This window comes from Salinibacter pepae (genome assembly GCF_947077775.1).
Taxonomy (GTDB): Bacteria; Bacteroidota; Rhodothermia; order Rhodothermales; family Salinibacteraceae; genus Salinibacter; species Salinibacter pepae.
The window spans coordinates 115,344-230,318 of record NZ_CAMTTE010000001.1; the positions used below are offsets into that span (position 1 = coordinate 115,344).

Here is a 114,975-nt window from a genome sequence, read left to right on the forward strand (position 1 = left end):
GGATGCCCCCGATGGAGTAGTGCGCCATCATGTTGCGGGCATCGGCCACCGTGTCGTGAGGCGAAATCGTGATCGGGTCGAGAATCATCCCGTTCTCCGACCGCTTCACGCGCCGCACCTCGGCGGCCTGGTCTTCGATCGACATGCTTTTGTGAAGCACCCCGGCGCCCCCCTGGCGAGCCAGCGCAATCGCCATGTCCGCCTCCGTGACCGTATCCATGGCCGCGGACAGGACCGGAACGTTGAGCTTGATGTTTTGGGTCAACCAGGCGGAGGTATCCGTCTCGCGGGGCATCACTTCGGAATGGCCCGGCACGAGAAGAACATCATCGTAGGTCAGGCCTTCCGTCTTGATTTTGTCGTTGGCTTCGGTGTCGGGGGTGCCGTTCGTAACCGGTTGGGACATCGGTAGAAGGGATTATTGAAGATCAACACGTTGATAGAGCTCGCGAACTTCCTCCGGTTCTAGCCGGCGCCACTCGCCACGCTGGAGGCGGCCGGTGGTGAGCGTGGCGTACTTCGCCCGCTCCAGCTGCACAATGTTGTGCCCGAGCGCCTCCATCATGCGACGGATTTGCCGGTTCCGGCCCTCGTGCAGCTCGAGCGCAATGTCGGTTTTGCGTTGCGGGTCGAGGTACGCGACCTGATCGGCCGCCGCCGCTCCGTCGGTCAGCTCCACGCCCCGCGTCAGCTGGTCGAGCTGATGGGGCTTAACGTCGTCCTGCAGCCGGACGTAGTAGATCTTGGGAATCTCGTATCGGGGATGCATGAGGCGATGGGCGAGGTCCCCATCGTTGCTGACCAGAAGCACCCCGGTCGTATTGCGGTCGAGACGCCCTACCGGAAAGAGGCCGGACGGGTTGTCCGCCGGAACGCCGATTGCGTCAAGAACCGTTCGGCGGTCCTTCGGGTCGTCGGTGGTACTTATCGTGTCCTTCGGCTTGTTGAGTAGGAGATACTCAAATTCGAGCGGGTACACCTCCTCCCCGTCCACCGTCACGGTCTGTCCCTCCCGCACACGGGTGCCGTGCTGGTCCACCCGCTCCCCATCAATGTGCACCCGTCCCTGCTCCACCAAATCGTCCGCGTCCCGACGCGAGCAGACCCCCGCATGCGCAATGTATTTGTTGATCCGCATGCCTTCTCGGTCGGAGGACTCGGGGGCCATAGGGGACGGGCTGGTTCGTACTCGGTGAAGGGACGGGCGTTGTGTCTACTCGGGCGGGCGCTCGTCGGGGGAGTCGCCATTTTCGGCGTCCAGCATGTCGACTGAAATGCCCTCCTCCCGATCGAGTTGGAGGAGCTTGGCCCGCTCGTCGTCGAAGGCCGGGTCGTCGAGCAGGTCTTCCACCTCTCGTAGGGTCGGCAGGGCGTCCAGGGCGTCCAGACCGAACTGCTCGAGAAAGCGGTCGGTGGTGCCGTAGAGCAGGGGGCGCCCGACTGACTCCGCCCGGCCCTCGACGCTCACCAGGTCCATCTCCAGCAGCTTCCGAATCGCGTAGTCCGAGTTGACGCCGCGCACAAAGTCGACCTCCGGCCGGGTGACCGGCTGACGGTAGGCAATCACCGCCAGGGTTTCCATCAAGGAACGCGAGAGGGTGGTCTCCTGCTCCTCGACGTAAAAGGTCTTGGCGTAGGGTGAGAGGGACGCCCGGGTCACCATCCGATATCCGCCCGCCCAGGATTTCACCTCGAAGGCCCGGTCGTGCTCCTCGTACGTGGTGTTGAGCCGGTCGAGGGCCGCGGCGACGTCGTCCTCGGATGGCTCTGAGCGCCCCGTCACGTCGGCGACAATCCTCGCGATGCGGGCGGCCGACACAGGCTCATCGGCGGCGAACAGGATCGCCTCCGCGGCCTCTACGAGCGTATGATCGTCCGCCTTGGCCGGGCGGTCGGGGCTGTGCGCCGGGGCCTCCGGTGGTTCTGGAGACGCATCGTCGGGCATAAGCTACGGCAAGTCGACCAGACAGAATGCCTTCTCGGTTCTCCCCACTCCGCATTTCCTACGTGATGGACTGAAAGGTAGACGGAAGTCCGTCCCCCGAACTTGAGGGGTCGGGACGCGAGGGGGCGTCGGCAGGGGGCTCCTCGTCGCCACAGTACGCCTCAAATGCCTCCACGAGATCCCGAGCGATCACCTCGGCATTCCGCCCCTCAATGTGCTTCCGCTCCACCACGTACACGGGCTGGCCGTCTCGGAAGAGGGCGAAGAAGGGCGAAGAAGGCGGGATGCCGGCAAGATATTCTCGGGCCCGCTCCGTGGCCTCGAGATCCTGCCCGGCGAACACCGTGAGGTAACGGTCCGGATGGTGATCGGTCGCGTCTTTCGCCTTGGCCACGGCCGGGCGTGCATTGCCCGCGGCGCAGCCGCAAACCGAGTTGATCACGAGCAGCATCGTTTCGTCTTCCGCCTGATCGAAAGCGGCATCGACCTCGTCGGGCGTACGCAATTCCTCGACGCCGAGCTGGGTCAATTCCTTGCGCATCGGCTCAACCATCTGCTTGGGGTACGGCATGGGGGAGCACTCATTCCTTGAAGGAAAGACACGAGGCCTCCAGCGGTGGCCTGGAGGCTATAGTGCTAACGTGCTACGACAAGCCCAACTGGTTGATCCCTCCAGCCTCCTGTACGAGCAGGCTTGACCCTGACTTGGTGGGCCAGCGGGACGACACAAAATGGCGCGCCCTCGTGCGCCCCGGCTCGCCCTCCACGCGACGCCCGTCACGCCTGGACTTGCCCCCCACGCACATCGCTAGGACATCTTCCCTGGTGATCCCGTAAGTACCCCTGATGCCCTTGCAGTTTCATCCACGCAGCCTCCTCCCGATGACGTTGATCATCACGCACGCCCTTCCAGAAAGCGGCTCCGGGTTCCACAAGCAGACGCTACATCACGTCCCGGAAAAAACCGCCCGCCAGATCGCGAACGACTTTGAGTCGTTTGCGAAAGCGTCGCATCCGGAAGCCGCCGAGGAGGCCGTCCCCTGCACAACCTACGAGTACGCCCTAAGCAACTCCCCGTCTGAGACCGCCGACGGAACAGACGGAAACGCCCAGGACGAACAAGCAGGGGGCGAGGCGAACGACATGCCCCCCCAACCTGAAGGCTTCGTTGCGGTCGACTTTCGATCGGTCGTCGCGGTTCAGGGATATGACCGTCTCTCGTAACGCCCCCCAGCGCAGGTGAATCGGTACACCCTGCGCGACATCACGACTTCTCCCCTCACGGTTCTCACAGCATGGCAGACGAGCAGGACACAACGCACGCATGGCTTCTCGACATGGACGGCGTACTGGTGCATGAGGAGGTCGTCCTCCCCGGGGCCCAGGAGTTTATCGAGCGCCTTCGGGAAAAAGAGCTGCCCTTTCTCGTGCTCACCAACAATTCCATCTATACCCGGCGCGACCTATCGGCCCGGCTCGCCCGTGCCGGACTGGACGTGCCGGAGGCGAAGATCTGGACCTCGGCCGTGGCCACCGCGCAGTTTCTCTCCAACCAGGCCCCCGAGGCATCGGCGTACGCCGTGGGGGAGGCTGGGCTTACCACGGCGCTTCACGAGGTAGGCTACACGCTCACGGATGCCGACCCCGATTTTGTGGTCCTGGGCGAGACCCGTACGTATTCGTTCCAACACATCACGGCGGCCGTGCGGCTCATTGAGCAGGGGGCACGTTTCATCGCCACGAACCCGGATGTCACGGGCCCGTCGCCGGACGGGCCGCTCCCGGCCACCGGCTCCGTGGCGGCCCTCATCCGCGAGGCCACCGGCCAGAAGCCGTACTTTGTTGGCAAGCCCAACCCGATCATGATCCGGAGTGCGTTGAACCAAATCGAGGCGCACTCGGCGACCACGGCCATGGCGGGCGACCGCATGGATACGGACGTCATGGCCGGCATGGAGGCCGGCCTGACCACTCATCTTGTGCTGTCCGGCTCGACGCGGCGAGAAGAGATTTCGGACTTCGCCTACCGTCCGAACAACGTGGTCGAGTCGATATCAGAGCTAATTGAACGCGTGTGATTGGCGGGACCGGAGCGGTCGGTGTGTGGCGCAGAGCGTGTGGCGCAGGAGGAGAGGGCTGACATTCAGCTGTACTGGGGGGCCTTTCCCCCCGCCTAGGCAGCGGCGATGGCACGCGGAGCCTACGTCAAAACTTACGGTTGTCCTGCAATAACAAAAAATGACGGGCGACTCACGCACGGGGTGATTTGGCAACCGAACGGGCAATTTCCGATGACGACCACACAAAGCCGATCCCGAACTACATTTCTTCCGGCGGCTCCCCGTCATCCCGAACCGGCACCGGCTGTCGTGCCGCCACTCAGAGAGGTGGACCCTCACGTGAAATCCCCTCGCAGGAAGCGTTTACATGACTCTAGGGTCACAACTCGCCTCCGGATGCACCAATTAGTTGGGTCCGTGAAAAGACGGCACTTGCGATTCGCCCATACTATCTTCCTGCGCACACGAACCACCGATATGGAAGCAACCGACAAGAGCTCCGCCATCGAGTCCTCCCAATCCGCACGATCAGCCGCTCAAGAGAGCATCCAGCGCGCGCTCGATCAGGGCGCGGAGCAGGGCCAGATTCATCGCCTTCACCAATGGGCTACGATGCTGAATAAGCTTTACCACCGGGCCGAGCGGGATGATTGAGACCAGGCAGCACTCTGCATGGGGTGTTCAGCACAGACACCGTGACGGAGAGAAACCCTCATTCCGCCCGCGTCGATTGCTCGATCCGGCGAATCTCCTCCCTGTGTCTGGCACTTGTCGTCCGACGTCTTTGACCTCCCCACCTACTCCGGCATTTCCGCCCGTACAATCAAAAACCCCCGGCTCTCCCCAAGCCCGGGATACTGAGAGAGATCCGAGACGATCAGGCGATCAGAGCATGCATCAAGGCAGCCGGCACGGCCTGGCTTCTCTGACTGGACGACGTGTTGTAGGTCGGGGGGAAAATGGAAGACGTGTGTAGCCGCTCTTGGCTGCGCAGTGGGGCAACGGACCAGAAGGAGGGCGTCTACGCGAAGCCCTGAACAGCCAATCCGCTCCCTCCCTTGCCCAGGCCCGTCCGGTACTCGGAACCGCAGCAGGCAAGACGGGCCGCAGAAAGATGTGGCGGAAACGGCCCGGACATCCCCGCAACCAAGCCGTGGTGCGAGTGAGGAGTAGGGCGCAGTGACTGGGCCGCACGCAAAGTCCCTGTCTCGGTGAACGCCATTTCCACATCGCGCGAGGGGTCCCCTTGCAGTGCGCTACATCGCGCAGGGGGACACACGGGCCTGCCCCTCACAGCGGTGACGGCACGTAGGGGCTTAGAAGGCCCCATCTACTCGATGTTCACGTCGGCCCCGACCCGCTCCGCGAGGGCCTCGAACTGCTCCTTGGTAACGGCGATGAACACCCGATCCACGCCCGTCAGGTCGTGCTCGTCGGACTTGATTCGGTTCGTGCTGCCCCCAGGTGCATCGGTCCCTCTGTTGCCGTTGACCGAGATGAACGTCTCGACGGGGTCGGAGCCATCCACGGCTTCGACGATGGCGTCGCGGGAGGTTTCCAGCGCCCCGGCGAAGGTAGTCGCCATCCCGGTGTAGAACCCTCCGTATTCACGCAGGGATTTGTCCTTGCTGCTGCTGAATTTTTCGTCGGTGTGCGCTCGCGCAGACCTGTTTCGCATGTGGCTTAGGGGTTGTGACAAGAACACTCTACCTACTCTCACGGGCCCGAGACGAAATTGGTCTCGTGGGCCCGTAACATTGATGGACAGAGTCGGGGCCCAGGCGTTACCAACGGGGGCGTTTCATCGTGGACCACGGAGCTCTCTGGCGTCGGCCTATCCTGCAGAGGTGCCATCGATGGAGCGACGACGCCCTCCGGCAGGTCTTCACCGCCAGTAGTCAATACGAAAGCCGCCTCGGGGCCTTCCGAGACGGCGACAATGCCATACTGGGACCGGTTCGATCTTCGCGCGGGTGGTAGGCCCGGGGGGATTCGAACCCCCAGCTCACGGATTAAGAGTCCGTTGCTCTACCAGGTTGAGCTACGAGCCTATCGGGAATTTCCGATTCGGAGATACTTCGTGCCGCGCGGAAAGTTCGGCGGATCGACCCGTGCAGGGGCGCCACACCCAACTTTCCACTGCGCTTCACAGCATCGCGCCGTCCGGGCGGGAGGGGCCGACCAATCCGCCCGCGCTACGGCGGGCCTCGGGGCCGCTACACGTCCAGCTCGTCCGCCTCGGCGGCGTGCTGCATGATGAACTTGAACCGGGCCGAGCTGTCGCGCCCCATCAATTCAGTGATCGTCTGCTCCGTCACCATCCGCTCGGTGTCGGGGATGCTGACTTCAAGCAGCCGACGCCCCTCGGGCGAAAGGGTCGTTTCGTTCAGCGTATCGGGCATCATCTCCCCCAGTCCCTTGAACCGTTGAATGTCGACGTTCGGGTTGCGCCCGTCGCTCCGAATCTCGTCCAGAATCTGCTCCTTGTCGGGCTCGTCGAGCGCCCAGTGGGTCTCCCTGCCCGCCTCGATGCGGTAGAGCGGCGGCTGGGCAATGTGCACAAATCCGCCCTCGATGAGCGGCCGCATGTACCGGTAGAAGAACGTGAGCAGGAGCGTGGCGATGTGGTGGCCGTCCGAGTCCGCGTCCATCAGGAGAATGACCTTTCGGTAGCGGAGGTCGGACAGGTCAAGCGCATCGCCGATGCCACAGCCCAGCGCCTGCACAATGTTCGACAGCTCCTTGTTGCTCTGGACCCGATCGAGGGTGGCCTGCTCGGCATTCAGCACCTTCCCGCGAAGGGGCAAAACCGCCTGCGTCTCCCGGTCGCGGGCCTGCTTGGCCGAGCCGCCGGCCGAGTCCCCCTCCACGATGAAGAGCTCGCACTCGCTCGGGGTGCTCGACGAGCAGTCCGCCAGCTTGCCGGGCAGTTGCAGGCGCGACTTCGAGCCCGAACGCCCACTGCTTCCGCCGGACGCGGAGCGGCGGGCCCGGCGGGCCTTCGCCGCCTGCACGACCCGAGACGCGATGGCCTCCCCCGTCGACGAGTGGTCGTTCAGGTACTGCTCCAGCTCGGTGCGGAGCGCCCCCGAGACCTGGGACCGGACCGAAGGGTTGTTGAGCTTGTCCTTCGTCTGCCCCTGAAACTGGGGGTCCACGTGAAACAGGTTCACGATGCCCACGAGGCCCTCTCGGGTGTCGTCGCCCTTAATCTCCAGGCGGTGGGGCACCAGGTCGTGCGTGTCCATAAACGACCGGATCACGGCCCGGATGCCGCTCTTGAGGCCCTGCTCGTGGGTCCCGCCGTCCTCCGTCGGAATGCCGTTGACGAACGTATGGAGCTGCTCCTTCGGCGCGTCGGTCCACTGAAGGGCAATCTCCAATCGCCCGTCCCCGTCCAGGTCGTCGGCCTCCATCATGAAGACCTCGTCGTGGATCGGGCTGACCTGAAGGTCCTCCACCAGGTAGTCCAGGTATTCCTGAATGCCCCCCTCGTGGTGCAGCTCGTGCCGCTCGCCGCTCGTCTCGTCCCGGAAGATAATTTTTAGGTCCCGGTTCAGGTACGTCTTCACGTCCAGGTGCTCCCGGATCCAGGACGGGTCGAACTCGACGGACTCGAAGATGTCCGGGTCGGGCCGAAAGTAAATCTCCGTCCCGGTCCCACGCGCACTCTCCTTCGTGGTGTCCAGGCCCGTCACCGGCGTGCCCTGCCGGAACCGCTGCTGGTACTCCTGTCCATCGCGCTTGACAGTCGCCACGAGCTCCTCCGAGAGGGCGTTCACGACCGACACGCCCACCCCGTGCAGGCCGCCGGACGTGATGTAGTTGCTCCCGTCGAACTTGCCCCCGGAGTGAAGGGTCGTAAGAATCAGCTGGACCGTCGGAACGCCCTTTTCGGGGTGATCATCCACCGGGATGCCACGGCCGTTGTCGGACACGGAGATGCTTTGTCCGTCCTCGTGCAGGACAACCTCGATCCGCGAGGCATACCCGTTCGTGGCCTCGTCGACGGCGTTGTCCACCACCTCCCAGAGGATGTGGTGCAGGCCGGGCCGCCCCGTCCCCCCGATGTACATGCCCGGCCGCTTGCGGACCGGTTCGAGGCCTTCGAGGACGTCAATGTCTTCGCCGGTGTACGTTGTGGGCATACTTCAGAAGTCGTCGTTCTGCGTACGTGGATGTCTCGCGATCGTAGGTCCCCCGACTACGCGGCCTCGTGTAGGGCCACTTCCACAGGCTCCGGGAAGACCTCCGCGAAGTAGCCCCGCTTGATCACGAGGGTGCCCTTCGCCCCCCGGTTCGTCGCGTCGAACTTCGTCGTGCGCACGATCTCTTCCCGTCCGTTGTTCGTCTCGACCGTGAGCCCGTCGCGGGCCCGAGTGCTAAGGGTAAAGTCGAGCACGCGGTCGTTGTCCTCAAGCCGGATGGCGCGCACGCCTTTGGCCGGCCCCTTGTACACCGACACCTGATGAACCGGGAAAACGAGTGCGCGTCCGTCGTGGGAGGCGAGGCAGATGTTTTCGTCGCCCCGGGCGAGATGGACGCGTGCCACCTCGTCCCCGTCCTCCAGGCGCATGTACTTTCGGCCCGTGCTGATCGACGGCTCCAGGTAGCCGTCCAGGGTGAAGCGGGTGGCCTGCCCACCCGTACTGATGGCGACGATGTACGGCTCATCCGGCGCGTCGGGATCGTCCGGGTCGAAGAGCTCGCCCTGCTCACTCGGTTCGGCCGGCACGGGGGCCGGCAGGGCGCGGTCGTCGAAGCTGACGACCCCGACCACGTGCTCCCCGTCGTCGAACGAGAACAGCTTTTGCACCGGATCGCCGTACCCGGTCGTGCTGGGGATTTCCGTGATGCGGGTGGTGTAGCAGGTGCCGTAGTTCGTAAAAAAGCCGACGGTGGCGCGGGTCGACCCGGCCAGGGCCCACCCCACCTCATCTCCGTCGCGCGTCCGGATGGCGTCGAGGTCCGAATACGTCCCCTGCCGCTTCACCCAACCGTCCCGCGTGACGATGACGTGGACGTCCTCGTCGACGATGTAATCCTCTTCGGTGTATTCCATGTCCGCCTCCGGCCCGACGAGGGTACTGCGGCGCTCGTCCGTGTATTCGTCGCGGATGTCCTGAAGCTCGTCCTTCACAATGCCCCAGCGCGCGTCCTCGTCGTCGAGCAGGCGACGGATTTCTTCCGCCCGGGCCCGTTTCTCCCCAAGTTCGTCCCGGATCGCTTCAATCTCCATCTGCGAGAGCTTGTACAGCTGCGTCTCCAGAATCGCGTCGGTCTGCTCTTCGTCGAGCTGGAAGCGGTGCATGAGCCGCTGGGCGGCGTCGGCTTTGTTCTTCGAGGTCCGGATGATCTCGATGGCCTCGTCGAGGGCGTCGAAAATCGTCTCAAACCCCTCAAGGATGTGAATCCGTGCCTCCAGCTCCGCCAGTTCGTTCTGCAGACGCCGGGTCACGACGTCCAGCCGGAAGTCGAGGAAGTACCGGAGAATGGTACGGAGGTCCACCTGCTTCGGGGCCTTCACGTCCGTGCTCTCGGTCGGCACGAGGCAGGTGAGGTTGACGTGGAATCGTTTCTGGAGCTTCGTGTGCTTGAACAGGTAGGCCATCGCCGCCTCCGTGTCGGAGCCCCGCTTCAGCTCCAGCACGATGCGCACCTCGTCGGTTGACTCGTCGCGCACGTTCGACAGCTGCGGGACGTTTTCCTCCGCAATGTGGTCGGCAATCTCCTCGACGATTTTGCTCTTGTCCACGCCGTAGGGCACCGACTCGATGATGGCACGGGTCTTCCCCTTCGTCCGGTACGCCCCGCGCATCTCGATCGTCCCGGAGCCCGTCTCGTAGATCTCCACAAGTTCGTCCTGGGTGTTTAGGATGCGCCCCCCGGTCGGAAAGTCCGGGCCCTGAATGTGCTCGCGGACGAGGGGCGCGGTGGACACCTCAGGCTCTTCAATCATGCGGAGGGCCGCGTTGACCACCTCGCCGAGATTGTGCGGCGGAATGTTCGTCGCCATCCCGACCGCGATGCCGCTCGCCCCGTTCACCAGGAGGTTGGGGACGCGGGCAGGGAGCACGACCGGCTCTTCCAGCGAGCCGTCAAAGTTGTCGCGGTAGTCGACCGTCTCGTCGCGGAGTCCCTCCAACATCTCCATGGCCAGGGGCTGCAGCTTGGCCTCCGTGTAGCGCATCGCCGCCGCGCTGTCACCGTCGAGCGACCCGAAGTTGCCGTGTCCGTCGACCAGCGGCGCCCGCAGCGAAAACGACTGTGCCATGCGCACCATGGCGTCGTAGATGGCCTTGTCGCCGTGGGGGTGGTACTTTCCCATCGTCTCCCCCACGACCGTCGCGCTCTTGCGGTGCCGCTTGGACGGGTAGAGGTTCAGGCTGTCAAACATCGCAAAGAGGATGCGACGCTGCACCGGCTTCAGGCCGTCGCGAATGTCCGGAAGGGCCCGGCTGGTGATGACGGACAGGGCGTAGTTCAGGTACCGTTCGCGGGCGGTCTCGTGAAGCGGGATCGTTTCGGTAACAGGCATCAGCGGCGTTCAATAACGGATGTTGACGGCGCACACATAGTTTACTCACACGTTTTCGGAGTTACAACTGTCACTGACTGGCGTTTCGGAAGATTTGACCGTTCTCCATTGGGCCGCCGCGGCTCACGCCCATCACGGCGCGGGCGATCAGTACCTGGGCGGGCCTTCACTTCCCCCGACCGCCTTTTCAACCGGCACGTGCCGAGCCGAATCAGGAGGTCCTTCTGGGCGCGTTTAAAATTGCTATTTTATCTTGCAATAACAGAAACTTACATGTGGGATTGGCGGGCCTTCCTGTGCGGTGGCGCAGGGTCGGTTGCCGTCCCGATCAGTAGTTCAGCGTAAAGTAATCGCCGTCCTCATCGGGATGGAGGTGCAGCAGGTCGGCCTCCGTAAGACGCAACAGCGTCTGGGACGCCCGCTCCGGCGGAATGTCGGCCAGCTGAGCCAGCTGTGAGACGGAGATGCGACCGTAGTCGTCCAGGTAGCGCATGAGCAACGACTCCGTCTCCCCAAATTCGAAAGTCACGCCTGCATGGTCCTCCTGGTTGCGCAGCTCCTGGATGGTCTCGGGGCTGGCCTCAACGCTACTGGCCTCCACCCGAACGTACGTCTGGCCCTCGTCGTCGCGGGCCTCCTCGTCGGGCACGACGACGTGGGGCTTGGTGCTGCTTTCGGGGATCGTCACCACGAGCACGTCGCAGCGGGGCTCCACCACAATGCGCTCCGTCTGGTACTCCACAACGGGCCGGGAGTGGGCGTTCACGGCCTGACGGAGCAGAAACTCTTGCTCGGAGGTGTGCTCCACCCCCATGATGGTTCCGTCGTCGTTGACGCCGAGCACGATGCGCCCGCCGTTGGTGTTTGCCAGCGCAACCGCCTCTTTAGCGATGCGCACGGGCCGGGGCGCCCGGCGCTTGAACTCCACACTGATGCCCTCCCCCAGGTCGACGAGCTGTTCTAGTTCTCGACGCGTCATACCGGTCGTGCAGGCGAGCAATGAGTAGGTACAGCCGGGCCGGGGAGACGAAACCAAACAGCGGCCCTCGGCAACGGGGCGAATGGGGTGCGGCAACCGAACACGCGCCCGGGCCTCAGGAAACGTTCCGGAGGCCCTGTGGCAACCAGTGCTCCCGCTTGGCCGAGCGCGTCATAAGCTCGTCAACCATGTCTTCGGGGCGCCGGTTCTCGAACAGAACACGGTGCACCGCCTCCGTAACGGGCATCTCGATCTCATGGTGGCGCGCGAGGTCTTGCACCGACTGGGTCGTCCGAACGCCCTCCGCAACCATGTCCATTTCCGACTCGATCTCTTCGAGCGTCATGCCGTTCCCAATCTGCTCCCCCAGGTGTCGGTTGCGGCTGTGCGGACTCATGCAGGTCACGAGCAGGTCGCCGATGCCTGCGAGGCCGGCGAACGTTCGGGGCTTGGCGCCCATCGCGACCCCGAGGCGCCGAATCTCGGCGAGGCCACGGGTAACGAGGGCCGCCTTGGCATTGTCTCCGTACCCCACTCCGTCCCCAATCCCCGCCGCAATCGCGAGGACATTCTTCGCGGAGCCCCCAATCTCCACGCCGACCACATCGGTGTTTACGTAGACGCGGAGCCGCTCGGTCATGAAGGCGTCCTGGACCCACTCGGCCCGCGGCTCAGTGGGGGCGGCCGCGACCAGTGTGGTCGGCTGATTTTCGGCGACCTCCTCCGCGTGACTGGGCCCGTAGAGCACCCCGATCTGTTGTGTCTCCATCCCCCCCAGCTCATCGGCCAGCACCTGCGACATCGTCTGCAGGGTCTCGTTCTCGATTCCTTTCGCCAGCGATACCACGGTCGTCCCCGGGCGGGTGAGCGGCGCGATGCGGGTCGCCACGCTACGCAGGTTCTGCGAGGGCACCGCCACGGCCCAGAGGGACGAGGCCCCCGCGGCGGCCTCAAGGTCCGACGTCACGTGCACAGAGGGCGGGATCTCGATGTCCGAGAGGTACGTGGGGTTGCGGTGCGTTGTCCGCATCCGCTCGACCGCCTCGTCGCGGCGGGCCCAGAGGGTCACGTCGCGCCCCGCGGCGGCCAGGTGGACGGCCAGGGCCGTTCCCCAGCTTCCGGCTCCGAAGAGCGTAATCGATGTCGACATGAGAAATCGTCTGGATGCAAAGAATCGGGCGCGGGGCCGACGGCCCTCAGCCGCCGGGGGCCTCCCCCAGGCAGGGCCCCCACGCTTGCGGCAGATTGTTCGCCAGGGCGGCCCCAGCATCTCCGTCAGAGTTCTCCACGGCCCAGCATGCCCTGGGCCGGCTCAAAGGAGCTAATCTGGCTTTCGGTGCCGTTTAGGAGGCGCTGAATGTTAGACCGGTGCGCCACCACGATAGACAGCGCGAGAAGCCCCCCAAAGACGAGCAGGCTCGGGTCAAGATCGGCCCCGAAGCCGAAGCGGCGCAGGGCCACGATGGTGGGGAACGCCACGGCGGCGGTGATGGAAGACAGGGACACGTACCGCGAGGACAGCAACACCGCCACGAAAACCGCGAGCGTGATCGCCATGGTGAGGGGCGTGAGCGCAAAGAGCATCCCAGCGGCGGTGTTTACGCCCTTCCCTCCCTCAAACCGCGCGAAGATCGGGTACATGTGACCGATCACCGCCCCCACTCCAGCGAGGAGCCCCAGGACCACGAACGGGTCCCCCCCAAAGAGTGAGAGGCCGGACGGAATGGGATCGATGCGAATCACCGACGCCACGACGCCCGCCGCGAGAAAGCCCTTCCCAAAATCCACGACCGTCGCCAGCGCGCCCGCCTGCCAGCCCACGACCCGAAAGGCATTGGTGGCCCCACAGTTGTGACTTCCGTGATTGCGGATGTCGACCCCATGCAGGGCCTTGCTCGACCACAGCGCGCCGGGAATGGACCCGAGGAAATAGCTGATGAGCAGTATGACGGTCAGCGACCACATGTCGACACCCCAGCAGCGGTGAGTGAATTGAGAGCACGGCGCGACGGCAGACGAGGACACGTGAACGCGCCTTCAGAATTTAGTGCCTATCGTACCTCTTCTTTGACGTCAAATGTTCCGGGGAGCCCGGTGCAGCCCCCGCCGTTCACGCCTTCGAAACGGACTAGGCACTGTCTGATAAAAAGGCTGTATGAACGGCCCGCACTGTCTATTAGACTGGTTGGGCCTTTCTGTCATGCCGAGACGCCGCTATGAACTCACTGACGAGCAGTATGAACGCATCGAACACCTCCTGCCGGAAGTTGAGGGACGTGGTTGTCCGTACAACGATCACCGGCAGGTCATCAACGGAATCTTCTGGATCCTCCGATCGGGAGCACCTTGGCGGGATATGCCCAAGCGGTATGGAAACTGGAAAACGGTGTACGACCGATTCCGACGCTGGGCCGAAGATGGTACTCTTGAGTCGATCGTACGGCATCTTCAAGGGGAACTCGACGCAGAGGGCCGTATCGATTGGAGCCAGTTCAATGTGGATAGCACCATCGTACAGGCCGCCCGAGCCGCCGCTGGCGGACCAAACGATGATAAAAAGGGGCCCGAAGCAGGCGGGACGAAGGCGTAGGCCCGGCGCTCGGCTACAGCCGAGGTGGGTTCTCTACAAAGATACACTTGCTTACAGACCGACGAGGCCTCCCTCTGGGAGCCGTCCTGTCGGCCGGGCAGCGCCACGAGTCGGCCTTCTTCACCGACCTAATGAACGAAGTATCGGTCCCCCGCCAAAGAGGACGGCCCCGCAAACGCCCCGAGGCAGTCGCTGGAGACCGTGGCTACGACGCTGCCTGGATCCGCCGCTGGCTCGCCGAACGAGGCATCGAGTCGGCCATCCCGGCTCGCAAGGGTGTTCGAGAAGGCCCTGGGCGCCCACCAACCTGCGATGACCAGAGGTACCGCGACCGAAATACGGTTGAGCGCTGCGTTGGTCACCTGAAGGAGCGGCGGCGCCTCGTCGTCCGATATGAGAAGAAAGCAAGCCACTACAAAGCCATGGTGCTCTGGGCGTTCGTCGAGGAATACCTGAAGCGATAATTATCAGACGCAGCCTAGTGGGACGCCCCTGCAGTCTCGATCCGCCCCATCCGGATCGGGGATTCGCCAGCGGCCTCCAGCTGGTCGACCGCCCGGGAGGCCTCCTCCGCCCGCACCACGGCCACCATCCCGATGCCGAGGTTAAAGGTCTGTCGCATGTCCTCCTCCGGCACGTTCCCGTGCTTTTGGATCAACGAGAAGATCGGCGGACGATCCCAGGCGTCGTAATCGACCGCCGCCGTACCCCCCTCCGGCACCACCCGGCCGAGGTTGTTCGGAAGTCCCCCGCCGGTGATGTGGGCGAGCCCTCGGGCAAGGTCGGCCTCCACGAGCGTTCGAATCGGGCGCAGGTACGACCGGTGGACCCGAAGCAGCGCCTCCCCCACCGACGCGCCCCCCAGCTCAGAGGGGCAGTCCTCCACGGTGTACGCGTCGAAGAGGACGCTCCGGGCAAGGGTGTAGCCGTTGGTGTGGATGCCCGTCGAGGGCAGCCCGAGGAGCACGTCCCCGGGACGGACCTCGTCCCCCGTCACGATCTCGCCCTTGTCCACAAGCCCGACGACCGTGCCCACCAGGTCGAAATCGCCCTCCCCGTACACGTCCGGCATTTCCGCAATCTCTCCCCCAACCAGCGCACAGTCGTTGTCGTCGCAGGCGGTCGCGAAGCCCTCTACGACGGCCTCCGCCGTGTCGGGCTCAAGGGTGCCCACCCCGTAGTAGTCGAGGAAGTACAGGGGCCGCGCGCCACACACGGCCACATCGGTTACGCAGTGGTTCACCAGGTCCTGCCCCACCGTGTCGTAGCGCTCGGCGCGGGACGCCACCTTCAACTTGGTACCCACCCCATCGATGGACGACACGAGCACCGGCTCGTCCATGCCCTCCAGATCCGGTTCGAAGAACGACCCGAAGGCCCCGATGTCGGCGAGTACGCCGGGCGTAAAGGTGTCCTGCACGCTCGACCGGATGCGGTCGACCGTTTCTTCGCCGGCTTCAACGTCAACGCCGGCTTCCTTGTAGGTTGTCATAATCGTACGCACTGCAATTGAAAAGAATCGCGGGTGATCGGGGCCTACCGGCGGCCGAAGAGCATGAGCAAGTACACCTCCAGCCGGCGGAGTCGCGACAGCTCGATGGGGGCCGCCCAGAGGTCGTAGTCGCGCCGATCGAGTTCGTTAAGCAAGGCGAGGGCCCCGTGCCAGTACCGAAGCAGGGCGTAGCGCTTTCGGAGTCCAAGGTCGTCGGCCAGCGATCGGCCGCGCTGCAGGGCATCGCGTGCCCGAACGCTCTGCTTCCAGAGCAGGCGGCGGGCCCCTTCCGTGGCCGGGCCCGTTCGGAGCTGCTCCGCCGAGACCTCGTACTGGCGAAGCTCGTCCAGCGGCACGAAGAGACGGCCCCGCGCCAGATCGGCAGGCAGCCGGAGGAGGTGCGCCAGGTGGAAGAAGCCGCGGGCCAGCTCGTCGACCCAGCCGATCTGCACGGAATTGGTCAGGCCCGCCAGGTGTGCGAGGAGACGGGCGTGGGGCACGGCCCAGAGCCGAACGAAGGTCTCCAACTGATCGGCATCTTCGAAGCGGGTCTCTCCCACAAACAGCCGTGCCGCTTCGACCTGCGTCCCGAGCCAATCCAGGGTCAGGTCGTGGGTCTCACACGCCGCGTAGGCGGCAGACGCAGTCTCTTCGGGCATCCCGCGGAGCGGTCGGCCTGACTCGGCCCGTGCCCGCTCCTCATCGAAATACGCCTTCACGTCTTCGCCCTTCGGCACCACCGGGCGCTTGAGGGCCGAGTGCCAGTGCCATAGCGCCTGTGCCGCAGGGCGGCGGCGCCGGGACCAGTCGTCGTAAAACGGGCGGGGCAGGTCCGGTGGATGCTCGTCACCCATTCAAAATCAAAAAGCCCGTCAGGTTAGAGTGCGCGATCGGAGCCCCCCAAACACGGAACGGGGAAGCCACTGCGGGCTCCCCCGTCCGTCTCACGACTAAGCCAAAACGACGTTACGCTTCCACGCCGGCAAACTCTTTCTTCACCACGCTAATCTGGCTGCCCTCGAGCACCATCTTGAGCTCTCGGTCAGACAGGTCGTGCTCCACCACGTAGGTCTCGTCCTTGTCTGCGTTCGTGAGCTCCACGTCCGTTCCGGACTGCACCTGATCGCGCAGGTTGCGGAACTGCAGGGTGTCGCCCTGGTCGATGCTATCGTAGGACTCGTCGTCCTTGAACAGGAGCGGAAGGATGCCGAAGTTCGCCAGGTTTTGCCGGTGAATCCGGGCGTAGCTCTTGGCGATCTTGACGCGGGTGCCGAGCCACCGCGGCGCGATGGCGGCGTGCTCCCGGCTCGATCCCTGTCCGTAGTTCGTGCCGCCGACGACGGCGAAGCCGTTGTCCTGATGCTCCATGGCGCGGTCGAAGAAGCTCTCGTCGACCTGCTCGAAGACAAACTCCGAGATCTTCGGGATGTTGGAGCGGTAGGGCAGAATGCGCGAGCCGGCCGGCATAATCTCGTCGGTGGAAATGTCGTCGCCCACCTTCAGGAGGACCGGCAGATCGAACGAATTCTGGAGCGGCTCAAACTCAGGCAGCGAGACGACGTTCGGGCCCTTCTCGAGGTCGACGCCTTTCGCCTCCTCTGCGCTGAGCGGCTCCACGAGCTGGTCGGTGTTGACGCTGATCTGATCCGGCGTCTCCGCGTTCGGGTACTCCATGTCGTAGAGGTCCGCCAAGTCGCGCGGGTCGGTGATCTCGCCGGTCAGTGCCGAGGCGGCGGCCGTCTCGGGGCTCACGAGGTACACCGCGTCTTCCTTCGTGCCGGAACGGCCCGGGAAGTTGCGCGGCACCGTGCGCACCGAAATCTGGCCGGTGGCGGGCGCCTGGCCCATGCCGATGCAGCCGTTGCAGCCGGCCTGGTGAATGCGGGCGCCAGCGCGGGTGAGCATCTGGAGGTGTCCCGAGTTCATCAGGTTCTCCAGGATCTGCCGCGAAGTCGGGTTCACGTCGAACGAGACGCGGTCGTGCACCTGGCGGCCGTCCACAATCTCGGCGGCGCTGGCAAAGTCGCGGAAGCCGGGATTGGCCGAGGAGCCGACGTAGCTCTGGTAAATCTCCTGGCCCTCAACCTCCCGCACCGGCACGACGTTGCCCGGGCTGCTGGGCTTCGCGATCTTCGGCTCCAGCTCCGAAAGGTTGATCTCTTCGTACTCGTCGTAGTCGGCGTCCTCGTCGGCTTTGATCTCCTCAAAGACCTCTTCACGGCCCTGACGGCGGAGGAACGCCCGCACCTCGTCGTCGCTCGGGAAGACGGTGCTGGTGGCGCCCAGCTCCGTGCCCATGTTGGCAATGACGTGGCGGTCCATGCAGCTGAGGCTGTCGAGGCCCGGGCCGTAGTACTCAATGATCTGGCCCACGCCCCCATCCACGTCGTGGCGCTCCAGCATGGTGAGGATGACGTCCTTCGCGCTCACCCAATCGGGCAGCTCCCCGGTGAGCTTCACGCCCCACACCTCCGGCATGTTAATCGTATACGGCTTGCCGGCCATCGCCATGGCGACGTCGAGGCCGCCGGCCCCGATAGCGAGCATGCCGATGGCGCCCGCAGCCGGCGAGTGGCTGTCGGACCCAATCAGCGTCTTGCCCGGCTCCCCGAACCGCTCCTGATGCACCGGGTGGCTCACGCCGTTCCCCGGCCGGCTGTACCACGCGCCAAACTTCTTGCAGGCGCTGCGCAGAAAGAGATGGTCGTCCGGGTTCTTGAAGTCGGACTGAATCAGGTTGTGGTCAACGTACTGCGCCGAAAGTTCCGTCTGGACGCGGGGAATGCCCATCGCCTCAAACTCCAGCATCACCATCGTACCGGTGGCGTCCTGGGTGAGGGTCTGGTCCATTTCGAGGTCGATCTCCTTCCCCACCTCTACGTCCTCGAAGCGTCCATCGGCGAGATGGCTGTCAATGAGTTTCTCTGCAACGTTTTTACCCATAAGTCTGAAAGTAGTGGTCAAGCAAAGTAGTCACGGATCAACGGGTCGACCCCTTCTCATGCCCGAAGGTAATGCTTCCCTCCCAGAGTTCGTACCTCGGCACTTAAAAAAACTGTGTGCCCGCCCCAAGATACTTCTTAGGCTGGGTGAACACGTACCTGTTGGCCGGTGGCCCGTTCCTCATCCGCGGGCATCCTGCTTCCAGGGCGGATCCTCGTCGTTGAGGAAGGCGTCGATGCCCGCCTGACAATCCTCCGTGCCCCGAGCAAAGGCGTTCATCTGCACCGCGTAGTCGAGCGCCTCGTCGAGCCCCATTCCCGGCACCCGCGCCAGCATCTGCTTCGTGAGCGCCACCGCCGAGCCGCTTGTCTCGCGCGCCAGTTCGTGGGCGAGGGCGTCTACCGCCTCGTCAAGGTCGCCTTCGGGGACGACGCGGGTCACGAGCCCCATCTCCGCGGCCTTGGATGCGTCCACCAGACGCCCCCGAAGCAGTAGGTTTCGGGTCTGCGTCTCCCCCAGTTTGCGCCGCAGAAACACCATGACGATGGCGGGCACGAACCCGATGCGCACCTCCGTAAACCCGAGCCTGGCGCCGCCCGACACGTACGCAAAGTCACAAACGGACGCGAGGCCGCACCCGCCCCCAATTGCGTGGCCGTTTACTTTTGCAATAACGGGCATCGAAGACTGGTAAATCCGGCGGAAGAGCTCCGCCAGGTGGCGAGAGTCCGTCTGGTTCTCCGTCGGCCCCGCCTCGCGCATGGCCCGGAGCGAGGATAGGTCCGCCCCGGCCGAAAAGGCCGAGCCGGTGCCTGTGAGCACAACGGTGCGAAGAGAGTCGTCGTCCTCTGCGGCATCGAGGGCCCTCTTCAGGGCCGTCACGAGGTCGGCGTTTAAAGCGTTGCGCTTGTCGGGCCGGTTGAGTCGGAGGGTCCGAACGGGGCCGTCGGTCGACGTCTGGATGAGATTAGACATTCGTCAGAGGTGGCTGTTATCGAGGCCTGTTGTCGAGAAAGGTGGCTATCGTCGAGAAACGTGGAGGTGGGAGGCGATTCTCGGCCTGACATCTCTCCTTTACCTGATCAGAGAAGCTGACCTACGCGAATTCGTCGGCGAGGTAAAACCGGTAGATCGGCCACACGTCGAGGACGAGATCGAGCGCACGGTCGACCACTTCCGCGCCGAGATCGAGCGTCTCCTCGCGACCGATGTGGTGGCGCACGTGAAACCCGTTCGCCCCCTCCACGCTGTCCGGAATGTGGTCGAGTGGCGCGTCGAACACAGACGTCGTCTTGCTCCCGCCCGCCCGACCGTGAGTTTGGAACCGCCAGTTTTTGTTTTGCAATAACGGGTTTACAAGGTCAAGGTAAGTGGCCGGGGCGTCCTGGATCCGCGACTTTGCCTGGGCCAGCAGGTCCGTGGCGTGGGACCCGACGTAGATGCCCACCGCAAATCCGTCCGGGGAGACGCGATGGGTGATTTGGACGTCTTCGAGGCGGCGTGTCTCCGGCCGGTAAAACGACATCCACAGGTTGTCGTTGCAGCCACCGGCGCCAAAGTCGTTCTTGAGCAGGCGGCTGAAGACGTACTTCTCGGTCTCGAACCCGAGCCGATTTGGAAGCACCCAGTTCACCACCAGATCATCGCGGTAGCGTCGGAACGGGTCCTTCAGGTGCTCGGTGACCCCCGGCTTTTCTTTCTTGTACTGGTCGATGTGCGGCTCGGCCCGGAGCCGATCCAGCATTGCGAAGACCGCCTCGGACCAGCCCTCGAACGACCGGTCGAGGGCATCGGGGCGACGCATGGCATCGAGGGACTTTTGCGGCGGGTCGATCGCCGCGGTGGACGGCTCGTCGGGCATACGGCACTGAGTCAAACGGCGGGTCAAAAATGCCCTGCTCGTACGATCCGTCACGGCCAACGTTCAGGCCCCACGGGCGACCTCCGCCCCACGGCCCTGCAGGTACGCCTCGGCCGCCGTCACCAGCGGGGCGCTGCCGATAAACAGTGGAGTGCGTTCGTGCAGGCCCTCGGGCTCAAGGTCGAGAATGCGCTGGTGGCCCGTGGACGCCCGCCCGCCGGCCTGCTCCACGAGAAAGGCCATGGGATTGGCCTCGTACATCAGGCGCAGCTTCCCGTCCGGATGGTCCGCGGTAGCCGGGTACATGTACAATCCACCCGTTAGCAGATTCCGGTGGAAGTCGGAGACGAAGGAGCCGATGTAGCGGGCGCGGATGCGGCCTCCCGTGTCCGGATCTTTGGTCTTGAGCCACTGCAGAAACGCACGAAGCTCCGGTGAGAAGTCCTCGATGTCGGCCTCGTTGATTGAATACATCGCCGGCGCCTGGGGAATCTGGAGGTCGGGGTGCGTCAACAAGAACTCCCCGATCCCCGGATCCAGGGTGAAGCCGTTGACGCCGTTGCCGGTGGTAAAGACAAACATGGTGGACGAGCCGTAGGCCACGTACCCCGCCGCCACCTGCTCGCCCCCGGGCCGGAGGGCCACGTCCAGGGCATCGCCCTCGTCCGCGCCCTCCGGCAGGGTGTAGACGCTGAAGGTCGTGCCCACCGAGGCGTTGACGTCCGTGTTGCTCGACCCGTCGAGCGGATCGAAGAACACCGCAAAGCGCTCCTGAAAGTCCCCCCGCGGGGAGAGGGCGATCGTGTCCGCCTGCTCCTCCGAGCCGACCAGGCAACACTCCCCGCCCCGACGCAGGGCACGTTCGAGCTCCCGGTCGGCAATCTCGTCGAGCTTCTTCTGCTTCTCGTCCTGTACGTTGACGGTTCCGCTCTCCCCCATCACGTCAAGGATGCCCGCCCGCCGGATGTTGTGGTTGATGATCTTCGCCGCTACGCTCACGTCGCGCAGGAGCCGCGAAAAGGCCCCGGTAGACTGCGGGAAGCGCCCGCGGCGGTCCAGGATGAACTGCTCGAGCGTCATGACCGACTCCAGGGCGCCGGACGGGGCCGGGCCGTCGGACAGGGCATGCGACATGAGACGGACGATCTGTACCAGGAAGGACGTGGGCTCGGGAGCGGCCGCCGGGCCGGCGGCACGGGCCCTTACTGCTGCAGGGTGGTCGGGAGCCAATTCTCGTGCTTGGCCGAACGGGTCATGAGGCGTTTTACCATCTTCCGGGGGCTCTTGTCGTCGAAGAGAATGGCGTGAACGGCCTCCGTGATGGGCATCTCCACCCCGTGGTGCTTCGCCAGATTGTAGACCGAGCGGGTCGTGCGCACCCCCTCCGCAACCATCGCCATGTCATTGAGGACGTCGTCGAGGCTCTTGCCCGTACTGATCTGCTCCCCGAGGTACCGGTTGCGGCTGTGCTGGCTCATGCAGGTCACCACGAGGTCGCCAATGCCCGCCAGGCCCGCAAAGGTTTGCGGGTCGGCCCCGAGGGCCTGTCCCAGGCGTCGGATCTCGGCCAGGCCGCGCGTGACGAGGGCGGCCTTGGCGTTGTCCCCGTAGCTCACCCCGTCGGCAATCCCCGCCGCGATGGCGAGGACGTTTTTAGCAGAGCCCCCGATTTCGACCCCGAGCACGTCTGTGTTCATGTAGACGCGCAGGCGCTCGGTCATGAACACCTTCTGGATGTGCCGGGCCTCCCCCTCGTCGGGGGCCGCCGCCACGACGGCCGTGGGGCGCCCCTCGGCGACCTCCTCGGCGTGGCTCGGGCCGTACAGCGCCCCGATCTGGTCCGACGGCACCGACTCGAACACATCGTCGAGGACCTGCGACATGGTGAGCAATGTCTCGTTCTCGATGCCCTTCGACAGGGCCACGAGCCGGGTGCCTGGGTGGGCGTGCGGGCGGAGGTGCTCGGCCCGCCCCCGAAGCTGCTGGGACGGCACGGCCATGCCCCACAGGTCGGACGCCTCCGCGGCCTTCTCCAAGTCCGTCGTGATGTACACGGAAGACGGAATGAGCAGCTCCGGAAGGTACGTGGGGTTGTGGGAGGTGCGGCGAATTTCGTCGGCCACCTCCGGACGGCGTGCCCACAGCACAACGTCCCGCCCCGCCGACGCCAGATGTACGGACATGGCTGTGCCCCAGCTACCGGCACCGAACAGTGTAATGGAGGACATAGATCAGGAACGAACGGGTGATGTGGTCTGAACGCCCCTCAGGTGAGGGACGACGGAAGCGCTTCCTAATGGACGCAACGCTAGTCCAGGAGGTCCATCTGATACTGCTTGGGCGTCACGCCCTCATGCTCTTTAAACATATCGATGAAGTGACTGGTGCTGCTGAAGCCCAGGGCGTGGCTCACGTTGGTGACGGTGTTGTCCGAATCCGCCAACAGCTCCCGCGCCCGGACGACCCGCTCCCGCGTGATGTACTCCAGGGGGGACATCTCAAATTCGTCGCTGAAGTGCCGGTAGAAGCTGGACTTGCTCATGCAGGCCTCCTCGACCAGTTCATCGATCGAAATGTGCCGGTCGAGGTTGTCCTGGATGTACTGCACGGCCGCGGCCAATCCGCCAGCGGAGGTGTTGCGGGGCAGCTTCCCGACGAGAAGGGGGCGCGACGCGGTCTGAAGCATTTGAATGAGCAGCTCCATCGCGTTGAGGTCGATCAGGCGGTCGCGGTTCGGGGGATCCTCCCGGAACAGATACGCGACCATGTTCAGCACGCGGGCGATCCCTTCATTTTCCGGCACGTGAAAGTAGGCGTGGTCGTCCCTCCCCCCTTCCTGCACCGCGGGGCCCGACGGCACGTCGCTCGCGACACGATCGAGAATGGAGCGAACCTGCGACCGGTCGATCCGCAGCACCACGTACCGGGCCGGGTCCTCGTGCGCCGCAGGAAAGTCGACCGTGATCGTCTGCAGCGGGGGCACGACCAGCGACTCGCCCGCCTCAACGGCAAGCCCTTCTTCGCCCTCCACGTCGACCCGGGCCGTGCCGTCGACCAGCCCGTAGTACGTCAGGTGCGGGGCCCGGAGGGACACGCCGCGGGCCGACTCCTCGACGGCATAGAAGGAAAGCCGTGCGTCGTCTCCGCCCACGCCCAGTCGGTAGTTGACGAGAGAGTCGGACGCCTCTCCGTACGGGGTTGGCCGAAAGGATCGGGACATGAGCCTGGGGGTGCATGAATGCAGTCGCGAACACCAGTTCGTGGTGTGGAGCCCATTTGTGGTGTGGAGCCCAAGTCGTTGATCAGCGCCTGTTCCGCCCCGTCGGGTGAACAGTCCGATGGGACTGCCGATGTACATTTAGTGCAGGGTAGAAGATATACGGACCCATCGGACAAAAACCAGAGGGGGCGAGGATTTGGGAAGATGGAAGCATTTTCTCGGAAGATCATACTACCGACTCGAAAAAGCGCTTCCTATACTTCGTTTGCGACGAAAGGGTGGGAACAGGACCAGGCATGTCCCGAATCGTAGCAGGTCCCCGTTCGGGGCCCTCCACGGCGAAAGCCCTTCCACCGTGCCGTCGGCGCCCGACCGCATGGTCCCAACACCGTGGCGTACAGACTTTCCCGCACCGGGCTGACTTCCAAACGGGCTGACTTCCAAACGGGCTGACTTCCAAACGGGCTGACTTCCAAACGGGCTGACTTCCAAACGGGCTGACTTCCAAAGACGTCAATCCAACCCATGCAGTACATACTCGCGCTCGATCAGGGGACGACGAGCTCGCGGTCCATCCTTTTCGACACTCAGGGGCAGGTACAAACCGTAGCCCAGAAGGAATTCGAGCAGCATTATCCCCAGCCCGGGTGGGTAGAGCACGACGCGAACGAAATCTGGTCGACCCAGATGGGGACCGCGTCGGAGGCCATGAGCCGGGCGAACGTCGAGGCGGAGGACCTGGCGGCCATCGGCATCACCAACCAGCGCGAGACGACGGTTGTCTGGGACCGCGCCACCGGCACCCCCATCCACAACGCCATTGTCTGGCAGGACCGACGGACCTCGGGGCTCTGCGACCGACTCAAGGACCGGGGGCACCTGGACCTCATCCAGGAGAAAACGGGGCTCATCATCGACGCCTACTTTTCCGGGACGAAGATCAAGTGGCTGCTGGACAACGTGGACGGGGCCCGCGAGCGCGCCGAGAACGGGGAGCTGGCCTTCGGCACGGTCGATAGCTGGCTCGTCTGGCGCATGACGAACGGCAAGCGCCACGTCACCGACGCCACCAACGCCTCGCGGACCCTGCTCTACAACATCCACGAGGGGGCGTGGGACCCAGAACTGCTCGACATTCTCGACATCCCCCCGTCCATGCTGCCCGACGTGCGGGACAGCAGCGAAGTGTACGGCACGACGCAGGGCGGCCCGTTCGACGAGGAGGTGCCCATCGCGGGCATCGCAGGGGACCAGCAGGCCGCACTGTTTGGGCAGATGTGCACCACGCCCGGCCTCGGCAAAAACACCTACGGCACGGGCGCCTTTCTGCTCCAGAATACCGGCGAGACGGCGGTGACCTCCGAGCACAACCTGCTCACCACGATCGCCTACCAGATCGACGGCACGACCTACTACGCCCTGGAGGGCTCCATCTTCGTCGCCGGGGCGGTGGTGCAGTGGCTACGCGACGAGCTCAAGATGATTCGGGAGGCCGCGGAGGTCGAGCGGCTCGCCCGCACCGTCGACGACAACGGCGGCGTCTATTTCGTGCCGGCCTTCACCGGCCTCGGCGCCCCGTACTGGGACCAGTACGCCCGTGGCACGATCAGCGGGCTCACGCGGGGGGCCAACCGCGGGCACCTCGCCCGGGCCGCCATCGAGAGCATGGCCTACCAGGTGGCCGACGTGATCGACGCGATGGAGGCCGACTCCGGCATCGAGACGACGGAGCTGGGGGCCGACGGCGGGGCCGCGGCCAACGACCTCCTGCTGCAGTTCCAGTCCGACATTCTCGACATCCCGGTGGTCCGCCCCAAGATCCTCGAAACCACCGCCCTGGGGGCGGCCTACCTCGCGGGCCTCGCCGTCGGCTACTGGGACAGCCAGTCCGAGATTCAGGACCAGTGGGAGCTGGACCAGATGTTTACCCCGTCGATGCCGCGCGACCGCGTCGAAACGCTCCGAACCGGCTGGTCGAAGGCCCTCAACCGCGCGCGGGCTTGGGAGTCGCCCGACTCCAGTGAGGCCGCGCCCCAGGGCGCCGACGTCTCGACCAACGCGACCTCCAACGCCCCCGTGGGCGAGGAATCCCCGGCCGCCTCGTAGCCCCTCCGCCGGTCCTTGTCGCCACGGGCCTTCTCTCTCAGAATTCCGTTGATCCGCCCCATGGGCATTCGTGTCGAAAACCTCCACAAGTCGTTTGGGACCGAGCAGGTGCTGGACGGGATCACCCTGGACATCCCCGACCGGAGTTTCTTCAGCGTGGTGGCCCCCACGGGCGCCGGCAAGACCACCCTGCTCCGCATCATGGCCGGCATCGAGTCCGCCGACGCGGGCGCCGTCCACTACGACGGCGAGGAGATGACCGACGTGGCCGTTCAGGACCGCAGCGTCGGCATGGTCTACCAGGAATTTATCAACTACCCCTCCCTCACCGTCCGCGAAAACCTCGCCTCGCCCCTCCAGGTCAGCGACGAGAATTACTCGGCGGACGAGATTGAGCGCCGGGTCCAGGAGACCGCCGAGATGCTCAAGATCGACCACATCCTCAACAACCTCCCGGAGGAGGTCAGCGGCGGCGAGGCGCAGCGGACCGCCATCTCGCGGGCCCTCATCAAAGAGCCCGACTACCTCTTCATGGACGAGCCGCTGGCCAACCTCGACTACAAGCTGCGCGAGCAGCTGCGCAGCGACTTCGAGCGCCTGTTCTCCGAGGAGGACACGACGGTCATCTACGCGACCCCCCAAGCCGGGGACGCGCTCGCGATGTCGACGCACATCGGCTTTCTCCACGACGGCAACATCATCCAGAAGGCGCTGCGCGACGAGATTTACTACCGGCCGCGCTACCTCCCGGTGGCCGAGTACCTGGGCGAGCCCCCCATGAACATCGTGCCGGTCACGCTCGTCCAGGAGCCGACTTCCACCGATCGCTACTTCGAGGTGGACGACGACACGCGCGTCCCGGCCACGGGCTTCGACGCCCTCTCCCCCGGCGAAACCTACCACCTCGGCTTCCGCCCGCAGGACATGACGCTCACGGAAAACGGGGCCGAGGCGTCCATCACCCCCACCCTCTCGTTCGTGGAGACGGTCGGCTCCACCAGCACCCTGCACATGGACTTTCAGGGGCGGGAGATCTACGCGCTGCACCCCACCCCACTGCACCTGGAGACCGGCGCGTCGATCTCGTTTGCGCTCGATCCCAAGAAGTTCTACGTCTACGACCCCGAGGCGGGCGACCTGATCGCCGCGGGCGACAAAATTCCCTCCTTCTCATAACGTCGACGCTGGTACATGGCTGAGATCGAAGTTCGTGACATACGACACGTCTACGATGCGGGCACCGCGGACGAGACGGTGGCCATCGACCACGTAGACCTGACCCTGCAGGACGGCACCGCCAACGCGCTGCTGGGCCCCTCGGGGTGCGGCAAGACCACCCTCCTTCAGATCATCTCCGGGCTCCTCCAACCCACCGAGGGACAGGTGCTCATCGACGGCGAGGACGTGACCGAGAAGCCCCCGGCCGAGCGCGACATCGCGCAGGTGTTCCAGTTTCCGGTCATCTACGACTCGATGGACGTCTACGGCAACCTCGCGTTTCCCCTGCGGAATGGCGGGACGCCGGAGAACGAAATCGAAGAGCGCGTCCAGAAAATCGCCGACCTGCTGGAGCTCAACGACATTCTGCACAGCAGCCCCTCGAACCTCGGGCCCGAGCTGAACCAGCTGGTGGCCCTGGGGCGCGGCATCATCCGCGCGGACACCTCCGCCATCCTCTTCGACGAGCCGATGACCGACGTGGAGCCCGCCCGGAAGCTCACCATCCGCCGGCGCGTGAAGGAGGCCCAGCAGGAGTTCGAAATCACGGCGCTCTACGTGACCCACGACCAGCACGAGGCGCTCACCTTCGCCGAGCAGGTGGCCATCATGCGGGACGGGCGTCTCGTGCAGTACGACAGCGGCGAGACCCTCTACGAGAACCCGGTCAACACCTTCATCGGCCACTTCATCGGGAGCCCCGGCATGAACCTGCTCGAGTGCGGCGTGACGGAAACCGACGCGGCGCCGCACGCGAAAATCGGGCCGCATACGATTTCCGTCTCCGCGGACATCCACGACGAGATCGACCTGAGCTGGACCGACTGCCACGTCGGCATCCGCCCCAGTTCCGTGACCGTCCAGGTGGCCGATCCGAAGGGGGACGCGGACTACATTCCCGCGACCGTCGATCAGGTGGAGATGGTCGGCGGCTACCAGATCCTGACGACGCGCCTCGACGATACCGACGTGGAGGTGAAGGCCCGCGTGGCCCACGACTTCATGATCGAAGAGGGCGCCTCGATCTGGCTCAAGTTCCCCCCCGACACGGTCCAGTTTTTCCACGAAAAACAGGCCGTGCACGCCCAGTAGGCACCGCCCCGCCCCACTCCCGCACTCCCCCGTTAGGCCCCTTGCCCCATGAAACAACGTCCCTGGCTCTTTCTGCTGCCGGCACTGCTCCTGGTCTCGATCAGTGCCTTCATCCCGCTCATCACGGTGATGAACTACTCCCAAATGACCCTGCTCCCGGGCACCGAGCCCTACTTTGCGGGGCTGGAGAACTTCGTGGCCATCCTTGAGGACGAGGCGTTTCGGGGGGCGCTGGGCCGGCAGTTCGTCTTCAGCTTCCTCGTGTTGATTACAGAAATCCCGCTCGGGCTGGGACTGGCCCTCTGCATGCCCAAGGAGGGCCCCGGCGTCGGCGTCAGCCTCGTCCTCCTGGGCATCCCGCTGCTGATTCCCTGGAACGTCGTCGGCATCATCTGGCGCGTGTTTACCCGGTCGGACATCGGGGTCCTTCCCGCTGCCTTCAACTGGTTTGGGTACTCCTACGAGATTAGCAGCTCCACATTTGACGCCTGGTGGACGGTATTGGCCATGGACATCTGGCACTGGACCCCCTTGGTGGTCCTCATCTGCTACGCCGGCATTCAGGCCATCCCCGAGGAATACTACATGGCCGCCAAGATCGACCGGGCCTCGCCCTGGAAAACGTTCCGGTACGTTACGCTGCCGAACCTGCGGGGCGTCCTCATCATCGCCGTGCTCCTGCGGCTGATGGACTCCTTTAAGATCTACGCCGAACCGTTCGTGCTCACGGGCGGCGGCCCGGGGAGCTCTACAACCTTCCTCAGCACGTACACCTCACGAATGGCCATTGGGGGCTTTCAGATGGGAAGAGGCGCGGCGACGTCGCTGATCTACTTCTTCATCGTGATCCTTATCTCCTTCGTGATCTACATCGTCATGCTTAATCTTGGACAAGGCGCAGGTGGTGACCAATGAACAAGAGATATTACCTCATCCTGTTTTTGGTATTTATTTTGATACCAATCTACTGGATGGTCAACATGTCGTTTAAGCCGAACTCCGAGATTCTGAGTCGGCTGACGCTCTACCCGCACGAGTTCACGCTCGCAAACTACGAGGAGATTTTGACCTCGGAGTTCTGGCGGGCCGGGTATATCAACTCCATCATCATGGCCTCCATGAACGTGGTGTTCGTGACCATCGCGGCCCTCCCCGCCGCCTACGCCTTCTCCCGCTGGGACTTTCGGGGCGACAAGCACCTGTTCTTCTGGTTCCTGACGAACCGGATGGCGCCCCCGGCGGCCTTCCTGGTGCCGTTCTTTATCCTCTACTCGAACCTGAACCTGATCGACACCTATTGGGCGGTCGCGCTGGCCCACTGCCTGTTCAACCTGCCGCTCGCCATCTGGATTCTGGAGGGGTTCATGTCTGGCATCCCCAAGGAGATTGACGAGATGGCCTTCATCGACGGACACAGCTTCACTAGCTTCTGCTGGAACATCTTCCTCCCGTTGATCAAGCCCGGCATCGCAGTGACGGCGTTTCTCACGTTCATGTTCTCCTGGGTGGAGCTGCTCCTCGCCCGCACCCTCACCAACGAGGCCGCACAGCCGATTACCGTCACCCTGACCCGCAGCCTCGGCGCCGGCGGCTGGGACTGGGGCGTGCTGGCCGCGGCGGGCGTGATCGCCATGATTCCCGGGGCCATCATCGTGTACCTCGTCCGCGACCTCCTGGCCACGGGCTTCTCTATGGGCCGCGTGTAGCGGCATGCCGCCCTTCCCGTCCCCTGCCTCACTCCACCCCACTGGTCCCCATGCTCTCCCTTCCCCCCGACTGGATGAACTGGACGTCCCCAACCCTCATCTTCCTCGGGTCGATCATTCTGCTGCTCATCAGCCTGACGATCTGGGACATGAAGGAGCCCGGATGGGCGCGTCAGGGCCTCCTCCCCATCGAGACCACGCGGGGCGACCGCTTCTTTATGGGCCTGCTCATGACGGGCGCCATCTTTTGCCTGTGGCTGTATCTGGTGGGAACGACGGCCGTGTGGGCGGTGCTCCTCCTCGGGGTGCTGTCCATCATTGGCACCATCAACTTCTTCTAGGCCGGCGCCCGGCACATTGCTGATTCCTCCCCAGGACGTCCGGCCCCTGGGGCCCGCCGGGGAAAAGGGCCAATGTCCTGGCCCTCACGGCCGTGCGTCGTCGGACGGCCGCACCACTTTGGGAAGATGGAATCATTTTCTCGGAAGATTAGACTATCGATGAAGAAAAGCGCTTTCTATACTGCCCCCTAGACTGACGAAGGCAGCCGCGACCGCCCCGCCTGGGCTGCGGAAGCGCTTACGGGGCCCTCGAGACGGGTCGTGTCCAATGGGGCGCTCCTTTGTTCTTCGACGCCTGATCGTCCTCAACGACTTTTTTCATTACCAACGGTGGCTTTGTTATGAGCACCTCCTACCAACCCCATGCGCCGCGCCGCGGCTGGCTGATGCCAGTCGCCCTCTGCGTCGCGGCCCTCCTCCTCCAACCCCTCGCGTCCGCGCAGGCGCAGGACTTTCCCGATGAGCCCAACTATCCCGACATCACGCGGGAGGAAGCCCGGGAGTATGCCCAGAGCGAGTACGGCCCCATGAACGACCGCAAGCGGGCCGCGGTCAAGTACGCGATGGAGTTTCAGCCGTCGGTCCTCACGCTGAAGGAGCAGATCGACGAGCTGATGTGGTTCGCGGAAAATGCCGAGCAGCTCCGCGGGACCGACGTCGAGTCGGTGGCCGAAACGATCAAAACCCACACGTGGGAATCGGAGACGCTCGCCGACGCCTTTACCGAAATCACGGGCATTAACGTGACCCACAACATCATCGGCGAGGGCGACCTGGTCGAGAAGCTCCAGACGCAGCTCGCGTCCGGCCGGAGCGTCTACGACATTTACGTCAACGACGCCGACCTCATCGGCACCCACATCCGCCTTCAGAGCGCGGTCAACCTGACCGACTACATGAACGGAGCGGGCAGCGAGTTTACAAACCCGACGCTCGACCTGGACGACTGGATGAACCCGGAGTTCGGCCAGAATTTTGAGGGCGACCAGATTCAGCTCCCGGACCAGCAGTTCGCGAACCTCTATTGGTTCCGGTACGACTGGTTCAACGACCCGGAGATCAAGGAGCAGTTCCGGAACGAGTACGGCTATGAGCTGGGCGTGCCCCGCAACTGGGCCGCCTACGAAGACATCGCCGAGTTCTTTACCGAGTCGGTCTCCCCGTCCGACGTGGGCGCCGAGACGGAGGGCGTGTACGGCCACATGGACTACGGGCGCCGGGGGCCGTCCCTTGGATGGCGTTTCACGGACGCCTGGCTCTCAATTGCGGGCGCCGGCGACAAGGGCCTTCCGAACGGCCGCCCCGTGGACGAGTGGGGCATTCGGGTCGAAGACCGCATCCCGGTCGGCTCCTCGGTGGATCGCGGCGGCGCCACAAACGGCCCCGCGGCCTACTACGCCACCCAGAAGTACGTGGATTGGCTGAACGACTACGCCCCACCCTACGCCCCGTCCATGAGCTGGTCGGAAGCCGGCCCGGTGCCCTCTCGCGGCAGCGTGGCGCAGCGCGTCTTCCAGTACATCACCTTCCTCTCGGCCGAGCCCTTCACCTCGCCGGAGTCGGCGGTGACGGACGACGAGGGCAACCCGAAGTGGCGCGTGGCCCCCACGCCCCACGGCCGCTACTGGGACGAGGGCATGAAGGTCGGCTACCAGGACGCCGGAAGCTGGACCATTCCGAAGCAGACCACCGGCGACAAGCGACACGCCGCCTGGATGTGGGCCCAGTTTGCCTCCTCCAAGACGGTCTCGCTCAACAAGTTCAACGTGGGCCGGACGCCCGTCCGCAGCTCCACGGTCAACTCCGAGTACTGGCAGGAGCGCGAGGGCGACCTCGGCGGCCTGATTTCCTTCTACACCTCCCCGGTGGAGGACCAGTGGACGGACTCAGGACCGAACGTGCCCCACTACCCCCTCCTGGCCGAGCAGTGGTGGAAGCAGGTGGCCAGCGCCGTGACCGGCGAGAAGACCGTGAAGCAGGCGATGAACGACCTGGCGAGCATTCAGAACTCGCTGATGGACCGCCTGCGGATGGCACAGTACTCCCCCGATCTCAACGAAGAGCGCACCCGGGAGTACTGGCTCAATCAGCCGGGCGCCCCGAAGGCCGAGCGGCCCCCGGAAGAGCCGGAGACCGTGCCGTACGATGAACTCCTCAAGCAGTGGGAGGGGGAGTAGCCTCCTTTCCGGCCGGACCCGACTCCGGCCGCAGTGCGCCGCCCGAGCCTTGGGCTCGCGCTGCGGCCGGGGGCCTTCCGGCACCACGACGAGCATTTCGACGCGCCTCTCCGGGCGTCGGTATCGGTTCTTTTTGGAGAGGCCAACAGCAGGGTCGGGCGACTGGGGTCCCCGTCGGTGGGGACCTTGTCTACGCCCGTTTTCACGAACAACGACCAACCCACAACACCTCTTATGTCTCAATTTACGATTTCAAGGACCTCAAACGCTTTTTTTCAATGGCTGACCGCCGGCGCCTTTGCCCTTCTGCTTCTCGTGGCAACGGCGGTGCCGGCCCAGGCGCAGATGGAGGACGGCGAGCTGCCGGAGATTGACTTCGCGGTCAACCTGATGCAGTCCGCTCAGTCCATTTCCGTGGATGGCTTTCCTGGAGCGGTGACCGGGTTTCATCGTGCTCGTGCTGGCCTGAATGCCAGCGTCCAGTTCTCAGAAAATGTGAGCGGCCTGCTGATGCTGGAGCAAGAGCCAAATGATTTTGGCGGCCAGTTTGGGCTTGGGCCGTCGGTTGACTTCATGGTGATGAACATGCAGGTCAGTGAAGGACTGACCGTTCAAGCGGGTACACCCGTTACTGGCCTCATGCACTTCCGCGGCTTCTCAGATGGCCCCGTGGTTCAGGGAAACCCTCTCATCGGAAACTCACCGGCCGACATCATCACTGCCGGTCAGGGCGTGAAGTTGATTGGATCGTACGGAGGGTTCGGGTTCGACCTGACCGCGGCGAAGACCTTTGGAGAGAACCTGACCACGTTGGGTGAAGGCTCCACCGGTGTGTGGTTGATTGGAAATGCCACGTACGCTGTCTCCGACGTGCTGCAGGTCGGGGCTGGCCTTGCGGGCGCAACGGGCCAGGAGACCATGGACTTTGCCCGAGGCGACCGTGAGAACATCAACCTGAACCCCGAACAGCAGAACCCCAGTGGGGGCTTTATTGACCAGTCCAAAAATACCCACGCGGCCCTTCCGAATGGCGGATGGATCACGCAGGTGGACGCCAAGATCACTCCGAGCCCCCTGGACATTGACCTTTGGGGCGGCTACGCACAAGACAGCGAGGTGGACGGCACGAATGATGCTGCCGCGGCCTTTGGTGGTCTCGGTGCGAAAGTCGACATCACGGAAAGCTTCTACCTCGCCGGTCGCTTTGTGATCGTCAGTGACCAGGGCGACGCCATCGACAATGCCTCCGGTGACCCGGACGGCAACCTTACCCGTTTCGAGGGAGGAATTGGGGTGCAACTTTACGACCACGCCCTCCTGAAGGTGTCCGGTGTCACGCAGAGCCACGGGGATAGCTTCAGTGCCGCTCAGGGAACGCCCGTCACCCGCCCGGCGCCGGCCGACAGCTTTGCTGGCGTCCTGACGGAGCTCTCCTTCAGCTTTTAACGGCGTGCAGTAGGTACATCAGTGAGCGTGCTGAGTACGATGTAGGAGCTCAGTCGGCCTGGGGCCGCCACCTGCCGGTGGGGGCCCCAGCGCGTTCACGCCCCTTTTCGGCTCGGGTGCGCCCGGGCCCTTCCCCGTCGCGGGGCCGTTCCGCCGAACCGTTTTCCGGTGGCGGCGGCCGCCCGGACCGGACTCGTTTACTCTGTTGGTTTTGCAATTGATCTCATGGACCGCACACAAGGCATCGAGGCACTCGAATCCCGACAGACGCCCTGGGACTTCGTCATCATTGGCGGCGGGGCCACCGGGCTCGGCTGCGCCGTGGACGCCGCGGCACGGGGCTACGACACCCTCCTGCTCGAGATGCACGACTTCGCGAAGGCGACCTCCAGCCGCTCGACGAAGCTCGTGCACGGCGGCGTCCGGTACCTGGAGCAGGGCAACGTGTCCCTCGTCTTCGAGGCGCTGAAGGAGCGGGAGCGGCTTCAGGACAACGCTCCCCACCTCGTGAGCAACCTCCCCTTCGTCGTGCCGAGCTACAAGTGGTGGGAGGCCCCCTACTACGGGATCGGGATGAAGGTGTACGACCTGCTCGCGGGCAGCCAAAACTTTGGCCGGTCGCAGTACCTGAACCGACACCAGACGGTGGAGCGCCTCCCCACCGTGGAGACCGACGGCCTGCGCGGCGGGATTCTGTACTTCGACGGGCAGTTCGACGACACCCGGCTGGCCGTCAACATGGCCCAGACGGCCGACGAGCAGGGCGGCGTGCTGCTCAACTACATGAAGGTGACGGACCTCAAAAAGACGAACGGGGCCGTGGACGGCGTGGTGGCCGAGTGCCAGGAGACCGGCGCCACGTTCGAGATCGAGGCCCGGTCGGTGATCAACGCCACCGGCATCTTCACCGACACGATCCGCCAGATGGACGACCCGTCGGCCGGCACCACCCTCCGGCCCAGCCGCGGAACCCACATCGTCCTGGACAAGTCGTTCCTGCCGGGCGACAGCGCGATCATGGTGCCGAAAACGGACGACGGCCGCGTCCTCTTTGCCATCCCGTGGCACGACCGGGTCGTCGTCGGCACGACCGAAGCGGAGGTCGACGAGGTGAGCATGGAGCCCACACCTGGGCACGAGGAGTTGAACTTCCTCCTCACCCACGCCCAGCGGTACCTCGCCAAGGACCCGGGGCCGGAGGACGTGCGAAGCGTTTATGCCGGCATTCGTCCCCTAGTGGCCCCCCCTGGAAGCAACGGGGACACCTCGGACATCTCGCGCGAGCACCAGCTGAACGTGTCCGACAGCGGCCTCGTCACCATTTCGGGGGGCAAGTGGACCACCTACCGCAAGATGGCGGAGGACACCGTCGACCGGGCGGCCCGCCACGCGGAGCTTGCCCGGCGGCCCTCCCAGACGGGCGACCTCCGCCTGCACGGCTGGCACCAAAACCCGGAGCAGTTTGGCGACCTCGCCCTCTATGGCGCCGACGCCGAAGCGCTGGACAACCTGATGGAGGAGCACCCCGACCTCCGAAAGCCGCTCGACGAGCGGCTGCCCATCCGGGCCGGACAGGTGGTGTGGGCCGCCCGGCACGAGATGGCCCGGACGGTAGAGGACGTCCTGGCCCGCCGCACCCGATGCCTCCTGCTCGACGCGCAGGCGAGCATCGACGCGGCGCCCCGGGTCGCCGCGTTGATGGCCGAAGAACGGGACCTGCCCCCCTCCTGGGTCGACGATCAGGTCGAGGCCTTCACCGAGGTGGCCCGCAACTACCTGATGCCGTCCATCCCCGCGTAGGAGACCGGCGTCACGTACGGGACGGAAGGCGGCCGGCCCTGCGCGCGGGACAGTTCGCCGGGCCCGTCCTCTCGCCTTCCACTATCCCGTCATGGCTCCGTCTCCCGCCACCTCTGAACTTCCCGGCCCACCCGGGCTCTGGGCCGAGCGGCCGTTGGTCCGGTCGGAATCCGGGGCCCCCTCCCCCGCGGCGGAGGCCGTCTCGGCCGCTGCGGGGCGGGTCCGATCCAGGGCAAACTGACGGACCCGGGCTTCCAGGTTCTCGGTGACGCGGTCCAGGGTCGTCGCGATGTCGGACACCTCCGTCACGCCCGCCGCCGACTCCTGGGCGGCCGTCGAGATCGACTGCACGCTCCGGGCGATCTCTTGGCTGGTGGTGGACTGCTCCTCGGAGGCGGCCGCAATCTCGTCGGCCTTCGCCTCCACCTCCTCGATCGAGGCGACGATCTGGCGGAGCGCCTCGCTCGCCTTCTCCGACAGCTCGATGCCCTCCTCGGCGTTGCGACTGCTCTGCTGGGCCGCCTCCACGGCCTGGTCGATCTCCAACTGCACCTCACCGATGATGTCGGCGATCTCGGAGGTGGCCTGGTCGGTCTCGTCCGCAAGCTCCCGCACCTCCTCGGCCACCACGGCGAACCCTTGGCCCGTCTCGGACCCGGTGCCGTCCCCGCCGGCTCGGGCCGCCTCAATCGCCGCGTTCAGCGCCAACAGGTTGGTCTGATTCGCGATCTCGTCGATGGTCTCGACGACCTGGCTGATTTCCTCACTGGAGGCCTGAAGGCGGTCAATGGTGTCGGCGGTGCCCTGCACTTCCCGGGCGATGTCCTTCATCTTGCCGGTCGCCTCCGAGACCACCGCCTGCCCCTCGCGCGCCTCCCGGCCCCCGTCCTGGGCGGACTGGGCCACGGACTGGACGCTGCGCGCATTTTCGTTGATCGTTGTGTTGAGCTCCTCCACCGCCGCGGCCACCTCCTCGGCCTGCGCGGACTGCTCCTCGGCACTGGCGGCCATCTGGTCGGACGACGTGCTAATTTCGTCGGCGGACCTGTTGGCCCTGCTCGTCGCGCTCATCACCTCCTGCAGGGTCGACCGGATCGACGCGACCGCGCCCTCCAGTTTCGTGCGGAGTTGGCCGGTCATTTCGGCGGCCTGCTCCGTGTTCTCGTTCGGGGTCGTCGGGGCCTCGCCGGCGAACGACACAGTCAGGTCGCCGTCTTCGAGCCGTTCGAGGCGGCCGTCCAGGTCCTCAATCTCCAGGCGAAGGAAGCTGTTCACCTCCTCGGCGGTCTCTGCCAAGCGAGACGCTTCCTCCCGTTTCTCCTCGGCCTCCTCCTGCGCCGCCTCAAGATCAGCGAGGAGCGTCTCGAGCTCCTCATTCTGCGCCTCGTTTTCGAGCTCGGTCCGGGCCCGGTTGCGCTGGGCCCGAATGGCCTGCAGGCACCCGAGCGTTAGGAAGCCGACCTCGAAAATCACCCAGGCGCTGTGCTCCGCCGCCATCCAGGGCGCCGAATGGGTCACCCCAAACATCGACATCGGCCAGAAAATCCCGCGGGCAAAGTGGTCGATGGCCGTCACGGCCGCCGCGGACACCAGCACGCCCCAGTCGTAGTACAGCGCCAGAAAGGCCAGGGACACGAAGATGTGGAAGTGCATCGAGATGCGTCCCGCCACGAGGTAGATCAGCAGGCCCGACATCAGGAGCTGTGCGGCCCCCACGCCGTGACGGGTGAGCGTCGCCTCCGGCTTAAAGTAGGCCGCGGCCGCCGCCGGAATGGAAATGAGCCCCCCCACGAGGGCGGCGGTGAGCACGTACCCGCCAACCGCACTCTCCGCCCCGGCCCACGCTCCGGCGGAGGCGACACGGGCCAGAACGATTGCCAGGATCCACTGGACTGCCAAAAGCCCGGCAAATTTCCGGCTGGTGGCCCGCCATCCTGCGCGGAGGTACTTCAACGTTCGCTCCTGGAGGGCCTGATCGGCGATGGTCGGGCCCGTTTCCTTCTGTGCGGCTCGGTGTTGCATAATGGTTGGGACGCCCGCATCGGGGACGGTCCGTCGACCCCCCTATAGCCTCAGAGACTCGGCGGGACAATCCGGGGCGTCGTTGTTTGGCGGGGAGTGCGTGCGACAGAGTGGTTTTGATGCTTTCAGCATTTGTTATCGGCCGTTCACTTCGTATTTATTGCGGCAAGGCCACGCGTTACAAGAGTGTCACTTTCACGAGCGCGCGCGTCTTCGGCCGCACTGGTGCACGGGAGCCCATCTACAGACGGCCCGGAGAGGCAGCGCCGGATCCCGTCGTTAGCCGCCATGAATGCACCTCAGGTTCTCTCTCGCCTCCGCCAAAAATAAAAAACGCCCGCTCCGGAGACGGGACGGGCGTTGAGCAGGTCCACGTCGGATGGTCGCGCGGTGTTAGCGGAGGGAGTGCCCTCCGGAGGCCCCTCCCTCCCTTCGGTGAAGCCTTGCCCCCGCTACGTCCGCGACCGGGCGGCCTCGAAGACGAGCAGGCCCGTCGCCACGGAGACGTTGAGCGACTCCGCCGGGCCGCGCATGGGAATGGAAAGGAGCTCGTCGCACGCCTCCGCCACCTCGGGCGCCAGGCCCGTCCCTTCGCTCCCCAGGACCACCGCCACGGGCCGGTCCCAGTCGGCGTCCCAGAGCGGGGTCTCGGCGGTGCCCTCCGCGCCGTAGACGAAGTAGCCCCGCTCCTTGAGCTGGGTCAGCACGCGGGGCAGGTCGTCGGTCCGCGCGATCGGAATCCGGGGCGCCGTGCCGGCGCTCGCCTTTATCGCGGCGGCGTTCAACGGGGCCATCTCGCGGGACGGCACAATGACGCCGTCGGTCCCGGCCGCCACCGCACTCCGCAGCATCGCGCCGAAGTTACGAGGGTCCGTCACCCGGTCGACGACGAGGAGCGTCGGCTGGGCGGCCTGCACCGCGTCCCAGGTGGGCGCGATGTCGGAGAGCATTGCGTCCACCTCCCGGTACCGGATGGGGGCCGTAATGGCCACGACGCCCTGATGCGTGGCCCCGTCGGACTCGTGCCGCAGCCGGGCCTCGGGGACGTACTGGACCGGGGTCCCGCGGTCGTCGGCGATCGACCGAATGGCCCCGATCTGGGCGCCGCTCACGTCCTGCTTCAGCATCACCTTTTCGATGCCGAGGTCGTCCCGCTTCAGGGCCTCCAGAACGGGACCGCGGCCGATGAGGGTAGAGGTGTCTGACGGGCTCATGTTCGGGTCGGGAACGGGTGGTGCGGGAAGACAGGTGAAACGAGACGAGCCCCCCGCCAGGCTCCACTCCCCGACACGCAACAGCGGCCACAGAACGTAGTTCGGGCTCTGCTCGACTCTTCGGTGTGTTTTCGCGTCGGGCCGAACGGGGCTCCCGGCTGCTCGTATGGCTATCCCCTCGTCTCCCAACACCTCAGCTCTTCCCAACACCTCAGCTCAATGCCTGTCTCCTCCCCCGGCCGCACCGCGGTCTTCGTCGACGGCTGTCGGCTTCCGTTCCAGCGGGCCGGCACCGGGTACGCCGACCTGATGGCCTACGACATGGGCCGCATGGTCCTGCGGCACCTCCTCACCCGGACCGGCCTGCCCCCCGACCGGGTGGAGCGGGTCGTGATGGGCACGGTGGTGCAGGACGTCAACACGAGCAACGTGGCCCGGGAGTCGGCCCTCGCCGCCGGCATTCCGAACCACGTGCCCGCCTTCACGGTGACGATGGCCTGCATCTCCAGCAACCAGGCCGTCACCAGTGGCGTCGACCTCCTGCGCACCGGACAGGCGGACGTTATGATCGCGGGCGGCACCGAAACCCTGAGCGACCCGCCCGTCCGGCTGAAGCGCCCCGTCCGGAAGCGGCTCTTTCAGGCCCGCAAGGCCAAGAGCACGGGCGACTACCTGGACCTGCTGGACGGCCTCAGCCCCGGCGACCTCCTGCCCGAAACGCCGGCCATCGCCGAGTTCTCGACCGGCGAGGTGATGGGCGAGAGCGCCGACCGGCTCGCCGCGATGTTCGGCATCTCGCGCGAGGACCAGGACCGGTTCGCCCTCCGCTCGCACAAGCGGGCCGCCGCCGCCCGGGACGACGGGCGCCTCGACGAGGAACTCGTTCCCGCTACCGTTCCCCCCGACTTCGACCCAATCACGACCGACAACGTGATCCGGGACGACACGTCATTGGAGCAGCTCCATGACCTGCCGCCCGCATTCGTCGAGCCCTTCGGGACCATCACCGCCGGCAGCTCGTCGGCCCTCACCGACGGCGCTTCGGCGACGCTGCTGATGGCGGAGGAGGTGGCCGAAGCCGAGGGCGTTGCGCCGCGCGCCGCCCTCCACACCTACACCTACGTCGCGCAGGACCCCGAGACCGAATTGCTCCTGGGCCCCGCGTACGCCATCCCCGAGGTGCTCGACGAGGCCGGCCTCACGCTCGACGACATCGACGTGATCGAGCTCCACGAGGCCTTTGCCGGCCAGGTGCTGGCGGTCCTCGAAGCGCTCCGCTCCGACACGTTCGCCGCGGAGCACCTGAACCGAACCGAGGCGGTCGGCGCGGTCGAGATGGATCGCCTCAACACGCGGGGCGGCTCCCTGTCGCTGGGGCACCCGTTTGGGGCGACCGGGGCGCGCCTCGTGATGAGCGCGGTGAACCGGCTTCACGACGAGGACGGCCGCTGGGCCCTCGTCTCGGCCTGCGCCGCCGGCGGCCAGGGCCACGCCCTCCTCCTTGAGCGGCGGCCCTCGTAGTCCGTCCCCAGCGCCCCCCTCCTTCTGTCTTCAACGCCCCCCAACCCATGCCGAACGCCCTCTCTGTGCCCACGGACCTCCTGACCCTGACGGTGGACGAGACCGGAGTGGCCACGCTCGAGCTCGATGCCCCCGACGCGTCGGTCAACAAGATCTCTTGGGACACCCTGAACGCCTTTTCCGACGCCCTGGACGTGGTTGAGACCCACGCCGACCTGTCCGGGCTGGTGATCGCCAGTGGCAAGCCGGACTCGTTCATCGTCGGGGCCGACCTGGCGATGCTGCAAACGTTCGAGATCCCGGCGGAGGCGCGGCGCCTGAGCCGCGAGGCCCACGCCCTCGGGGAACGGGTCCGAAGCCTCCCGGTCCCGACCGTGGCCGCCCTCCACGGCCCCGTGATGGGGGGCGGCCTGGAGCTGGCGCTCAACTGCGACTACCGCGTCGCCTCCACCGCCGACGCGACCAAGATGGCCCTGCCCGAGGTGCAGCTCGGCCTGCTGCCCGGCGGGGGCGGCACCCAGCTGCTGCCGCGCCTCGTGGGCGTGCAGCAGGCCCTCGGGCTCATGCTGACCGGCAAAAACACGTACCCGGACAAGGCGCGGCGCATCGGCCTGGTCGACGCCCTCATTCACCCGCCCGGCCTCCGCGATGCGGCGCGGCGGGCGGCCCGTGAACTGGCGGCGGGCACCCGCCCCGTCGAGCGTGCCGAGCAGTCCCTCGGGGACCGCCTGCTGGAGGGCAACCCCGTCAGCCGGCGCGTCATCTACCGGCAGGCCCGCACACGGACCGAACGCCGCACCCGGGGCAACTACCCCGCGCCGCCCCGCATCATCGACGCGGTGCGCACGGGGATGGAAGAGGGCCTCGGGCCCGGGCTCGACACGGAGCGGCAGCACTTCGGCGAGCTCGTGTTCACGCCCGAGTCGCAGGCCCTCGTGTCGATCTTCTTCGCCAAACGGGACGCGGAGACGAACCCGCAGCCCGAACAGGCGCGCCCGGTCGATACCGTGGGCGTGCTCGGGGCGGGCCTCATGGGGAGTGGCATCGCGCAGGTGTCGGCCCAGAATGGGCTCGACGTCGTGCTTACGGACCAGTCGCTGGCGCTCGCGGCCGAGGGGAAGAAGGCCATCTGGTCCGCGGTGGCCGAGCAGAAGGACAAGGGCATCATCAACACGTTCACGCGGGACCAGATTGTAGAGCGGGTCGCCCCCACCGCCGACTACGCGCCGCTCCGGGCGGCCGACGTCGTGATTGAGGCCGTGCCGGAGGACCTCTCGATCAAGCACGCGGTGCTGTCGGAGGTCGAGGCCGTAGTCGATCCGGATACGGTGTTGGCCTCCAACACGTCCGCCCTGCCCATCTCGACGATCGCCGAGGGCGTGGACGACCCGTCCCGCGTGCTCGGGATGCACTACTTCTCCCCCGTGCCCGACATTCCGCTCCTGGAGATCATCGTCACCGAGGACACCTCCGAGGAGGCCCTCGCCACCGCCTACGCCGCGGGGCTCGCGCAGGACAAGACCGTCATCGTGGTGAACGACGGCCCGGGCTTCTACACCACCCGCATCCTCGCCCTCTACATGAACGAGGCCCTGCTGCTCTTCGAGGCCGGGGCCGAGATCGAAGCGGTCGACGACGCGATGATGGACGCCGGGTTCCCGATGGGGCCGTTCGAGCTGTTCGACCTGGTGGGCCTGGACGTGGCGGCCAAGATTACGGACGTGATGGGCGAGGCCCTCTCCCCCGGCCGCGTCGACATCAGCGACCGGGCCGGCCGGCTCGCGGAGGCCGACCTGCTGGGTCAAAAGACCAATCTCGGCTTCTACGAGTACGACGCGGACGACGCCGCCGACGACAAGGACCCGCAGGGGGTCAACGACGCGGTGTACCGCCACAGCGAGGCTTCGACTCGGTCCACGCCCCCCGCCGGCGCGGTCCAGGACCGCCTGCTTCTCATGATGGTCAACGAGGCCGTCCGGTGCCTCGAAGACGGGGTGCTCCGCGCCCCCATCGACGGCGACCTCGGGGCCGTGTTCGGGCTCGGCTTTCCGCCGTTCCTCGGCGGGCCCTTCCGCCACGTCGACCGTGCAGGGGCCGCCTCCATCGTAGACACCCTCCAGCGCCTGGCCGACCGGCACGGCCCTCGCTTTGCCCCGGCCGACCGCCTCCAGACCCACGCCGCTCAGGACACCACCTTTCACCCGTAAGCGCATGGCGCCTTCCATCTCCGCCCTCAAGGACGCCCTCTCTGCTCCCGCCGCCTACCCGCACGACCCGGATCGGATTGATTTCGAGCAGACCCACATCTCCCTGGTCGCCCTCGTCCCGCCCCGGGTGTACAAGATCAAAAAGCCGGTCTCGCTGAAGTACCTCGATTTTTCGACCCTGGAGCGGCGGCGGCACTTCTGCGAGCAGGAGGTCCGCCTGAACCGCCGCCTCGCCCCCGACACGTACGAGGGGGTGGTGCCCATCGTCGACACCGCCGACGGCCTCCGCGTGGACGGCGATCCGAGCGCGGGGCCCGTCGTAGAGGTGGCCGTGGCGATGCGCTACCTGGACCCGGATCGGTTTCTCGAGGCACGATTGGCCCGCGGGGCGGCCTCGGCCGCCGACATCGACCGGGTGGTGCAGACGCTTTGCGCCTTCTACGCGTCACGCCCCTCGACGCCCGAGGTGGCCGAGGCGGGGCGGATCGACCGGCTGCGGGCGGTGACCGAGGGGAATTTCGCGGAGGCGGAGGGGCACGTCGGCCACCTGCTCTCGCGCCCAGCGCACGAGGCGCTCCGCTTCTACGCCGAGCGCTTCTACGACCAGCACGCCGCCCGCCTCCACCGACGCCGGGCCGGGGGATGCATCGTGGAGGGCCACGGCGACCTGCGGCTGGAGCACGTCCACCTCACCGACGACCGCGTCGTCATCTTCGACTGCGTGGAGTTCAACGACGAGTTTCGGCACCTCGACGTGGCGAACGACGTGGCCTTCCTGGCCATGGACCTCGACCGGAAGGGGCGTCCGGACCTGGCCCGCCGCTTCGTGGACCGGATGGCAGAGGGGTTGGACGATCCGGGCCTGCATGCGGTGATTCCCTTCTACAAGAGCCAGCGCGCTCAGGTGCGGGGGAAGGTGCACGGGCTGCGGGCCGCCGAGGAAGAGATCTCCGCCGCCGAGCAGGATCGCAGCCGCGCCCAGGCCCGCCACTACTACCAGTTGGCCCTCCGCTACGCCGTGGCGGGGGCCAGGCCGCTCGTGGTGGTGGTCATGGGCCGCCCCGGCACCGGCAAGAGCACGCAGGCCGAGGCGGTGGCCCGCGCCCTCGGGTGGCCCCACCTCGCCTCCGACCGCATCCGCAAGACCCACGCGGGCGTCCCGCTCCACGAACGGCCCGACGCCGCCACCCGCAAGCGCCTCTACGCCGACCGCACGACGGAGGCCACCTACGCCACGCTCCGCACCCGCGCCCTGGAGCGGGCCCGCCGCCACCAAAGCACGGTGCTCGACGCCACGTTCAGCCGCCCCGCGCAGCGGACCCGCCTCCGTGCTGCCCTCCGCGCCGCGGACGTGCCGCATGTCTTCGTGGAGGTCACGGCGCCCGACGACGAACTCAAACGGCGCCTGCGCCGACGCTCCGCCGAGGACGCCACGGCTTCTGACGCCCGGGCCACTGACTTCGAGATGCTCACGGACCGCTACGAGGCGCCCGATGCCCTGGAGGACCCGCGCCACGTCCGGGTCGGGACCGAAGGCGCCCCCGAGCAGACCACGCTCGACATCTTGAAGACGCTAATTCGGCTGACGAACTGAGGCAATCCGCAGCTGCTCAAAGGACTCGGCCGCAGTTACGCCGCGGCCAGGTCGAGCGCAGCTTCCGACGAGATGACCTGCACGCCCGCCTCGTTCATCTCGTCCCACGCCTGCGCCAGCGAGCCGTCCTGATCGATGCCACGGGTCGCGTCCTCGATCACGTACACGTCGAACCCCTCCTCGCGCCCGTCGACGGCCGACCACTTCACGCAGAAGTCCGTGGCCAGGCCGCACAGGTAGAGCGTGTCGATGCCCCGCCCGCGCAGGTAGCCCGTCAGGCCCGTCGGCGTTGTGCCGTCGTTTTCGTAGAAGGCCGAGTAGGAGTCGATCCCGGCCCGGAACCCCTTGCGGAGGATCAACTCCGACGGGGCGGTGTCGAGGTCCGGATGAAACGCGGCCCCCTCGGTGCCCTGCACGCAGTGGTCCGGCCACAGCACCTGCTCGCCGTAGTCCACCTCAATCACGTCCATCGGGGCGTGGTCCGGGTGCGACGAGGCGAACGACTGGTGCCCGGCCGGGTGCCAGTCCTGGGTCTGGATGACGTGGTCGAACCGGGCGGCCAGCGCATTCACGGTCGGGACGATCGTGTCCCCCTCCGGCACCGCCAGAGCGCCGCCGGGGCAAAAGTCGTTCTGAAGGTCGACGATGAGGAGTGCGTCCATGGAGGATGGAGCCGTATCAATTCAAGAGTGTCCGCCTGGAGGTGGTGGGAGCGGTAGGTTCCTAGCGGGGCCCACTCAAATCCCAGCCGGCCCGCATTGTTGCCGGCCCGTCCGCGGATCATGGCCCTCGGGAGACAGGTTCGACTCTTCCTCCCCCGAACGACTCCCGGTTCCCACAATGCCCGACTCCCTTTCCCCGCCCCCGGCCTCCGCCAGTGCCGACGAGATCGAACGCGTGTTTGCCGCCCAGCGGGCCCACGCCCCGGCGGTGCGGGCCGCGTCGGTCGACCGGCGCCGCGACAAGCTGCGGCGGCTCTGCGACGGCCTCCGGGCGCACCGGACCGACTTTCAGGACGCCATCCACGCCGACTTCCGGAAGGCACCGGCGGAGGTGGATCTGACAGAGATGAAGCCCCTGCTGGACGAGGCCCAGTTCGCGATCAACCGCCTCGACGACTGGATGGCCCCGGACCGGCGCAGCCACCCGGCCTTCTTTGCGGGCACCCGCTCGGAGATCCACTACGAGCCGAAGGGGGTCGCGCTGATTCTCGCCCCCTGGAACTACCCCCTCACGCTCACGCTCGGCCCGCTGATCGGCGCCCTCGCGGCGGGCAACTGCGTGACGCTGAAGCCTTCCGAGAAGACGCCCCACACGAACGTCGTCCTCAAAAAGCTGATCGGCGACCTGTACGAGGAGCGGGAGGTCGCCCTGCTGACCGGCGCGAAGGAGGTGGCACAGGGCCTCCTGGAGCAGCCGTACGACCACGTGTATTTCACCGGCAGCCCACGGGTCGGCCGGCTCGTGATGAAGGACGCAGCGGACCACCTGGCGTCCGTGACGCTGGAGCTCGGGGGCAAGTCGCCGGCGATCGTCGACGAGACCGCCGACCTCGACCTCGCGGCGGAGCGCATCGCCTGGTCGAAGTTCACAAACGCGGGGCAAACCTGCATCGCCCCGGACTACGTGCTCGTCGACGCCCCGGTGCACGACGCCCTGGTCGCCCGCCTCATCGACACCATAGAACACTTCTACGGCGCGACGGCGGCGATGCGACGGGGCAGCGACGACTACGCCCGCCTCATCGACGACGGCCACTGGGACCGCGTCGTGGGGCTCCTGGAGGAGGCCGTCGCGGACGGGGCCACCGTGGCCTTCGGCGGGCAGACCGACGCCGAGACCCGGTACGTGAGTCCCACGATCCTGACGGACGTGCCCCTGGACACCGCCGTCATGCAGGCCGAAATCTTCGGCCCCCTGCTGCCCATCATTCCGATCTCGTCGCTGAACCAGGCGGTGGGTATCGTCAACGATCGGCCCAATCCGCTGTCGATGTACCTCTTCAGCGAACGCGACGCGATGGTCGACACCGTTCTGGGGCGCACCACGGCCGGAAGCACATGCATCAACGAGGGCTTCTTCCACTACGCCAACCCCGACCTCCCCTTCGGCGGGGCCGGGCACAGCGGCATCGGACGGGGGCACGGCGAGGCCGGCTTTCGGGCCTTCTCGAACGCGCGTTCGGTCCTGCGGCGCCGGTACGGGGCGTCGCTCGTGCAGGCCGTCCTTCCCCCCTTCACGGATCGCAAAGAGAGCTTCTTGGCGGCCCTGCTCCGGTACTTCTCCGGGCCCTAAAGGGCCTTTCGCTCAGCGGGGAAGCGGCGATCGATTCTCCCGTGGGGCCGTATGGATGAGTGTCTCTCGACCCCTTCCCTCTTCACCACCTCATGCCTGACGCCGGCGACATCCTGGACGGCTACCGCCTGGACGCGGTCATTGGCCGGGGCGGCATGGGCACCGTGTACCGGGCCACAGACCAGGCCCTCGAAAAAACCGTCGCCCTCAAGGTCATCGCGCCCCACCTGGCCGACGACGACACCTTCGTGCGCCGGTTCCGGGAGGAGGCCAAGGCACTGGCCCGCCTGGATGCGGACGGCATTGTCGACGTGTACACCCTCCGCGAGACGGAGGAGGCCCTGTTTTTTGTAATGGAGCACGTCGAGGGCCCTTCGCTGGAGACCGTGTTGCGGCGGCGGGGCCACCTGGAGCCCCCGCAGGCCCTGTCGCTCCTCCGACAGGTGCTGACCGCCGTGGGGCACGCCCACGCCTCGGGGGTGCTGCACCGCGACCTCAAGCCCAGCAACGTCCTCATTGACGCCGACGGGCAGGCGGTGATCACGGACTTCGGGCTGGCCAAAATTCTGGCGTCCGACGCCGACCTGACGGCGACGCACGACCAGCTCGGCACCGTCGCGTACATGTCGCCGGAGCAGGTGAAAGGCCTCCAGAATGTGGACGCGGCCAGCGACCTCTTCGCCGTCGGCCTCATCGCCTACGAGGGGCTGACCGGACGGCTCCCCTTCGATCGATCCGGGAGTGACTTCGTCGTCCAACGGGCGATCGTGGACGCCTCGTTTCCGCCCCCGTCCACCCACGCGCCGGCGGTGCCCCCGGCGGTGGAACAGGTGGTGCTCGACCTGTTGTCGAAAGACCCGGCCGCTCGCCCGCCCGATGCCCGGGCCGCCCTGGACCGGCTTCCCACCCCGGAGGCCGCAGACGAGGAGCCGCTCCTCACGCCGGATGCCCCCCCCTCCCCCGACGCCGGCTTCACGCCCTGGCAGTGGGCCGGCCTGGCGGCAGGGACCCTCCTGGTGCTGATGGGCACCTACGCCGGGGTGCGGGCCACCCTCGGCCTCCCGGTTCTCTCCGCCGCGGGCCCGGCGCCCCCAGAAACGACCCGGACGGCGGCGGGCACGGCCGGCCCTTCCGCAGAAGGGCAGACGAGGCCGCCGGTGGCGGACGACGCAGGGCTCTCCGCTCGCGAGGAGGAAGGGTCCGCGGCAGGGTCGTCACCGCCCGCCGATGCATCGCCCGACGACGAAGCCCCATCGGATAAGCCGCCCCGCAGTGCGGACGCTTCATCGGAGGACGCCCCGCCCCCGGCCGCTTCGTCCGACGGCACGTCCAGAACAACAGCCCCCGCAGCGTCCGCCCCCGACGACGAGCCGTCCCCCTCGTCCGAACCGGCGACGGGGGCGATTACGGTCCGGTCGGCCCCGGACGGGGCGACCGTGCGCCTCAACGAACGGCCCATCGGGCGCACGCCGCTGACGATTGGGGACCTGGAGCCCGGCACGTATCGGCTCCTTCTGGACCGGGACGACCACCGCGCCCGGGAGGCGACCGTGTCCGTGGCGGGGGCCGACACCGCCGTCGTCTCGCCGACGCTTCTGCCGCGGCCCGCCGTGGTGCGGCTGGGCGCCCGTCCCGACGGCGAGGTGCGCATCGACGGGGCCTCACGCCCCCCCACAGCGGACGGGCTCGTCGTCGACTCGCTGTCCCCGGGCTCGCACACGGTCGTGTTCACGTCCGCTCTCGGCCGCTGGGAAATGGAGGTGACGCTCGACCCGGGAGAGACGTACGAGCGCACGATCGACTTCAGCGAGCGCGTCGAGAGCGCGGTCACCGCCCGCGCGCCGGACGGCACTCCGCTCCCCAACGCCACCGTCACGGTGGACGACGACACGGTCGGGTATACCCCGCAGCGCCTGATGCTGCGGGTGGGGGAGCGCACCATCCGCGTCGCGAAGGAGGGCCGCGCCCCGGCCAAACGCACGGTCCGGGTGGAGCCGGGCATGGACACGCCCCTCGTGTTTGAGCTCGCCCCGGAGCCCGACTGAGTCGCCCCGTTCCCCGCGGCTACTGCATGATGACGAGGCGGCGGGTCCGCGTGACGTCCCCGGCCTGCAGGCGAAGCAGGTAGGCGCCACTGGAAAGGGTGCCCCCGGTATCCTGGCGGGTCCAGGCGTAGGTGTGGGTGCCGGGGCCGACAGACTCGTCGTCGACGAGCGTGGCCACGCGCCGCCCCAGCAGGTCGTACAGCTCCAGGGTGGCTCGGGTGCGCTCGGGGACCCGGTACCGGAAGGTGGCGTGGCTGCGCACCGGGTGGGGCACGCTGGGCAGGAGCTCAACGCGCTCCGGCCGATCCGCATCTCGCCCCAGTCGGCGCTGGACCGCCGCGGCGGGGCCGACGAGGATTCGCAGGGGGCGGGCGTCGGTCGCCTCGGACGCCGGGAACTGGTACGTCGGCGTCTCCCGCAAATTTTGCGTCTGGTCCAGGACCGGGTCCACGAGCCACACCGACTGGTCGTCGGGCACCGACGAGATGCCCGAGGCATTTATGGTGACCAGGCCGGACACGTTGGTCCGCACCTCGGCCGTCCAGGTGCGGAGGCCGCCGCCCGTTGAGCGCATGTCGCGCCAGAGTCCCCTGTCCTGCGAGGGGGCCCGGAAGCGGAGGGAGACGTAATCGCCGATGGGCGGGGGCTCCCGGCCGTCCGCCGCCTCCACGCCGTCCGTGGCGCTGGGGGCCGTCCCGAACGTGTTCATCGGATCGCGTGCCTGCCCCACTCGGGCCGACAGGTCGACCGCCCACCGCGGGTCCGGGGCGCGGGCCGACGCGATAGAGGCGGACGCTTCCTCCGGGCTCGGGTCAACGACGAGCGTGCCGCCCTGCCCACCGGAGAGGTACACAAGGTAGCCCCGGTAGGGCTTAAGCGCACCGCCCGCCTGATTGACAAAATTGTTGCCGTTGTAGCCCAATACGTCCTGCAGGGACCCGGCCGTGTTCTCCACCCGAACTTGGCTCAGCGGCACGTCGAACGCAAACGGGTTGCCGATGAGGTTCCACCCCTCGTCCAGTGAAATCTCGTGGGGCTGGTTTATGGGAACCGACGTGCCGTCGAGCGAAGCCAGGGCCCCGCCATTCCGGCGGATAAACCACAACGCCCGGCCGGCACTCAGGGACGCCCCCTCCAACTCGTTTTGCTCTACGTAGCCGCCATCCGCCGTGAGGCCGCTGGCCCCAATTGAGAAGAGTCGCCACTCCGACGGGTCGTACGGGAGCAGCGGCTCGAATATGTTGGACAGTTCCGGCTCGTCCAGCTCAGTGGGAAACGACACGATTCGGTACGCACCGCTGGGCTGCTGAGGAGGAGTTACCTCTCCCTCGACCCGAATCGACGCCGGGCCGTCGGACGGGGCCTGTGCCAGGATCTCCTCTTCATCTCGGACCTCCACAACGTATTCGATGCCGCGGAGAGTGACGCGAGAGTCAAGAATGGTCCTCGTACGCTCCTCATTGCCCTCCATTTCTTTCTGGACGTACGTCGGCTCTCCGCCCTCTCGGGACCGAAGCAACACGTCTGCCCCGGACGGCAGGCTTCTTACATCCGCCGTCACGTCAACGGCCGTGCCTGCCTCAACCGGGTCGGGGGAGGCTGGCGGGGACGGCTCGGTGAGCTGAAGGAATAGCGGCGTGGCCGACGCCTGATTCGAGAGCGACGAAACCTGCGTCGCCGCGTCCCCACACGAAACAGGACGCTCTTCCGTCTCGACGACCTCGGCCGCCACCCGGTAGTAGTACTCCTGTCCCTCCGACAGACCAGTGTCGGTGTAGGTCGGAGGAGTCCCCTCGGTTGCTTCTATCCCCTCGATCCGTTTTTCAGACTGCTCCTCTGGGTCGGTGGAGGGGATCTCCGCCGTGTCCCGGTACAGCCCGTAGCACACCACCGTCTCGTCGTCTAGCCCCGTTGGGGCGTCCCAGGTCAACGTATTCTCCTGGTTCCCGGGAACGGCATCGAGGTTCTGGGGCGCCTGTGCCACAGCCCCAAGCGGAAGAAGGAGCCCAAGAAGGAGGAGCAACCGACTCGTCATCAAAGATTTGGAACTTGGCCCAAGGGCGTGCGACTCAACTGGCGGACCTACTCCGGCGGTTGGGGCGACGGCGGACGTGGAAGCTCGGCCCCATCGCCGGAGTCGCTCCCTCCGAGCAGGAGCACTGCGGCCGTGCCAAGGGCGGCGGCCGCCGCCCCGAGCGTCCACCGGAGCCAACGGCGGTTCTCGTCCTCTTTGGCCTCGGCCCGGGCCCGCCGCTGCGTCTTCGCCTGCTCCACGAGAGCGACAAAGTCGGGGCGGTCTTCCGATGGGTCCGGCATGAAGTCCGGGCGCAGGTCAAGCAGGCTTTCGACGGCCCGGCGGGCCGCCGCCTCGTCGTTCTGGCCGAGGCGAACGAAACTAAGCAGCCGGTACATGCGGGCCCGCACCGAGTCCGGGAGGGTCGGCTCCTGTGCACAGGGCCGAAGACGAGCCACGGCGACCTCGAATTCTGCGGCGTAGTAGGCCTTCTGCGCCTGTGCGAAGCGGGTGTCACAGGAGGTCGGCTTTTGAGCCTGGACCGCAGACGCGCTGCCCACAAGCAGCGCTCCCCCCACGATCAGCCAGCCCAAGGCAGGGAGCAAACCGATGCGGCACATGCATTCAGTTGAGGAAGCCGGGAAACACTTCGAACAAACCAGGGGGCTATACAGAACACTGGGGGGAGGGTTGCACTCCCCGCAGTGCAGATCTCTAGTGGCGCCTGGGGGCCTCTCCCCGGTCGCGAGCACTTCTTCGGGAGAGGCCGCATCCTTGACAACTTGTCTGCCTACTCGTCCCGATCGCCCGCCGCAGGGACGGTCCCCTCCAGGTACGAGCTGCCATTTCGTTGCACCGCGACGCGCTGACCACGCGGGTCGAAGTCGAGCGGGGGATGGCCCTCCTCCGACGGTCGGCGGAACTCGATCTCCGCCTCGCCCTCGTCGCCCGTCGCGTCCAGCTCACCGCGCGTCGTATCGGCGACCACGACGTCGTAGGTGCCCATCGTCAGGTCTTCAACCTCAACCTTGAACGCCGCCTTGTCGGCCTCCTTTTCAAACTCCACCTCGCCGGCGGCATCCAAGTCCGGACCGGTGTTGTTGAGGTCAATCTCGATCTCGACCTCTTCTTCGTCCTCCTCCTCTTCATCCTCCTCGTTTTCGTTTCCGTTGGTCGGAACGTCTGCTTCCAGATACGAGGTGCCCCCCTGCTGCACCTCCACACGCTGGCCCCGCGGGTCGAAGTCGAGCAGCGGGTGGCCCTCCTCCGACGGTCGGCGGAACTCGATCTCCGCCTCGTCCTCGTCGCCCGTCACGTCGAGCTCCCCGCGCGTCGTATCGGCGATGACGACGTCGTAGGTGCCCGTCGCCAGGTCTTCAACCGCCACCGTGAACGCCGCCTTGTCGGCTTCCTTTTCAAATTCCACTTCGCCGGAAGCGTCCGAGTCCGGACCGACGTTCTCCAGGGCCGTCTCAATTTCGATCTCGGTTTCGTCTTCTTCGTCTTCCTCTTCTTCTTCCTCATCGTCCCTCCCGTCTCGGTCATCGTCCTCGAAGCCCTCGATGGAGGATTCGATGTTCTCCTCGACACGGTCTTCGAAGGCACCCCCCTCCGTCACTCGTGCCGGGTTCACAAGGGTACTATCGGCGCGTCGAAACCAGGTGTCGACGTTGACCGAAAACGTGACGTTGTTGGTGTTGTCCGCAGTCACCTCCAAGGGCGGCTCAAACTCAATTTCGCGCTCGGCGTTGAGATCGCTCGTGTACGTGAAGTCCTGGGCCGCCCCGCCGGCCGGTGTGTAGCGTCCCTGAACCCGGATGCTCGCCTCCATCGGAAAGTCCGTCGCCTCCAGAAAATCGGGCGTGGAAGACTCGGCCTCGGGCTTGTGCACCTCAAACTCGACCTCGTCCCAGCGTCCGAGGGGCAGCGTCGTATCGACAACCACGGCGGGCGCATCTCCGTCCAGCGGAAGGGAGACGAGGACGGGGCCGGACTCGACTTCGGCGCAATCGCCGTCCTCCGCGTCGGGTCGATCCTCCGGCGAGCAGTTCTCGTCGCCGGTGGCACGGTCCAGCTCAATTTCACGGACAATCATCTGCACCCGGTCGAGCCGAAGCTCATTGCCGTCCGGATCGATGAGAGTACGCGGGCCCGATGCGGCCTTGCTGGCCGACGCGGTGCCACTGGACGGGGCGCCGGTGGACACGGTGCCGTCCGAAAACGCCATGGAGACGGGTGCACTGTCCTCAGCGCCATCCGGCCCCGCCACGGTGCTTCCGTCGCAGGCCGCGAGGCCCAGCACGAGCCCACCAAGGACCACAAGTCCGCCGAGGGGGCGCAGCACATCGAAAAGGGACTCGTCGGAATACAAGCAACGCAGAGACATAGGCAGAACCTTGACGTAATTGGCTGAATCGTGGAGCACGCTTTCGCAAGCGCGTTCTACGGCAAGATCAAGTCTCGCGCCACGTCGCTCTTTCTTTATTTTTGTTCACGAAAACCCCACAGAAAGAGTGATCTGGGGCGATACAGGGCAGGTGAGGTCGTGAATTTGTTCGGGACGGAGAGCGAATGTGTGTCGGCGGCGGGCGGGTTGTGTTTCACCAGTGTGTCTCGTGAGACACCTCGCTCGGGTGTATGGACGGTGCGTTCGTTTCTCTTGTCCCGGGTGCCGCTCGACCAGGATACGGGCGGACCAACCGTGCCGCAGATTGAATAGAATCGTCGCCGTTCAGTCCAACTCTTTCCCCGACATGTCGCTCCGGCGCAAGATTTTACTGATGGTGTTCGGACTCGCCCTCGGGGCCGTCGTCACGGGGGGCGTCGCGGGGCTGACCCTCTGGTATGTGCGGGTCGGGGCCGCCCCCTTCCTGGCGGAGGCGCCCCAGCTCGACGCCCTGCTCCGCCGGGGCCTCTGGCTCGTCGGCGGCGTGACGGGCGCCCTCGCGCTCGGGGCCGCGCTCGCCGGGCGGTGGCTGCTCGTGTCGTTCCGGCAGTCCCTCCAGGTCCTCCAGGACGCCGTGGAGCAGGTCCGCACCGGTCGCCTCGACGCCCAGGTCTCAGTCGACCCAGACGATGAGCTCCGGCGACTGGCCCAGGCCCTGAACCGGATGACCACCACGCTCAGTCAGCAGACCGTCTCGCGGAGCTACCTCCAGGCCGTGCTCGACTCCATGGCGGAGCTGCTGTTTGTGGTTGACGCCGACGGGCGCGTCCGTCGGGCCAACGCGGCGGCCGCACAGGCCCTCGGCCGCTCGGCATCGGCCCTGCGCGGAACGGCACTCGGCGATCACTTCGACGCCGACCCGTTGGCCTCCTTGGGGGAGGGGACGGTCGAATGCACCCTCACCCCCACGGACGGCCCCGAGCGGCCCGTGCTCGTCTCGCGGTCGGCCCTGGAGCGAGCGGACGCCACGCAGGGCACGCTCGTGTGCGTGGCGCAGGACATCTCGGAGCGGAAGGCCGCCGAGGAGAAGCTGCGGCGCTCCCTGGAGGAAAAAGAGGTTCTCCTCCGCGAGATTCATCACCGCGTCAAGAACAACCTGCAGGTCATTTCGAGCCTGCTGAACGCCCAGGCCCGCGACGTGGAGAGTCCTGCAGTCGAGGAGCGGTTCACGGAGACGCAGGACCGCATCCGCTCCATGGCGTCCATCCACGAGCAGCTCTACCAGACCGACGACCTGTCGCGAATCGAGTTCGACGCGTACCTGGAGGGCCTCCTGGATGACCTCTTCCGGTCGCACCGCACCGCCCCCATCGATCGCACCCTGGCGGCCGACGCCCAGCCGCTCTCCGTGGATCAGGCCATCCCCGCCGGCCTTATCGTGAACGAGCTCGTCACGAACGCCCTCGAGCATGCCTTTCCGGAGGGCCGGTCCGGCACCGTCGCCGTCACGTTCCGCGCCGACGGGGGCACCGCACGCCTCACCGTGGCGGACAATGGCCGCGGCGCGGACGGGCTCGGCGGAAACGGAAGCCTCGGGCTTCGGCTGGTCCGGGGGCTGACGCGCCAGCTTCGGGGCACCCTCTCCACCGACCTCGACGACGGGGTGACCGTCACGATCGCGTTCCCCACGAACCCATCCAGCTAGTCCATGTCGCGCCCCCCCCGCATCTTGATCGTAGAGGACGAGTTTGCCGTCGCCATGGAACTGGAGGATCACCTGGGGGCACTCGGCTACACCGTGGTGGACCACGTGATGACCGGCGCCGCGGCAATCGACCGGGCGGCAGGGGCCGATCTCGACCTGGTGCTGATGGACGTGCGTCTCGACGGCCCGATGGACGGCGTGGAGGCGGCCCGCACCATTCGGAAGGATCATCCCCTCCCCGTCGTCTTCGTGACCGCCTACAGCGACGACGAGACGCTTCAGCGGGCGACCGACACGACGCCGTTCGGCTACGTCGTGAAGCCGTTCAACGAGCGGGAGATCTACGCCGCGGTGGAGGTGGCGCTGCAGACCCACGCCCTGCAGCGCCGCGTGGAGCGGGCCCGCGACGACCTCCGGCAGCTCCTGAATGGGCTCCGCCAGGGCACGGCCCTCACCGACGGGACCGGGCGCCTCCGATTCCTAAGCGACCCGGCCGCCCGCCTGCTCGATGTCGCGTCCGAGGCCGCCACCGGCACGCCGTGGGCCGACCTCCTCCCCGTCGGCGACGAGGCCCTCGAGGCGCTCCAGTCCCGAATGGACGGCACGGCCGACGCCGACGAGCCCGTCACCGCTACCCTCTCCCACGACGACGGCCCGTCCTACCGCGTCGAGATCGACGTTCGCGACGACCCGCGCGACAGCGAGCGTCACATCCTGGTCTTCTACGACGTGACCGAGGTCCACGAGCTCCGGCGCATGCTCGACGACCGGGCCCGGTTCCACGACCTCGTGGGCAAGAGCGCCCCGATGCAGGACGCCTACGAGCAGATTCGGTCCGTCGCCGAGGTCAAAACCACGGTGCTCATCCAGGGCGAGACGGGCAGCGGGAAGGAACTCGCCGCCCGGGCCATCCACGACGAGAGCCCGCGGTCTGAGGGCCCGTTCGTCACCGTCAACTGCGCCGCCCTCAACCCCGACCTCGCCGGCAGCCGACTCTTCGGGCACCGGGCGGGCGCCTTTACGGGAGCGACCGAGGACCGGGAGGGGTACTTCGAGGCGGCCGACAGGGGCACGCTGTTCCTCGACGAGATTGGGGACGTCCCGCTCGACGTGCAGCGGCAGCTCCTGCGGGTGCTCGAAGAGGAGGCCGTTACGCGACTCGGGGAGACGGAGGCCCGCCCGGTCGACGTCCGCATCGTGGCCGCCACCCACCGAAGCCTAGACGAAGAGGTGGAGGCCGACCGGTTTCGTCAAGACCTGCTGTACCGGATTCGGATCGCCCGCGTGGCCCTCCCGCCCCTCCGCGAGCGCCGGTCGGACCTGCCCCTCCTGGTGCGCACCTTCCTTCGTGAAATCCGGGCCCGCACCGGGGCGGACGTCGACCGCGTCGGCGACGAGGCCCTCCGCCGCCTGCTCAACTACGACTGGCCGGGCAACGTGCGCGAGCTGAAAAATGCACTGGAGGCGGCCCTCATCCGCGCGTCCGGCGATGTGCTCCGGGCAGACGACCTTCCCCCCGAGATTCGGGAGGCGTCCCCCTCTGCCCGGTCGGCCCCCGAAGAGGCCGAGCGCATCCGGGCGGCCCTCGAGCAGACCGACGGCAACCGCACCGAGGCCGCCGAGCTGCTCGGCATCAGTCGGGCCACCCTGTACCGCCGCCTCGACGAGTACAACATCGAGTAGTCGAGACCGAGCAGGGACCCCGCCCGGGTTAGTCCTTGAGCGTCTCCAGGAGGCGCTCGAAGTCCGCCTCCGTCAGCTTCTGCTCGGCCCGCAGGCGCTCCAAGGCGTCCCGCACGGCCGCGACATCCGTCGTGTCCGGCTCCGCCGCGGGCGCGAAGTCGATGTCCCGCACCATCGCCGCGTCCAGAACATCGGCGACGTAGGACGCCGCCTTCGGCGTGCCCGAAAAGTCCATCGTCAGCTCGAAGGTGGCCCGCCCGCGGTTGACCGTGAGGGCCACTTCCTTGCCGCCCAGGCCGAACCAGCGGCTGTGCGCCTCAACCCCCACGAGATCCGGGTAGCGCACCGTCTGGGTCGCCTGCAGGTCGTTGTTCTGAAAGACGAACCGGTCGGGGGCAAAGACGGCCCCGTCGCCCCCCGTGCCGCTGAGGGTCGCGTCGTACAGCGCCAGCACCTCGCCCCGTTCTACCTCGGTCGCGTAGTCGGAGAGCGCGTTGTTGAGGCGCCCCGACGGCAGGTTCGGCGTCACGAAGAGCCCCATCTGCGGGGCGTGGGGGAGCCGGTCCCGGAGCAGCGCTTCCATCCGCGGCAAATGTGGATTGGAGAAGTGAAGACGAGTCGCGCCGGGGGGCGCGGTCGTTCAGGGCGCGGTCGCCATTGCGGTGGTCTCGAAGAAGCCCAGCGTGGTCTCGAGGACGCCGCCGAAGAAGACCCCGAGCACGACGAGCGCCACCGCACACACCACGAGCGTGCCGGTCGCCGCCACCGTGGCGCGGGGGAACGCGGCCGCCCGCACCGGATCGGTCGCCGCCACCTCGTCGGCCGACTGCATCCAGAAGACGTACACGACGCGCAGGTAGTAGTAGGCACTCAGGGCGCTCATGAGCACGCCGATCACCACGAGCCAGGTGAGCCCGGCCTCGACCGCCGGGGCGAACACGAGATATTTGCCAATGAAGCCCCCGAGCGGCGGAAACCCGATCAGGCTCAGCATGAAGATGCCCATCGTGCTGCCGAGGACGGGGCGGTCGTTGGCGATGCCCGCCAGGGACGAAAGCGTCTGTTCGCGCCCCTCCTTCCCGTCCCACTCCAGCATCGACATTACGCCGAAGGCGCCGATGTTCATCACCGCGTAGACCAGCAGGTAGAAGAGGGCGCCGGCGTATCCGGCCGACGTTCCCGCCGAGAGCCCCACGAGCAGGTACCCGGCGTGCGCGATGGACGAGTACGCGAGCAGGCGCTTGACATTGGTCTGGGCCAGCGCCATCACGTTTCCAATCACCATCGTCAGGACCGCCACCGCGGCCACGGACAGCTGCCACTCCCCGCCCGGCACGGCGTGGACGAGGACCAGGATGAGGGCGGCGAACGCGGCGGCCTTCGTCGCCGTCGACATGTACCCGGTGAGGGGCGTGGGCGCCCCCTGGTACACGTCCGGGGTCCACATGTGAAAGGGCGCCGCGCTCACCTTGAAGAAGAAGCCCACCAGGAAGAGCGCGAATCCGCCCCAGAAGAGGAGCCGCGTCGAGAGCGTCCCGAGCTCCGCCGCCGCCATCGCCGGCAGGGCCATCGTCCCCGTGGCGCCGTACATGAGCGCGATGCCGTACAGGAAGAAGCCGGTCGAGAACGCCCCGAGCAGAAAGTACTTGAGCGCGCTCTCCACCGCCCCTTCGTCCTCTCGGATGAACCCGGTCAGGACGTAGAGGCACACCGACATCGTTTCGAGCCCGAGGAAAATGCTGACCATGTTGTTGGCCGAGCCGAGCATGATCATGCCGACCGTGCAGAACATGACCAGCGCGTACACCTCCCCGTAGTCGTACCGCAACTGGTTCAGGTAGGGCACCGAGAGGAGGATCGTGGCCAGGCCCGTCAGCAGGATGATCAGGTTAATGAACGCCACGAAGCCCCCGGTTCGGAGGGTTTCGAAGAACACCGTGCTCGGAGGGGCCCCGAGATGCGTGATCTCCCAGACCGCAGACACGCCGAGCGCCGCCACGCCGAGCCAGGGAATGGCCGGGTGGTCGTTCCGGAACGCATCGAGGACAATCATCGCAAGCCCGACCCCCCCCACGACCGACATCGAAAAGGCGGCCGGCAGGTCGGCCACGAGCGCCGGGAATGCAGTCGACAAATCCATAAACCAAATCAAGTCGTTCGTTACGCAAAAACAGCCCGCCGCCCCCATGCGGCGATCCCTTCCCCCCGCACCGATGCCGCTCCGTCTACGCGAGCTCCTCAATCTGCGAGGCGAGCTCCACGTCCATCTCCGTCACTTTGCCCCCCGCATCGTGGGTCGTGAGGGCGATGGAGACCGTGTTGTAGACGTTTTCCAGCTCGGGGTGGTGCATCATCTCCTCGGCGTAGAACGAGAGGCGCACGATGAAACTGATGGCCTCCCGAAAGTCGGAGAACTCGTACGTCTTGTGGAGTTTGTTGTCGGCGTGGGACCATCCGTCCAGGTCCGCCAGGGCGTCGTCGATTGCGTCGTCGGAGAGGGGCTCGCGTGAAGGCATACGTTCAGGCTGATGCTCCGAAAGGAAATTAGAGAAGCCGGATTCCAAAATGAGCGTGTTGGGTCGTAAACGGGACGGCCGCCGCGACCGGTTCAAGGGGAGATCGACGGGACATCGATGGACACGTCTTCGGCCTCGGGCGGGGCGGCCGGCACCGGGGTGGGCTCGTCCGCCGTGGCGGCGGCCGCGTTCTCCATCCGCTCCACCGCGGCCCGTTTTTCCTCGACCGTCTCCAGGAGAAATTCGGTGGTCGGGGCCGTCTGTCGCAGGAACGGGCCCGGGTAGAAGCCCAGGACGAACATGAGCACGATGAGCGGCACCATCAGCCCAAACTCGCGGGCGTTCAGGTCCGCCATCTGCGCGTTCGCCGCGTCGGTGAGCTCGCCGAAGAAGGTGCGGTAGAGCATGTGGAGCAGGTACATCGCCGCCAGGATGACGCCGGTCGTCGCGAAGGCGATCAGCACCGGACTGTCGATCACGGTGCTTTTGAAGGACCCGAGTAGGATCAGAAACTCGCCTACGAATCCGTTCAGGCCCGGCAGGCCCGCCGAGGCGAGCACGCTAATCACCATGAGGGTCGTGAGCACCGGGACGGATGTCGCCAGCCCCCCATAGTCGTCCATCAGGCGGGTGTGGCGCCGCTCGTAGAGCATGCCCACCAGCAGGAAGAGGGCCCCGGTCGAGAGGCCGTGGTTGACCATCTGAATCATGGCCCCCTGCATCGCCTCCGTCGTGAAGGCGAACAGCCCGAGCACGACGAACCCGAGGTGGCTGATGGACGAGTACGCCACGAGGCTCTTCGCGTCGTCCTGCACGCGGGCCACCAGCGCCCCGTAGATGATGCCGATGATGGCGATCACCGCGAAGAGGCCGGCGTAGCTCTGCGCGACGTTCGGGAAGAGCGGCAGGCAGAAGCGCAGCAGGCCGTACGTGCCCATCTTCAGCAGCACCCCAGCCAGAATCACCGAGCCCCCTGTGGGGGCCTGCACGTGAGCGTCCGGCAGCCAGGTGTGCAGCGGAAAGAGCGGCACCTTGATCGCGAACGAGAAGGCGAAGACGGCGAAGAGCCAGCCCTGCACCGCCAGCGGAATGTTGTACTCCAGCAGCGTGTACCAGTCGGTCGTGAACACGCCGCTGTTGACGGCGTCCCCCGCCGCGTAGCCCAGGTACAGAATGCCGACGAGCATCAGGAGCGACCCCACGAGCGTGTAGATGACGAACTTGACCGCCGCGTAGATGCGCTCCTTCCCGCCCCAGATTCCGATGATGAAATACATCGGAATGAGGGTGAGCTCAAAGAAGATGTAGAAGAGGAGGAGGTCGAAGCTCGTGAAGACCCCCGTGATGCCCGTCTGCAGCAAAAGGAGCAGCGCGTAGTAGCCCTTGTGCTTCTCGCCGATGTAGGTCCAGGACGACAGGACGACGATGGGCCCCAGGAGCGTCGTCAGCATCACGAGCAGCAGGCTCAGCCCGTCGACGCCCACGAAGTACTTGACGTCATAGCCGTCGGGCAGCCACCCGGCCCACACGTCCGCCAGCTGCGGGCCCAGGGCCGTGCTCACCGATGGGTCGTAGCCCACGAAGAGCCCGATCGAGAGCACGAACGTGACGGTCGTGGTCGCCAGGGCCGTCCACCGGATCGCGGAGGCACGCCGCAGGAAGAGCGTCAGCAACGCGCCGGCGGCCGGCAGGAAGACGACGAGGGATGTGAGGTAGGGAATGTCCATCAATTGTAGCAGTGCCTAATCGGCAAACAAGAAATCACCAGGAGTTTCTGCACTCACGTGCCGGTCGCGCGCGGTTAACGGTAAAGTCGGGCCCGGGGCGACCGTTCTACATCGCAGGGCTCTACGTCACAGTGCCCGCTCAAACCCCGTACATCAACAGCCCGACCAGGAGCGCGGCCCCGACGGTCAGCGCCAGGGCGTAGTTCTGGACCAGGCCCGTCTGGACCCGGCGCAGCAGGCCGCTCGCGTTCTGGGCCGCGCCGGCCACCCCATTGACGGCCCCGTCCACCACGGTGGTATCGAAGGCCGCGAGGCCCTTGCGGGCAATGCCGTTGATGAGGGAGTCCACGACCACCGCGTCGTAGAATTCGTCCCAGTAGTACATGTCCGACCAGGTCTGGTAGACGCCCCGAAGCTGCCGTTGGAGGGCGGCGTCGTACTCCAGCCCCTGCGTCCCGTAGACGCGCCAGGCGTAGTAGACCGTCCCGAGGGCAATGACCGAGCTCAGCAGGATGAGCCCCCACTCCAGCGCCAGCGGCACGTGGCCCTGGACCGACGCCTCCGCCACCGGCCCCCCGTACTTCGCGCCGAGGTAGTGGTGGATCCAGTTCAGGTCCCCCCCCTGGATGACCGCGGGCAGCCCAATGAAGCCGCCGACCAGGGAGAGAATGCCGAGCGTCCAGAGCGGCCCCGTCATCGTGGACGGCGACTCGTGGGGGCTCACCTGATCGGAACGCGGCCACCGGGGCTCCCCCTCAAACGTGAGCATGTAGGAGCGCATCATGTAGAATGCCGTGAGCACGGCCGTCACGATCCCGACGACCCACACCGCCATGGCGTAGGTGGACCCGTCGTAGCCGTACTCGAACGCCTTGAACAGGATCTCGTCCTTCGAGAAGAACCCGGCGGTGAGCGGAATGCCCGAGATCGCCAGGGTCGCCAGGAGGTACGTTGTGCGTGTAGCGGGCATGTACTCCCCGATCCCGCCCATCGTGCGCATGTCCTGCGGGTCGAAGTCGCCGGTGTCTCGCCCCTCCTTCTCCAGTCCGTGCTCCACCTCTTCCATCCCGTGAATGACACTGCCGGAGCCGAGGAAGAGGCAGGCCTTGAAGAAGGCGTGGGTGATCACGTGGAAGATCGACACGAAGAACGCCCCCACGCCCGCCGCCATGAACATGTAGCCCAGCTGCGACACCGTGGAGTAGGCCAGGACCCGCTTGATGTCGTCCTGTGCGATGGCGATCGTGGCCGCCATGAGGGCCGTGGCCGCCCCTACGACGGCGATAATCATCATGACGACCGGCGCGCCCAACACCAGCGCCGAGAGGCGAGCCAGGAGGTAGAGCCCGCTCGTCACCATGGTGGCGGCGTGGATGAGGGCGGACACCGGCGTGGGGCCGGCCATCGCGTCTGGCAGCCACACGAAGAGCGGGATCTGCGCGCTCTTGCCGGTCGCCCCCACGAACAGCAGGAAGACGATCCAGTTGAGCGTCGCCTCCGGAAGAGTGGGCCCCTCCGTGAGCAGCACGTCAAAGCTCAGCGAGCCGAGCTGCTGAAAGACCAGAAACATGGCCACCAGGAAGGCAAAGTCGCCCACCCGGTTCACGATGAACGCCTTGTTGGCGGCGGCGCTGTTGCTGAGGTCCGTGTACCAGAACCCGATCAGCAGGTACGAGCACAGGCCCACCCCTTCCCACCCCAGAAACAAGACGGGCAGGTTGTTCGCCAGCACGAGGTTGAGCATGGCGAAGATGAAGAGGTTGAGGTAGGCGAAGAACCGCCAGTACCCCGCGTCCCCGTGCATGTACCCGATCGAGTAGAGGTGAATGACGCCCCCCACTCCCGTCACGACCCCCGTCATCAGGAGCGAGAGCTGGTCAATCCGGTAGGCAAACGACAGGTCCAGGTCGCCCGCCGCCATCCAGGTGAAATAGTCCGCCACGATCGGGTCGCCGCCGAAGGTGACGAACAGGTAGACCGTCAGGACGAACGGAATTGCGACGACCGCCGTGCCCACCGTCCCCAGGAGCGTCTCGCGGGTGCGAAGATGCTTCAGAAAGAGCGGCGCCACGCCATTCAGGACCGCCCCGGCGAGCGGCAGGAGAAGAACGAGACGAAGCAGATCGGCAGAGGTCATCAACGCGACAGGGTCCGATGGTCAAAACGGGCGCAACAAAGACGTGGCGCGGCGACTAGTGCTTGAAGAGGTTGATCTCCGTGATGTCCACCGTCACCTGGCTTCGGAAGATGGCAATCACGATCGCGAGCCCCACGGCGGCCTCGGCGGCCGCCACCGCAATCGAGAAGAAGACGAGCAGCTGGCCGCTGGGATCGCCCATCGACTGGCTAAAGGTCACCAGCGTGAGGTTGACCGCATTCAGCATCAGCTCGACCGACATCAGCACCACAATCGCGTTGCGACGGAAGAGCACCCCGAACGTGCCGATGGTGAAGAGCACGGCGCTCAGGGCGAGATACCAGTTGGGAGCAACGTCCATGGTGGGCGAATCAGTGCTGGGTTACGGAATGTCACGTGTGGCGTGTCGCGTGCGGCGGTGCGTGCGCGGCCGGACAGGGGTGCCTCCGCCCTTCTCTCCCCGCCTCGAAACGACCGCGGCTACTGAAAGCGGCGCTGGGCAAGCAGGACGGCCCCGACGGTTGCGGCCAGCAACAGAATGCCCGCCACCTGCAGGTGCAGCGCGTAGCGGGTGAACAGGATCTCGCCCAGGCGCGCCGCGCTTCCCGCCTCCGCCGCGGCCTCCGCCCCAATCGGATCGACCCCCAGTTCAAACTGCAGGGCCACCACGTACAGCAGCTGGCTCAACAGGACGAGCCCGACCGCAAACCCCCCGATGCTGGCCCACTCGATTTCCTCCAGCTCGGGCAGGGCCGAGAGGTTGAGCAGCATGATCACGAACAGAAAGAGGACCATGATGGCGCCGGCGTAGACCAGAATCTGGATGACGCCGATAAAGGACGCGTTCAGCGTCAGGTACAGGCCGGCGATGCAAAACAGATTGAGCACCAGCCAGAGCGCACTCGACACCGGATTGCGGGCGATGATCATTCCGAGCGCGGCGGCCACCGCGACGGTCGCCAGCAAAAAAAACATAGAGGGTGCGGCCATAAGCCCGAGTGTCCTAGCGGGGAAAATCGTCCTGTGCGAAACGGCCCGGGGTGCGGTGCCGGGCGGAATGGAACGAATCCGTGATTGTCCACCGGGCGCAAAGTAACGCGCCACCGACGTAGGGGCAAGATACGGGGCGGTTAATCATGCATGAATTGAAATCAGGCCCTCCCAACAGCCACGGCGGTGCGTGCGGCCCTACGACTGCAGGGACGGCTCCGGGACCCAGGTGGGGTTGGGCTCGCCGGGGGCGTGGGTCGGAATTTCGGTGGGGGTGACGTGCAGGGCCCGCCCGAAGGCGTCTTCGAAGAGCCCCCCGTTCGTTTCGGCCGCCCACACCTCAAGCTGGGGGTCCGCCTTGGTGGCCACCAGCACGTGCAGGGCCGCCTCGGTGAGGGACGTGCGCAGCGCCACCACGTTCTGGAAGTGACTCCGATCCAGGTTCTCCGCGACGCGCAGCAGGGCCGCAAGCTGGCGGGCCCGCCGCCGACGCTCTGGCGACAGGCGGCCGAAGTGCGCGTGCGACGCGTCCGGCACGGCGCCGCGGTGGTATCGCGCCACCAGGGCCATCATCGCCACCTCGTCGGCCCGGAAGCCCTGGAGGTCGGCGTGCTCGATCAGGTACCGGGAGTGCTCGTGGTGCTCGTCGTGCGTCACGAGGTGGCCGATGTCGTGCAGCAGGGCCGCGTACTCCAGAAGCTCCGCGTCGCTCGCCGGCCCATCGTAGAGGGGGCGACAGACGTCGAATAAAAAGGTCGCCGTGGCGGCGACATGCTGGGCATGGTCCGCCTCCCACTGAAACCGGTAGGCCATCTCGTGCACGCTGCGCCGCCGGGGGTCCCGGAACCGGGCCATGCGCTGAAGGCGGTCACTATTCGCGTTCAGGAAGTGCACCACCATCCCCTCCCGCAGGGCATTCTGCGACACCCCAAAGCGGCGCGCCAGGGGCAGGCCCGTACAGACCGTATCGAGGAGCACGGCCCCCGCCCCAATTTGGTCGACCCGTCGCGGCTCAATGGCCGGATGGGCCGTTCGCTCGTCGGCCGTGGCCTGCATGATCCACCGGAGGGCCGATCGCACGTTCTCGATGGGGAACGATCGTTGGAACGGCGAGCGGGCCGACGCCTCCTCCCCCTCCAGCGTGACCCGCGCCAGGCTTTTCATGGTCCCCGACGCCCCTACGACGCGGGCCACGCCGTGCTTTCGACAGGCCGCCAGCACCCCCTCGAGCGCGCCCTTGTAGTGGGCCCGCAGCCGTGCCTGCTCGTCCTCCGACATCGGGTCCGTCGTCACGAACTGCTCGGTCATGCGGGCGGCCCCGAGCTTCAGGCTCGTGCTGAAGACCGCCGTGTCGTCGACCACGACGATACACTCCACCGACCCGCCGCCGATGTCCATGACCAGCGTGGGGTCAGCAAACTCTTTCGTCCGGCTGACGCCCTGAAAGATGAGGTGGGCTTCCTGTTCTCCGTTGATGGGGCGGATGCGAAGCCCCAACTCGTCGTGCGCCCGCTCGATGAAGTCGCCCCCGTTGCTCGCCTCCCGGATCGCGCTCGTGGCGAACGACAGGTACTCGCGCGTGTCCCACCCGTCGGCCAGCAGCTTGATGCGGGTGAGGGCCTGCAGGCCGCGCTCCATCGCGTCCTCCGGCAGGCGATTGGCGTCCAGCCCGTGCTCACCGAGGCGCACCATCTCCTTCAGCCGGTCGACCACCTGATAGCTGCCATTCGGGTGGACGTCCACGATGATGGCGTGGAAGGAGTTGGTCCCGAGGTCGATCACGCACACCCGGACTGGCGAGCCCCCCCCATTGGCCCCGTAGGTGGTCTCCGGAATGAGGGTACAGGCGGCGCGCTCGTGGGGGATAGGCATTGGCAGTTCGGGGTGGTGCGGACTGACGAAGGGAGGGTGCGGCCGCGGCGGGCGCAGCGGGCACGCCCAATATACCAATCCACAGGATGAAGGCAAGAAGATCGTACCCGCGTGCGCCCTCGCTGGTTCGGGATTCCCCGCTGGGGGCCCGCTCCCCCTGTGGCCCGTTCCTCCGAAGCAGCTTACGCCGATTGTTGTGGCTGCCCCTGGACCCGCCCCGCGATGGCGTCGGCCAAGCCGGCCGGCGAGGTGCGAGGGGTCCACCGGATGGCCTCCAGCTCATCTCGGTGCGCGTAGACCCAGTGCGAGAGCAGGCGGATTTCGGTCGCGTCCCGCTTGGAAAACGTCTCGGGCGGATCGGCCTCCGCGTCGAAGACCGACCGGCAGCGCTCCAGAAGATAGTCCCGCTCCTCCGGCGACGGCGGCGCCGCACACGCAATCGATTCCTCGAACCGCCCGAACCGCACCAGCATCACGTCCACGCGGCCCGCCCGGTCCGGGGCCTGGTGGACAAGGGCGGCGTTGTGCTGCCGCACCGGTGCCGCCGCCACGCGCTGCTTCTCCAAGATGCGCTCCAGTTGCTCCGCCGTGTCCCGCAGCTCGGCGGCCTTCTCGAAATTGAGGTTCTCGGAGGCCCGCTGCATGCGGTCCCGCATCGTGTCGAGCACGCTCTGGTCCTGTCCGGTGAGGAAGGCCCGCACGCGCCCCACGACCGTAGCGTACGCCTCCGGGTCTTTCGTCTCGCACGGCACGGTGCACCGGTCCATGTCGGCGTAGAGGCACCGCTGGCCCAGGTGCAGGCGCTCGTCGTCGCACTCGCGGAGCTGAAAGAACCGGCCGACCACGTCCACCACCATCTCCGCCTGCTCGGTGTTGCGCACCGGGCCGTAGTACTCGGCCCCGTCCGCCTCCAGCCGACGGGTCCACGACACCGTCGGGTACTCGTGGGCCGTGTCGAGCCGGATGAAGGGCCGGTTGTAGTAGCGGCGCTGCGCCCGGTTGTACCGGGGCTTTTCCGCCTTGATGCGCCGCGACTCCAGGAGGATGGCCTCCAGCTCAGTCGCGGTCGTCGTCCAGTCCACCGACCGCACCTTTTGGAGCATCTTCCGCTTGCGGGCGCCGCTCGACTCGACCGCCGTGAAGTGGCTGCGGAGGCGGTCGGGCAGGCGCTTGGCCTTGCCGATGTACAGGGGGGTGCCCGAACGGTTCTTCATCACGTAAACCCCCGGCTCGTCCGGCACGTCCGGCAGGGCCTCGTCCCGGATGGACTCGATGTGCCCCGGCACCTCCCGCACCGTCTGGTAGCTCTGGTGCTGAAAGCGCAGCAGGGCCTCGACGGTCTCGACCTCGTGTTCGAAGGCCAGCTGGCTCACGAACCGGCGCAGCACCACGCGCGTCGCCTCCGCGTCCCCGAGCGCCCGGTGGCGGCCCTCCACGTCGATGTCGTAGAACTGCGCGAGCCGACTGAGGCCCTTCGAGTCGAGCCCCGGCAGCAGCCGCCGTGCCAGACGCACGGTGCAGAGCGTCTCGTTGGAGAGCGCCTCGCCTCCCATCCGCTGCAGTTCAGCCTCCAGGAAGGGCACGTCGAACGACGCGTTGTGCGCAACGAGAATGCCGTCCCCCAAAAAGGCGCGGTAGTCCGGCAAGACCTCCTCGACCGGCGGCGCCTCGAAGACCATCCCCGTCGTGATCCCGGTCATCTTCGTGATGCGCCCCGGGACGGACTGCTGGGGATTGACGAGCTGCTGGAAGCGGTCCACGACCGACCCGTCCCGTACCTTCACCGCCCCGATCTCCATGATCCGGTCGTCATCCGGCGTGGTGCCGGTCGTCTCCAGGTCGGTCACGACGAACGTTGCGTCGGCAATGTCCATGCTATTGGGGACGCTTCGGGGTCAGGTGTTCGTGCTTGGCCTCAAGACGGGAACGGGGCGGTCGGCCGTACTCAAAATCGTACAGCGCTGCCTCCCAGGATCCATATTGCGGATTGGGGAGGACGATCCAGCGGGTGCCCCAATATTTTCGGAACGACCGGGCCTTCACACGACGGGCCGACACGCTCGTGTCCGCCGCCGCCACGAAGTCCCCAAAGTTATCGCCCACGAGCAGAAGAATGCGGTATCGCTCGGCGACCCACCGGCGGCGGGCTGCCTTCGGGGTCCAGCCCTCCTGTTCGCCCTGAGTGAGCACGGCGTCCGGGGCGTCGTCCACCGGGAAGCCGAGATTTCGGAGGTTGGTGCGGGTGGCCGCCTCCAAAGACGCGTCCCGGTTGGTCAGGTAAATCACCTGCACGCCCTGGGCCGTGGCCGCCTGCGTGAAGGCGCGGGCCCCCGGCACCGGGGCGGCCTGCTCCTCCCGAACCCAGTTTGCCCAGCTCTCCGCGCTGTACGCGGCGTCGTCACGAACGAGGCGGGCCTGGTAGGGACTGTTGTCGAGCACCGTCTCGTCGACGTCGAGGACCACAGCGGGGGGCTTGTCACTGTACGTGTCGCTTCCTCGGGTTGCCTGCTCGAGTGAGGCGGTCCACAGGCTGTCGGCCCGCGCGCGCTGCATCATGATCTCCGCCATTCGGTACGCCTGTCGGGTCGTTCCCTCGTACTCGACCGCGGTCTGGGTCCAGAGCGTGCTGTTCAGGAGCGGGTTGCGGAGGGCCGCCGTCCGGGCGAGGCGGTCGGCCCGCGCCTCCAGCGAATCGATACGGGCCCGGAGTGCAGACGGGTCCTCGGTGGGGGAGCCGGGCCGAAGGGTCTGACAACCGGTCAGGGCGAGCACGAATGCGAACGCAAACCACGCGGCGCGTCGAGACACGGGGCGACACAATCAATTCCGAAGGCGGTGCGACGATTCTGCCATGCGCATCGACAAAATAGCCGTGCACAACATATCTGGAGTCTGCCTCAGGGGCAACCCCGCCCCAACTTCTTCCGGTGAGATTACACCATGGGGGCGTAGAGCCGCCCGCCAAAGGAACGATATGGCCGTTAGGAGGTGCACGGTGCCGCGAGGTTCTCCCTGATCTTCCCGACGCCTTCTATGCCTGACCCCGACGACTTTCTGCAGTTTAGCAAAAGCATGACGTCGCTGCCCAGTAGCATTTTTCAGGGCGGCCTCGGCGACCAGCCGCAATCCGGGCTCGTCCCCAAGGTCGTGGAGCAGACCACTCGCGGTGAGCGGGCCTACGACATCTTCAGCCGCCTGCTGAAGGAGCGGATCGTGTTCATTGGCACGCCGATCAACGATCAGATTGCCAATCTCACGGTGGCTCAGCTCCTTTACCTGGAGAGCGAAGGGTCCAGTCAGCCGATCAACATTTACATCAACTCCCCGGGCGGCGTCATCTACAGCGGCCTGGGCGTGTACGACACCATGCAGTACGTGGAGGCGCCCATCTCCACGACGTGCGTCGGCCTGGCCGCGTCGATGGGCTCGGTGCTGCTTGCCGGCGGCGAAGACGGCCAGCGGGCCTGCCTCCCCAACTCCCGTGTGATGATGCACCAGCCGATGGGCGGAACCGAAGGACAGGCCTCCGACATCGAGATTCAGGCCAAGGAGATGGCCTGGCTCAAGAAGCGCCTCTACCAGATCCTGTCCTTCCACACCGGCAAGGACATCGACCAGATTGAGGAGGACGCGGATCGGAACCACTGGTTGAGCGCCGAGGAGGCACGAGACTACGGGCTCGTGGACCAGGTCATGAACGAGGGCAACCTCGACGCCCTCAAGTCCATCCATGCCAACGGCGAGGCCAGCGACGCCGACGACGAGTAGCCGCCCTTCCGTCTTCGGATTCAGTGCCCATCTCCGGTCGCCCCCGGGGATGGGCTTTTCGTTTGGCCTGCCGGGAGACCCTGCCCACGCCCCGTCACGGCTTTTCGGCCTCCGTAAAGACCGATACGTGTTCGTCGTTGATGTACCGCTGGTTGGCCTCCAGGAAGTCCATTTGGGAGCCTCGTCGCGACCGTGTGGCGGAGTGCATCGCCCCCCCGAACGCCCCGACTGCCAGTCCCGCGCTGTAGGCGGTCGTCCAGAGCCCCCAGAGGTACTGCATGAGATACGCGCCCAGGCCGCCCATCAGGAGGCCGAGGGCGGTGTACTTGAGTACAGGAATGAGACTCGTCAGCACGTCTCGTCGCCACAAGTGCCAGGCCCGGGGCGCCCGCTGCCCCAAACACCGGAAGGCCTCCCGTCCCGTGACGAGCCAGGCAAGCGTGCCAACCCCACTGCCGATGGCAAAGACGCCGGCGGCCTCGGCTTTGTTCAGCACCACAGTCCGGTCGAGGGGCAGCCAGTCCAATATTCCGATGAGGACGATCGCCACCTCGCTGTTCGAGGCACCGAGCCACAGCGTGAGGGCGAGGGCCACAGCTCCCCCCATCACTCCGTATGCGATCCGAGTGCCGTATTTCATTCCGGGGACTGGGCGACAGCGTTGGAAGTCAGTGTTCTGGGCGCCTCACGAACAGTGCCTTCTATTTTTGAACAAAAACCAGGCCAGTTTGCATCAGCAGTCGTATTATGCCCGGGCCCCATCATCAGGATGACGGCCGCCTCGCCCTCGCACCTCCTACAGACTGGGACGGCCCCCGCTTCTCCGCTCACCCCCGAGAGGCAGCGGTCTCGGCGTCGGCCACATCCCCGTTCACCTGCAACTGGTAGGAGGCCCCTGCCCGGTCGAGGGTCGGCGCGCCGCAGAGAAGGGTGTAGGGGCCGTCCCGTTCCAGCAGCCGCACCCGCAGCACGACGGGGATGTCGTCCGACTCCAGGTCGCTAAACCGATTGGACAGGAACTGGTCGTTGAACCGAGCCTGCGCCTGGACGCCGCCGCCCTCAGCGGCGAGATGACCCGTGGTGAACCCGTGCAGGGGGCGGAAGGCCCCGTCTCGATCCTGCCGTCGCCACTGGACATTCGTGAGAAGGTACTCGCCGTCGGGGAGCGCGCTCATGGTCGAAAAACGTTGCTGGAAGGACGAAAAAGTGTAGCTCCGGGCCCGTCCCCCACGCCCCCCGGAGAGCGTTGCTATCTTGGATGGCCATTGGCGGAGTTGGGCGATCCTACGTCGGGCGCTTTTGGAAGTTGCGAGGCCCGCCACGGATCCAGGCGCCGAGCAGCCCATTGCCGGACCGGTCGCGACTTGTATTTTTCGCGCCGTCCCTCCACCTCCTCGTGTCTTCAAGGTCCCTTTCTCCTCCCGTGCCCACTCTTCCCCCGTGGTTCGAGCAGCTCTCGCCCGTCCTTCAATCGCTGCTGGCCGGGGGGTTCACCTGGGGGGTCACCGCACTCGGGGCGTCTCTCGTCTTTTTCACCCGGCGCGTGAACCAGCGCCTCCTCGATGCAATGATGGGGTTCGCGGCCGGCGTCATGATCGCCGCCAGTTTCTGGTCGCTGCTCGCCCCGTCCATCGACATGGCCGCGGCACAGGGCATTACCGAATGGGTGCCCCCAACGATTGGATTTCTTCTGGGCGGTGTGTTTCTCCGCCTGTCCGACGCACTTCTTCCCCACCTCCACCCCGGAGCGCGGCGGGCCGACGCCGAAGGCCCCTCGACGTCCTGGCGCCGGGCCACGCTTCTGGTCCTCGCCATCACCCTGCACAACATTCCCGAGGGGCTCGCCGTGGGCGTTACGTTCGGGGCCGCCGCCATCGAGCTGGAGGTGGCAACCGGGGCAACACTCGCGGGGGCCCTCGCCCTGGCCCTCGGGATCGGGCTACAGAATTTTCCCGAGGGCATCGCCGTGGCCATGCCCCTGCGGGGAGAGGGCCTCTCGCGGGGCCGGAGCTTCTGGTACGGGCAGCTGTCCGGCATCGTCGAACCGCTCTCCGCCGTGGTGGGGGCCCTCGCGGTCGTAGGTGTGCGCCCGCTTCTGCCCTACGCCCTCTCCTTCGCCGCCGGCGCCATGGTCTACGTCGTGGTCGAGGAGCTTATTCCCGAATCGCAGCGCCACGACAACACCGACCTCGCCACACTCGGGGTCATGGGCGGCTTTGCGGTCATGATGGTGCTCGACGTGGCCCTCGGCTAGCGGAATATTCGCCCCCCACGGACCACCGGCTTCACTGCTTTTCACAAGGATCGGTTTTTTTCACAGCGATCGATTTTCCATGTCACCTCGCCTGCCCGCCGGCATTCTCGCCGCCGGCCTCACTCCCTTTCATGCGGACCTGTCCCTTGCCCACGACGCGTATGCCGCACACATGCGGTGGCTCCTCGATCACGGCTGCGACGCGGTGCTGCTCTTCGGCACCACGGGCGAGGGGCTCTCGCTGTCGGTCCCCGAGCGGCTGGCGGGCCTCGACGCGGTCTTGTCCTCCGACGTTCCGGCCCGCCGCCTGCTGGTCGGGACGGGGGCCTCGGCCCTCCCCGACGCCGTCGAGCTGACGCGCACAGCGACACAGGACGGGGTCGGGGGCGTCCTCGTGCTTCCGCCCGCCCACTTTCGGCAGGTGTCGCCGGAAGGCCTTTTCCGGTTCTACGACCGTCTCATTCAAGCCGTCGGCGATCCCGACCTCCGGCTTTACTTCTACCACTATCCGGCGCTCTCGGGCGTCCCGATTCCGTTCTCCGTCATCGAAGAACTTCGGGGCACCTACCCCGACCAGATTGCCGGCATCAAGGATTCGAGCGGCGAGTGGGACCACACGGAGGCCCTCTGCCACCACTTCCCGGACCTGCAGGTCTTTTCCGGGACCGAGCGCCTGCTGCTGCAGGTCCTAAGGGCCGGCGGCGCCGGATGCATTTCCGCCACGGCCAACGTGACGGCCGCCCTGGCCGCTCAAGTGCTCCAGCGATGGCGCGCGGACGAGGCGCCCGGGTCCATCCAGGACACGCTGAGCGCGTTTCGGGGCGCGTTTGCCCCGCTCCCCACCATTCCGGCCCTCAAGTTTCTGCTGTCCCGGCGCCTTGAGGCGCCCGACTGGGCCACAGTGCGACCGCCGCTCGCTCCGCTCGCCGACGCGGAGAAAGAAACCGTAGGGGAAATTGCCGACCGGCTCGAAGACGAGGAGGTCCGCCTGCCGGGCCCGAACGCACAGCCCACGTGATCTACGGCGTTCGGGCCCCCTCCTTGCGAGACACGACCTGTCCGTCCGGCGTAATTCGCTCGTCGGCCTCCGGTTTCTGAGTCGGAAACCGACTGATCGATACGTCCGGGTTTCGGTCCCTCGGGACGTAGTGCACGTGGTCCCCGTGCGGGATTTTTTCGAAACGCTGTCCCCGATACGGGTTGACAACCTCCCGCATGACCACCACAAAGAACACGAGGAAGAGCCCTGCCGCCATCCATCGGCGCCAGGAGCGCGAAGACGATGCGGAGTCGGACGGATCGTCGGTCATGAGGGTCGAGAACAATCGTTCGGAGACGCCGGGAGGCACTTCATGTGCTACTCAAGTCGGGGCAGCGTAATGCCTTGTTGGTTTTGGTACTTGCCTTGCTTTTCTTCGTACGACACTTCCGGGGTCTCGCCCCGCAGAAAGACCACCTGCGCAATGCCCTCCTCCGCGTACACCTTGGCGGGGAGGGGCGTGCCGTTTCCGATTTCGATGGTCACGTGCCCCTCCCAGCCGGGCTCCAGCGGGGTTACGTTGACGATGATGCCGGACCGCGCGTAGGTGGATTTTCCCAGCACCAGTCCGAGCGTATCCGACGGCATCCGGAAGTACTCGATCGAGCGGCCGAGAACGTAGGAGTTGGGCGGGATCAGGATGTGATCCTCCGCCTCGTGCTCGACCAGGGCCCGCTCGTCAATCCGCTTCGGGTCCACCACGCTGTTGTGGACGTTCGGGGTGAAGACACGGAATTCCCCGGCCACTCGCATGTCGTAGCCGAAGGAGCTGAGCCCGTAGCTCACCACGTCCTCCCGGACCTGCTCGTCGACGAACGGGTCGATCATGTTGTGCTCGGTCGCCAGGGTGCGAATGCGGTGGTCGGGGAGAATCATGGACGCGACGGGTCGTAAGACGAATAGAAAAGGGTTACAGGTCAAAGGTACTCGGAACGGGCATCGAAGGTCAACCGGGGCGCGGACACGGGCTGTCGTTACACCGACGGGGGGCCGTCCGGATGCGCGATGCGGCCCTTCGCGAGAATGCGCCGGGCCTCAGGGCCGTAGTTGAACACGAGGTCCGCCGCGGACATCCCGGACTCGAAGCCCTCGAAGTTCTGTCGGTAGGTGGGGTGGTCGTACTCCACCCCGTGCGGGGTGACGCCCTCGGGCAGAGACTCGGGGCCCCCCCCGAGCGTCGTGAGCAGCGTTTCTGCGCCCAGCGCCCGGGCCACGCCGCCAACCGTCTCGGGAGCGCCGTCGAGGGCCGACGCCCGCGTGATCGTGGTCTGCAGACCAAACAGCTCCGCCAGTAGCTCGACGGACCGACTGGCGCACGGGCTGAGACGCCCCCAGGCCCGCTCAAAGAAGGGACGAAACGATGCCTCAAAGTAGTCGAAGTACATCGTCGTGCGGTAGTTGTAGAGGAATGACCGCCAGTGTTTTTCGCGCCACCGGCCGCCGGTTTCAATTTCAACCTCCCGCACGGGCGCCCCGTCCCGGTTGCCGAAGACGGGAACCGTGATCCAGTGCCACCCCTGGGGACTTCGAAGTTTGCTACGGTTCTGGAACGATTGGCGCCGGTATGGGAACGTGTTGCCGAGAACAAAGTGATCCACTTGCTGAATTGCAGCCATGTACCCCAGTCGGGGAAAATATTCCGGCGGTTGCACGGCGATCATGACCCGCGGCGTCGTGTCTACCGTTTGATGCGCCAATTCTGACGCGCCGTTTGGGCGGGATGGTCCCCGATCCCTGCGGACTTCGTCGGCCTTTCTGCTTCCCGACGCACGACCTCGCAGGGGGTGCCATTGTGCCCGCCATCACGTGTGTGCTCGTCCCTGTCGTCCCACCAACCTGCCCACCCGCTTCTCCATGTCGAACTCGGACCCCTCCCCCACCCTGGAGGGCAACTACGACCTCCTCTTCCGATTCGCGTTTTGGCTGTTTGTCGGTGCCATCTCGTTTAGCGTAGCGGGCATGCTGTTGCTTCGCCTCGTGCCGTCTTCGATGGCCATCTTTGGCCCCATCTACACGAAGCTCGTGAAGACGCCCACCTGGACGTTCATGACGCTGCTGGCGTTGCTTCCGCTGTTGATGTACGGTCCCACCCTGGGCTGGAAGAAGATCAGCCTGATCGCCGCCTGGGGGTGTTTCATCGGCGGGGCGAGTGAACTGATCGGCACCACCGGGTGGTTGAACGTCGGGGGCATTGCCCTTCCGTTCGGGGAGTACGAGTACACACAATGGCTCGGCCCCAAGATTGCCGGGCACGTGCCGTACTTCATCCCCCCGTCGTGGTTCGCAATGTCGATCGTCTCGCTCGACCTTGCCCGCCGGGTCACCACGCAGCGGGTCGGGTCCCTCCTGCTGGGCACCCTCTTCATGGTGCTCTGGGACGTGTCGTTGGACCCGGCGATGAACCAGGCGTTTCCCTTCTGGGAATACGGGGTCGATGGGGTGTTCTTTGGCATGCCCCTCTCCAACTGGGCCGGGTGGGCCGGGGTCACATTCGTGATTCTCCTCGGCTACGAGTACATTGGCAAAGGCGCTCCCATCCAGAATGAATGGGCGCCATGGGTTTACGCCCTGAACTGCATTTTTCCTCTCTCAATCTGCCTGCTCCGGGACGTGTACCTGCCGGCGCTGATCGGCGGCCTCGCAACCCTGGTGCCCTTCCTCTTGCTGTGGCGCTACAGTCCGGATTCGCTGAAGCGGTCCGTATCGCTCTTCCGGGGATAGAGCCCCTCCCGCTCTCGTCTCCTCACCCAGGCCATCTTCATGTCAACCCTCTCCCTCGACACCCGCGCCGACGAAGATGAGTGGATTTGGGAGTCGTTCCGGTACCACTCCCGGACCTTCTCCCTGGCGGCGTACCTGCTGCCGCGCTCCGTGCAGATGTCCGTGGCCACCCTCTACCTCTACTGCCGGCGGGTCGACTCGATTGCCGACCAGCGCGTGCTGGAGGTGGGGCGCGAGCGGGCCCTGCAGGAAGTGAGACAGGTGCGAGACCGGTTGGACGAAACGCTGGCGGGCCGCCCGCCCGCCGAAACGGTACTGTGGCGTCGCCTCGCGGAAGTGCACGACCAGTCGTCCCTTCCCCGGGGCCCGATGTACGAGCTCATCGAAGGGGCCCTTTGGGACCTGGAGGGGCGTCCGGTCGTCTCGAAGGCCGACCTGATCGAGTACTCGAACCTCGTGGGGGGGAGCGTCGGGGCCATGATGCTGCCCTTTCTTGCCGACCCGGGGCGCCACGACGAACTGGAGCCGGCGGCCCGGAAGCTCGGCATTGCAATGCAGATCACCAACATCGTACGGGACGTCGGGGAGGACATCGACGAGCTGGACCGGGTGTATCTTCCCGAGCACTGGCTCGACGAGCACAACGTGTCGGTGGAGGCCCTCCGCCACGGCCGGGTTGCCGACGGATACCCCGCCCTGTTGGAGGCGGCCATGGAGGCGGCCGAGCAACGCTACGTGGACAGCTTCGAGGGCGTGGCGGCACTTCCGTTCCGCAGCCGGTATGGCATCCGGGCCGCGGCCCGGATGTACCGGGAAATCATGAACGAGGTGCGTGCCAATGACTACGATAACCTCGGTCGGCGGGCGTACGTGTCGTTTCGTCGGAAGCTCTTCCTCCTCCTCTATGACGGCTACGAACGCCGCAAGCACCGCCTGACCTCGGACGCGCTGAGTGGCCCCTGAACTGCTCTCCTTCCCGTGGCTCCTGTTCGTCGGCTCGTAGCGGCCCTCCTGCGGTGGGACCTTCACCGAGCGTTCCGGCGCGTGCAGTGGGTCGGCCCCGAGCCGGCCGCCCTGCCCGACGGCCCCGTCATCGCGTACGCCAACCACCATCACTTCTACGACGGGCACCTCGCATGGCTGCTGTTCCGACAGCACCTGGACCGTCCCCCGACGCTCTGGATGGCCGAATGGGATCGATTTCCCTTCTTCGCCGCCGTCGGCGCGCAGCCGTTCCCGCCCGACGACCCCGCACGCCGTGCCGCGACGGTCCGCCGCACCGCCCGCCGGTTTCGGGCCCGCCCCCGTACCGTTCTTGTGTACTATCCGGCGGGCACGCTCCATCGGCCCGAGGACGGAATTCAGGCGGTTAGCGCCGACGCGGTGGCCCGCCTGGCCCGGCTCTACCCCACGGCCACGTGGTGGCCCTACGCCGTGCACGTGACCTGGCGGAACGAAGCGACCCCGACAGCCCTTCTCACCGGCGGCTCCCCCCACGAGGCCGACGGGCAGGAGCACGCCCGGCTTCAGCGGCTCTGGCACCGCCTCCAGACGCCGCAGGACCGCCCCACGACGACGCTCCTGCACGGGCACCGAAGCATGGAGGAGTGGTGGGACTTCTCATTTGCGTCCTCCTTCTTCGAGCGCTACCTGTAGCGTCGTCATGGTCGTTTTCTTCGTACTCGCCATGCTCTCGACCCCATTTGCCGAGGCAACCCAAACGGCCTACGCCCAGCAGGACGCCGACCGCCTCCGCACCCTGTTCGACCGGGCGTCCTCTCGGGCCGACAGCCTTCTTGTGCGGTACCGGCTGTACCCCCTTACCGAGAACGCGTCCGTGCTAGACGGGCTGCCTTCCTCCCTCTCGGACGGGACCGCGCGGGAGTACGCGTTGCTCTCGGGGCTCTGGGCGTACCGCGCCGGGGAGGCGTCGATCTTCTCCGCGGTAACGTACGGCCGGCGCTCTACGAACCTGCTGGAGGAGGCCAAGGCCCAGGCCCCCGATGCGCCCTTCGTGCTGCTGGTTGAGGGCCAGTCCCTGCTCTTCCGGCCGTCCATCGCCGGCAAAGACCCGGACGGCGCCGCCCGCCGGTTTGGCCGCCTGGCCGAGGTCGTCGCGGCGGAGCAGGGGAGCGCCATCTCCGAAACCGAGGCCCACATGTGGCGGTGGCTCGCCCTCCGGGAGGCGGACCGGCCGGACGAGGCCCAGCCTCTCCACGACCGGCTGACCGGCCAGGACCTCCCCCCGCTCTACCGACAGTTTTTGGAGTCGCCGCCCGACGTGTAGCCGATCCGCCCCCCGTCTCCCCCACCCTCATGACGACTGAGCTCAGTCCCCTGGTTTTGGTTCTGCCCCTCGCGTTCGTTCACGCCGGGCTCTGGGGCATTGTAGTGCTAAACCTCGTGTACCTGTGGCGCCAATCCCCGAGTGCGACCGACCCGCCCCCGTCGCTCTCGGTCTGCATTCCGGCCCGCAATGAGGCCGACAACCTGCGGCGACTGCTGCCCACCCTGGCGAACCAGGAGTACCCCGACCTTGAGGTTCTCGTCTGGGATGATGGGTCGGAAGACGACACGTGGGCGGTGCTCTCGGCCGCCGAGGGCTCTCGTCTTACGCCGCTCCGCGGGGACGACCCGCCGCCCGGATGGGTCGGCAAGGTGCACGCCCTGCACCAGTGCACGCGCCGGGCCTCGGGGGAATGTTACCTGTTCCTCGACGCCGACGCGGAGCTGCGCCGCCCCGATGCCCTCCGCCGATTGGTGGCCCGGCACCGGGGCAGCCGAACGCAGGTGTCGTCCGGGTTCCCGCAACTACGGGGCGCCGCCCTGCTTCTCGTCAGCCTCGTCCCCCACGCCCTTCTTACCAGCCTGCCCTGGCCCCTCGTGCCCCGGACCCAACTGCCGGCGCTGAGCGCCCTCAACGGACAGTGCTGGCTGGTAGACCGTGACGTGTACCACCGTCACGAGCCCCACGCGCAGGTGAAGGATGCAGTGCTCGAAGACGTCGCCATCGGGCGGTACCTGAAGCAGCAGGGCCACCCCCCCACGTTGCTCGACGTGCAGGACCTCGTGGCCGTCCACATGTACGACGGACTGGCGGAGGCCTGGCGTGGGTTTCGGAAAAACGCATACCTGTTGCTCGGCGGCACCCCGGGGCGCTTCGCGGTCATGTACGGGGGATTTCTCCTGAGCTGGCTGGTCGCCCCGCTCCTCTCAATCTGGTTTCTCGTGTCCCTGTACGGGCTCAAATTGGTCACCGACCGGTCCAGCGGCATGCCCCTCCTGGTCACCATACTCGCCCCCCTTTCCTACCTTCTCGGATTGATCCTGCAGTTCGACTCGGCGGTGCACCACTGGAGCGACACGGTGCGGTGGAAGGGCCGCTCCGTTCCGAGCTCTGCCCGGGATGAGGCATAGGCCCCCTCGGCCTCGCCAAACCGGTAGACAGGCAGCCGCGTGAGCGTTACGTTCTTGGTGCGATCGGCCTCTCCCCCAATTCTGCTTCCGCCATGCGTCTCGGCCTCCTCTTTTCACTGATCCTCGCGATCTTTGCGGTGGTCTTTGCACTGCAGAACCCGCAGACAATGGACGTCAATCTTCTCTTCTTCCAGACCCAGGGATCCACCGCCCTCATCCTGATCCTGACCTTCGGGTTCGGCGTGCTGGTTGGCCTGCTGAGCACCCTTCCCAAGCAGCTGCGCACCCGCCGCAAGCTGAAGGAGCTCCAGAAGGAACAGGAACGCTCGACGTCCAGCTCGTCGGCGAAAACGCCCCCCTCCTCCCCCACGAGCTCGCGGTCGAGCGGGACCGGATCTGACTCCGAGTAGCGCCGCGGATCGTCCGTCGCTCGTCCCCCAACCCGCCTCGCCCCGTGTTGCGTCGCCCCCCGCCGCTTTCGCCCGGTGCCCCCATTGCGGTCGTGGCGCCGGCCAGCCCGCCGCGCTCCGCGGAGACCTACCAGGCCGGACTGGACCGTCTCCGCACCACCTACGACGTCCGGCAGGCCTGGACGGCCGGCCCGGAACGAGGCTACCTCGCCGCCCCGGATGCCGAGCGCGTCGCTGCCCTTCATCGTGCCATATCAGACCCAGAAATTCACGCCATCGTGTGCGTCCGGGGCGGGTATGGGTGCCTCCGCCTTCTGCCCGAGATCGACTGGGCCCTCGCCCGCCAACACCCCACCCTGCTGGTGGGCTACAGCGACGTGACGGCCCTTCACCTCGCGTTCTACACGAAGGCAAACTGGGCGGGGCTCTCCGCCCCCGTGGTCACCGAGTGGCCCCGGGCCGACGACGCCACCCTCGCCTCGTTTCGGGGCTGGGCCGCAGGCCAAACGCCGGGCTTCGTGGAGGCGTTCGACGCCTCCCCGACCGCCCTCGTGCCCGGAACGGCGGTCGGGCCGCTGCTCGGCGGCAACGTGGCGGTCCTGACGCGCCTTCTGGGCACCCCGTTCGCCCCCGGCTTTGAGGGGGCCATCCTCGTGCTTGAAGAAGTGGCGGAGGCCCCATACCGGGTCGACCGCATGTTCACCCACCTCCAGCAGGCCGGCGTCCTGGATGCCGTGGCCGGCGTCGTCCTCGGCACCTTTACGACGGGGCCCTCAGGTTCCGACACCCCCACACAGTCCCTCGAAGAGGTGTTTCGGGACCACCTGGCCGACCGCCCCTACCCCGTCGTGCAGGGCCTGCCCTACGGCCACCACCTGCCTCGCTGCTCCCTCCCAATTGGCGTTCCGGTACGGCTGCACGCCACGTCCGCCCACGTTTCGCTCGCCGCGCAGGCCCCCCTCGTGGATCTGTAACCTGCAGGGAACGAGGGCGGGACGTGAGGGCGTGAAATCGGAACTTTCGTCGTGCCCGCCCGAACAATGGGAACCATATTAGAAAAGTGTCACCCGAAACGCCGCTGCCGCTTCCGGCCGTGGCGTTCCTTTTTTGGCAGGGGTGGCGCTTTTGCATTCGCGTATCCCCGTACCAATGGACCCAGCAGCATGGCTGACGACGAGACCGTTTACATGACCGAGGAGGGCCTCGAGGAATTGAAGGAGGAGCTCCACCAGCTCAAGACGGAGGAGCGCTCCCGCATCGCCGACGAAATCGCCGAGGCCCGGGCCAAGGGCGACCTGTCCGAAAACGCCGAGTACGACGCCGCGAAGGAGGAGCAGGGAAAGCTCGAGGCCCGCATCAAGCAAATCGAAGACACCATCGCGCGGGCCCGCATCGTGGACGAGTCCACCGTCGACGACAGCAAAGCCTACATCCTGTCCGACGTGACCGTCGAGAACCTAGACACCGGTGACGAACAGACGTTCACGCTCGTCTCGGAGGAAGAGGCCAACATTTCCGAAAATAAGATCTCCGTGGACAGCCCCATCGGCGAAGGCCTGCTGGCCCAGGAAGAGGGCGACGAGGTCTCCATCGACGTGCCGGCCGGCACCGTCCACTTCAAGATCAAAGACATTTCCCGATAGGTCCACTCCCGGTAGGTCCCCCCCATCGGCTCTCCCGAGTGTCGATTCCCGCCCCATGTCCCCCATCGATCTTCGGAGCGATACCGTCACGCGCCCCTCGGAGGGCATGCGCTCGGCCATGTACGAGGCCGAGGTCGGCGACGATGTCTACGGTGAGGACCCGACCGTGAACCGACTCCAGGAGCGGGTGGCGGATCGGTTGGGAAAAGAGGCGGCGCTGTTTGTCCCGTCCGGCACGATGGCGAACCAGATCTGCCTCCACGTCCTCACCACCCCGGGGGAGGAGGTAATTCTCGAGCGTGGAAGCCATGTCTTCAACTACGAGACCGGAGCGGCCGGGCTCCTCTCGGGCGTTCAGCTGCACCCGCTCCCGGGCACCCGCGGCCGACTCAAGCCCTCTCAGGTAGAGGCGGCCGTGCGCCCGGAAGCGGACGTGATGCCCCGAACCCGGGTCCTGTCGATCGAAAACACCGCCAACAAGGCGGGCGGGGTGGTGTACTCGCTGGACCGGGTTCAGGCCCTCGCGGCGGTGGCCCGCGAGCACGACCTCGCGGTGCACCTGGACGGGGCGCGGCTCTGGAACGCGGCCGCCGCCCTCGAAGTGGCGGAGGAGAGGCTGGCCGCCCCTGCCGACATCACCTGGGTCGCCCTGTCGAAGGGACTGGGCGCACCGGTCGGCTCGGTCGTGGCCGGATCAGCGCCCCTCATCGACGAGGCCCGCCGGACGCGGAAGCAGTTCGGGGGCGGCATGCGGCAGGCCGGTCTCCTCGCTGCGGCCGGGCTCTACGCCCTCGACCATCACCGTCCCAACCTGGCCCGGGACCACGAAAAGGCCCGGCGGCTCGCGAACGGGATCGCCGAGTGCCCGCCGTTCTCCATCGACCCCGCAATGGTAGACACCAATATCGTGATGTTCGGGGTCCCCGGCGACACCGCCGAAGAGGTCGTGACGCACCTTCGCGACCAGGGCGTTCTGGTGAAGGCCTTCGGGCCGTCCACCATTCGCGCAACCACCCACCGCGATGTCTCGATGGAGGCCGTTGAGCAGGCGGTGGACGTGCTCCACGCCTACGCCGACCGGGCCCCCGTGCCCACGTCGTGATCGTGAGCCGTAAGAAGCCCTCGTCTTAGGGCACGACCCAGGTCGCCTCCACCTCGTTCGACGCGTACTCGAATCGGGCGCGGTAGTGACCGTCCGGATGGAGGTGCAGCCACTCCACGCGATCAATCACCGTTCGGAGGGCGGCAAAGTACTGCCGGCCGCCCGCCACATCGTCGTCGGTGATCGGGTCGCTCTTTACCGCCGGGTCGAGCTTGTCGTCCGGCTCGTCGATGGGCGTGCCGGGCGCCGTGGGGCGCGGATACACCGACAGGGATCCGGGAGACTGCGACTCCCACAGGGCCGCCGCCACGTCGTCGTCCACGTGAACGGTGGCCGTCCCGTAGAGGCGAATCTGCTCCAGGGACTCCGTGTCCCACGCGTGCCACGCGATGCGGTCGTTCTCGCGGAGGGCCGCCACCTTTCGCGACCGGCGGTCCGAATGGAACTGGAGCGCACGCGCACCGGCGTCCGCCGTGCGGAGCACTACCGTGCGGAGGTCCGGCGTCTCTTCGTGGACCGTGCCGAACGTAAGCTGGCGGTACGGGTGCCCCGGGTCCTCGGCGGCGGTCTCGAGGGCGTCCCAGACGTGGTCGTGAACGGTGGCGAGGTCGGTGTATCGGGGGATGGACATACGTAGGAACCTAGGTGGGGTGTATCGAGACAGATGAGAAGGGGGCGTCGGACGGCAGGCCTCACTCTCACCCGGACCGCCCGACCGATACGCTCAGGGGGTCGAGCCCCGTCGCGGAGGCGTGCAGCCGATCGCCGTCCTGCACAGGCCCCACCCCAGACGGGGTGCCGGTGTATAGCAGGTCCCCCGGCGACAGGGTAAAAATGCGGGAGCAGTAGTGGACGAGCTCCCGTACCGGAAAGATCTGGTGTCGGGTACTGGCCTCCTGACGCGTCTCGTCGTTCACCGTCAGTCGGAGGGTCAGGTCCTGCACATCGTCCACAGCCTCCGCGGGCTGGATGGGCCCCAGGGGAGCGAACGTGTCAAACCCCTTCGCCACCGACCAGGGATGGCGCCGCTCTTTGGCCTCCGCCTGCAGGTCACGCGCCGTCATGTCGAGCCCCACGGCGTAACCGGCGACGTGGTCGAGCGCCGCCGACCGGGGGATGTTTTTGCCCTCCGTCCCAACAACTGCCACCAATTCGATCTCGTGGTGGACGTCTTGGGACTGCGGGGGCAACCGCACTGCACCCCCCGACCGGACGAGGGCCGACGCCGGCTTCAGAAACACCATCGGCTCGTCGGGAACGGCCCGGTCCATCTCGGCGGCGTGGTCGGCGTAGTTGCGGCCGATGCAGAGAAGCTTGCCGACGGATGCCGGCGGGGAACGGTCGGGCAGGGAGATCTTCATGCGAAACGGAAGGGGTCGTGAATGATGATCGGGAACGGATGGCCAGGCATTGCGTGGCTAGGCCTCGGCATTCACTCGAAATCCGGTCACTCTCGCGTCGGTAGCCAACCCGGCGCCCCAAAGCAGAGACGCCTTATGTACGCAGTTGTTGACGTTAAAGACAAACAGTTCAAGGTCCAGGAGGGCGACACCTTGTATGTCCCCTACCATTCGGACGCGACCGCCGGCCAGGAGTTGACCCTGGATCGGGTGCTTCTCGTGTCCGACGGCGACGGGGATGTCACCCTCGGGACACCAACCGTTGCGGACGCCACCGCCACCGCCCGCGTGCTGGAGCACGTAAAGGGCGACAAGGTCATCGTGTTCAAGAAGAAACGGCGCAAACGGTACCGCGTTAAGCGAGGACACCGGCAGCAGTACACCCAGATTGAGATTGAGTCGTTGAACGCGACCGGCGCCGCGTCCTCCGACGGCGAAGAGGCTGCCGAAACGTCGGACGCGGAGGCCGATGCGGACGCGGAGGCCGAACCGGCCGAGGCGTAACCCCCCTTTCCCTTGCATCCATTTGTTGAACCAACCCCCACGAGGTTGTCATGGCACACAAAAAAGCCATGGGGTCAACGGAAAACACCCGTGACTCCAATCCCAGCTATCTTGGCGTAAAGTCGTACGGTGGCGAGCACGTGCACGCGGGCAGCATCATTGTGCGCCAGCGCGGCACCAAGTTCCACCCCGGCCACAATGTGGGCCGCGGCAGCGACGATACGCTTTTCGCGAAGGACCACGGCGTCGTCAAGTTCGCCCGGAGTGGCGGCGACCGCAAGTACGTTCATGTGGTTCCGGAGGAGGCGTAGGCCCTCTTCTACCATTCTGCCCCGCAAGAAGCTCCTCTCGCCCCGGTGCGGCAGGGGCTTTTTGCATGTGGGGCTCCTTTGCGTTTAGTGCTTCCGCCCTGTCATGTCGACCCCACCCATTCCCTCCGCGTACCGCTTCCCGGACGAGCCCGACGCGGTGGAGTTTCGGTCCTTTACCCACGGCCTGCAGCCCCAGCGGGTGCCCCACATGATGGAGCAGTTTACGGAGGACTGGCGCCAGCGTGGGGTGGACGCCTGGAACGAGGTCCCCAACCACTGGCGCCCCGACGCGGACGAGACGGTTGGCTGGTGGACACTGCCGACCTACCTCGGCGACGAATTCGTCGCTCCCCTGCTGGGCGCACCGCCAGAAACCTGCATTCTGCAGCCGAGCGTGCACTGGACGGTCCAATGCCTCCTCTCTAGCCCCGAGGGGGCCGCCCGCGGGACCGAAGTGGTCGTTCCCGAGACCGCCTTTCCCTCCGTCCTGCACAGCGTGCAGCGGTGGAGTGACCTCCGCGACCTCACCCCACACGTCGTTGCGCCCACCGGCGACCACCGCGTCGACCGCTCGGCTCTGCTCGACGCCATCGGCCCCGACACCGCCCTCGTGGCCCTCAGCCACGTCGGGTTCACGACCGGGGCCTGCCTCCCGGATTCGTTTCTGCAATCGGTTGCGGAACGTGCCCGACGCCACGACGCGCTGTTTCTGCTGGACGGCTACCACGCCGCCGCCACCCGCCCGATCGACGTGACGCAGCTCGGCTGTGACCTCTACGTCGGGGGCCTGCTGAAGGAGGCGTCCGGCTCGGCGGGAAACACGTTTCTGTACCTCCGGGACGGATTGGAGCTTACCCCGCGGCTCACCGGCTGGTTCGGGAACGCGGCGCCCTTCGAGTTTCGCACCGAGCCGAGCCCGCACCCCGACGTGCGCCGTCGGTTTTTGGGGGGGACCACCCCCGTGGCCCCCATGTACCACGCCGTCGAGGGCGTTCGGCTGCTGCTCGACCTGGGGCTGGAGGCCGTCCGTGACCACTCGCTTGCGCTGACCGACCGTGCCATCGAGCGGGCCGACGCCCTCGACATCCCGCTGCGCTCCCCCCGCGCCCCCAGCGAACGGAGCGCGATGGTGCTTTTGGAAGTGCCGGAGGCCGAGCGCCTCGCGGCCCACCTCAAGCAGCAGCACGTCTACAGCGACAGTCGCCGCAACGAGGTTCTCCGCATGGCCCCGTTCGTCTGGAATACTCGGGACGAGATCGACCGGGCCTTCCACCTAATCGGCGACGCCCTCGACACGGGCGCCTACCGCTCCCGCTCCGTAGACGCGGCCGGCCCCGTCACGTAGGGCCCGGCTGCATCTCGGCCCCCACCGCCGCGTCGCCCGTCGTGCCGGTGCGGGGATCAATGCGAAAGAACGAGACCAGGGCGCGGAAGAGCTCGCCGTGCTGGCGGGCCATCGGGGCCGGCTGCTCGAAGAAATGCTCCACCGCCACGGCAAAGAACTCCGAGGGGGCCTCCGCCCCGTACGGCCGCAGCAAGGATCGCCCCTGCCGAATCCGTCGCATCTCCGCCCGCACCAGCGCCTGCCAGTCGGGGGCCGACCCCGGATCGACGAGGGAGGGCACCCCGTCCGCCCCCTCGTTGTCAAGGTCGAAGAGGTGGGCCAGCTCGTGAAGGACCACGTTGTTGCCATCGCCCGGGTGCTCCCAGCTGCGCCGCACCGCGGCAACCGTGAGAATGACGGGGCCCTGCTGATGGGCCATGCCGTCGTAGCGGGCCGTGATGTTTCCGTGATAGGTCTCGTCGAACCGATCCGGGTAGAACAGCACCGATCGGCTCCCCGGGAGCTCCCAGGCGGGCCGCCCGTGCAGCAGCGTGGCGATGCCCGCGGCGACGCTGAGCCGCAGCGCATCGGTCACCGTCACCCCCTGGACCCCTTCGAAGGAATACTCGTCAAGGACAAACTGCACATCGCGCCCAAACCGGACCCGGCCCGCCGCGTCCAGTTTTTGGTAGAGGGGGACTCGGTCACGAAGCCATCGGCCGTGCTCGGGGACGAGGTCCGTCTGGGCCACCCGCCAGCGCCGCCAGGGACGACGGAGCCCCACCGCCAGCACCACGACCGCCGGGAGGAGGCCCAGCGCAGGCCCCACCGGGGTGGCCTCGTGCCCGACCACCGCCCCTCCACCGCCGAGGAGCAGGGCCAGAAGCCCCGTCGTGAGTATGGAGGAGCGTCGGACAATGCGCATGGGGCAAAGAGAGCGCTTGCGGGCAGTGAGCGCCCGTTGAGGCATCGGCGTGTGCGAAGAATTGTTGCAACGCACAGCACCGGCTGGTGTGCCTGCGACCCGCAGCCCGCCCCTCGTTCGTTGCCGTGGCCATCCGGTCCACAACGCGAACAATCTGTTACGGAGCAAGGTACAGTGCAGGAGTCTTCGGTCCCTTGATCAAAACCGCCTCGCGGAACACTTCTTCCTCACCAACCCCCTCACGTCTCCATGGGCGCGATGAACACGCTCCGGCAGAACACCGGAGTGATTCTCTGGATTCTTGTTCTTTCATTCGGGATTATCTGGACCCTCCAGGACTCCGATGTCTTTTCGGCCATGAACCAGACGACCCGGAACGTGGCCACGGTCAACGGCAATCCGATTCAGAATGAGGATTACCAGCGCATCCTGAAACGTCAGCGCCAGCGGTTTCAGCAACAGATGGGCGGCGACATGAACCCCCAGATGGAGAGCCGCGTGCGGGAGCGGGCCTACAACCAGGTCGTCAACCAGGAGCTCCTGCAGCAGGAAATGAAGCGGTTGGGGATTTCGGTGACCGATTCGGAAGTGGAGGCAATGGTGTTCGGCGAGAACCCACACCCCGTCATCCGCCGCCAGTTCGCGGACTCGACCGGGCAAATCAACTATCAGTTGCTGCAAAACATGGCCTCCAACCCCGAGGCCCGCACCCAGTGGATCAAGCTTGAGGAGTTCCTCCGGCGGCAGCGGCGACAGCAGAAAATGAGCTCCCTCGTCCAATCGACGATCCAGGTATCGGAGGCGGACATCAAAGACTACTACCGCCGCCAGAATTCGTCTGCCTCGGCCCAGTACGTCGCCCTTCGCTACGCTCGTGTCCCGGACGACTCGATTACGGTCACCGAGTCCGACCTCCGTGACTACTACGACAACAACCGCGAAGCATACAAGCGCGAAAAGACGGTCACCCTGCAGTACGCGACGACCACTAAGGAGGCCACGGCGGAGGACTCCTCCGGGATTGCCGGCGACCTGGCCGGCCTGCGAGCAGACTTCGCCACGACCGAAAACGACTCTCTCTTTCTGCTTAACAACGCGTCGGACCAGGACTTTTCGAGCGCGTACCGCACCCCGGACCAGATGAATGCCCGCGTCGCCGACTCGGTGTACGCGTCCCCCGAGCCCGGACGGATCGTCGGCCCTGTCTTCGGGGGCGGCCAGGCCCACCTCCTCAAGGTTCGGGACACGCGCCCCGCCGAGAACGACTTCCTCCACGCCCGCCACATCCTGTTGAAGACCGACCAGGCAGACTCCGGGGTGGCCGGTCGATTGCGGGCAATTCGGGACAGCCTCGAGTCGGGGGCCGCTTCCTTTGCGGAAATGGCCCGCCGGTACTCCGACGACGGCTCGGCGTCGGACGGGGGCGACCTCGGCTGGTTTGCTCGCGGCAGCATGGTGGACGCTTTTGAGGACGCCGCGTTTGGGGCCGAGCCCGGGACGCTCGTCGGCCCCGTCCAGTCCGAATTTGGCTACCACCTCATTCGGGTCGAGGCCCGTGCCTCTCAGGCCGTTCAGGTGGCTGACCTGGCCTACAACTTGAGCCCAAGCCGGGCGACCCTCTCCGACAAGGAGAGCCAGCTGGGCGATCTCGCCTACTTCGCCGAGGAGGAGGGCGCCTTCGAAGAAGAGGCGCGGCGCCTGGGCCTGTCGGTGCAGGAGGTTCAGGTGGAGACCGATCAGTCCTCCGTTCCCGGCATCGGCCAGAGTGCCGCCCTGTCTCAATTCCTGGAGTCCGCCTCCAACGGCGCGATCAGCGACGTCATCGAGCTGAGCGACAAGTTCGTGGTCGCCGAGGTCACGAATGTCACCCCGGAGGGCTACCGCTCGTTCAGCGAGGTCAAGTCGCAGATCCGGCCGCAGGTGGAGCTTCAGAAGAAGCGCGCGGTGCAGACGCGGCGCATGGAACGGGCCCTTGCCCAGAACACCTTCGAGGCCCTGCCGGAGGCCCTCGGCACGGAGCTCCGCACGCAGTCGGACCTCACCTACTCCACCAGCACCGTCCCCGGGCTCGGTCAGGAGCCGCAGTTCGTCGGTACCGTCTTTGGGCTCGACGAGGCCGAATCCTCCGGGGTGGTGGCGGGCAAGAACGCGGCCTTCGTCGTAAAGACCACCCAGAAAGCCACCCCGCCCCCGCTGACGGATCAGAAGCGCAAGCAACTGCGCCAGCGGCTGCTCAAGCAACGCCGCCAGGAGGTGTCGTCCAATTGGATCGCCGCCCTCAAGGAGGACGCCACGATCAAGGACAACCGCAGCCAGTTGCGGTAGGCACTGCGCCGCACGGGACGGGGAACGGAGCGATTATCGCTCGTCTCTTGGGCGCTCAACGCGTCCGTCAAACACCGATACGGCCGGGCCCTGAAGATACAAGGTTCCCCCTTCGACCCGGCCCACGGCGAGCTTACCGCCCGGCGTACGCACCCGCAGGGTCGTCTCGGGATCGGCTCCCGTGAGGCGGCCGGCGGTCTCCGCCGCGGCCAGCACCCCGGTGCCACAGGACGGCGTCTCGGCCTCCACGCCCTTTTCGTAGGTGCGGAGTCGGAGGCCGTCCTCGCCTCCTAGCTCCACGAAGTTGACGTTGGCCCCGGCGGGGGCCAGGCTGGGATCGCGACGAAGACGGCGTCCCCACTTCTGAACCGGCACGGCATCGAGGTCGTCGACCACGGCCACAAGGTGCTCGGTGCCCGCGTGGGCGAAGCAGAGGCGCCGAACGGCCTGGGGCACCGATCGGTCGAGCGCCACGTCCGCCCGGACCTCCGTGACGTCCGGCACGAAGAGACGCACCCCCGACGGATCATCTTCCGACGCCGTGGTGGCCCGGTACAGTCCCGCGTCGGTGTCGAACGCCAGCGGATCGTTCTGAAATCCGGCCCGTCGGGCGAACCGAAAGAGGCATCGTGCGCCGTTTCCGCACATGGTCGCGCGTGAACCGTCGGCATTTACGTAGTGCATGCGGTAGTCGGCCGCCGACGTCTTCGGGGCGTCGAGGGCCAGAAGCCCGTCCGCCCCCACTCCGTAGCGGCGCGGGCACCAGGCGGCCGCACAGGCCGACAGCTCGTCCGGACGGAGCTGAGCGGATCGGTTGTCGAGGACGAGAAAGTCGTTCCCCGTCCCCTGCATCTTGGTAAACGAAACCATTCGGCTGCGCGTCTCGATCATACGTAGCTCATGACCTCCAATTTTCCCTCGGCACGATTGGGGCTGCCCCCCGTAAGCCCCCGTAAACTTACTCGTACTCTGCGCTCATCAGGCCCCGAATCCCGTTGCCCGAAAAACAACTGAGCATTGACGGTGCCGATCCGCTTCTGCTGTTTGGCTTCAACGACATTCACCTCCGAAAGATCGAGGATGCATTCCCGGACACCCAGATCACGGCCCGGGGCTCGGAGATTCACCTCGAAGGCGAGCCGGAGGCGCTGGAAAAGGTCGAGCGGGTCTTCAGCGAGATGATGACCCTTCTCGAGCGCAACGAGCACCTCACCGAGGAGGACGTTGACACGGTTTTGGCCCTGTTCGATTCGAACGACACGGGCGCCTCGGCCCCAGCGACGGATCCCGGCCCGCGCGACCTGATCCTCACCACCCCCGACGGGGAGATCATCAAGCCCCGCTCCACCAACCAGGAGCGCCTCGTCCAGTCGGCTGCGGCCAACGATGTGGTGTTCGCCATCGGGCCCGCCGGCACCGGGAAGACGTACGTGGCCGTGGCGCTGGCCGTCGCCGCCCTCAACAACCACGAGGTGGACAAGATTGTCCTCTCCCGCCCCGCCGTGGAGGCCGGGGAGGAGCTCGGGTTTTTGCCGGGCGACTTCTACGAAAAGGTGGCGCCGTACCTCCGCCCCCTCTACGACGCCCTCGGGGAGATGATGCCCCGCGACGAGCTGGCCGAGTCCCTGGAGCAGGACCGGGTGGAGGTGGTCCCCCTCGCCTACATGCGGGGCCGGACGCTCAAGTCCTCGTTCGTCATTCTCGACGAGGCACAGAACGCCACCACGAGTCAGATGAAGATGTTTCTGACCCGGCTTGGCCCCCACAGCCGGGCCGTCGTGACGGGCGACATTACGCAGACCGACCTGCAAGACCGAAACGCCAGCGGCCTGATCCAGGTGCAGCACATCCTCAAGGGCATCGACGGGATTGAGTTCGTGTACCTGGAGCGCGAGGACGTGGCCCGCCACCGCCTGGTGCGCGACATCATCGCCGCCTACGAGGAGCACAACGAATGATTTGGGAAGGCGCGCGAGGAGCGGCGGCAGGGTTCACGCAGTCCCTCCGCCCCCGCCTTCTCCGTGCCCTGGGTTGCCCAAACGAGCCGTCAGTCGTACTCGAAAAACCCCTCCCCGGTCTTCCGACCCAACTGGCCGGCCGTCACCTTGCGGCGGAGGAGCGGACACGGGCGGTACTTGTCGTCCCCGAGCTCGTCGTGGAGCACCTCTAGGATGTGCAGGCACACGTCCAGCCCGATAAAGTCCGCCAGCGTAAGGGGGCCCATCGGGTGGTTCATCCCCAGCTCCATGACAGTATCGATGTCTTCGGGGTCGGCCACGCCCTCCATGACGCAAAAGACGGCCTCGTTGATCATGGGCATGAGGATGCGGTTCGACACGAAGCCCGGATAGTCCTCCACCTCCACGGGGTTCTTCTCAAGGTCCTCCGCAACGCCGGCCACCGTCTCGAATGTATCGTCGCTGGTGCGCTGTCCCCGCACCACCTCCACGAGCGTCATCACCGGCACGGGGTTGAAGAAGTGCATCCCGATGACCTGGTCGGGCCGCTCGGTCTGGTCGGCAATCCAGGTGATCGAAATCGACGACGTGTTGGAGGCAAGAATCGCGTCGGCAGGGGCGTGCGCGTCCAGTGTCCCGAAGACCTCCGACTTGACCTCTTGCGCCTCCGGCACGGCCTCGACGACCAGATCGGCGGACGCTACGCCCTCCGGGGTGTTGGACGTGAAGGCGAGGCGGTCGAGGGCCGCGGTCTTGTCCGCCGGCGTGATCACGTCGTTGCCGACCTGGCGCGATAGATTCCCTTCGATCGTCGACCGGGCGTCGTTGAGGAGCGACTCGTCGAGGTCAATGAGGGTGGCGTCGTAGCCGTGAAGGGCGAAGACGTGGGCAATGCCGTTGCCCATCGTACCGGCCCCTACGACCGCGGTGGTATGCACGGACATGCTGAGGCGAAGGATTTGTGAGTGATTCAGTGCGCGGAAGTAATCTAGGCCTGCAGCCCCACTGTGTCGAGCCCGTCGGGACGAATTTCAGGTGGGAATCCGACCGTTCCGCAGGGTCGCAACGACAGCCGCGGCCTCCTTGCAAGGCAGGCGGCAAGGTTGAATTGCAATAACGGATATTAGCGGCGCCGAAGAGGATGCTTCTGGGATCTAAGGGGAACTGGGCACGACCGGAGCGGCGAGGGGCGCGGCGCGGCGCGACGCCCCCCTACGAGTAGTTCGTCATGACTGCGGCCCTTCGGCAATGAGGACATCCTCCATGCCGTCCGGCGCGAGGTTTTCGCCCGTTCCCTTCGCGACGTCGAGGGTTCGTGTCTTCGTCACGTCGTTGTTCTCGTCGACGTGCACCACGCGTGGGTGATGCTCGCGGGCCTCAGAAGGGGTAAGTTCGGCGTACGCGATCACGATGACCTCGTCTCCCGGGGCCGCCAGCCGGGCCGCCGGGCCGTTTAGACACACTGTGCGCTCCCCCGCCTCCCCCGAGATCGTGTAGGTTTCGAGCCGACTGCCATTGTTCACGTTCACCACCTGCACCTTCTCGTAGGGCAGCATACCGGCGGCGTCCAACAGCTCCTCGTCGATGGTGATTGACCCCTCATAATACAGGTCGGCCTCGGTGACGCGAAGCCGGTGGAGCTTTGCCCTGAGCATCGAAAGGTCCATGGGTGGAAGGGAATTGCACAAGAAGCGTGGCGCCCGGCCCCTACGCCTGGGCCGGCGGCACCTGCACGAAGGTGTTGTCGATAAGACGCGTCTCACCAAAGAAAACTGCTACGGCGGCCAGCACCTCCTGCCCGGGCACGAGGTGGTCGACGGGCTGAAGGGTGTGGGCGTCCACGACCTCTGCGTACTGCACATCCGCGTCGGGGGCCGCCGCGAGTTTATTTTGCATCGCTCCAACAACACCTTCCGCCGCCTGTTCCCCCCCTTCGATCGCCTCTTCGGCGGCGGTGACGGCCGCGTACAGCACCGTCGCCTGCTCTCGCTCTTCGGCGTCGAGGTACTCGTTCCGGGACGACTGCGCGAGGCCGTCGGGCTCCCGCACGGTCGGCACGCCCACAATTTCAATGTCGAAGAGCAGGTCCTCCACGAGGCGCTGGAGGATGACGTACTGCTGGGCGTCCTTGCGGCCGAAGACCGCCACGTCGGGCTTGCAGGCGTGGACGAGCTTGGTCACGACGGTGGTGACCCCCCGAAAGTGCCCCTCGCGGTACGCGCCACAGAGATGCTCGTCGAGCCGCTCCACGTCGACCCACGCGAGAGGGCCGGGCAGGGCCTCGTCGTCGGCATAGGGATACATCTCTTCAACCGACGGCGCAAACATTGCGTCCACGTCGAGCGCCTCCAGCGTCTCCCGGTCGCCCTCCAGATCGCGCGGGTAGTCGTCGTAGTCTTCGCCCGGCCCAAACTGAGTGGGATTCACAAAGACAGAGACGGTCACGTGGTCGGCCTCGGTCAGGGCCCGGCGCACGAGCGCCAGGTGTCCCTCGTGCAGGGCCCCCAAGGTCGGCACGAGGGCGAGCGTTTGTCCCTCGGCCCGGGCCGCGTCGGCCTGGGCCTGCATGGCGTCAACGGTGCGAAGCAGTTCCATCGGCGGGCGCGTCGGGTTGGTGTACGAGACTGCAAACAGATGCCGCACGGGGCTACGGAGCCACGCCCATCTAGTTCGTGCCCCACGGTGTGGCCGCCAGGCCCGTCTTCCCCTGCACGAAGCCCCCGGCAGTAGGCGCCTCTCGATTCCTCTGCGGCCCTCTTCCGAAGTGTGACGGCCCGCGTGCAGGCCGCCGCTGGGCGGGGGATGTGAACGACGGGGCACGCATGGAGCGGTTAGGCGTCCACTGTGCACGCCGCACCCCCGATGCCGTGGAGGCCCACACGTCTAGAAACGGCGCGCCCGTCTTTGAGGCCAACTCCGGCCGGATCCACTCGGGTTGGGGGGCATGATCGAGATGCAGACCCGTGCAATCACGGCCAAAGACAGAGAGACGGCCCAGGGATTGTCTCCACCCTTCCAGGGGAGCGGCTGCAGGACACCGAGTCCCAACAGGTTTCTCAACCCTGTCCCGCACGCACCCGGTGGCGCAGAGCAGGCCCGCATGCCACGAGGGTTGGCGTGGGGGCCCGGTGGCAATCGCCGGGGCAGTGGCAGGCCCACATACTTGTTCTCGGGGAAGCAAACGGCGGTACCGGGGGTGGGACTCGAACCCACACGGGCCACAAGGCCCAACGGATTTTCGTACCACTCCAATTTTCATTGGTGGGGCGTGGTCTGGACTTTCTCTTCACCGTATCCGGCCGGACGTAGGTGCTGCCCGTCAAGTCTCTGCACCTTCCCGAGGTCGGGCTTGGCTCAGGATTACCAGTCAAAAGGCTTCCCTGACTTTGAGCAGATCTACGTGAGGCGTTTCCGCCCCAGCACTCATTTGTCTAAGTCCGTTGCGTCTACCAATTCCGCCACCCCGGCGATTTGGATCTTCTAGTATAAGCACTCGACGGGATCTGGTTCGCGCCCTCCGGTACAGCCCGCCCACGGCTCCCGCCCAGCACGTTCGGGCGCTCAGTCGCGCCGACTCAGCGACAAAATAACGGATGGGCCAGGCCCTGTGCCCAGGAAGGACCTGTGCCCGGGGCGGAAATGCCTCGCAGCAGGGAGTGCATTGGCGAGCCGGGCCCCGTGGCCGCACGCCCCCACGGATCCGGCCCCGCGGGAGACAGCCGCCCAACCAGGCCCCGTCACCTTACGATACCGTCACGTTCCGGCCGTTACGTCATTTTTTCAGATCAATTTGATAGAGCGTCGATAGTACCGCTGTTCCAAAAGACCAGTTATGTCAACGTCCCCCAGCCTCACAGCCCAGCCCGATGCCGAAACGCGGTGATGGAGCCCTCAGCGACCAGTCGAAAACAGTCCCTGAAGCCGGGGCGGCCTCTGCGGACCCATCGCTGACCGAACAGGCTGTCGAGGCGTTTGGCGTCGTCCAGCAGCGCGTGGACCGGGACGTGAGCCCCGAGCGCCTCCGCGGGTTTCTGCAGGTGAAGACGGTCACCCCGGACACCATCCTCGGCCTTCTGGCCGACTACGGCCGCGCTCGTGGACTGGTGATGAAGCCCCAGTCCCTGTCGCCCTCCGATGTGCTGAAGGAAGCAGCCCCCGGCGATGTGGTGCTCATGCCGGACCGGAGTCTGGGGGTGGTTGAGGAGACCCGCGCCAGCGTCCTGTCCGTCCGCAGCTTTGGGCAGGACGAGGTGCGACGCGTGGGCCCGGACGCCCTGGCTGGGCCCGACGGGACGGTGTCGTTTCTCCACATCGAAGGGGAAACGCCTCATTTTCTCGACAGCGAACGGCAGTCCTCGTCGGGCTCGGGCATCCGGTCGGCGGAATACATCCACGACCCGCACGACCACCGCGAGAACATCCAGGAGACCTTCGCCAGTCTCCTCAGCCTACTCAGCGACGAGGGCAAGGACCTCGTCACGGTGGCGGTCTACGCCGCCATGGTGGCCATCTTTTCGCTCACGGTGCCCCTCGCGTCGCAGGGCATCATCGACTCGGTGTCGCTGGGGACGTTCACCAATCAGATCGTGGTGCTGTGCGTCGCAATCACCGTGGGACTCCTGCTGTACGGGGGCTTCGACATCCTGAAATACTACACGGTGGACATGCTGCAGCGTCGCCTCTTTGCCTCCACCTCCATGGAGATGGCCTACCGGCTGCCCCTCATGAAACGGTCGGAGCTGGAAGGAGAGTACGGCCCGGCCCTGGTCAACCGGTTCTTCGACGTGGTCTCGATGCAGAAGAGCCTGTCGAAAATTCTCCTCGACGGGATGGTGTACGCGCTCATCGCGCTGGTGAGCCTCATTCTACTCACGGTCTACAGTTCGTTTTTCCTAATTGTCGGCCTGATGGCCGTCCTGTTCACCCCAGTGCTCATCTGGGGCCTGGGACGACGCGGCCTGCGAACGAGCATCGAACAGTCGAGCTTCAAGTACGCCACCGCCCACTGGTTGGAAGACCTCGCCCGGTGTCAGCAGAGCTTCAAGCTGAACGGATCCCCGTCGTACGTGCACGACCGCACCGACCGGCTCGCCTCCGACTACGTTCGGGCGCGCGGCAACCACTTCCGCATTTTTGGGCGTCAGCTCGCGGCCGCGGCGGCCTTCCGGGCCATCATCGTCGGGCTCGCCCTCGGAATCGGCGGGTACCTGGTCACGCAGGGCGACATCACGCTCGGCCAGTTCGTCGCCGCGGAGCTCCTGATCGTATACCTCACCAACAACGGCTTCAACCTGGTCCAGCTGTTCGCGTCCGGCTACGACCTGCTGACGGCCATCAGCAAGATCCTGCACGTGACCGAGAAGCCCCTGGAGGAGGTCGGCGGGGAGGAGGTGCCCTCCGGCTCCGGCCCCGCCCCGCTTAGGGTGCGCAACGTGACCATCGGGTACAAGGACGCCTCGCCGGCACTCAGTGACGTCTCGTTCGACGTAGCGCCGGGCGACCACCTGTGCATCGTCGGGGACAGCGGGGCCGGCAAAACGACCCTCACGCAGGCCCTCGTGCGGATGCACACCCCCGATCAGGGACAGATCACGTTCGACGGACACGACATCGCCCGCCTCGACCCGCAGGCATACCGGAGCGTCGTGGGCCTGGCCCTGTCCAACGACGAGCTGTTCAAGGGCACGGTGGAGGAGAACATCACCATGGGCCGCTCGCTGAGCTACGCCGCCGTGGAGCAGGCCCTCCACCTGGCCTGCCTCGAAGACGCCATCCTGGACCTTCCCGACGGACTGCAGACGCCCATCACGTCCGCGGGCCTCGGGCTGCCACAGGGCATGGTCCGGCGCATCATGATCGCGCGGGCGGTGATCGGGGATCCCCGACTGCTGATCCTGGACGAGCCGTTCAACGGCATCGAGGACCCGGTGAAGCAGACCCTCGCCGACCGCCTGTACGGGCACGACGCGTGGACCATCGTCTCCGCGGCCGACGACAACCCGACGGCCGTGCGCCGGGCCGATCAGGTACTCGTGCTGGAGCAGGGCGAAATCGTGTGGCGGGGCGCGGCGGATCAGCTGAACGGCGAGTCCGACGACTTCCTGCGGCGCCACTTTCCGCGCCTCGTCTCGACGGTGCAGGGAGACGGGGTCCCGTCCTAACCGGCGCGTCCTGGTGCCTCGCGCCTCCTCGTGGCCCGATTGGGCGCCCCCCATCATTCATCTGTTTCTCCCGGCCCACACGTTTGCCCGACATGAGCGCTGACCGGCCCGATTCGGACCCCTCCGCCCCCGATGCACGCCCCCCTTCTCAGGAGCGGCAATGGCTGCAGCCGACGGCGGAGATGGACGCGCCCGCAAACCTGGGACGCACAAGTGCCCTGCAGGCGGCACAGTCCCCCGCAATCACGCGCTCGATTCTCGTCGTCTCGGCACTTTTTCTCGTCGCCCTGGGGATCGCCCTGGCGTTCATCCCGTGGCGCCAGACGGTCTCCGGCAGCGGGACGGTGACGGCCTACGCCCCGGAGGCCCGCCCCCGGACCGTTGCATCCCGCATCTCGGCCCGCGTCGCCGACTGGCACGTCGTCGAGGGGGATGAGGTCGCAAAGGGGGACACCGTCGCGGTTCTGGAGGATCTGGGCTCCTCCTACCTGGACGACCAGTTTGCGGACCGGGTGGCCGCCCAACGGACCCGTACACTCAACGGGCTGCGCCTGGAGGTAGAGCGGGCCCGCCAGAAGCTTGCCCAGGCCCGCCAGAAACGCCGGTCCGCCGAAGAGAAGGTCAGCAACGCCACCCTGGGCGTCTCGACGGCCCGCACCCGGCTGGCCCGCATCGAGGACCTGCAGGACGACGGGATCTCGTCCGTCCGGGACCTGGAGACCGCTCGCCTCAAATTTCGAAAGGCACGGACCGACTCGGTCGCCACCGCCGCGGACCTGGCCGCGGCGCGCCGGGCGGTCGAGTCGGCCCGCCTCAACGTGGAGCGGAAGGAGCAGAAGCTGGCGGCCAAGCAGGCGGCACTCAGCCGCAAGGTCGACAACGCCCGCGAACGCGCCTCCAATGCCATCGTGCGCGCCCCCATTCGCGGAACGGTGTCCAGCATCAACCGCGTGGGACCGGGCCAGATCGTGAAGAAGGGGACGACGCTCGCGACCGTGGCCCCCAACACGGACGACCGGGCCGCAGAGCTTTTCGTGAGCAGCATCGGCGCCTCCCTCATTGAGCCGGGCCGGCAGGTCCAGCTCCAATTTTCCGGATTCCCCGCCCTCCAGTTCTCGGGGCTGCCCGACGCCTCCACCGGCACCTTCGCGGGAACGGTTCGCTTCATCGATCCCGTCGGGGACGGCTCCGGGCGCTTCCGGATGCTGGTCGTGCCGGACACGTCCGCCGGAAATCCCAGCTGGCCGAGCCCCCAATACCTTCGCCAGGGCGCGCCGGCGAAGGGCTCCGTGCTGCTGTCCAGCGTGTCGCTCGGGTACGAAATCTGGCGCCGCATGAACGGCCTTCCCCCGCAGCTCTCCACGCAGCAAGGCACGGCCCCGGCGAAGTAGTCGACCGGGGATGCCGCGACGATTCGACACGTCCCACCACACCCGATACGGATGACCGTTCGCGTTTTTGTCGTTATCCTCGCAGTCGCCCTGATGGGGACGGCGGCCCAGGCACAAGATTCTGGGGCGCCGGAGCGAAGCGGCCCCCCAAATGCCACCGTCCCCTGTCCGTCGTCGGACGACTGCCCGGTGCTCACCCTGGATGACGTTCGGCGCCGGGTGTTGGCGACCAGTCCATCCGCCCGGGCCAACCGGTTGGAAGACGACCGGGCGGCGGCCCAAGTCCTAAGCGCCCGGGGCGGCTTCGAACCGGCGCTCGTGTCTGGCTACGCGTACAAGACGCGGGACGGAAAGGACAAGCTGAATGTCTTACGGAGCGGGGTCAATTGGCCCCTGAACCTGCCGGCAAGTCCGACCCTCAAGTTCGACTATCGCCGTGGGCTTGGCTCCAGCATCGACCCGTCGGTAAAGACCTCCCGGGTGGGGGAGACGCGCTTCGGCCTCTCGTTCGCGCCGCTCGGGGGATTCCGGACCGACAAGTCCCGCGCCGCGCTCGATAAGGCCCGGCTGGCGCCCCGTCGGGCCGACGCCCTGCAGGCCAGAAAACGAAACCGGTTGCTGCTGAAGGCGTCTCGGGCCTTCTGGGACTGGGTGAAGGCCCGCCAGACCCTGGCGGTGAGCCGTGAGCTCCTCCAGTTGGCGGAGCGGCGCCGGGCCCTGGTCACGAAAAAAGCGCGGGCCGGCGAAATCCCGGCGGTCGACAGCATCGATGCGGCCCGGACGACCGCCAGCCGACAGGCGACGCTGGAGAAAGCGCGACGGACCGCCCGCGAGAAGCGCATCAAGCTCGCCACGTTTCTGTGGGCGGAAGACGGCTCCCCCGCGACGTTCCGCTACGCGCCCCCGGCCCTGGACATGCCCGCCCCTGTCGACACCACCCGACGGGCAGATGCCGTGGCGACCGCCCTCGCGCGCCGCCCCATGCTGCGGGTGATGGACCTCAAGCGCCAGAAGACGGAGATCGAGCAGCGGCTAGCGCAGGAGCGGCTCCGCCCCAAGGTTAAACTTGAGGCCCAGGCCGTGTCGTACACGGACAGTCCACTGAACATTTCGGACGTCAAGGTGGGCTTCGAGGTCGACCAGCCGTTCTTTTCCCGGAGCCGACGCAGCGAGGTGGAGAAAACCAAAATTGCGCTGCGCGACCTCAAACTAAAACAAGACATCGCCAGGCGAACAGTGCGGGCGGACGTGGAGTCCGCCCTCGCCGCCCTGTCTCAGGCCCACCGCCGGGCCCGATCGGCCCAGCGCAACGAGCGGCTCGCTGAACAACTTCGGCGGCTGGAGCAGCGGCGCTTCGAGCAGGGACAGGGCACGCTGTTCGTGCTCAATAAGCGGGAGCAATCCCTGGCGAAGGCCCGAAAGCAGTTCATCGCCGCCCAAATTAGCACCCTGAAGGCCCTCGCGGCCTTTCAGTGGGCCACGGGCACCATTGCCGACCCGTACGTCGACGGCGAACGTCGCGCCGGGTCGGATTTCCCACGAGAGTAGCTTCTTTCTGCCCCACTCCCGGAAGCGCATCCATCGAACACGAACGGAGGGCCCTCACACAAGGGCCCTCACACAACCGACGCAAGGACTTTCTCCCTGACACAACCAATGCCATGACGCTGGCCTTTGTCAGTCTCGTCGCCATCACACTTGGAATTGTGCTCGTCTTCGGCCTCGGCTTCGGGGCCATGTATGTCCTGTGGACGCTGCTTCAGCCCCCCGAGACCCCGGACGACTCCGAGGAGGGTTGAGACGGCGGGGGGCTCGGGCTCGTGCAGGGACCCGGTGAGGACGTTCGGCGTACCCGCGACCCGGAGGGCCGATCCCGGCGCGGCGGTCCATCCCCCGGCGTGCCCTCTGTGGATGCGGGGCGTCACGGGGCATCGCATCAGGTTTCGTCGCCGGAACCCCCGTCGGTGGCGTTGCAGAGGACGGCAGGGTCGCGCTGGGTCTCCTGGTAGGTGATGGTCCGGCCCTCCGGAAACGTGATGTCCATTGTCTCCGCGTCGACCCGGTTCACCCTCCACTCGGTTCCCTGCCGAAAACGAATTTTGTCGTTCTCGTACTGGACCGAGGATGGGTACATCATGCAGTCCCCCTCCTCCCCCACACGCCACGTCTCGATCCACTGATCTTCAATGCGGAGGTAGACCGTATACTCCTCCCCATCGCGCTGAAAGTCGTGCTTCAGCGTCTGCGCCTCGACGGCGGGCGCTGCGATAAGTAGGGACAGGACGGCAAGAAAGAGGCTTCGGGGGAATCGGCTCACGGCGACGAGGTATTTGGCAGGCTGCTGGAATTAGCACACCGTCGCGCCGTGCCGATGCGGGGTGCATCCACGGCAGGGCACGGCAGCACGCGTCATGCAGGAGAATCCCAGTCAGCCCGGATTCAAAGGAATTGGACCGACGGAAGCTCAAACGCAGTGTCACATGCAAGTACCCGAAACACGACACGTCAGTACAATTGCTCCGGGATCGTGGTAGCAAAACGTAATAGAGTTGAAAGCCTTAACCTACACCGGAAGTCCCGAAAATGTAGAGTGCTTTTTTAAACTTGTAAACCGGTAACGCCTCCCCACCATTTCTGAATCCGGACGGGGAAATGCGCGACCGGGTCCTGGGAACGGCCCCGGCACCGTTCCGTCGATATCGCCGTTCATTCCAGGCGATTCGTCCTCCCGTGCCACAGCCCCCCTGCATGCGTCAGAACATCCAACTGGTTGCGGTGGGACGAACCGTCGGGATGTGCCTCTTTCCGCCCTCCACGGCCACCCGTAGAGCGTTGAATGACGAGGCCGAGGCGACAGAGGTGCGCGTCACCAAGCATCGCTACTTTGCCGCGGAGCCCCGGTGGGGCACGCCGCGGTACCGCTACGAGGGTCGCCTCGCGTCGTCCCGCCTTCTTCCACAAATTCTTCTCGTCGCGATGCCTGGAGGGGACGCGTACGTGATTGCGGAGGAGGGAGGCTCAAGGGCCCCCTGACTGGACGCTCGTGTCCCCGCCGCGATGGGCCTTCGCCCGCGGTGCACTGAAGGGGTCGCAGGGGGACGCGCGGCCGGTGGGTGAGGCGGGAGCAGGCCCGCACAACGATCAGGCATCGTCGGACTGAACATGAAGCTCGCGCCGGCCCGTGTCCACTTCAATGCCGGGCTCCTCGACCGACGCGAGGGCCGATCGCAGATCTAGGTCGGGCCGGGGAAGCCCCTCCACCACGAGCGTCCAGAAGTCGGCGTCGTAGCTTCGGGGGTCGATGGCCGCGGAGCCGGTCGTAATGTCCACCTGCAGGGCCAGACGGAGGGTGCCGGTCTCGGCGTCTCGGTAGGTCGTCGTGAAGAGATGCTCTTCGCTACGAGTCGTCTCGACCCGGAGGTCGTCTCCCTCCTCGGAGGTCACAAAGCTCTCGCCTACGGCAAGTTCGGTCGGCTCATCGGGCATGCGGCGGCGTGGGGTTGCGGCAGAGATAACTTGGATCCAAATCTAAGCACCAGCCGATTCGACCGAAAGGTCGCCCCGCGTTTGTCTCTCGTCCAAACCGGAACCTCCTCCCGTTTTCACCGATTCCCACCGGTCCAATTTGTCAATTTCGGATCCCACCCGCGGTTTATGCCCCCGCCCGACTCCGCCCTCGACCCGCCTCGTCGCCGGGCGCGCGATCTTCTGCCCCGCGCCCACGTGCCGTTTTCCGACGCGCCGACGGCGGCCGTGCTCCTGTTGGACGACGGCCGCTGGGTCCCTGGGGTGCGCCTGGAGAGCGCCTCCTACTCCCTTACCATTCCGGCCCTGCTCAACGCCTACACCACGGCCGTCGCCCTCGGGCACGAGCCGTCGATCGTGGCCTTCGTCCTCTCACGCCCCTTCCGACGGGAGGAGGCCCTTTATGTCGAAGACCTGCCCCAAGGGCCCTTCGAGCCGGCCGCCGACGACGCCTGGGTTCGGGGTGCGGGCGGGAACGGTGCGCTGCCCGCCATGCAGGCCGTGCTGCCTCCGGGCCTCGACGTGTCCATCGACGGGACGGAGGACGGCCTGCAGGCGGTCCGCCGCGTGTCCCGGCGGGCCCATGTGCCGTCTTCCGGGTACCCCGTCGGGGCCGTTCTCGAGACTCAAGGGGGGCCGTTCGTGCCGGGCGTCAACGTCGAGCACCCGGACTGGGCCCGGATCCTCTGCGCCGAGCGCAACGTCCTGGGCACGATGCAGTCGTACGCACTCCCGTCGCCGCGTCGCCTCTACCTCACGTGCGATAAGGACCCCGAGGGCACCCCGTGCGGGGCGTGCCGGCAGCTTCTCGCGGAACTCGCGCCCGAGGCGACGCTTTGGATGGATCGGCATGACGCTGACCCTGAGCGCTCCAGTGCATCGGCCCTGCTACCGGGCTCGTTTCGGGGGCGTGCCCTGCTCGACGCCTCGTAAGCCCTCGCAGAGCGTCGACTCAGCCCGAATGCCCCCGCCACCACGTCAGGACCGCAACGGGGACGTTCCCACTCCCCATCGATCGGGCCGACGAATGCCGCTCCTCAGCGAATCGTCTCCGACGCCCAACCGGTTGTGCCCCCATGCGCTCACCGGTCCATCGGCAGAATCCCCGCTCCGGTCGGCGATCCACCCGAGTAGCCCTGCATGATCCTATACGTTTTTCTCTTCTTCGTCGGCCTGCTGCTGCTCTACCTGGGCGCCGAAGGCCTCATCCAGGGCGCCTCCAGCATCGCCCTACAGTACGGCATTCGCCCCGTCATCTTGGGCCTGACGGTGGTCGCCCTCGGCACGTCGATGCCGGAGTATCTGGTCAACGTATTTGCGTTGATCTCGGGGGAGTCCCCGCTCGCCATCGGCAACATCATCGGCTCCAACATTAGCAACGTGGCCCTCATCCTCGGGGCGTGTGCCGTGGTGCTGCCTCTCGCCGTCACGCCGGAGGTGCTGCGACGTGAGTACCCGGTCATGCTCGGCGTGATGGTGCTCTTTTACCTCTGTGCCCTCGACGGTGTGATTGGGGCCCGGGACGGCGTCTTGATGGTGGTCCTCCTCTCGGGACTCGCGGCCTACGTGTTCTACGACGCCCACCGGACCACCAGAGGCACTGTTCTGGAGAGCATGGAGGGCGAGCTGGACGCCGCCGATCCTGATCTCTCAACCCTGGCCAAAACCGTCTACGTGATTGGCGGCATGGGGGGGCTCACGCTCGGGGCCCATCTGATGGTCGACAACGCCCTTGCGATCTCGGATGTCCTGAACATTGACCACGTCGTGATCGGCCTGACGGTGGTGGCCATTGGCACCAGCCTGCCCGAGCTGGCGGCCTCCATGGTGGGGACGCTGAAGCAGGAGGTCGATATGACCGTGGGCAACGTGATTGGGAGCAACCTCTTGAATGTACTGTTCGTAGTGGGGACGCTGGCCATTGTCGAGCCCATTACGGTCGATCCGGAAACGATCCGCCTACACTTTCCCGTGATGCTGGGCTTTTGTGCCCTGCTGGTGCCCCTGACGTGGTGGGACCAAAAAATTACTCGGGTGGAAGGGGCATTCATGGTGATTGCCTTTCTGGGGTTCATGGTGTTTCTGTATGTGTGAGTCACGTGCGTCCGCCCTCGAAGACATTCTTCCTCTGGGCCCCCTGTCTCGCCCCCTAGCGCGAGCGGTCCGGCCCCTCTCCCTTTTGGCCCTCACGGCCTGCCTGGGCGCGCTCTGCACCGTGCAGCTGGCTGAGGCCCGCCCCGCCGACAGCACGTCCACGGACAAATACTGGATCCTCCTCGCGGATCGTCCCTCCGAGACTGCCCCCACCAGCGGTGCGTCCGCGGCCCGACCGGTCGCGCCGGCGTTCCTGAACCGCCTCCGGTCCCTCGGCGTGCGGCCGCTTGTCCGGAGTCGCTGGCTCCACGCCGTCTCTGCGCGGCTTGCCCCCGACACCCGCGCCACAGTGGCGGCGCTGCCCTTCGTTCGGGGCACACGCCCGGTGGCCTCGCTTCGTCCCCTCGGTCCGCTCTCCGAACCGACCGACCCGTCCCCTCCCGCGTTGGGGGCGGCGGCCGGGCCCTTGTCTCGTATCAACGCCCGGTCTCCGTTGGCCCGGGGCCTGAACGGACGCGGGGTGGACGTGGGCTTCCTGGACGCGAACTACGCGGGCCTCAGTCATCCCGTGTTTTCGCACCTGCGGGCCAACGATCGGCTCGGGGGGCTCCGAAACATGACGACCGGACGACAAGGGGGGACTCATGGGGCCGGCGTCGTGTCCGTGGCCGCCGGCTACGAGCCCGGCTCGCTCGTGGGGCCGGCCTACGGGGCCAACATTTGGGGGGCAACGACGGAGTTTACCCAGTACGAGCGCAACGTGGAGGAGGACAACTTCGTGGCGGGCCTGGAGTGGCTCACCCGCCGCGGGGTGGACGTGGTCAACGCCTCGATCGGGTACACCCGCTTCGACGACGGCCAACGCAGCTACGGGCCGGACGACCTGGACGGGGACACGGCCCTCACCACCCGAGCGGTCGACCGGGCCGCCGGGCGCGGCGTGACGGTGGTGGTGAGTGCCGGCAACAGCGGCTGCGACGCGCCCGACAGCTGCTGGTTCTACGTCAACACACCCGCCGATGCCGACTCGGCCATCGCGGTGGGCGCCATCGCCCCCGACTCGTCAGTGGCGTCCTTCAGTGCCCGTGGCCCCACGGCAGACGGCCGCCGCAAGCCGGACGTGGTCGTACAGGGGGAGACGGTGCCCGCCGCCTGGAAGAACGACCAGTACGCCCGGGTTAGTGGCACCTCCTTTGCCAGCCCGCAGGTAACCGGCATTGTCGCCCAGATGCTGCAGGTGAACCCTGCGCTGGGCCCAATCGACGTCCGGCGGCTCCTGCGACAGACGGCCTCGCAGGCCCACGCCCCCGACACCACCCGCGGTTGGGGCATCGTGGACGCCGAGGCGGCCGTGCGTTACGCCGAATGGCAGGCGCGCCGCACGGCGCCGGCCGCCCTCCATGTATCGGCGCCGCACACGGCCCTGGACGCCCCGTCCCTCATCGTTCCGGTCTCCGCTCCGCCCCACACGACGCGCCTTTGGGTCACCCTCCACACCGCGCTCGGGCACAGGGTGCGCCGCGTCGAACGGGCGGGGCACCCCGGCCCGAACCGGCTTCCAGTCGACGTGAGCGGCCTCCCGCCCGGCCTGTACCGGTACGTCGTCACGACGGACCGGGGCCACCACGCCACGGGGCGCGTCACACTCTCCAAGTAACCTCTCCGCGGCATGGCGTTCTCGTTCGGGTACTCCCCCTGGCTGCTTCTCCTCTGCGTGGCCGTGGCGGGGGGGCTTACGTACGGGACCTACCGCGCGACCGTCCCTTCGCTCAGTGCAGGGTGGCGCCTGCTCCTGGGCGGCCTTCGCTTTCTCGCCCTCGCCCTCATCTGTTTCCTGCTCTTCGAACCGGTCCTGCAACAGTTTCGGTCGACCGAGCGTCCCCCGGTCCTGGCCGTCCTCGTCGACAACAGCCAGAGCTTGCAGGTGGTGACGGCCGGGGACACCTCCACCGCCCGCCCCAACGCGGCTCGAACCTCCGTTCGACCCGTCATCGATGCGCTCCAAGACGAGGCGATGCCGGGGACGGCACGCTTCTTCCGCGTCGGGGAGGCGTCGCGGGCCCTTTCCGGGTCGATCATCGACTCGCTGCGCTTCGACGGCGCGCGCACCGACCTTGCAAGCGGCCTCCAGGCAGCCCCTGAGGAGCTGCGGGACGAGAACCTGGGCGGCATCGTGGTCGTCTCCGACGGCCAGTACAACACGGGCCAAAATCCCCTGCGTGTGGCCGACCGGTCTCCGGTTCCGGTGCACACCGTCACCGTTGGCGACACCGCCCGACAGCGTGACCTCCGCGTTCAGGACGTCTCGACGAACGACCGGGCCTACCTCAACTCGTCGGTGCCCGTCCGCGTCACCCTCAGCGTCACCGAGGGGCCCGGCCAGCCGGTGCCCGTCACCCTCGAACAGTCCGGGCGCACGCTCGACCAACGCCCGGTGCGTCTCCCGGATGGCACCGGCGAGGTGTCGGTGGACCTGACCTTCGAGCCCGAGCAGGCCGGCCTCCAGCAGGTGACCGTCCGGGTCCCCGAGCTTGCCGGCGAAGTGACGACCCGCAACAACGCGCAGTCGACATCGCTACGGGTTCTCGAAAGCAAGCGGCAGGTGCTCCTCCTCGGCGCGGCGCCCGCCCCCGACGTGAGCGCGCTCCGCCGCGTTTACGAGCGAACCGCCGACACGGAGGTCACGGCCCGCATCCCAACCCCCGAGGGAACGTTCCTGGAGGGCCCGCTGCCGGACGACCTGTCGCCCTTCGATGTAGTGGTCCTCGCCGGCTTTCCGAGCCCCTCCGTGCCCGACGACGTGGTGCAGCGCGTCGCCACCCTCATTGACGACGGCACCCCGGCCCTCTACTTTCTCGACCGCCAGACGGACCTGGCCGCCTGGACCGAGCACTTTGAGGCGTCGCTGCCCGCCCGTCCGGACGCGTCGACCTCATCGTTTGCGGAGGCCCCCTTCCGGATTGTGGAGAGTGCCCGGCAGCACCCCGTCCTTCGCATTGAGGACGCCGAGGGGGCGTTGTTCGAGCGGCTCCCGCCCCTCCAGGTGCCTGCGTCCGCGTGGACGCCCACGCCGGACGCTCAGGTGCTCGGGACCGCCGCCACGACGTCCGCCCCCCTCCTGGTTCTCCGACGCCGCGCGGGCCTGCGGACCGCCGCGTTTCTTGGGAATGGGGTGTGGCGGTGGGCCCTTCTGCCGTCGGAACTTCGGGCGGCCGATCCACTCTGGCCCGGCCTGGCCTCCAACCTGCTTCGGTGGGCCGGCACCGAAGCGGACGACTCGCCGGTGCGCGTCCGTCCCACTGCTTCCCCCTTCGGGGGCACGGACGCCGTCTCCTTTACCGGTCAGGTGTACGACCAGAGCCGGCAGCCGGTGTCGGACGCCACGGTGAAGGTGACAGTTACGGATTCGGCCGGCACCGAGTACCCCTACACCATGGACCCGACCGGGCAGGGCCGGTATACGCTCAACGTGGGGACGCTGCCGGAGGGCACGTACCAGTACGAAGCGCAGGCCCGGCTCGGTGAGACCGATTTGGGCACGGACCGGGGCGAGTTCTCCGTCGCCCCCCTCCGAATCGAGTACCAGTCGCCCCGCGCCGACGCCGTCTTCATGCGCCAACTGGCCAGCCGGTCGGGCGGAACGGCCTACACGCCCCAGACGGTCGATCAGCTTCCGACAGACCTGTCCGACCAAAACTCGTTTTCCAGGGAGGTCGTCCGTCAGTCGTCGGAGGCCGAACTGTGGCGCACGTCGCTCTTCCTCATCGCTATTCTCGCCCTCCTGGCCAGCGAGTGGACGCTTCGAAAATTCCTCGGACTCACGTGACCACCGGCATCCGCCGAATCTCTTGGGGGGACCGACCCGTAGCTTCAGTATGACCGTCCTGTGCCTACAGAACGGGCGGGTCGTCGGCGTCGCACACGAGTCTCTTAGTCCCGAATGCTCTCTTCCGTCTCCCCCGTTGATCGCTCTCACCTCCCCGATCCGGTCGCCAACATGGCCGACGAAGCCCAGTCCCTTGCGCAGGTGCTGGTGGGCGTGCGCCGGTACCTCCACCGGCATCCGGAGGTGGGAATGGAGGAGCACAACACGTCCCGTTTCATTCGGGAGACCCTGGAGGGATACGGACTCGACGTCTACGGGCCGATCGCCGGCACGGGGCTGTACGTCGACATCGAAGGCAGCGCCCCCGGGGGGGCTGTGGGCTACCGGGCCGACATCGACGCCCTGCCCACGCAGGACCAGAAGCAGGTCCCCTACCGCTCACAAACCCCCAATGTCGCCCACCTCTGTGGGCACGACGCCCACACGGCCATCGCCATCGGGGTTGCCCTGGTGCTCCACAACAACCGTGACCAACTGCAGGGGCGGGCCCGCGTCTTTTTCCAGCCCAACGAGGAGGGCCTCCCCAGCGGCGCCCCCCTCATGATCCGGGGCGGCATCCTCGAAGGCCTCGACGCCGTGTACGCGGTGCACGTCGATCCGACCCTGGAGGTGGGCCGCTACGGCCTCATCACCGGCCCCGCAACGGCCTCGTCCGACCGGTTCGAGGTGCGCATTCGTCAGGAAGGAACCGGCCATTCGGCCCGCCCCCACGAGGGCGCCGACACCGTGTGGATCGCCTCGCAGCTGATGAACCAGTTTTACCAGCTGTCCGGACGCATCACCGACGCCCGCACCCCGAGCGTCCTGACCGTCACCATGCTCGACGGCAGTGAGGCCCACAACGTGATCCCCGAGCAGGCCTCCCTCGGCGGCACCCTGCGGACCGTATCGCCGGACGACCGCGAGACAATCCGCACCCACATGCGCGAGATTGCCAACCGGATGGAGTCCCTCCATAAGGCACACGTGGAGTTGGACTTCGAGGACGGGTCTCCTCCTGTGATCAACGACGAGGCCGCCATCGCGAACGTGGAGGCCACCATCCGAGATACATTCGGGGAGGAGGCGATCCACCAGATCTCGGAGTCAAGCATGGGCGGAGAAGACTTTGCCCATTACCTGAAGCACGTGTCCGGCGGCTTCGTTCGGGTCGGCACGGCGTCCGGGCCGGAAACCAGCTACCCCCTTCATCACCACCGGTTCGACCTCGACGAGACGCCTCTCGCCCCTACCTCTCGCCTGATGGCGCGGGTGCTTCTGAACCACCTCGACCGGGCGGGATCGGAGGCTCCCTCTACCAGTCCCAGCCTCACGTCGACGGACAACGGAACCCCCGAAGCAACCCACTGACGCCGCAGGACGCGTGCGTCATGGGCTCGTCCGGCCCGCCCCCCAAATTCCCGTGTCCTGACGGCTGGGACGCACGACAGCACCCTCGTTCGTCATCACGACCGGACGTACGGATTTTCGACCACACGGCCGTGGCCGTTGGTCCACGCCCCCCTGATAGGCCCCCTCCGACTCTGTGGACGGGGCCCTCTTCCATTCGAAGGCTTTCCTGGGACTTGACCAAGCCCGACGCTTTTGTTATTTACTATTCAAATGTTTCAACGGAAAGGCCTTCGTCTCTTGCTCGGACCCTCACGGATCCATGCGTTCACTTCTGTGGGGCAGCATTCTCCTCTTGGGGCTTGGGGGGGCCCTCTCTCCCCGCCCCGGCACGGCACAACCGGACCCCGGAGCCGTGGTCATCAACGAGGTCCTCTACGCCCCGTCGCCCTCGACAAATGAATTCATCGAGCTCTACAACCGCTCCGGGGGGCCTATCGCGCTCGACGAGCTTGCGTTCGCGGACGCCAACCGATCGTACGAACCGGTGGCGAGGACCGACACAACGGTGCGTGATGCCACTCACGTTGTCCTGGTACGCGATCCGAAGGCCTTCACCGCCGCGTTCCCGGGCGCAACGTTCTTGACGCCGGACGACTGGCCGGTGCTCAACAACGGCGGGGATGCGATCTACCTCCGTCACGTCCCCTCCGATACGCCCCTCGACTCGGTGCCGTACGATCCTTCGTGGGGCGGGGGGGACGGCCGCTCTCTGGAACGGATCGACCCGGGCGGGCCGTCCGACACCGACGCGAACTTTGCGTCCTCGGAGGCGGCGTCCGGGGCCACCCCCGGCACACAAAACAGCGTCTACGCCCCGGACGAGACGCCTCCCTCCCTCGCCCGCGCCGTCCCGTCGCAGAACGGCGACTCGATAACGGTTGTCTTTTCGGAGCCGGTCGCCCCCGCCAGCATCTCTCCCGAGGCGTTCCGGTTGGACTCGGCCGACGCCCCCGCCATCGTGACGGCTCAGATCGACGACGGCCGCCCAGCACAGGTCCGTTGTGCACTGGGAAGCCCGCTCTCCACCGGCGAGTACCGCCTCGTCGCCACGGGGGTGTCCGACCGTCGAGGGAATGTACGAGACGAAGACAGCGCCCCGTTGTCCTACGTTGTCGCCGACACGCCCGCCCCCGCCGACGTGGTCGTGTCCGAAATCATGTACGCCCCCTCCGTGGCCCCAAACGAGTTTATCGAGGTGTACAACCGGTCGGACAAAACCCTCGACCTGGGCGCACTCCAATACGCCGACGACGCCCGCAACTTCGCGCCGGCCGCCCCTCCGCTCACGCCCTTCCGTCCCGGCCAGTACGCCGTACTGGTGCGCGACGAGGAGGCATTTGCGGAAACGTATCCGTCCGTGGAATTTGTGGCCCCGAGGGGCTGGGACGCCCTCAATAACGGCGGCGACACGGTCGTCCTGCGGCACGCGCCGTCCGGGACCCCGTTGGATGCGGTGCCGTTTTCCGCCTCCTGGGGGGGCAGCGACGGCCGGTCGCTGGAACGGATCGACCCGCGCGGGCCCTCCGTCGAGGCCTCAAACTTCGCGTCGTCGACGGCCCCGGAGGGGGCGACGCCCGGCGCTCAAAACAGCCGCTTCGCCCCCGACACCGCGCCGCCACGCCCCACCTTCGCCGAGCAGGTGGACTCCCTGACTGCCGCGGTTATCTTCAACGAGCCAATCCGCGGCGAGAGCGTCCGCCCGGCGCGCTTTCAGTTTGAAGACGTGGCGGTCACGCAGACGCAGGTCCAGGCCGACAGCATCGTGCGCCTGTCCCTCTCGGATCGCCCGACCGGCGAGGCCGTGCTCGTCGCCGACGTCCGGGACCGCGTGGGCAACCGCCTGGATCGGGCCTCTGTGCCGTTCGCCCGGCGCCCCACTCCTGGCACCCTGGTTCTGAACGAACTTCTGTTCGACCCGCGGGCCGATGACTTCGACGACCGGCCCAACCAGGTGGAGTACGTGGAGCTTCGCAACCTGACCGACCACACCTTGACGCTCACCGGACTCACGTTGACCGACCGCCCCACCGAAACGGGCACGGCAGACACACTCCGGGTCGGGCGGCGTCGGGGCCTTGCCCCCGGCGGGTTTGCCGTGGTGGCCGCCGCTCCGAGAGGGGCCTTCACGCCCCAGTCGTCCCAGCTCGCCGCCGCGTTTCCCGGTGCGCCCCTGGATTCCGACTCCGTGGCTTACCTCCCCGTACAGGCCTCCACCCTCGGCCTCCGCAACAGCGGGGACCGAGTTCGGGTGCACCGTCGCGACACGGCGGTCGTCGCGGACGTGGCGTACTCCCCAGACTGGCACACCTCGGGCCTCGCCGACCCGAAGGGCACCGCGCTCGAACGGATTAGCGCGACCGCCGGGGCTGAGGCCGCCGACAACTGGACGAGCAGCACGGCGTCCGCAGGCGGCACGCCCGGCGCCCCAAACGACGCGTCGCTGGCCCCGCCGGACGACGCGCCGAACGCCCCGGGCCTTGCCGTCCGTCCCAGCCCGTTCTCGATCAAGCAGGACGGGGCGACGCGCATCCAGTACACCCTGTCGGCCCGCCCGAGCCTCATCCGCGTGCGCATCTACGATGCCCGGGGCCGCCGCGTGCGCACCCTCGAAGAGGCCCGCCTCGCCGGCCGGAGCGGCGAGCTGGTCTGGAACGGCCGCAACGGCGCGGGCGATCGGGTTCGCATCGGTCCCTACGTGGTGCTGCTCGAGGCCGTGCAGGCCGACGGCGGCACCACCACCGAACTCAAGGAAACGGTCGTGGTGGCCCGTCCCCTGAACTGATTCACCGCGGGGCCCTTTCCCCGAGGGCGCTACGCCCGCTCAAAGAGCGCCCCCTCGATCGTAAGGCCGGGCCCGAAGGCCATGGCCACCCCCCGCTCCGGTGGGGCGCCGTCGCCGCGCGCCGCCTGCTCAAAGATGCGCTTCAGGACAAACAAAACGGTCGGCGAGCTCATGTTGCCGTAGCGCCGCAGCACCTCCAGGCTCGGCTGCACGTCGCGGGGCGCAAGGCCGAGCACGTCCTGGGCCCGCTCCACCACGGCCCGCCCGCCCGGATGGACGGCCCAGAAGTCCATCTCGTCGGGGGTCCGGTCGTTCGCCCCGAGGAGCCCATCGACGTAGCCCGGCAGGTGGTCGGCAATCACATCCGGCACCCGCGAGGAGAGCCCCATCAGGAACCCCGTGTTGCCGATTGCCCAGGTCATGTCTTCCATCGAGTCGTCGTCGAGGCGGCTCCGGCCGTCGACGTACGTCATCCGGCCGCGCGCCTCACGGTCCGACCGCGCCGAGAGGACCGTGGCCGCCGCGCCGTCGGAGAAAAGCGAGTTGACGACTACGCTTTCCAGGGTGTCGTCGATTTGGAAGTGGAGGGTACAGAGCTCCGTGCACACCACCAGCACCCGGGCGTCCGGCTGGCTCTGGCAGAAGCTGTGGGCGACCCGAAGGGCATTGAACGCCGCGTAGCACCCCATGAATCCGATGAAGGTGCGCTCCGTGTCGGCGGGCAGGTCGAGCCGCTTGACGAGTTCAATGTCGAGCCCCGGGGCGAAGAAGCCGGTGCAGCTGACGGCCACCACGTGCGTGATCTCGTTCGCCTCCGTGTCGGCCCCGTCGAGGGCCCGACCGGCAACGTCTTCCGCCAGCGGAATGGCGGCCTCCTTGTACTTCTCGTTCCGCTCCCGTGTGGACGGGGCCGGATCGAGCGACCAGTTCTCCGGAAAGAAGGTAAAGGCCTCTGGGTCGTCTTCCCCGTAGTCGTCCACGCACGAGTACCGGTAGTCGATCGCCGATTGCTTGTAGAGCGACGGCAGACGCGCCCGCAGGGCCTCCGGCAGGCGCTCGATCTGCTGCATAAACTCGGCCGTTTCCGGTTGGGGCTTGCGGAAGGAAGGGTTGCCCGTGGCAATCGACTCGACGACGGTGTGCATGCGGAACCTGGCGCTTTGGAGGGAAGAAGGAGGCCTGTGCGCTTTCGCCAAACGCGCAACTCGCACGGGAGTTGGGCACGTTCCGGCACGACTGCCCCCTGCCCCTTGCGGAGGGCCAAGGCGACGGCCGGACGTCTGAACCAGCACCGGAGCATGTGCGACGAGGGGTCACACTCGGGGCCGCTGCTTCGAACGTCGCTTCCGCGACCCGATTGGCCCCAGTCCGGCCCGTCGCAGACGCCGCTCCACGAGGCGAAAAAACGCCTCACGCTCCGACGCCCGCACCACCGCCTGCTCGTGCGCCTCCGACAGCGCGAGCGGATACCCCTCGCCTTTCTCGCACTCTTGGAGGACCGTGGCGTGCACGTGTGCCAGGAGCGTCGGCTTCTCGGCCACCCAACGCGGCACCTCCACGCGCCCGATCTCGCCCCCGCTCGGCCCCGGCACATTCACGTAGAAAAACGAGATGTCCGTCCCGGTCGGGTATTCGCCCTGAATGTGCGAGGCCGACCCGAAGACGGCCGACCGCTCCCCGGAATCGAGCACCATGTCCAGGACATGGCGGTCGAGCACGCCGTCCAGGCGGGGCTCGGGCGAGACGTCCGTCTCCACCGGCGGCTCGGGCTCCAGGTCGCCCCCTACGAACCGGAGCAGGTTCACGACCTCGGTGCTCGCCGGCATGCTCACGTAGGACGCCAGGGCGAGGCCCGCGTCCCGGAAGCCCTCCAGGTGCTCCGTATACCGGGCGATGAGCTCGTCTTCGAGGGCGTCGTGGTCCATGCCCCGAACCATCCACCGAATGAGGGTGCCGTCGGCCAGGGCCACGAGGGGGCGGCCTTTCACGCGGGCCGTGGTTGCGGCGTCGAGAAGGGCCCCCAGTTCCAGCTCGTCGCGGAGCGCCGAGACCAATTCGGTGGTGATCGTCTCGATGCGCGCCTCGAAGCGGCCATCCACCCCCTCCCGAAACTGCAGACGCGGAACCGCGTCGAGGTGCGCGTCTTCGGTCGTGCCGTACTGGAACGCGACCTGACTCACATTTAACAGGAAGAAGGGCGGCTCCACGTGACGGTCCGGATAGATTTGCGACCCGTCGGTCGCTACGACCGTGATGGGCGACGGGCGCTCTGAAGGCGCGTGCACGGCGGCGGGCGGCTCTCGCATCTGGGCCACGAGACGACGGGGCTGTGCCGTGGCCACCGCCTCCCGCACCGCCCGCCAGTGGTCGTGGCAGGCCCGGAGCAGGGCCTCGGCCCGGTCCCGTTGCGCCGCCCGCCGGCTCGTCCGGTCGGTCTGGTGCTGCGCAAAATCGTCGAGCTGGTCGCGGAGCTGTCGAAGATCAAGCATGTCGGTGGGGGATCCAGTACGGACACTTCGAGATTCTCCCGGACGTGCCGGATATTGCGGACGCCTCCTGCGGGGCGCTCGACGTCAGTTTTTCGATGCAACCCTCTTCCACCACCATGGCCGATCGAACCGCGCGCGAAACGCTGGGCCTCATCGTGGACGTGGTGATGATGGCCCTCATCGTCGCCAACCTCGCCCTCCTCATTGTGGACTGGGGCTTCGCCAGCCCGATCGTCCAGACGCAAATGGAAAACTACGTCCCGGCGCTATACACCTGGTACGACCAGACGATCCACCAGCACTTTCTGCTTTACGACCTCGCGTTCGTCTCGATCTTCGTGGTCGAGATTCTCGTGCGCTGGGGCCTCGCCGTCTATCGGCAGCGCTATCACCGCTGGTTCTTTTACCCGTTCGTGCACTGGTACGACGTGCTCGGCTGCATTCCGGTCGGGTCGCTCCGTTCGCTGCGGCTGCTGCGGCTCGTCGCTATGATTCCGAAGCTGCAGCGGACCGGCCTGGTCGACCTTCGGGAGACCTATCTCTACCGGACGTTCGAGAAGTACCGCGACATCGTCCTGGAAGAAATTAGCGACCGCGTGACGGTCCGCATTATCGAGGGCCTACAGGAGGAAATCCGGACGAGCCAGGAGGTGACCACCCGCATCGGGCGCGAGGTGATTGCCCCCCAGCGGGAGGCCCTGATCGAGGCGGT

At 66.6% G+C, this 114,975-nt stretch carries 98 protein-coding genes and 1 tRNA gene (2 of these 99 running past the window's edge); 48 read left to right on the forward strand and 51 right to left on the reverse strand.

The window, feature by feature from the left end:
- The 4 genes in view from guaB to OJA40_RS00515 are tightly spaced (at most 58 nt apart) and all read right to left on the reverse strand, a layout consistent with a single transcriptional unit that may run on beyond the window.
- Positions 1-406, reverse strand: the start of a protein-coding gene (gene guaB, locus OJA40_RS00500) for an IMP dehydrogenase (protein WP_263789648.1). Its footprint begins 1,121 nt before the window's first position; 406 of the gene's 1,527 nt are visible here — the first part of the coding sequence; the start codon lies at positions 404-406; its stop codon lies beyond the left edge, outside the window.
- Between the two features lie 12 nt (positions 407-418).
- The gene (locus OJA40_RS00505; protein ID WP_208425751.1) at positions 419-1,168 is read right to left on the reverse strand and encodes a pseudouridine synthase; all 750 of its coding nucleotides are present in this window, start codon (positions 1,166-1,168) and stop codon (positions 419-421) included.
- Positions 1,169-1,213: 45 nt separating this feature from the next.
- Complete coding sequence (gene scpB / locus OJA40_RS00510; RefSeq protein ID WP_208425752.1) at positions 1,214-1,945, reverse strand: SMC-Scp complex subunit ScpB; 732 nt, start codon at positions 1,943-1,945, stop codon at positions 1,214-1,216.
- Positions 1,946-2,003: 58 nt separating this feature from the next.
- Entirely contained in the window at positions 2,004-2,516 is a 513-nt protein-coding gene (locus OJA40_RS00515; protein WP_208425753.1) for a BrxA/BrxB family bacilliredoxin, read from the reverse strand.
- 311 nt (positions 2,517-2,827) lie between these two features.
- Here OJA40_RS00515 and OJA40_RS00520 point away from each other — a divergent pair, with 311 nt between their 5' ends.
- Positions 2,828-3,169, forward strand: a complete 342-nt coding sequence (locus OJA40_RS00520; protein WP_263808288.1) for a hypothetical protein — start codon at positions 2,828-2,830, stop codon at positions 3,167-3,169.
- Positions 3,170-3,240: 71 nt separating this feature from the next.
- On the forward strand, positions 3,241-4,023 hold the full coding sequence (locus OJA40_RS00525) for an HAD-IIA family hydrolase (RefSeq protein WP_208425754.1): 783 nt from the start codon (positions 3,241-3,243) through the stop codon (positions 4,021-4,023).
- 1,312 nt (positions 4,024-5,335) lie between these two features.
- Here the strand turns inward: OJA40_RS00525 and OJA40_RS00530 are convergent.
- The 7 genes from OJA40_RS00530 to plsY all read right to left on the reverse strand — a co-directional run bounded on the left by OJA40_RS00530 (position 5,336) and on the right by plsY (position 13,487).
- Positions 5,336-5,683 (reverse strand): hypothetical protein, encoded by a 348-nt coding sequence (locus OJA40_RS00530; protein WP_013061975.1) that lies wholly within the window; start codon positions 5,681-5,683, stop codon positions 5,336-5,338.
- A 296-nt stretch (positions 5,684-5,979) separates the two neighbouring features.
- Positions 5,980-6,056, reverse strand: a tRNA-Lys gene (locus tag OJA40_RS00535).
- 165 nt (positions 6,057-6,221) lie between these two features.
- On the reverse strand, positions 6,222-8,153 hold the full coding sequence (locus OJA40_RS00540; RefSeq protein WP_208425756.1) for a DNA gyrase/topoisomerase IV subunit B: 1,932 nt from the start codon (positions 8,151-8,153) through the stop codon (positions 6,222-6,224).
- Positions 8,154-8,209: 56 nt separating this feature from the next.
- Positions 8,210-10,543 carry a DNA gyrase/topoisomerase IV subunit A gene (locus OJA40_RS00545; RefSeq protein WP_208425757.1) on the reverse strand — a complete coding sequence of 778 codons (2,334 nt, stop codon included), beginning with the start codon at positions 10,541-10,543 and terminating at the stop codon, positions 8,210-8,212.
- Positions 10,544-10,871: 328 nt separating this feature from the next.
- The gene (locus OJA40_RS00550; protein WP_208425758.1) at positions 10,872-11,522 is read right to left on the reverse strand and encodes an AlbA family DNA-binding domain-containing protein; all 651 of its coding nucleotides are present in this window, start codon (positions 11,520-11,522) and stop codon (positions 10,872-10,874) included.
- Positions 11,523-11,637: 115 nt separating this feature from the next.
- On the reverse strand, positions 11,638-12,672 hold the full coding sequence (locus tag OJA40_RS00555) for an NAD(P)H-dependent glycerol-3-phosphate dehydrogenase (protein ID WP_263789641.1): 1,035 nt from the start codon (positions 12,670-12,672) through the stop codon (positions 11,638-11,640).
- Positions 12,673-12,797: 125 nt separating this feature from the next.
- Positions 12,798-13,487: a glycerol-3-phosphate 1-O-acyltransferase PlsY gene (plsY, locus tag OJA40_RS00560; protein ID WP_011404230.1), complete on the reverse strand. Its 690-nt coding sequence runs from the start codon at positions 13,485-13,487 to the stop codon at positions 12,798-12,800.
- 235 nt (positions 13,488-13,722) lie between these two features.
- Between plsY and OJA40_RS00565 the strand changes: the two genes are divergently transcribed.
- A protein-coding gene (locus OJA40_RS00565) for an IS5 family transposase (protein ID WP_272506845.1) occupies positions 13,723-14,576 on the forward strand; the annotation gives its coding sequence in 2 pieces (ribosomal slippage) (positions 13,723-14,097 and positions 14,100-14,576; 852 coding nt in all).
- Positions 14,577-14,590: 14 nt separating this feature from the next.
- On the opposite strand, the gene purM is transcribed toward OJA40_RS00565, so the two are convergent.
- The 8 genes from purM to OJA40_RS00605 all read right to left on the reverse strand — a co-directional run bounded on the left by purM (position 14,591) and on the right by OJA40_RS00605 (position 23,628).
- Complete coding sequence (purM, locus tag OJA40_RS00570; protein WP_208427055.1) at positions 14,591-15,604, reverse strand: phosphoribosylformylglycinamidine cyclo-ligase; 1,014 nt, start codon at positions 15,602-15,604, stop codon at positions 14,591-14,593.
- 44 nt (positions 15,605-15,648) lie between these two features.
- On the reverse strand, positions 15,649-16,458 hold the full coding sequence (locus OJA40_RS00575) for a phytoene/squalene synthase family protein (protein ID WP_208427054.1): 810 nt from the start codon (positions 16,456-16,458) through the stop codon (positions 15,649-15,651).
- Positions 16,459-16,570: 112 nt separating this feature from the next.
- Positions 16,571-18,547, reverse strand: a complete 1,977-nt coding sequence (locus OJA40_RS00580) for an aconitate hydratase (protein ID WP_208427053.1) — start codon at positions 18,545-18,547, stop codon at positions 16,571-16,573.
- 180 nt (positions 18,548-18,727) lie between these two features.
- Positions 18,728-19,522, reverse strand: coding sequence for an enoyl-CoA hydratase/isomerase family protein (locus OJA40_RS00585; RefSeq protein WP_208427052.1), 795 nt, complete (start codon positions 19,520-19,522; stop codon positions 18,728-18,730).
- A 121-nt stretch (positions 19,523-19,643) separates the two neighbouring features.
- Positions 19,644-20,408, reverse strand: coding sequence for a hypothetical protein (locus OJA40_RS00590; RefSeq protein ID WP_208427051.1), 765 nt, complete (start codon positions 20,406-20,408; stop codon positions 19,644-19,646).
- Positions 20,409-20,471: 63 nt separating this feature from the next.
- On the reverse strand, positions 20,472-21,542 hold the full coding sequence (gene fbp, locus OJA40_RS00595; RefSeq protein ID WP_208427050.1) for a class 1 fructose-bisphosphatase: 1,071 nt from the start codon (positions 21,540-21,542) through the stop codon (positions 20,472-20,474).
- A 68-nt stretch (positions 21,543-21,610) separates the two neighbouring features.
- Positions 21,611-22,636, reverse strand: coding sequence for an NAD(P)H-dependent glycerol-3-phosphate dehydrogenase (locus tag OJA40_RS00600; protein WP_208427049.1), 1,026 nt, complete (start codon positions 22,634-22,636; stop codon positions 21,611-21,613).
- 80 nt (positions 22,637-22,716) lie between these two features.
- Positions 22,717-23,628, reverse strand: a complete 912-nt coding sequence (locus OJA40_RS00605; protein ID WP_208427048.1) for a helix-turn-helix transcriptional regulator — start codon at positions 23,626-23,628, stop codon at positions 22,717-22,719.
- A gap of 525 nt (positions 23,629-24,153) precedes the next feature.
- Between OJA40_RS00605 and glpK the strand changes: the two genes are divergently transcribed.
- The 9 genes from glpK (at position 24,154) to OJA40_RS00650 (ending at position 35,514) form a co-directional block, all read left to right on the forward strand.
- Complete coding sequence (gene glpK, locus OJA40_RS00610; protein WP_208427047.1) at positions 24,154-25,734, forward strand: glycerol kinase GlpK; 1,581 nt, start codon at positions 24,154-24,156, stop codon at positions 25,732-25,734.
- A 60-nt stretch (positions 25,735-25,794) separates the two neighbouring features.
- Entirely contained in the window at positions 25,795-26,910 is a 1,116-nt protein-coding gene (locus tag OJA40_RS00615) for an ABC transporter ATP-binding protein (protein WP_208427046.1), read from the forward strand.
- A 15-nt stretch (positions 26,911-26,925) separates the two neighbouring features.
- Complete coding sequence (locus OJA40_RS00620) at positions 26,926-28,044, forward strand: ABC transporter ATP-binding protein (RefSeq protein ID WP_263809811.1); 1,119 nt, start codon at positions 26,926-26,928, stop codon at positions 28,042-28,044.
- Between the two features lie 48 nt (positions 28,045-28,092).
- Positions 28,093-28,959, forward strand: coding sequence for a carbohydrate ABC transporter permease (locus OJA40_RS00625; protein WP_208426110.1), 867 nt, complete (start codon positions 28,093-28,095; stop codon positions 28,957-28,959).
- Positions 28,956-29,750 carry a carbohydrate ABC transporter permease gene (locus OJA40_RS00630; RefSeq protein ID WP_208426109.1) on the forward strand — a complete coding sequence of 265 codons (795 nt, stop codon included), beginning with the start codon at positions 28,956-28,958 and terminating at the stop codon, positions 29,748-29,750. The genes OJA40_RS00625 and OJA40_RS00630 overlap by 4 nt, the downstream gene beginning before the upstream one ends.
- A 50-nt stretch (positions 29,751-29,800) precedes the next feature.
- Positions 29,801-30,091, forward strand: a complete 291-nt coding sequence (locus OJA40_RS00635) for a DUF2160 domain-containing protein (protein WP_208426108.1) — start codon at positions 29,801-29,803, stop codon at positions 30,089-30,091.
- Between the two features lie 341 nt (positions 30,092-30,432).
- A complete protein-coding gene (locus OJA40_RS00640) occupies positions 30,433-32,268 on the forward strand; it encodes an ABC transporter substrate-binding protein (RefSeq protein ID WP_208426107.1) in 1,836 nt (611 codons plus the stop codon).
- Between the two features lie 234 nt (positions 32,269-32,502).
- Positions 32,503-33,714, forward strand: coding sequence for a hypothetical protein (locus OJA40_RS00645; protein ID WP_208426106.1), 1,212 nt, complete (start codon positions 32,503-32,505; stop codon positions 33,712-33,714).
- A 225-nt stretch (positions 33,715-33,939) separates the two neighbouring features.
- On the forward strand, positions 33,940-35,514 hold the full coding sequence (locus tag OJA40_RS00650) for a glycerol-3-phosphate dehydrogenase/oxidase (protein ID WP_208426105.1): 1,575 nt from the start codon (positions 33,940-33,942) through the stop codon (positions 35,512-35,514).
- Between the two features lie 81 nt (positions 35,515-35,595).
- Here the strand turns inward: OJA40_RS00650 and OJA40_RS00655 are convergent, their stop codons facing one another.
- Together OJA40_RS00655 and rlmB are read right to left on the reverse strand one after the other, a co-directional pair.
- A complete protein-coding gene (locus OJA40_RS00655; protein ID WP_208426104.1) occupies positions 35,596-37,536 on the reverse strand; it encodes a methyl-accepting chemotaxis protein in 1,941 nt (646 codons plus the stop codon).
- A 452-nt stretch (positions 37,537-37,988) separates the two neighbouring features.
- A complete protein-coding gene (gene rlmB / locus OJA40_RS00660; RefSeq protein WP_208426103.1) occupies positions 37,989-38,750 on the reverse strand; it encodes a 23S rRNA (guanosine(2251)-2'-O)-methyltransferase RlmB in 762 nt (253 codons plus the stop codon).
- Between the two features lie 219 nt (positions 38,751-38,969).
- Between rlmB and OJA40_RS00665 the strand changes: the two genes are divergently transcribed.
- Genes OJA40_RS00665 through OJA40_RS00675 form a run of 3 tightly spaced genes read left to right on the forward strand, consistent with a single transcriptional unit; the run spans position 38,970 to position 44,072 of the window.
- Entirely contained in the window at positions 38,970-40,271 is a 1,302-nt protein-coding gene (locus tag OJA40_RS00665; protein WP_208426102.1) for an acetyl-CoA C-acyltransferase, read from the forward strand.
- A 47-nt stretch (positions 40,272-40,318) separates the two neighbouring features.
- Positions 40,319-42,478, forward strand: a complete 2,160-nt coding sequence (locus OJA40_RS00670) for a 3-hydroxyacyl-CoA dehydrogenase NAD-binding domain-containing protein (protein WP_208426101.1) — start codon at positions 40,319-40,321, stop codon at positions 42,476-42,478.
- Between the two features lie 4 nt (positions 42,479-42,482).
- A complete protein-coding gene (locus OJA40_RS00675; protein WP_208426100.1) occupies positions 42,483-44,072 on the forward strand; it encodes a bifunctional aminoglycoside phosphotransferase/ATP-binding protein in 1,590 nt (529 codons plus the stop codon).
- 35 nt (positions 44,073-44,107) lie between these two features.
- Here the strand turns inward: OJA40_RS00675 and pncA are convergent, their stop codons facing one another.
- Positions 44,108-44,734 carry a bifunctional nicotinamidase/pyrazinamidase gene (pncA, locus tag OJA40_RS00680; RefSeq protein ID WP_208426099.1) on the reverse strand — a complete coding sequence of 209 codons (627 nt, stop codon included), beginning with the start codon at positions 44,732-44,734 and terminating at the stop codon, positions 44,108-44,110.
- A gap of 178 nt (positions 44,735-44,912) precedes the next feature.
- Here pncA and OJA40_RS00685 point away from each other — a divergent pair, with 178 nt between their 5' ends.
- Together OJA40_RS00685 and OJA40_RS00690 are read left to right on the forward strand one after the other, a co-directional pair.
- Entirely contained in the window at positions 44,913-46,367 is a 1,455-nt protein-coding gene (locus OJA40_RS00685) for an aldehyde dehydrogenase family protein (protein WP_208426098.1), read from the forward strand.
- A 92-nt stretch (positions 46,368-46,459) separates the two neighbouring features.
- Positions 46,460-48,412, forward strand: coding sequence for a protein kinase domain-containing protein (locus OJA40_RS00690; RefSeq protein WP_208426097.1), 1,953 nt, complete (start codon positions 46,460-46,462; stop codon positions 48,410-48,412).
- 19 nt (positions 48,413-48,431) lie between these two features.
- Here OJA40_RS00690 and OJA40_RS00695 read toward each other — a convergent pair whose 3' ends face one another.
- The 3 genes from OJA40_RS00695 to OJA40_RS00705 form a co-directional block, all read right to left on the reverse strand.
- Positions 48,432-50,447 carry a T9SS type A sorting domain-containing protein gene (locus tag OJA40_RS00695; protein WP_208426096.1) on the reverse strand — a complete coding sequence of 672 codons (2,016 nt, stop codon included), beginning with the start codon at positions 50,445-50,447 and terminating at the stop codon, positions 48,432-48,434.
- Positions 50,448-50,494: 47 nt separating this feature from the next.
- Positions 50,495-51,031: a hypothetical protein gene (locus OJA40_RS00700; RefSeq protein ID WP_263809812.1), complete on the reverse strand. Its 537-nt coding sequence runs from the start codon at positions 51,029-51,031 to the stop codon at positions 50,495-50,497.
- A gap of 185 nt (positions 51,032-51,216) precedes the next feature.
- On the reverse strand, positions 51,217-52,812 hold the full coding sequence (locus tag OJA40_RS00705; protein WP_263809813.1) for a hypothetical protein: 1,596 nt from the start codon (positions 52,810-52,812) through the stop codon (positions 51,217-51,219).
- A gap of 367 nt (positions 52,813-53,179) precedes the next feature.
- Between OJA40_RS00705 and OJA40_RS00710 the strand changes: the two genes are divergently transcribed.
- Positions 53,180-54,517, forward strand: a complete 1,338-nt coding sequence (locus OJA40_RS00710; protein WP_263809814.1) for a sensor histidine kinase — start codon at positions 53,180-53,182, stop codon at positions 54,515-54,517.
- Positions 54,518-54,520: 3 nt separating this feature from the next.
- Positions 54,521-56,200: a sigma 54-interacting transcriptional regulator gene (locus OJA40_RS00715; protein WP_208426093.1), complete on the forward strand. Its 1,680-nt coding sequence runs from the start codon at positions 54,521-54,523 to the stop codon at positions 56,198-56,200.
- A 28-nt stretch (positions 56,201-56,228) separates the two neighbouring features.
- Here OJA40_RS00715 and OJA40_RS00720 read toward each other — a convergent pair whose 3' ends face one another.
- From OJA40_RS00720 to OJA40_RS00765, 10 genes are all read right to left on the reverse strand, one after another.
- Complete coding sequence (locus OJA40_RS00720) at positions 56,229-56,783, reverse strand: hypothetical protein (protein WP_208426092.1); 555 nt, start codon at positions 56,781-56,783, stop codon at positions 56,229-56,231.
- Between the two features lie 57 nt (positions 56,784-56,840).
- The gene (locus OJA40_RS00725; RefSeq protein ID WP_208426091.1) at positions 56,841-58,340 is read right to left on the reverse strand and encodes an NADH-quinone oxidoreductase subunit N; all 1,500 of its coding nucleotides are present in this window, start codon (positions 58,338-58,340) and stop codon (positions 56,841-56,843) included.
- Positions 58,341-58,425: 85 nt separating this feature from the next.
- Positions 58,426-58,716, reverse strand: a complete 291-nt coding sequence (locus tag OJA40_RS00730; RefSeq protein ID WP_208426090.1) for a 4a-hydroxytetrahydrobiopterin dehydratase — start codon at positions 58,714-58,716, stop codon at positions 58,426-58,428.
- A 92-nt stretch (positions 58,717-58,808) separates the two neighbouring features.
- Positions 58,809-60,443: a complex I subunit 4 family protein gene (locus tag OJA40_RS00735; protein WP_208426089.1), complete on the reverse strand. Its 1,635-nt coding sequence runs from the start codon at positions 60,441-60,443 to the stop codon at positions 58,809-58,811.
- A gap of 139 nt (positions 60,444-60,582) precedes the next feature.
- Positions 60,583-62,580, reverse strand: coding sequence for an NADH-quinone oxidoreductase subunit L (gene nuoL / locus OJA40_RS00740; RefSeq protein WP_263809815.1), 1,998 nt, complete (start codon positions 62,578-62,580; stop codon positions 60,583-60,585).
- A 55-nt stretch (positions 62,581-62,635) separates the two neighbouring features.
- Positions 62,636-62,941 (reverse strand): NADH-quinone oxidoreductase subunit NuoK, encoded by a 306-nt coding sequence (gene nuoK, locus OJA40_RS00745; RefSeq protein ID WP_011404194.1) that lies wholly within the window; start codon positions 62,939-62,941, stop codon positions 62,636-62,638.
- A 119-nt stretch (positions 62,942-63,060) separates the two neighbouring features.
- Positions 63,061-63,570 carry an NADH-quinone oxidoreductase subunit J gene (locus OJA40_RS00750; protein WP_208426946.1) on the reverse strand — a complete coding sequence of 170 codons (510 nt, stop codon included), beginning with the start codon at positions 63,568-63,570 and terminating at the stop codon, positions 63,061-63,063.
- Positions 63,571-63,768: 198 nt separating this feature from the next.
- Positions 63,769-65,442: a Ppx/GppA phosphatase family protein gene (locus tag OJA40_RS00755; RefSeq protein ID WP_263809816.1), complete on the reverse strand. Its 1,674-nt coding sequence runs from the start codon at positions 65,440-65,442 to the stop codon at positions 63,769-63,771.
- A 182-nt stretch (positions 65,443-65,624) separates the two neighbouring features.
- On the reverse strand, positions 65,625-67,316 hold the full coding sequence (locus OJA40_RS00760; RefSeq protein ID WP_208426948.1) for a DEDD exonuclease domain-containing protein: 1,692 nt from the start codon (positions 67,314-67,316) through the stop codon (positions 65,625-65,627).
- A 1-nt stretch (position 67,317) separates the two neighbouring features.
- Positions 67,318-68,250, reverse strand: a complete 933-nt coding sequence (locus OJA40_RS00765; RefSeq protein ID WP_263809817.1) for a 5'-nucleotidase, lipoprotein e(P4) family — start codon at positions 68,248-68,250, stop codon at positions 67,318-67,320.
- A gap of 225 nt (positions 68,251-68,475) precedes the next feature.
- Here OJA40_RS00765 and OJA40_RS00770 point away from each other — a divergent pair, with 225 nt between their 5' ends.
- A complete protein-coding gene (locus OJA40_RS00770) occupies positions 68,476-69,210 on the forward strand; it encodes an ATP-dependent Clp protease proteolytic subunit (RefSeq protein ID WP_272506847.1) in 735 nt (244 codons plus the stop codon).
- A 94-nt stretch (positions 69,211-69,304) separates the two neighbouring features.
- Here the strand turns inward: OJA40_RS00770 and OJA40_RS00775 are convergent, their stop codons facing one another.
- Together OJA40_RS00775 and OJA40_RS00780 are read right to left on the reverse strand one after the other, a co-directional pair.
- Positions 69,305-69,850 (reverse strand): hypothetical protein, encoded by a 546-nt coding sequence (locus OJA40_RS00775; protein ID WP_208426950.1) that lies wholly within the window; start codon positions 69,848-69,850, stop codon positions 69,305-69,307.
- Between the two features lie 187 nt (positions 69,851-70,037).
- The gene (locus OJA40_RS00780; RefSeq protein WP_263789596.1) at positions 70,038-70,385 is read right to left on the reverse strand and encodes a hypothetical protein; all 348 of its coding nucleotides are present in this window, start codon (positions 70,383-70,385) and stop codon (positions 70,038-70,040) included.
- 248 nt (positions 70,386-70,633) lie between these two features.
- Here OJA40_RS00780 and OJA40_RS00785 point away from each other — a divergent pair, with 248 nt between their 5' ends.
- Positions 70,634-71,464 (forward strand): ZIP family metal transporter, encoded by an 831-nt coding sequence (locus tag OJA40_RS00785; protein ID WP_263809818.1) that lies wholly within the window; start codon positions 70,634-70,636, stop codon positions 71,462-71,464.
- Positions 71,465-71,543: 79 nt separating this feature from the next.
- Positions 71,544-72,482: a dihydrodipicolinate synthase family protein gene (locus OJA40_RS00790; protein ID WP_208426952.1), complete on the forward strand. Its 939-nt coding sequence runs from the start codon at positions 71,544-71,546 to the stop codon at positions 72,480-72,482.
- Position 72,483: 1 nt separating this feature from the next.
- Here OJA40_RS00790 and OJA40_RS00795 read toward each other — a convergent pair whose 3' ends face one another.
- The 3 genes from OJA40_RS00795 to OJA40_RS00805 form a co-directional block, all read right to left on the reverse strand.
- Positions 72,484-72,774 carry a hypothetical protein gene (locus OJA40_RS00795; RefSeq protein ID WP_263809819.1) on the reverse strand — a complete coding sequence of 97 codons (291 nt, stop codon included), beginning with the start codon at positions 72,772-72,774 and terminating at the stop codon, positions 72,484-72,486.
- A 47-nt stretch (positions 72,775-72,821) separates the two neighbouring features.
- A complete protein-coding gene (dcd, locus tag OJA40_RS00800) occupies positions 72,822-73,379 on the reverse strand; it encodes a dCTP deaminase (RefSeq protein ID WP_208426954.1) in 558 nt (185 codons plus the stop codon).
- Between the two features lie 98 nt (positions 73,380-73,477).
- Entirely contained in the window at positions 73,478-74,164 is a 687-nt protein-coding gene (locus OJA40_RS00805; RefSeq protein WP_263809820.1) for a WbqC family protein, read from the reverse strand.
- A 193-nt stretch (positions 74,165-74,357) separates the two neighbouring features.
- Here OJA40_RS00805 and cruF point away from each other — a divergent pair, with 193 nt between their 5' ends.
- The 9 genes from cruF to OJA40_RS00850 all read left to right on the forward strand — a co-directional run bounded on the left by cruF (position 74,358) and on the right by OJA40_RS00850 (position 81,796).
- Positions 74,358-75,224 carry a bisanhydrobacterioruberin hydratase CruF gene (cruF, locus tag OJA40_RS00810; protein WP_208426955.1) on the forward strand — a complete coding sequence of 289 codons (867 nt, stop codon included), beginning with the start codon at positions 74,358-74,360 and terminating at the stop codon, positions 75,222-75,224.
- Between the two features lie 39 nt (positions 75,225-75,263).
- A complete protein-coding gene (locus tag OJA40_RS00815; protein ID WP_208426956.1) occupies positions 75,264-76,187 on the forward strand; it encodes a phytoene/squalene synthase family protein in 924 nt (307 codons plus the stop codon).
- Between the two features lie 15 nt (positions 76,188-76,202).
- Positions 76,203-76,880 (forward strand): acyltransferase, encoded by a 678-nt coding sequence (locus OJA40_RS00820; protein WP_208426957.1) that lies wholly within the window; start codon positions 76,203-76,205, stop codon positions 76,878-76,880.
- A gap of 31 nt (positions 76,881-76,911) precedes the next feature.
- On the forward strand, positions 76,912-77,511 hold the full coding sequence (locus OJA40_RS00825; RefSeq protein WP_263809821.1) for a hypothetical protein: 600 nt from the start codon (positions 76,912-76,914) through the stop codon (positions 77,509-77,511).
- Between the two features lie 29 nt (positions 77,512-77,540).
- Positions 77,541-78,641 carry a glycosyltransferase family 2 protein gene (locus tag OJA40_RS00830; protein ID WP_263808318.1) on the forward strand — a complete coding sequence of 367 codons (1,101 nt, stop codon included), beginning with the start codon at positions 77,541-77,543 and terminating at the stop codon, positions 78,639-78,641.
- Positions 78,642-78,733: 92 nt separating this feature from the next.
- The gene (locus tag OJA40_RS00835; protein WP_013061926.1) at positions 78,734-79,051 is read left to right on the forward strand and encodes a LapA family protein; all 318 of its coding nucleotides are present in this window, start codon (positions 78,734-78,736) and stop codon (positions 79,049-79,051) included.
- Positions 79,052-79,095: 44 nt separating this feature from the next.
- Complete coding sequence (locus OJA40_RS00840) at positions 79,096-80,025, forward strand: S66 peptidase family protein (RefSeq protein WP_208427452.1); 930 nt, start codon at positions 79,096-79,098, stop codon at positions 80,023-80,025.
- 189 nt (positions 80,026-80,214) lie between these two features.
- Positions 80,215-80,694, forward strand: a complete 480-nt coding sequence (greA, locus tag OJA40_RS00845; protein ID WP_043552291.1) for a transcription elongation factor GreA — start codon at positions 80,215-80,217, stop codon at positions 80,692-80,694.
- 55 nt (positions 80,695-80,749) lie between these two features.
- Entirely contained in the window at positions 80,750-81,796 is a 1,047-nt protein-coding gene (locus OJA40_RS00850) for a threonine aldolase family protein (protein WP_263809822.1), read from the forward strand.
- A 25-nt stretch (positions 81,797-81,821) separates the two neighbouring features.
- Here the strand turns inward: OJA40_RS00850 and OJA40_RS00855 are convergent, their stop codons facing one another.
- Both OJA40_RS00855 and OJA40_RS00860 read right to left on the reverse strand, forming a co-directional pair.
- Positions 81,822-82,427 (reverse strand): pyridoxamine 5'-phosphate oxidase family protein, encoded by a 606-nt coding sequence (locus OJA40_RS00855; protein WP_208427450.1) that lies wholly within the window; start codon positions 82,425-82,427, stop codon positions 81,822-81,824.
- Between the two features lie 67 nt (positions 82,428-82,494).
- The gene (locus tag OJA40_RS00860) at positions 82,495-83,157 is read right to left on the reverse strand and encodes a fumarylacetoacetate hydrolase family protein (protein ID WP_208427449.1); all 663 of its coding nucleotides are present in this window, start codon (positions 83,155-83,157) and stop codon (positions 82,495-82,497) included.
- A gap of 135 nt (positions 83,158-83,292) precedes the next feature.
- Between OJA40_RS00860 and rplU the strand changes: the two genes are divergently transcribed.
- From rplU to OJA40_RS00875, 3 genes are all read left to right on the forward strand, one after another.
- Complete coding sequence (rplU, locus tag OJA40_RS00865; protein WP_263808319.1) at positions 83,293-83,700, forward strand: 50S ribosomal protein L21; 408 nt, start codon at positions 83,293-83,295, stop codon at positions 83,698-83,700.
- Positions 83,701-83,750: 50 nt separating this feature from the next.
- Positions 83,751-84,011 (forward strand): 50S ribosomal protein L27, encoded by a 261-nt coding sequence (rpmA, locus tag OJA40_RS00870; RefSeq protein WP_011404169.1) that lies wholly within the window; start codon positions 83,751-83,753, stop codon positions 84,009-84,011.
- 103 nt (positions 84,012-84,114) lie between these two features.
- Positions 84,115-85,356 carry an aminotransferase class V-fold PLP-dependent enzyme gene (locus tag OJA40_RS00875; protein WP_208427447.1) on the forward strand — a complete coding sequence of 414 codons (1,242 nt, stop codon included), beginning with the start codon at positions 84,115-84,117 and terminating at the stop codon, positions 85,354-85,356.
- Here OJA40_RS00875 and OJA40_RS00880 read toward each other — a convergent pair.
- Positions 85,349-86,260 carry a M90 family metallopeptidase gene (locus tag OJA40_RS00880; RefSeq protein ID WP_263809823.1) on the reverse strand — a complete coding sequence of 304 codons (912 nt, stop codon included), beginning with the start codon at positions 86,258-86,260 and terminating at the stop codon, positions 85,349-85,351. The two genes, OJA40_RS00875 and OJA40_RS00880, sit on opposite strands and share 8 nt — an antisense overlap.
- A gap of 249 nt (positions 86,261-86,509) precedes the next feature.
- Here OJA40_RS00880 and OJA40_RS00885 point away from each other — a divergent pair, with 249 nt between their 5' ends.
- Positions 86,510-88,585 carry a peptidylprolyl isomerase gene (locus OJA40_RS00885; RefSeq protein ID WP_208426379.1) on the forward strand — a complete coding sequence of 692 codons (2,076 nt, stop codon included), beginning with the start codon at positions 86,510-86,512 and terminating at the stop codon, positions 88,583-88,585.
- A gap of 33 nt (positions 88,586-88,618) precedes the next feature.
- On the opposite strand, the gene dapF is transcribed toward OJA40_RS00885, so the two are convergent.
- Complete coding sequence (dapF, locus tag OJA40_RS00890; RefSeq protein WP_263809824.1) at positions 88,619-89,455, reverse strand: diaminopimelate epimerase; 837 nt, start codon at positions 89,453-89,455, stop codon at positions 88,619-88,621.
- 125 nt (positions 89,456-89,580) lie between these two features.
- Between dapF and OJA40_RS00895 the strand changes: the two genes are divergently transcribed.
- Positions 89,581-90,543, forward strand: a complete 963-nt coding sequence (locus OJA40_RS00895; RefSeq protein WP_208426381.1) for a PhoH family protein — start codon at positions 89,581-89,583, stop codon at positions 90,541-90,543.
- 89 nt (positions 90,544-90,632) lie between these two features.
- Here OJA40_RS00895 and OJA40_RS00900 read toward each other — a convergent pair whose 3' ends face one another.
- The 3 genes from OJA40_RS00900 to panC all read right to left on the reverse strand — a co-directional run bounded on the left by OJA40_RS00900 (position 90,633) and on the right by panC (position 93,138).
- The gene (locus OJA40_RS00900; protein WP_208426382.1) at positions 90,633-91,487 is read right to left on the reverse strand and encodes a 3-hydroxyacyl-CoA dehydrogenase family protein; all 855 of its coding nucleotides are present in this window, start codon (positions 91,485-91,487) and stop codon (positions 90,633-90,635) included.
- A 282-nt stretch (positions 91,488-91,769) separates the two neighbouring features.
- Entirely contained in the window at positions 91,770-92,210 is a 441-nt protein-coding gene (panD, locus tag OJA40_RS00905; RefSeq protein WP_208426383.1) for an aspartate 1-decarboxylase, read from the reverse strand.
- A 40-nt stretch (positions 92,211-92,250) separates the two neighbouring features.
- On the reverse strand, positions 92,251-93,138 hold the full coding sequence (panC, locus tag OJA40_RS00910) for a pantoate--beta-alanine ligase (RefSeq protein ID WP_208426384.1): 888 nt from the start codon (positions 93,136-93,138) through the stop codon (positions 92,251-92,253).
- A 1,271-nt stretch (positions 93,139-94,409) separates the two neighbouring features.
- On the opposite strand from panC, the gene OJA40_RS00915 reads away from it, so the two are divergent.
- The 4 genes from OJA40_RS00915 to OJA40_RS00930 all read left to right on the forward strand — a co-directional run bounded on the left by OJA40_RS00915 (position 94,410) and on the right by OJA40_RS00930 (position 99,894).
- A complete protein-coding gene (locus tag OJA40_RS00915) occupies positions 94,410-96,704 on the forward strand; it encodes a peptidase domain-containing ABC transporter (RefSeq protein ID WP_208426385.1) in 2,295 nt (764 codons plus the stop codon).
- A gap of 92 nt (positions 96,705-96,796) precedes the next feature.
- A complete protein-coding gene (locus OJA40_RS00920; protein WP_263808328.1) occupies positions 96,797-98,095 on the forward strand; it encodes an HlyD family secretion protein in 1,299 nt (432 codons plus the stop codon).
- A gap of 51 nt (positions 98,096-98,146) precedes the next feature.
- Complete coding sequence (locus OJA40_RS00925) at positions 98,147-99,643, forward strand: TolC family protein (RefSeq protein ID WP_208426386.1); 1,497 nt, start codon at positions 98,147-98,149, stop codon at positions 99,641-99,643.
- Positions 99,644-99,756: 113 nt separating this feature from the next.
- Positions 99,757-99,894: a hypothetical protein gene (locus OJA40_RS00930; protein ID WP_011404156.1), complete on the forward strand. Its 138-nt coding sequence runs from the start codon at positions 99,757-99,759 to the stop codon at positions 99,892-99,894.
- A gap of 137 nt (positions 99,895-100,031) precedes the next feature.
- Here OJA40_RS00930 and OJA40_RS00935 read toward each other — a convergent pair whose 3' ends face one another.
- Positions 100,032-100,412 (reverse strand): hypothetical protein, encoded by a 381-nt coding sequence (locus tag OJA40_RS00935; protein WP_208426387.1) that lies wholly within the window; start codon positions 100,410-100,412, stop codon positions 100,032-100,034.
- Positions 100,413-100,843: 431 nt separating this feature from the next.
- Between OJA40_RS00935 and OJA40_RS00940 the strand changes: the two genes are divergently transcribed.
- Positions 100,844-101,128 (forward strand): hypothetical protein, encoded by a 285-nt coding sequence (locus OJA40_RS00940; protein ID WP_263809825.1) that lies wholly within the window; start codon positions 100,844-100,846, stop codon positions 101,126-101,128.
- A 108-nt stretch (positions 101,129-101,236) separates the two neighbouring features.
- Here OJA40_RS00940 and OJA40_RS00945 read toward each other — a convergent pair whose 3' ends face one another.
- Positions 101,237-101,581, reverse strand: a complete 345-nt coding sequence (locus tag OJA40_RS00945) for a hypothetical protein (protein ID WP_208426395.1) — start codon at positions 101,579-101,581, stop codon at positions 101,237-101,239.
- Between the two features lie 168 nt (positions 101,582-101,749).
- Here OJA40_RS00945 and OJA40_RS00950 point away from each other — a divergent pair, with 168 nt between their 5' ends.
- From OJA40_RS00950 to OJA40_RS00975, 6 genes are all read left to right on the forward strand, one after another.
- A complete protein-coding gene (locus OJA40_RS00950; protein WP_263809826.1) occupies positions 101,750-102,553 on the forward strand; it encodes a cytidine deaminase in 804 nt (267 codons plus the stop codon).
- A 207-nt stretch (positions 102,554-102,760) separates the two neighbouring features.
- The gene (locus OJA40_RS00955) at positions 102,761-103,714 is read left to right on the forward strand and encodes a calcium/sodium antiporter (protein ID WP_208426389.1); all 954 of its coding nucleotides are present in this window, start codon (positions 102,761-102,763) and stop codon (positions 103,712-103,714) included.
- Positions 103,707-105,371: a S8 family serine peptidase gene (locus OJA40_RS00960; RefSeq protein ID WP_208426390.1), complete on the forward strand. Its 1,665-nt coding sequence runs from the start codon at positions 103,707-103,709 to the stop codon at positions 105,369-105,371. The genes OJA40_RS00955 and OJA40_RS00960 overlap by 8 nt, the downstream gene beginning before the upstream one ends.
- 12 nt (positions 105,372-105,383) lie before the next feature.
- Positions 105,384-107,540: a FixH family protein gene (locus OJA40_RS00965; RefSeq protein WP_208426391.1), complete on the forward strand. Its 2,157-nt coding sequence runs from the start codon at positions 105,384-105,386 to the stop codon at positions 107,538-107,540.
- 114 nt (positions 107,541-107,654) lie between these two features.
- A complete protein-coding gene (locus tag OJA40_RS00970) occupies positions 107,655-108,950 on the forward strand; it encodes a M20 family metallopeptidase (protein ID WP_208426392.1) in 1,296 nt (431 codons plus the stop codon).
- A gap of 301 nt (positions 108,951-109,251) precedes the next feature.
- A complete protein-coding gene (locus OJA40_RS00975; protein WP_263809827.1) occupies positions 109,252-111,774 on the forward strand; it encodes a lamin tail domain-containing protein in 2,523 nt (840 codons plus the stop codon).
- Positions 111,775-111,803: 29 nt separating this feature from the next.
- On the opposite strand, the gene OJA40_RS00980 is transcribed toward OJA40_RS00975, so the two are convergent.
- Positions 111,804-112,919 (reverse strand): type III polyketide synthase, encoded by a 1,116-nt coding sequence (locus OJA40_RS00980; RefSeq protein ID WP_263789529.1) that lies wholly within the window; start codon positions 112,917-112,919, stop codon positions 111,804-111,806.
- Between the two features lie 168 nt (positions 112,920-113,087).
- Entirely contained in the window at positions 113,088-114,263 is a 1,176-nt protein-coding gene (locus OJA40_RS00985) for a DNA double-strand break repair nuclease NurA (RefSeq protein WP_263809828.1), read from the reverse strand.
- 116 nt (positions 114,264-114,379) lie between these two features.
- On the opposite strand from OJA40_RS00985, the gene OJA40_RS00990 reads away from it, so the two are divergent.
- Positions 114,380-114,975, forward strand: the 5' portion of a protein-coding gene (locus OJA40_RS00990) for a hypothetical protein (protein ID WP_263789525.1). The gene runs 415 nt beyond the window's last position; 596 of the gene's 1,011 nt are visible here — the first part of the coding sequence; it begins with the start codon at positions 114,380-114,382; the stop codon falls past the right edge of the window.

Bases quoted from the DNA above. Each gene is read 5' to 3' on its own strand.
- OJA40_RS00780 (WP_263789596.1), bottom strand. From the start codon at position 70,385: ATGAGCGCGCTCCCCGACGGCGAGTACCTTCTCACGAATGTCCAGTGG.
- OJA40_RS00915 (WP_208426385.1), top strand. From the start codon at position 94,410: ATGCCGAAACGCGGTGATGGAGCCCTCAGCGACCAGTCGAAAACAGTC.
- OJA40_RS00615 (WP_208427046.1), top strand. From the start codon at position 25,795: ATGGGCATTCGTGTCGAAAACCTCCACAAGTCGTTTGGGACCGAGCAG.
- plsY (WP_011404230.1), bottom strand. From the start codon at position 13,487: ATGTGGTCGCTGACCGTCATACTGCTCATCAGCTATTTCCTCGGGTCC.
- OJA40_RS00710 (WP_263809814.1), top strand. From the start codon at position 53,180: ATGTCGCTCCGGCGCAAGATTTTACTGATGGTGTTCGGACTCGCCCTC.
- OJA40_RS00655 (WP_208426104.1), bottom strand. From the start codon at position 37,536: ATGCAACACCGAGCCGCACAGAAGGAAACGGGCCCGACCATCGCCGAT.
- scpB (WP_208425752.1), bottom strand. From the start codon at position 1,945: ATGCCCGACGATGCGTCTCCAGAACCACCGGAGGCCCCGGCGCACAGC.
- OJA40_RS00720 (WP_208426092.1), bottom strand. From the start codon at position 56,783: ATGGAAGCGCTGCTCCGGGACCGGCTCCCCCACGCCCCGCAGATGGGG.
- nuoL (WP_263809815.1), bottom strand. From the start codon at position 62,580: ATGACCTCTGCCGATCTGCTTCGTCTCGTTCTTCTCCTGCCGCTCGCC.
- OJA40_RS00925 (WP_208426386.1), top strand. From the start codon at position 98,147: ATGACCGTTCGCGTTTTTGTCGTTATCCTCGCAGTCGCCCTGATGGGG.
- OJA40_RS00790 (WP_208426952.1), top strand. From the start codon at position 71,544: ATGTCACCTCGCCTGCCCGCCGGCATTCTCGCCGCCGGCCTCACTCCC.
- OJA40_RS00665 (WP_208426102.1), top strand. From the start codon at position 38,970: ATGCCTGTCTCCTCCCCCGGCCGCACCGCGGTCTTCGTCGACGGCTGT.
- OJA40_RS00775 (WP_208426950.1), bottom strand. From the start codon at position 69,850: ATGAAATACGGCACTCGGATCGCATACGGAGTGATGGGGGGAGCTGTG.
- OJA40_RS00550 (WP_208425758.1), bottom strand. From the start codon at position 11,522: ATGACGCGTCGAGAACTAGAACAGCTCGTCGACCTGGGGGAGGGCATC.
- dapF (WP_263809824.1), bottom strand. From the start codon at position 89,455: ATGGTTTCGTTTACCAAGATGCAGGGGACGGGGAACGACTTTCTCGTC.
- OJA40_RS00965 (WP_208426391.1), top strand. From the start codon at position 105,384: ATGGCGTTCTCGTTCGGGTACTCCCCCTGGCTGCTTCTCCTCTGCGTG.
- OJA40_RS00600 (WP_208427049.1), bottom strand. From the start codon at position 22,636: ATGTCCTCCATTACACTGTTCGGTGCCGGTAGCTGGGGCACAGCCATG.
- OJA40_RS00920 (WP_263808328.1), top strand. From the start codon at position 96,797: ATGAGCGCTGACCGGCCCGATTCGGACCCCTCCGCCCCCGATGCACGC.
- OJA40_RS00690 (WP_208426097.1), top strand. From the start codon at position 46,460: ATGCCTGACGCCGGCGACATCCTGGACGGCTACCGCCTGGACGCGGTC.
- OJA40_RS00835 (WP_013061926.1), top strand. From the start codon at position 78,734: ATGCGTCTCGGCCTCCTCTTTTCACTGATCCTCGCGATCTTTGCGGTG.
- OJA40_RS00630 (WP_208426109.1), top strand. From the start codon at position 28,956: ATGAACAAGAGATATTACCTCATCCTGTTTTTGGTATTTATTTTGATA.
- OJA40_RS00900 (WP_208426382.1), bottom strand. From the start codon at position 91,487: ATGTCCGTGCATACCACCGCGGTCGTAGGGGCCGGTACGATGGGCAAC.
- OJA40_RS00960 (WP_208426390.1), top strand. From the start codon at position 103,707: ATGTGTGAGTCACGTGCGTCCGCCCTCGAAGACATTCTTCCTCTGGGC.
- OJA40_RS00815 (WP_208426956.1), top strand. From the start codon at position 75,264: ATGTCAACCCTCTCCCTCGACACCCGCGCCGACGAAGATGAGTGGATT.
- OJA40_RS00575 (WP_208427054.1), bottom strand. From the start codon at position 16,458: ATGGGTGACGAGCATCCACCGGACCTGCCCCGCCCGTTTTACGACGAC.
- OJA40_RS00675 (WP_208426100.1), top strand. From the start codon at position 42,483: ATGGCGCCTTCCATCTCCGCCCTCAAGGACGCCCTCTCTGCTCCCGCC.
- rpmA (WP_011404169.1), top strand. From the start codon at position 83,751: ATGGCACACAAAAAAGCCATGGGGTCAACGGAAAACACCCGTGACTCC.
- OJA40_RS00850 (WP_263809822.1), top strand. From the start codon at position 80,750: ATGTCCCCCATCGATCTTCGGAGCGATACCGTCACGCGCCCCTCGGAG.
- OJA40_RS00640 (WP_208426107.1), top strand. From the start codon at position 30,433: ATGAGCACCTCCTACCAACCCCATGCGCCGCGCCGCGGCTGGCTGATG.
- OJA40_RS00645 (WP_208426106.1), top strand. From the start codon at position 32,503: ATGTCTCAATTTACGATTTCAAGGACCTCAAACGCTTTTTTTCAATGG.
- panC (WP_208426384.1), bottom strand. From the start codon at position 93,138: ATGGAACTGCTTCGCACCGTTGACGCCATGCAGGCCCAGGCCGACGCG.
- OJA40_RS00540 (WP_208425756.1), bottom strand. From the start codon at position 8,153: ATGCCCACAACGTACACCGGCGAAGACATTGACGTCCTCGAAGGCCTC.
- OJA40_RS00975 (WP_263809827.1), top strand. From the start codon at position 109,252: ATGCGTTCACTTCTGTGGGGCAGCATTCTCCTCTTGGGGCTTGGGGGG.
- OJA40_RS00980 (WP_263789529.1), bottom strand. From the start codon at position 112,919: ATGCACACCGTCGTCGAGTCGATTGCCACGGGCAACCCTTCCTTCCGC.
- OJA40_RS00885 (WP_208426379.1), top strand. From the start codon at position 86,510: ATGGGCGCGATGAACACGCTCCGGCAGAACACCGGAGTGATTCTCTGG.
- OJA40_RS00715 (WP_208426093.1), top strand. From the start codon at position 54,521: ATGTCGCGCCCCCCCCGCATCTTGATCGTAGAGGACGAGTTTGCCGTC.
- OJA40_RS00505 (WP_208425751.1), bottom strand. From the start codon at position 1,168: ATGGCCCCCGAGTCCTCCGACCGAGAAGGCATGCGGATCAACAAATAC.
- OJA40_RS00855 (WP_208427450.1), bottom strand. From the start codon at position 82,427: ATGTCCATCCCCCGATACACCGACCTCGCCACCGTTCACGACCACGTC.
- glpK (WP_208427047.1), top strand. From the start codon at position 24,154: ATGCAGTACATACTCGCGCTCGATCAGGGGACGACGAGCTCGCGGTCC.
- OJA40_RS00795 (WP_263809819.1), bottom strand. From the start codon at position 72,774: ATGACCGACGATCCGTCCGACTCCGCATCGTCTTCGCGCTCCTGGCGC.
- OJA40_RS00955 (WP_208426389.1), top strand. From the start codon at position 102,761: ATGATCCTATACGTTTTTCTCTTCTTCGTCGGCCTGCTGCTGCTCTAC.
- OJA40_RS00705 (WP_263809813.1), bottom strand. From the start codon at position 52,812: ATGTCTCTGCGTTGCTTGTATTCCGACGAGTCCCTTTTCGATGTGCTG.
- OJA40_RS00875 (WP_208427447.1), top strand. From the start codon at position 84,115: ATGTCGACCCCACCCATTCCCTCCGCGTACCGCTTCCCGGACGAGCCC.
- cruF (WP_208426955.1), top strand. From the start codon at position 74,358: ATGTCGAACTCGGACCCCTCCCCCACCCTGGAGGGCAACTACGACCTC.
- OJA40_RS00585 (WP_208427052.1), bottom strand. From the start codon at position 19,522: ATGTCTAATCTCATCCAGACGTCGACCGACGGCCCCGTTCGGACCCTC.
- OJA40_RS00515 (WP_208425753.1), bottom strand. From the start codon at position 2,516: ATGCCGTACCCCAAGCAGATGGTTGAGCCGATGCGCAAGGAATTGACC.
- OJA40_RS00805 (WP_263809820.1), bottom strand. From the start codon at position 74,164: ATGATCGCCGTGCAACCGCCGGAATATTTTCCCCGACTGGGGTACATG.
- OJA40_RS00530 (WP_013061975.1), bottom strand. From the start codon at position 5,683: ATGCGAAACAGGTCTGCGCGAGCGCACACCGACGAAAAATTCAGCAGC.
- OJA40_RS00545 (WP_208425757.1), bottom strand. From the start codon at position 10,543: ATGCCTGTTACCGAAACGATCCCGCTTCACGAGACCGCCCGCGAACGG.
- OJA40_RS00945 (WP_208426395.1), bottom strand. From the start codon at position 101,581: ATGCCCGATGAGCCGACCGAACTTGCCGTAGGCGAGAGCTTTGTGACC.
- rlmB (WP_208426103.1), bottom strand. From the start codon at position 38,750: ATGAGCCCGTCAGACACCTCTACCCTCATCGGCCGCGGTCCCGTTCTG.
- OJA40_RS00725 (WP_208426091.1), bottom strand. From the start codon at position 58,340: ATGGATTTGTCGACTGCATTCCCGGCGCTCGTGGCCGACCTGCCGGCC.
- OJA40_RS00860 (WP_208427449.1), bottom strand. From the start codon at position 83,157: ATGAAGATCTCCCTGCCCGACCGTTCCCCGCCGGCATCCGTCGGCAAG.
- pncA (WP_208426099.1), bottom strand. From the start codon at position 44,734: ATGGACGCACTCCTCATCGTCGACCTTCAGAACGACTTTTGCCCCGGC.
- OJA40_RS00620 (WP_263809811.1), top strand. From the start codon at position 26,926: ATGGCTGAGATCGAAGTTCGTGACATACGACACGTCTACGATGCGGGC.
- nuoK (WP_011404194.1), bottom strand. From the start codon at position 62,941: ATGGACGTTGCTCCCAACTGGTATCTCGCCCTGAGCGCCGTGCTCTTC.
- OJA40_RS00880 (WP_263809823.1), bottom strand. From the start codon at position 86,260: ATGCGCATTGTCCGACGCTCCTCCATACTCACGACGGGGCTTCTGGCC.
- OJA40_RS00950 (WP_263809826.1), top strand. From the start codon at position 101,750: ATGCCCCCGCCCGACTCCGCCCTCGACCCGCCTCGTCGCCGGGCGCGC.
- OJA40_RS00650 (WP_208426105.1), top strand. From the start codon at position 33,940: ATGGACCGCACACAAGGCATCGAGGCACTCGAATCCCGACAGACGCCC.
- OJA40_RS00555 (WP_263789641.1), bottom strand. From the start codon at position 12,672: ATGTCGACATCGATTACGCTCTTCGGAGCCGGAAGCTGGGGAACGGCC.
- purM (WP_208427055.1), bottom strand. From the start codon at position 15,604: ATGACAACCTACAAGGAAGCCGGCGTTGACGTTGAAGCCGGCGAAGAA.
- OJA40_RS00735 (WP_208426089.1), bottom strand. From the start codon at position 60,443: ATGGACATTCCCTACCTCACATCCCTCGTCGTCTTCCTGCCGGCCGCC.
- OJA40_RS00830 (WP_263808318.1), top strand. From the start codon at position 77,541: ATGACGACTGAGCTCAGTCCCCTGGTTTTGGTTCTGCCCCTCGCGTTC.
- OJA40_RS00590 (WP_208427051.1), bottom strand. From the start codon at position 20,408: ATGCCCGACGAGCCGTCCACCGCGGCGATCGACCCGCCGCAAAAGTCC.
- OJA40_RS00760 (WP_208426948.1), bottom strand. From the start codon at position 67,316: ATGGACATTGCCGACGCAACGTTCGTCGTGACCGACCTGGAGACGACC.
- rplU (WP_263808319.1), top strand. From the start codon at position 83,293: ATGTACGCAGTTGTTGACGTTAAAGACAAACAGTTCAAGGTCCAGGAG.
- OJA40_RS00685 (WP_208426098.1), top strand. From the start codon at position 44,913: ATGCCCGACTCCCTTTCCCCGCCCCCGGCCTCCGCCAGTGCCGACGAG.
- OJA40_RS00520 (WP_263808288.1), top strand. From the start codon at position 2,828: ATGACGTTGATCATCACGCACGCCCTTCCAGAAAGCGGCTCCGGGTTC.
- OJA40_RS00755 (WP_263809816.1), bottom strand. From the start codon at position 65,442: ATGCCTATCCCCCACGAGCGCGCCGCCTGTACCCTCATTCCGGAGACC.
- OJA40_RS00985 (WP_263809828.1), bottom strand. From the start codon at position 114,263: ATGCTTGATCTTCGACAGCTCCGCGACCAGCTCGACGATTTTGCGCAG.
- OJA40_RS00770 (WP_272506847.1), top strand. From the start codon at position 68,476: ATGCCTGACCCCGACGACTTTCTGCAGTTTAGCAAAAGCATGACGTCG.
- greA (WP_043552291.1), top strand. From the start codon at position 80,215: ATGGCTGACGACGAGACCGTTTACATGACCGAGGAGGGCCTCGAGGAA.
- OJA40_RS00580 (WP_208427053.1), bottom strand. From the start codon at position 18,547: ATGGGTAAAAACGTTGCAGAGAAACTCATTGACAGCCATCTCGCCGAT.
- OJA40_RS00825 (WP_263809821.1), top strand. From the start codon at position 76,912: ATGCTCTCGACCCCATTTGCCGAGGCAACCCAAACGGCCTACGCCCAG.
- OJA40_RS00970 (WP_208426392.1), top strand. From the start codon at position 107,655: ATGCTCTCTTCCGTCTCCCCCGTTGATCGCTCTCACCTCCCCGATCCG.
- OJA40_RS00940 (WP_263809825.1), top strand. From the start codon at position 100,844: ATGCGTCAGAACATCCAACTGGTTGCGGTGGGACGAACCGTCGGGATG.
- dcd (WP_208426954.1), bottom strand. From the start codon at position 73,379: ATGATTCTCCCCGACCACCGCATTCGCACCCTGGCGACCGAGCACAAC.
- OJA40_RS00730 (WP_208426090.1), bottom strand. From the start codon at position 58,716: ATGCCTTCACGCGAGCCCCTCTCCGACGACGCAATCGACGACGCCCTG.
- OJA40_RS00635 (WP_208426108.1), top strand. From the start codon at position 29,801: ATGCTCTCCCTTCCCCCCGACTGGATGAACTGGACGTCCCCAACCCTC.
- OJA40_RS00525 (WP_208425754.1), top strand. From the start codon at position 3,241: ATGGCAGACGAGCAGGACACAACGCACGCATGGCTTCTCGACATGGAC.
- OJA40_RS00605 (WP_208427048.1), bottom strand. From the start codon at position 23,628: ATGTCCCGATCCTTTCGGCCAACCCCGTACGGAGAGGCGTCCGACTCT.
- OJA40_RS00930 (WP_011404156.1), top strand. From the start codon at position 99,757: ATGACGCTGGCCTTTGTCAGTCTCGTCGCCATCACACTTGGAATTGTG.
- OJA40_RS00670 (WP_208426101.1), top strand. From the start codon at position 40,319: ATGCCGAACGCCCTCTCTGTGCCCACGGACCTCCTGACCCTGACGGTG.
- fbp (WP_208427050.1), bottom strand. From the start codon at position 21,542: ATGTCGCATGCCCTGTCCGACGGCCCGGCCCCGTCCGGCGCCCTGGAG.
- OJA40_RS00695 (WP_208426096.1), bottom strand. From the start codon at position 50,447: ATGACGAGTCGGTTGCTCCTCCTTCTTGGGCTCCTTCTTCCGCTTGGG.
- panD (WP_208426383.1), bottom strand. From the start codon at position 92,210: ATGGACCTTTCGATGCTCAGGGCAAAGCTCCACCGGCTTCGCGTCACC.
- OJA40_RS00625 (WP_208426110.1), top strand. From the start codon at position 28,093: ATGAAACAACGTCCCTGGCTCTTTCTGCTGCCGGCACTGCTCCTGGTC.
- OJA40_RS00750 (WP_208426946.1), bottom strand. From the start codon at position 63,570: ATGGCCGCACCCTCTATGTTTTTTTTGCTGGCGACCGTCGCGGTGGCC.